118 protein-coding genes, 6 pseudogenes and 1 other annotated feature (1 of these 125 running past the window's edge) are annotated in these 115,343 nt (G+C 46.1%); of the genes and pseudogenes, 116 read left to right on the top strand and 8 right to left on the bottom strand.

Features of this window, described 5'->3' with window-relative positions:
• From rplW to KO087_RS01295, 31 genes are all read left to right on the top strand, one after another.
• On the top strand, positions 1 to 150 hold the 3' portion of the coding sequence (rplW, locus tag KO087_RS01445) for a 50S ribosomal protein L23 (protein ID WP_215506976.1). It extends 141 nt beyond the left edge of the window; the window shows 150 of its 291 coding nt (coding positions 142-291); its start codon lies beyond the left edge, outside the window; the stop codon is at positions 148 to 150.
• Between the two features lie 18 nt (positions 151 to 168).
• On the top strand, positions 169 to 999 hold the full coding sequence (rplB, locus tag KO087_RS01440; protein WP_215506974.1) for a 50S ribosomal protein L2: 831 nt from the start codon (positions 169 to 171) through the stop codon (positions 997 to 999).
• A 14-nt stretch (positions 1,000 to 1,013) separates the two neighbouring features.
• Entirely contained in the window at positions 1,014 to 1,292 is a 279-nt protein-coding gene (rpsS, locus tag KO087_RS01435) for a 30S ribosomal protein S19 (protein ID WP_108832099.1), read from the top strand.
• Between the two features lie 13 nt (positions 1,293 to 1,305).
• Positions 1,306 to 1,641, top strand: coding sequence for a 50S ribosomal protein L22 (gene rplV, locus KO087_RS01430; RefSeq protein WP_108832100.1), 336 nt, complete (start codon positions 1,306 to 1,308; stop codon positions 1,639 to 1,641).
• 14 nt (positions 1,642 to 1,655) lie between these two features.
• On the top strand, positions 1,656 to 2,393 hold the full coding sequence (gene rpsC / locus KO087_RS01425; RefSeq protein WP_215506972.1) for a 30S ribosomal protein S3: 738 nt from the start codon (positions 1,656 to 1,658) through the stop codon (positions 2,391 to 2,393).
• Between the two features lie 17 nt (positions 2,394 to 2,410).
• Complete coding sequence (gene rplP / locus KO087_RS01420) at positions 2,411 to 2,851, top strand: 50S ribosomal protein L16 (RefSeq protein ID WP_215506970.1); 441 nt, start codon at positions 2,411 to 2,413, stop codon at positions 2,849 to 2,851.
• A complete protein-coding gene (gene rpmC, locus KO087_RS01415; RefSeq protein ID WP_215506968.1) occupies positions 2,841 to 3,047 on the top strand; it encodes a 50S ribosomal protein L29 in 207 nt (68 codons plus the stop codon). The genes rplP and rpmC overlap by 11 nt, the downstream gene beginning before the upstream one ends.
• Before the next feature lie 3 nt (positions 3,048 to 3,050).
• Positions 3,051 to 3,305 carry a 30S ribosomal protein S17 gene (rpsQ, locus tag KO087_RS01410; RefSeq protein ID WP_148472399.1) on the top strand — a complete coding sequence of 85 codons (255 nt, stop codon included), beginning with the start codon at positions 3,051 to 3,053 and terminating at the stop codon, positions 3,303 to 3,305.
• A gap of 13 nt (positions 3,306 to 3,318) precedes the next feature.
• Positions 3,319 to 3,687, top strand: coding sequence for a 50S ribosomal protein L14 (gene rplN, locus KO087_RS01405; protein WP_215506966.1), 369 nt, complete (start codon positions 3,319 to 3,321; stop codon positions 3,685 to 3,687).
• Positions 3,688 to 3,701: 14 nt separating this feature from the next.
• A complete protein-coding gene (gene rplX / locus KO087_RS01400; protein ID WP_215506964.1) occupies positions 3,702 to 4,016 on the top strand; it encodes a 50S ribosomal protein L24 in 315 nt (104 codons plus the stop codon).
• Between the two features lie 11 nt (positions 4,017 to 4,027).
• The gene (rplE, locus tag KO087_RS01395; RefSeq protein ID WP_215506962.1) at positions 4,028 to 4,579 is read left to right on the top strand and encodes a 50S ribosomal protein L5; all 552 of its coding nucleotides are present in this window, start codon (positions 4,028 to 4,030) and stop codon (positions 4,577 to 4,579) included.
• A 3-nt stretch (positions 4,580 to 4,582) separates the two neighbouring features.
• Positions 4,583 to 4,768 (top strand): type Z 30S ribosomal protein S14, encoded by a 186-nt coding sequence (locus KO087_RS01390; RefSeq protein ID WP_215506960.1) that lies wholly within the window; start codon positions 4,583 to 4,585, stop codon positions 4,766 to 4,768.
• Between the two features lie 25 nt (positions 4,769 to 4,793).
• Complete coding sequence (gene rpsH / locus KO087_RS01385; protein ID WP_215506958.1) at positions 4,794 to 5,189, top strand: 30S ribosomal protein S8; 396 nt, start codon at positions 4,794 to 4,796, stop codon at positions 5,187 to 5,189.
• A gap of 15 nt (positions 5,190 to 5,204) precedes the next feature.
• On the top strand, positions 5,205 to 5,741 hold the full coding sequence (gene rplF, locus KO087_RS01380; RefSeq protein WP_215506956.1) for a 50S ribosomal protein L6: 537 nt from the start codon (positions 5,205 to 5,207) through the stop codon (positions 5,739 to 5,741).
• 17 nt (positions 5,742 to 5,758) lie between these two features.
• The gene (gene rplR, locus KO087_RS01375; RefSeq protein ID WP_215506954.1) at positions 5,759 to 6,121 is read left to right on the top strand and encodes a 50S ribosomal protein L18; all 363 of its coding nucleotides are present in this window, start codon (positions 5,759 to 5,761) and stop codon (positions 6,119 to 6,121) included.
• Between the two features lie 11 nt (positions 6,122 to 6,132).
• A complete protein-coding gene (gene rpsE / locus KO087_RS01370; RefSeq protein ID WP_215506952.1) occupies positions 6,133 to 6,645 on the top strand; it encodes a 30S ribosomal protein S5 in 513 nt (170 codons plus the stop codon).
• A 10-nt stretch (positions 6,646 to 6,655) separates the two neighbouring features.
• Positions 6,656 to 6,832 carry a 50S ribosomal protein L30 gene (gene rpmD, locus KO087_RS01365; RefSeq protein ID WP_215506950.1) on the top strand — a complete coding sequence of 59 codons (177 nt, stop codon included), beginning with the start codon at positions 6,656 to 6,658 and terminating at the stop codon, positions 6,830 to 6,832.
• Between the two features lie 13 nt (positions 6,833 to 6,845).
• A complete protein-coding gene (rplO, locus tag KO087_RS01360) occupies positions 6,846 to 7,295 on the top strand; it encodes a 50S ribosomal protein L15 (protein ID WP_215506948.1) in 450 nt (149 codons plus the stop codon).
• On the top strand, positions 7,296 to 8,576 hold the full coding sequence (secY, locus tag KO087_RS01355) for a preprotein translocase subunit SecY (protein WP_215506946.1): 1,281 nt from the start codon (positions 7,296 to 7,298) through the stop codon (positions 8,574 to 8,576).
• A gap of 10 nt (positions 8,577 to 8,586) precedes the next feature.
• On the top strand, positions 8,587 to 9,237 hold the full coding sequence (locus KO087_RS01350; protein WP_215506944.1) for an adenylate kinase: 651 nt from the start codon (positions 8,587 to 8,589) through the stop codon (positions 9,235 to 9,237).
• A 6-nt stretch (positions 9,238 to 9,243) separates the two neighbouring features.
• Positions 9,244 to 9,510, top strand: a complete 267-nt coding sequence (locus KO087_RS01345) for a KOW domain-containing RNA-binding protein (protein WP_215506942.1) — start codon at positions 9,244 to 9,246, stop codon at positions 9,508 to 9,510.
• A gap of 13 nt (positions 9,511 to 9,523) precedes the next feature.
• Complete coding sequence (infA, locus tag KO087_RS01340) at positions 9,524 to 9,742, top strand: translation initiation factor IF-1 (RefSeq protein WP_068368873.1); 219 nt, start codon at positions 9,524 to 9,526, stop codon at positions 9,740 to 9,742.
• 16 nt (positions 9,743 to 9,758) lie between these two features.
• Positions 9,759 to 9,872, top strand: coding sequence for a 50S ribosomal protein L36 (gene rpmJ / locus KO087_RS01335; RefSeq protein ID WP_007556223.1), 114 nt, complete (start codon positions 9,759 to 9,761; stop codon positions 9,870 to 9,872).
• An 11-nt stretch (positions 9,873 to 9,883) separates the two neighbouring features.
• The gene (gene rpsM / locus KO087_RS01330; protein ID WP_108832117.1) at positions 9,884 to 10,246 is read left to right on the top strand and encodes a 30S ribosomal protein S13; all 363 of its coding nucleotides are present in this window, start codon (positions 9,884 to 9,886) and stop codon (positions 10,244 to 10,246) included.
• Positions 10,247 to 10,255: 9 nt separating this feature from the next.
• Complete coding sequence (rpsK, locus tag KO087_RS01325) at positions 10,256 to 10,651, top strand: 30S ribosomal protein S11 (RefSeq protein WP_108832118.1); 396 nt, start codon at positions 10,256 to 10,258, stop codon at positions 10,649 to 10,651.
• Positions 10,652 to 10,715: 64 nt separating this feature from the next.
• Positions 10,716 to 11,663, top strand: a complete 948-nt coding sequence (locus KO087_RS01320) for a DNA-directed RNA polymerase subunit alpha (protein WP_108832119.1) — start codon at positions 10,716 to 10,718, stop codon at positions 11,661 to 11,663.
• A gap of 13 nt (positions 11,664 to 11,676) precedes the next feature.
• Positions 11,677 to 12,018, top strand: a complete 342-nt coding sequence (rplQ, locus tag KO087_RS01315) for a 50S ribosomal protein L17 (RefSeq protein WP_215506939.1) — start codon at positions 11,677 to 11,679, stop codon at positions 12,016 to 12,018.
• A gap of 204 nt (positions 12,019 to 12,222) precedes the next feature.
• Positions 12,223 to 12,927 (top strand): S-layer homology domain-containing protein, encoded by a 705-nt coding sequence (locus KO087_RS01310; RefSeq protein WP_215506937.1) that lies wholly within the window; start codon positions 12,223 to 12,225, stop codon positions 12,925 to 12,927.
• Between the two features lie 49 nt (positions 12,928 to 12,976).
• Positions 12,977 to 14,158 (top strand): SHOCT domain-containing protein, encoded by a 1,182-nt coding sequence (locus tag KO087_RS01305; protein WP_215506935.1) that lies wholly within the window; start codon positions 12,977 to 12,979, stop codon positions 14,156 to 14,158.
• A 9-nt stretch (positions 14,159 to 14,167) separates the two neighbouring features.
• Positions 14,168 to 15,622 carry a PDDEXK family nuclease gene (locus KO087_RS01300; protein ID WP_215506933.1) on the top strand — a complete coding sequence of 485 codons (1,455 nt, stop codon included), beginning with the start codon at positions 14,168 to 14,170 and terminating at the stop codon, positions 15,620 to 15,622.
• Positions 15,623 to 15,674: 52 nt separating this feature from the next.
• Positions 15,675 to 16,406, top strand: coding sequence for a copper amine oxidase N-terminal domain-containing protein (locus tag KO087_RS01295; protein WP_215506930.1), 732 nt, complete (start codon positions 15,675 to 15,677; stop codon positions 16,404 to 16,406).
• Between the two features lie 82 nt (positions 16,407 to 16,488).
• Here the strand turns inward: KO087_RS01295 and KO087_RS01290 are convergent, their stop codons facing one another.
• From KO087_RS01290 to KO087_RS01280, 3 genes are read right to left on the bottom strand one after another with little or no spacing between them, the layout of a single operon-like run.
• Positions 16,489 to 17,121, bottom strand: a complete 633-nt coding sequence (locus KO087_RS01290) for a response regulator transcription factor (RefSeq protein ID WP_215506928.1) — start codon at positions 17,119 to 17,121, stop codon at positions 16,489 to 16,491.
• Positions 17,111 to 18,373, bottom strand: a complete 1,263-nt coding sequence (locus KO087_RS01285; protein ID WP_215506926.1) for a sensor histidine kinase — start codon at positions 18,371 to 18,373, stop codon at positions 17,111 to 17,113. The genes KO087_RS01290 and KO087_RS01285 overlap by 11 nt, the downstream gene beginning before the upstream one ends.
• Positions 18,370 to 20,031 (bottom strand): histidine kinase N-terminal 7TM domain-containing protein, encoded by a 1,662-nt coding sequence (locus KO087_RS01280; RefSeq protein ID WP_251374889.1) that lies wholly within the window; start codon positions 20,029 to 20,031, stop codon positions 18,370 to 18,372. The genes KO087_RS01285 and KO087_RS01280 overlap by 4 nt, the downstream gene beginning before the upstream one ends.
• 262 nt (positions 20,032 to 20,293) lie before the next feature.
• On the opposite strand from KO087_RS01280, the gene KO087_RS01275 reads away from it, so the two are divergent.
• The 19 genes and pseudogenes from KO087_RS01275 to KO087_RS01190 all read left to right on the top strand — a co-directional run.
• Complete coding sequence (locus tag KO087_RS01275; RefSeq protein WP_215506924.1) at positions 20,294 to 22,042, top strand: ABC transporter ATP-binding protein; 1,749 nt, start codon at positions 20,294 to 20,296, stop codon at positions 22,040 to 22,042.
• Entirely contained in the window at positions 22,039 to 23,760 is a 1,722-nt protein-coding gene (locus KO087_RS01270) for an ABC transporter ATP-binding protein (RefSeq protein WP_215506922.1), read from the top strand. The genes KO087_RS01275 and KO087_RS01270 overlap by 4 nt, the downstream gene beginning before the upstream one ends.
• Positions 23,761 to 23,769: 9 nt before the next feature.
• Positions 23,770 to 24,726: a helix-turn-helix domain-containing protein gene (locus KO087_RS01265; protein WP_215506920.1), complete on the top strand. Its 957-nt coding sequence runs from the start codon at positions 23,770 to 23,772 to the stop codon at positions 24,724 to 24,726.
• Positions 24,727 to 25,276: 550 nt separating this feature from the next.
• Positions 25,277 to 25,748 (top strand): annotated as a pseudogene (metG, locus tag KO087_RS01260) (methionine--tRNA ligase subunit beta); the annotation flags it as partial.
• A gap of 63 nt (positions 25,749 to 25,811) precedes the next feature.
• Positions 25,812 to 26,093 (top strand): CD1845 family protein, encoded by a 282-nt coding sequence (locus tag KO087_RS01255; RefSeq protein WP_215506918.1) that lies wholly within the window; start codon positions 25,812 to 25,814, stop codon positions 26,091 to 26,093.
• Positions 26,094 to 26,174: 81 nt separating this feature from the next.
• Positions 26,175 to 26,279 (top strand): annotated as a pseudogene (locus KO087_RS09610) (replication initiator protein A); the annotation flags it as partial.
• A 403-nt stretch (positions 26,280 to 26,682) separates the two neighbouring features.
• Positions 26,683 to 26,894 (top strand): annotated as a pseudogene (locus KO087_RS01250) (FeoA family protein).
• A 40-nt stretch (positions 26,895 to 26,934) separates the two neighbouring features.
• Positions 26,935 to 27,090 (top strand): annotated as a pseudogene (locus KO087_RS01245) (FeoB small GTPase domain-containing protein); the annotation flags it as partial.
• A 42-nt stretch (positions 27,091 to 27,132) separates the two neighbouring features.
• Positions 27,133 to 27,528 (top strand): DUF4418 family protein, encoded by a 396-nt coding sequence (locus KO087_RS01240; protein WP_215506916.1) that lies wholly within the window; start codon positions 27,133 to 27,135, stop codon positions 27,526 to 27,528.
• A complete protein-coding gene (locus KO087_RS01235; protein ID WP_215506914.1) occupies positions 27,528 to 28,232 on the top strand; it encodes an ABC transporter ATP-binding protein in 705 nt (234 codons plus the stop codon). Before KO087_RS01240 ends, KO087_RS01235 begins: the two co-directional genes overlap by 1 nt.
• Positions 28,207 to 29,544: an FTR1 family iron permease gene (locus KO087_RS01230; protein WP_215506911.1), complete on the top strand. Its 1,338-nt coding sequence runs from the start codon at positions 28,207 to 28,209 to the stop codon at positions 29,542 to 29,544. Before KO087_RS01235 ends, KO087_RS01230 begins: the two co-directional genes overlap by 26 nt.
• 142 nt (positions 29,545 to 29,686) lie before the next feature.
• Complete coding sequence (locus KO087_RS01225) at positions 29,687 to 30,352, top strand: iron transporter (RefSeq protein WP_215506909.1); 666 nt, start codon at positions 29,687 to 29,689, stop codon at positions 30,350 to 30,352.
• Between the two features lie 57 nt (positions 30,353 to 30,409).
• Entirely contained in the window at positions 30,410 to 31,672 is a 1,263-nt protein-coding gene (locus tag KO087_RS01220) for a Fe-S-containing protein (RefSeq protein ID WP_215506907.1), read from the top strand.
• Between the two features lie 8 nt (positions 31,673 to 31,680).
• The gene (locus tag KO087_RS01215; RefSeq protein ID WP_215506905.1) at positions 31,681 to 32,964 is read left to right on the top strand and encodes an ABC transporter permease; all 1,284 of its coding nucleotides are present in this window, start codon (positions 31,681 to 31,683) and stop codon (positions 32,962 to 32,964) included.
• Entirely contained in the window at positions 32,954 to 34,102 is a 1,149-nt protein-coding gene (locus KO087_RS01210; protein ID WP_215506903.1) for an ABC transporter permease, read from the top strand. The genes KO087_RS01215 and KO087_RS01210 overlap by 11 nt, the downstream gene beginning before the upstream one ends.
• A gap of 11 nt (positions 34,103 to 34,113) precedes the next feature.
• Positions 34,114 to 34,833, top strand: coding sequence for an ABC transporter ATP-binding protein (locus KO087_RS01205; protein WP_215506901.1), 720 nt, complete (start codon positions 34,114 to 34,116; stop codon positions 34,831 to 34,833).
• On the top strand, positions 34,830 to 35,255 hold the full coding sequence (locus KO087_RS01200; RefSeq protein WP_215506899.1) for an FMN-binding protein: 426 nt from the start codon (positions 34,830 to 34,832) through the stop codon (positions 35,253 to 35,255). Before KO087_RS01205 ends, KO087_RS01200 begins: the two co-directional genes overlap by 4 nt.
• Complete coding sequence (locus KO087_RS01195; protein WP_215506897.1) at positions 35,255 to 36,457, top strand: ABC transporter permease; 1,203 nt, start codon at positions 35,255 to 35,257, stop codon at positions 36,455 to 36,457. Before KO087_RS01200 ends, KO087_RS01195 begins: the two co-directional genes overlap by 1 nt.
• A gap of 74 nt (positions 36,458 to 36,531) precedes the next feature.
• A pseudogene (locus tag KO087_RS01190) lies at positions 36,532 to 37,365 on the top strand (tyrosine-type recombinase/integrase); the annotation flags it as partial.
• Between the two features lie 130 nt (positions 37,366 to 37,495).
• On the opposite strand, the gene KO087_RS01185 reads toward KO087_RS01190, so the two are convergent.
• Positions 37,496 to 38,446 (bottom strand): DMT family transporter, encoded by a 951-nt coding sequence (locus tag KO087_RS01185; RefSeq protein WP_215506895.1) that lies wholly within the window; start codon positions 38,444 to 38,446, stop codon positions 37,496 to 37,498.
• A gap of 196 nt (positions 38,447 to 38,642) precedes the next feature.
• Between KO087_RS01185 and KO087_RS01180 the strand changes: the two genes are divergently transcribed.
• The 21 genes from KO087_RS01180 to KO087_RS01080 all read left to right on the top strand — a co-directional run bounded on the left by KO087_RS01180 (position 38,643) and on the right by KO087_RS01080 (position 63,344).
• The gene (locus KO087_RS01180) at positions 38,643 to 39,734 is read left to right on the top strand and encodes an ABC transporter substrate-binding protein (RefSeq protein WP_215506893.1); all 1,092 of its coding nucleotides are present in this window, start codon (positions 38,643 to 38,645) and stop codon (positions 39,732 to 39,734) included.
• A 55-nt stretch (positions 39,735 to 39,789) separates the two neighbouring features.
• Entirely contained in the window at positions 39,790 to 40,635 is an 846-nt protein-coding gene (locus tag KO087_RS01175; protein ID WP_215506891.1) for an ABC transporter permease, read from the top strand.
• Positions 40,632 to 41,411 (top strand): ABC transporter permease, encoded by a 780-nt coding sequence (locus tag KO087_RS01170; RefSeq protein ID WP_215506888.1) that lies wholly within the window; start codon positions 40,632 to 40,634, stop codon positions 41,409 to 41,411. The genes KO087_RS01175 and KO087_RS01170 overlap by 4 nt, the downstream gene beginning before the upstream one ends.
• A 1-nt stretch (position 41,412) precedes the next feature.
• Complete coding sequence (locus tag KO087_RS01165) at positions 41,413 to 42,417, top strand: ABC transporter ATP-binding protein (RefSeq protein ID WP_215506886.1); 1,005 nt, start codon at positions 41,413 to 41,415, stop codon at positions 42,415 to 42,417.
• A gap of 4 nt (positions 42,418 to 42,421) precedes the next feature.
• Complete coding sequence (locus KO087_RS01160) at positions 42,422 to 43,225, top strand: metallophosphoesterase (protein WP_215506884.1); 804 nt, start codon at positions 42,422 to 42,424, stop codon at positions 43,223 to 43,225.
• 80 nt (positions 43,226 to 43,305) lie between these two features.
• Positions 43,306 to 43,590, top strand: coding sequence for a 30S ribosomal protein S6 (gene rpsF / locus KO087_RS01155; protein ID WP_108831066.1), 285 nt, complete (start codon positions 43,306 to 43,308; stop codon positions 43,588 to 43,590).
• Positions 43,591 to 43,610: 20 nt separating this feature from the next.
• Entirely contained in the window at positions 43,611 to 44,105 is a 495-nt protein-coding gene (locus tag KO087_RS01150; RefSeq protein ID WP_215506881.1) for a single-stranded DNA-binding protein, read from the top strand.
• Positions 44,106 to 44,126: 21 nt separating this feature from the next.
• Positions 44,127 to 44,351: a 30S ribosomal protein S18 gene (gene rpsR, locus KO087_RS01145; RefSeq protein ID WP_108831068.1), complete on the top strand. Its 225-nt coding sequence runs from the start codon at positions 44,127 to 44,129 to the stop codon at positions 44,349 to 44,351.
• A 320-nt stretch (positions 44,352 to 44,671) separates the two neighbouring features.
• Positions 44,672 to 51,217, top strand: coding sequence for an S-layer homology domain-containing protein (locus KO087_RS01140; RefSeq protein WP_215506879.1), 6,546 nt, complete (start codon positions 44,672 to 44,674; stop codon positions 51,215 to 51,217).
• A 141-nt stretch (positions 51,218 to 51,358) separates the two neighbouring features.
• Complete coding sequence (locus KO087_RS01135; RefSeq protein WP_215506877.1) at positions 51,359 to 52,279, top strand: DUF2232 domain-containing protein; 921 nt, start codon at positions 51,359 to 51,361, stop codon at positions 52,277 to 52,279.
• Positions 52,280 to 52,282: 3 nt separating this feature from the next.
• A complete protein-coding gene (locus tag KO087_RS01130) occupies positions 52,283 to 54,283 on the top strand; it encodes a DHH family phosphoesterase (RefSeq protein ID WP_215506875.1) in 2,001 nt (666 codons plus the stop codon).
• A complete protein-coding gene (gene rplI / locus KO087_RS01125; protein WP_215506873.1) occupies positions 54,280 to 54,726 on the top strand; it encodes a 50S ribosomal protein L9 in 447 nt (148 codons plus the stop codon). Before KO087_RS01130 ends, rplI begins: the two co-directional genes overlap by 4 nt.
• Positions 54,726 to 56,054 carry a replicative DNA helicase gene (gene dnaB, locus KO087_RS01120; RefSeq protein ID WP_215506871.1) on the top strand — a complete coding sequence of 443 codons (1,329 nt, stop codon included), beginning with the start codon at positions 54,726 to 54,728 and terminating at the stop codon, positions 56,052 to 56,054. Before rplI ends, dnaB begins: the two co-directional genes overlap by 1 nt.
• A 10-nt stretch (positions 56,055 to 56,064) precedes the next feature.
• Positions 56,065 to 56,883: an undecaprenyl-diphosphate phosphatase gene (locus KO087_RS01115; RefSeq protein WP_215506869.1), complete on the top strand. Its 819-nt coding sequence runs from the start codon at positions 56,065 to 56,067 to the stop codon at positions 56,881 to 56,883.
• Between the two features lie 312 nt (positions 56,884 to 57,195).
• On the top strand, positions 57,196 to 57,420 hold the full coding sequence (locus KO087_RS01110) for a FeoA family protein (protein WP_077075549.1): 225 nt from the start codon (positions 57,196 to 57,198) through the stop codon (positions 57,418 to 57,420).
• A gap of 8 nt (positions 57,421 to 57,428) precedes the next feature.
• Positions 57,429 to 57,677, top strand: a complete 249-nt coding sequence (locus KO087_RS01105; RefSeq protein ID WP_215506867.1) for a FeoA family protein — start codon at positions 57,429 to 57,431, stop codon at positions 57,675 to 57,677.
• Positions 57,674 to 59,779: a ferrous iron transport protein B gene (gene feoB, locus KO087_RS01100; RefSeq protein ID WP_215506865.1), complete on the top strand. Its 2,106-nt coding sequence runs from the start codon at positions 57,674 to 57,676 to the stop codon at positions 59,777 to 59,779. Before KO087_RS01105 ends, feoB begins: the two co-directional genes overlap by 4 nt.
• A gap of 9 nt (positions 59,780 to 59,788) precedes the next feature.
• On the top strand, positions 59,789 to 59,944 hold the full coding sequence (locus KO087_RS01095; protein ID WP_215506862.1) for a FeoB-associated Cys-rich membrane protein: 156 nt from the start codon (positions 59,789 to 59,791) through the stop codon (positions 59,942 to 59,944).
• Between the two features lie 228 nt (positions 59,945 to 60,172).
• On the top strand, positions 60,173 to 60,340 hold the full coding sequence (fdxA, locus tag KO087_RS01090; RefSeq protein WP_215506860.1) for a 4Fe-4S ferredoxin: 168 nt from the start codon (positions 60,173 to 60,175) through the stop codon (positions 60,338 to 60,340).
• A gap of 103 nt (positions 60,341 to 60,443) precedes the next feature.
• Positions 60,444 to 60,606: a binding site (T-box leader), on the top strand.
• A gap of 32 nt (positions 60,607 to 60,638) precedes the next feature.
• Positions 60,639 to 61,928, top strand: a complete 1,290-nt coding sequence (serS, locus tag KO087_RS01085) for a serine--tRNA ligase (protein WP_215506858.1) — start codon at positions 60,639 to 60,641, stop codon at positions 61,926 to 61,928.
• 192 nt (positions 61,929 to 62,120) lie between these two features.
• Complete coding sequence (locus KO087_RS01080) at positions 62,121 to 63,344, top strand: stalk domain-containing protein (protein ID WP_215506856.1); 1,224 nt, start codon at positions 62,121 to 62,123, stop codon at positions 63,342 to 63,344.
• Positions 63,345 to 63,638: 294 nt separating this feature from the next.
• On the opposite strand, the gene KO087_RS01075 is transcribed toward KO087_RS01080, so the two are convergent.
• The gene (locus KO087_RS01075; protein ID WP_215506854.1) at positions 63,639 to 64,703 is read right to left on the bottom strand and encodes a copper amine oxidase N-terminal domain-containing protein; all 1,065 of its coding nucleotides are present in this window, start codon (positions 64,701 to 64,703) and stop codon (positions 63,639 to 63,641) included.
• A gap of 286 nt (positions 64,704 to 64,989) precedes the next feature.
• On the opposite strand from KO087_RS01075, the gene KO087_RS01070 reads away from it, so the two are divergent.
• From KO087_RS01070 to trxB, 8 genes are all read left to right on the top strand, one after another.
• Positions 64,990 to 67,710: a cation-translocating P-type ATPase gene (locus KO087_RS01070; protein ID WP_215506852.1), complete on the top strand. Its 2,721-nt coding sequence runs from the start codon at positions 64,990 to 64,992 to the stop codon at positions 67,708 to 67,710.
• A gap of 470 nt (positions 67,711 to 68,180) precedes the next feature.
• On the top strand, positions 68,181 to 68,723 hold the full coding sequence (locus KO087_RS01065) for an N-6 DNA methylase (RefSeq protein WP_251374891.1): 543 nt from the start codon (positions 68,181 to 68,183) through the stop codon (positions 68,721 to 68,723).
• 269 nt (positions 68,724 to 68,992) lie between these two features.
• The gene (locus KO087_RS01060; RefSeq protein WP_215506847.1) at positions 68,993 to 69,586 is read left to right on the top strand and encodes a TetR/AcrR family transcriptional regulator; all 594 of its coding nucleotides are present in this window, start codon (positions 68,993 to 68,995) and stop codon (positions 69,584 to 69,586) included.
• Positions 69,587 to 69,659: 73 nt separating this feature from the next.
• Positions 69,660 to 71,378, top strand: coding sequence for an ABC transporter ATP-binding protein (locus KO087_RS01055; RefSeq protein ID WP_215506845.1), 1,719 nt, complete (start codon positions 69,660 to 69,662; stop codon positions 71,376 to 71,378).
• Positions 71,371 to 73,107, top strand: coding sequence for an ABC transporter ATP-binding protein (locus KO087_RS01050; protein ID WP_215506843.1), 1,737 nt, complete (start codon positions 71,371 to 71,373; stop codon positions 73,105 to 73,107). Before KO087_RS01055 ends, KO087_RS01050 begins: the two co-directional genes overlap by 8 nt.
• A 65-nt stretch (positions 73,108 to 73,172) precedes the next feature.
• Positions 73,173 to 73,781, top strand: coding sequence for an MptD family putative ECF transporter S component (locus tag KO087_RS01045; protein WP_215506841.1), 609 nt, complete (start codon positions 73,173 to 73,175; stop codon positions 73,779 to 73,781).
• A 332-nt stretch (positions 73,782 to 74,113) separates the two neighbouring features.
• Positions 74,114 to 75,136, top strand: coding sequence for a type 2 isopentenyl-diphosphate Delta-isomerase (gene fni, locus KO087_RS01040; protein ID WP_349665969.1), 1,023 nt, complete (start codon positions 74,114 to 74,116; stop codon positions 75,134 to 75,136).
• 9 nt (positions 75,137 to 75,145) lie between these two features.
• Complete coding sequence (gene trxB, locus KO087_RS01035; protein ID WP_215506837.1) at positions 75,146 to 76,069, top strand: thioredoxin-disulfide reductase; 924 nt, start codon at positions 75,146 to 75,148, stop codon at positions 76,067 to 76,069.
• A gap of 46 nt (positions 76,070 to 76,115) precedes the next feature.
• Here trxB and KO087_RS01030 read toward each other — a convergent pair whose 3' ends face one another.
• Positions 76,116 to 76,832 (bottom strand): endolytic transglycosylase MltG, encoded by a 717-nt coding sequence (locus KO087_RS01030; RefSeq protein ID WP_215506835.1) that lies wholly within the window; start codon positions 76,830 to 76,832, stop codon positions 76,116 to 76,118.
• Between the two features lie 83 nt (positions 76,833 to 76,915).
• Between KO087_RS01030 and KO087_RS01025 the strand changes: the two genes are divergently transcribed.
• The 12 genes from KO087_RS01025 to yihA all read left to right on the top strand — a co-directional run bounded on the left by KO087_RS01025 (position 76,916) and on the right by yihA (position 93,659).
• On the top strand, positions 76,916 to 77,851 hold the full coding sequence (locus tag KO087_RS01025; protein ID WP_215506833.1) for an RluA family pseudouridine synthase: 936 nt from the start codon (positions 76,916 to 76,918) through the stop codon (positions 77,849 to 77,851).
• Between the two features lie 72 nt (positions 77,852 to 77,923).
• A complete protein-coding gene (locus KO087_RS01020; protein ID WP_215506831.1) occupies positions 77,924 to 80,365 on the top strand; it encodes a PD-(D/E)XK nuclease family protein in 2,442 nt (813 codons plus the stop codon).
• Positions 80,355 to 83,168, top strand: coding sequence for a UvrD-helicase domain-containing protein (locus KO087_RS01015; protein ID WP_215506829.1), 2,814 nt, complete (start codon positions 80,355 to 80,357; stop codon positions 83,166 to 83,168). The genes KO087_RS01020 and KO087_RS01015 overlap by 11 nt, the downstream gene beginning before the upstream one ends.
• Positions 83,169 to 83,233: 65 nt before the next feature.
• On the top strand, positions 83,234 to 85,804 hold the full coding sequence (locus tag KO087_RS01010; RefSeq protein ID WP_215506827.1) for a heavy metal translocating P-type ATPase: 2,571 nt from the start codon (positions 83,234 to 83,236) through the stop codon (positions 85,802 to 85,804).
• A 40-nt stretch (positions 85,805 to 85,844) separates the two neighbouring features.
• Positions 85,845 to 86,054, top strand: a complete 210-nt coding sequence (locus KO087_RS01005) for a YdbC family protein (protein WP_215506825.1) — start codon at positions 85,845 to 85,847, stop codon at positions 86,052 to 86,054.
• An 11-nt stretch (positions 86,055 to 86,065) separates the two neighbouring features.
• Positions 86,066 to 86,980 carry a lactate/malate family dehydrogenase gene (locus KO087_RS01000; protein ID WP_215506823.1) on the top strand — a complete coding sequence of 305 codons (915 nt, stop codon included), beginning with the start codon at positions 86,066 to 86,068 and terminating at the stop codon, positions 86,978 to 86,980.
• Positions 86,977 to 87,369, top strand: coding sequence for a hypothetical protein (locus tag KO087_RS00995; RefSeq protein WP_215506821.1), 393 nt, complete (start codon positions 86,977 to 86,979; stop codon positions 87,367 to 87,369). Before KO087_RS01000 ends, KO087_RS00995 begins: the two co-directional genes overlap by 4 nt.
• A 110-nt stretch (positions 87,370 to 87,479) precedes the next feature.
• Positions 87,480 to 88,814 carry a trigger factor gene (gene tig / locus KO087_RS00990; RefSeq protein ID WP_215506818.1) on the top strand — a complete coding sequence of 445 codons (1,335 nt, stop codon included), beginning with the start codon at positions 87,480 to 87,482 and terminating at the stop codon, positions 88,812 to 88,814.
• Positions 88,815 to 88,848: 34 nt separating this feature from the next.
• Positions 88,849 to 89,433 carry an ATP-dependent Clp endopeptidase proteolytic subunit ClpP gene (clpP, locus tag KO087_RS00985; RefSeq protein WP_215506816.1) on the top strand — a complete coding sequence of 195 codons (585 nt, stop codon included), beginning with the start codon at positions 88,849 to 88,851 and terminating at the stop codon, positions 89,431 to 89,433.
• Between the two features lie 11 nt (positions 89,434 to 89,444).
• Positions 89,445 to 90,701: an ATP-dependent Clp protease ATP-binding subunit ClpX gene (clpX, locus tag KO087_RS00980; RefSeq protein ID WP_215506815.1), complete on the top strand. Its 1,257-nt coding sequence runs from the start codon at positions 89,445 to 89,447 to the stop codon at positions 90,699 to 90,701.
• A gap of 44 nt (positions 90,702 to 90,745) precedes the next feature.
• Positions 90,746 to 93,076 (top strand): endopeptidase La, encoded by a 2,331-nt coding sequence (lon, locus tag KO087_RS00975; protein WP_215506813.1) that lies wholly within the window; start codon positions 90,746 to 90,748, stop codon positions 93,074 to 93,076.
• Positions 93,057 to 93,659 carry a ribosome biogenesis GTP-binding protein YihA/YsxC gene (gene yihA, locus KO087_RS00970; protein WP_215506811.1) on the top strand — a complete coding sequence of 201 codons (603 nt, stop codon included), beginning with the start codon at positions 93,057 to 93,059 and terminating at the stop codon, positions 93,657 to 93,659. Before lon ends, yihA begins: the two co-directional genes overlap by 20 nt.
• Before the next feature lie 90 nt (positions 93,660 to 93,749).
• Here the strand turns inward: yihA and rd are convergent, their stop codons facing one another.
• Positions 93,750 to 93,911, bottom strand: a complete 162-nt coding sequence (gene rd / locus KO087_RS00965) for a rubredoxin (RefSeq protein ID WP_215506809.1) — start codon at positions 93,909 to 93,911, stop codon at positions 93,750 to 93,752.
• Between the two features lie 188 nt (positions 93,912 to 94,099).
• On the opposite strand from rd, the gene KO087_RS00960 reads away from it, so the two are divergent.
• The 25 genes and pseudogenes from KO087_RS00960 (at position 94,100) to KO087_RS00840 (ending at position 114,874) form a co-directional block, all read left to right on the top strand.
• Positions 94,100 to 94,495, top strand: coding sequence for an ATP-binding protein (locus tag KO087_RS00960; protein ID WP_215506807.1), 396 nt, complete (start codon positions 94,100 to 94,102; stop codon positions 94,493 to 94,495).
• Between the two features lie 111 nt (positions 94,496 to 94,606).
• The gene (typA, locus tag KO087_RS00955) at positions 94,607 to 96,427 is read left to right on the top strand and encodes a translational GTPase TypA (protein ID WP_215506805.1); all 1,821 of its coding nucleotides are present in this window, start codon (positions 94,607 to 94,609) and stop codon (positions 96,425 to 96,427) included.
• 13 nt (positions 96,428 to 96,440) lie between these two features.
• Positions 96,441 to 96,905, top strand: a complete 465-nt coding sequence (locus tag KO087_RS00950) for a YbaK/EbsC family protein (RefSeq protein ID WP_215506803.1) — start codon at positions 96,441 to 96,443, stop codon at positions 96,903 to 96,905.
• Between the two features lie 70 nt (positions 96,906 to 96,975).
• Positions 96,976 to 97,257 carry a hypothetical protein gene (locus KO087_RS00945; RefSeq protein ID WP_215506801.1) on the top strand — a complete coding sequence of 94 codons (282 nt, stop codon included), beginning with the start codon at positions 96,976 to 96,978 and terminating at the stop codon, positions 97,255 to 97,257.
• 81 nt (positions 97,258 to 97,338) lie between these two features.
• On the top strand, positions 97,339 to 97,911 hold the full coding sequence (locus KO087_RS00940) for a hypothetical protein (protein WP_215506799.1): 573 nt from the start codon (positions 97,339 to 97,341) through the stop codon (positions 97,909 to 97,911).
• Complete coding sequence (locus tag KO087_RS00935) at positions 97,908 to 98,714, top strand: CvfB family protein (protein WP_215506796.1); 807 nt, start codon at positions 97,908 to 97,910, stop codon at positions 98,712 to 98,714. The genes KO087_RS00940 and KO087_RS00935 overlap by 4 nt, the downstream gene beginning before the upstream one ends.
• Positions 98,714 to 99,988, top strand: a complete 1,275-nt coding sequence (locus KO087_RS00930; RefSeq protein WP_215506794.1) for a class I SAM-dependent RNA methyltransferase — start codon at positions 98,714 to 98,716, stop codon at positions 99,986 to 99,988. The genes KO087_RS00935 and KO087_RS00930 overlap by 1 nt, the downstream gene beginning before the upstream one ends.
• A gap of 73 nt (positions 99,989 to 100,061) precedes the next feature.
• Positions 100,062 to 100,631 carry a signal peptidase I gene (lepB, locus tag KO087_RS00925; RefSeq protein ID WP_215506792.1) on the top strand — a complete coding sequence of 190 codons (570 nt, stop codon included), beginning with the start codon at positions 100,062 to 100,064 and terminating at the stop codon, positions 100,629 to 100,631.
• A 304-nt stretch (positions 100,632 to 100,935) separates the two neighbouring features.
• Positions 100,936 to 101,067, top strand: a complete 132-nt coding sequence (locus tag KO087_RS00920; protein WP_215506790.1) for a phage holin family protein — start codon at positions 100,936 to 100,938, stop codon at positions 101,065 to 101,067.
• Positions 101,068 to 101,884: pseudogene (locus KO087_RS09685) on the top strand (N-acetylmuramoyl-L-alanine amidase). It begins immediately after the preceding gene.
• A 354-nt stretch (positions 101,885 to 102,238) separates the two neighbouring features.
• On the top strand, positions 102,239 to 102,439 hold the full coding sequence (locus tag KO087_RS00910; protein ID WP_215506788.1) for a PLD nuclease N-terminal domain-containing protein: 201 nt from the start codon (positions 102,239 to 102,241) through the stop codon (positions 102,437 to 102,439).
• The gene (locus KO087_RS00905; RefSeq protein ID WP_215506786.1) at positions 102,439 to 103,353 is read left to right on the top strand and encodes an ABC transporter ATP-binding protein; all 915 of its coding nucleotides are present in this window, start codon (positions 102,439 to 102,441) and stop codon (positions 103,351 to 103,353) included. The genes KO087_RS00910 and KO087_RS00905 overlap by 1 nt, the downstream gene beginning before the upstream one ends.
• Complete coding sequence (locus tag KO087_RS00900; protein ID WP_215506784.1) at positions 103,350 to 104,117, top strand: ABC transporter permease; 768 nt, start codon at positions 103,350 to 103,352, stop codon at positions 104,115 to 104,117. The genes KO087_RS00905 and KO087_RS00900 overlap by 4 nt, the downstream gene beginning before the upstream one ends.
• A gap of 13 nt (positions 104,118 to 104,130) precedes the next feature.
• Positions 104,131 to 105,234, top strand: coding sequence for a helix-turn-helix domain-containing protein (locus KO087_RS00895; RefSeq protein ID WP_215506782.1), 1,104 nt, complete (start codon positions 104,131 to 104,133; stop codon positions 105,232 to 105,234).
• A 216-nt stretch (positions 105,235 to 105,450) separates the two neighbouring features.
• Positions 105,451 to 105,660, top strand: a complete 210-nt coding sequence (locus KO087_RS00890; RefSeq protein ID WP_215506780.1) for an SHOCT domain-containing protein — start codon at positions 105,451 to 105,453, stop codon at positions 105,658 to 105,660.
• Positions 105,661 to 105,717: 57 nt separating this feature from the next.
• The gene (locus KO087_RS00885; RefSeq protein WP_215506778.1) at positions 105,718 to 107,280 is read left to right on the top strand and encodes a recombinase family protein; all 1,563 of its coding nucleotides are present in this window, start codon (positions 105,718 to 105,720) and stop codon (positions 107,278 to 107,280) included.
• Entirely contained in the window at positions 107,273 to 107,689 is a 417-nt protein-coding gene (locus KO087_RS00880; protein ID WP_215506776.1) for a recombinase family protein, read from the top strand. The genes KO087_RS00885 and KO087_RS00880 overlap by 8 nt, the downstream gene beginning before the upstream one ends.
• Positions 107,682 to 109,238, top strand: coding sequence for a recombinase family protein (locus KO087_RS00875; RefSeq protein WP_215507033.1), 1,557 nt, complete (start codon positions 107,682 to 107,684; stop codon positions 109,236 to 109,238). The genes KO087_RS00880 and KO087_RS00875 overlap by 8 nt, the downstream gene beginning before the upstream one ends.
• Before the next feature lie 289 nt (positions 109,239 to 109,527).
• Positions 109,528 to 109,749 carry a DUF3784 domain-containing protein gene (locus KO087_RS00870; protein WP_215506774.1) on the top strand — a complete coding sequence of 74 codons (222 nt, stop codon included), beginning with the start codon at positions 109,528 to 109,530 and terminating at the stop codon, positions 109,747 to 109,749.
• A gap of 617 nt (positions 109,750 to 110,366) precedes the next feature.
• Entirely contained in the window at positions 110,367 to 110,732 is a 366-nt protein-coding gene (locus KO087_RS00865) for a DUF3796 domain-containing protein (RefSeq protein WP_215506771.1), read from the top strand.
• Positions 110,725 to 110,925, top strand: coding sequence for a helix-turn-helix transcriptional regulator (locus tag KO087_RS00860; RefSeq protein ID WP_054253891.1), 201 nt, complete (start codon positions 110,725 to 110,727; stop codon positions 110,923 to 110,925). The genes KO087_RS00865 and KO087_RS00860 overlap by 8 nt, the downstream gene beginning before the upstream one ends.
• Positions 110,926 to 110,934: 9 nt before the next feature.
• The gene (locus tag KO087_RS00855; protein WP_215506769.1) at positions 110,935 to 111,816 is read left to right on the top strand and encodes a M23 family metallopeptidase; all 882 of its coding nucleotides are present in this window, start codon (positions 110,935 to 110,937) and stop codon (positions 111,814 to 111,816) included.
• A 54-nt stretch (positions 111,817 to 111,870) separates the two neighbouring features.
• Positions 111,871 to 113,520, top strand: a complete 1,650-nt coding sequence (locus KO087_RS00850; RefSeq protein ID WP_215506767.1) for a DNA/RNA helicase domain-containing protein — start codon at positions 111,871 to 111,873, stop codon at positions 113,518 to 113,520.
• Positions 113,521 to 113,892: 372 nt separating this feature from the next.
• A complete protein-coding gene (locus tag KO087_RS00845) occupies positions 113,893 to 114,063 on the top strand; it encodes a hypothetical protein (protein ID WP_215506764.1) in 171 nt (56 codons plus the stop codon).
• A 94-nt stretch (positions 114,064 to 114,157) separates the two neighbouring features.
• Positions 114,158 to 114,874: a hypothetical protein gene (locus KO087_RS00840; protein WP_215506762.1), complete on the top strand. Its 717-nt coding sequence runs from the start codon at positions 114,158 to 114,160 to the stop codon at positions 114,872 to 114,874.
• A gap of 202 nt (positions 114,875 to 115,076) precedes the next feature.
• Here the strand turns inward: KO087_RS00840 and KO087_RS00835 are convergent.
• The coding region (locus tag KO087_RS00835) for a transposase (RefSeq protein WP_215506759.1) at positions 115,077 to 115,343 on the bottom strand (267 nt) is incomplete at its 5' end.

Genomic DNA, 115,343 nt, shown 5'->3' with positions numbered 1-115,343 from the left:
GTTAAGGTAGCCAAGGTCAACACGATGAACATGAGAGGCAAAGTCAAACGTCAAGGCATGAATGTAGGCAAGCGTCCCAACTGGAAGAAAGCCATCGTCACCTTAACGGATGATTCCCAACCGATTGAATTCTTCGACAACATGCAATAAGCCTAAGGAGGGACATTCATGGAGATCAAAAGATATAAACCGACGACGAACGGCCGCAGAGGCATGACCGTCGCCAGTTTCGAAGAAATTACCAGAAGCAAACCTGAAAAAAGCTTGGTCGTCAGCCTCAACAAATCGGCCGGCCGTAACGCACACGGTCGCATCACCAGTCGTCACAGAGGCGGCGGCGCAGCGAAAAAATACAGAATCATCGACTTTAAGCGCGCCAAAGACGGCGTACCCGCAAAGGTCGCAGAAATCGAATACGATCCGAACCGTACGTCCTACATCGCCCTGTTAAACTACGCAGACGGCGAAAAGCGCTACATCTTAGCCCCCAAGGGCTTAAAGGTCGGCGACAAAGTGGAATCCGGCGAAGATGCCGATATTAAAGTCGGTAACGCCCTTCCCTTACACGCCATTCCCGTCGGTACCACGGTGCACAACATCGAAATGACCCCCGGCAAGGGCGGCCAAATCGCTCGTGCAGCCGGCACCTCGGCACAACTTTCCGCTAAAGAAGGCAAGATGGCTCAACTCCGTCTTCCCTCCGGCGAATACCGCCGCGTCAGCGTCGACTGCCGCGCCACCGTCGGTACGGTCGGAAACATTGCCCACGAGTTGATTAACTTAGGTAAGGCCGGGAAGAAACGCCACTTAGGCATTCGTCCCCACGTTCGCGGTTCCGCAATGAACCCCGTCGATCACCCCCACGGTGGTGGTGAAGGCCGTTCGCCTATCGGACGTCCGTCCCCGATGACGCCCTGGGGTAAGAAAGCACTGGGTCTTAAGACGCGTAAGAAGAACAAGAAGAGCGATCGTTACATCGTTCGTCGTAGAACGAAATAAGGGAGGAGGAAGCAATGTCCAGATCCATTAAAAAGGGCCCTTTCGCAGATGAACATCTGTTAAAGAAGATTGACGCCCTCAACGAAGCAAACAAAAAAGAAGTGGTAAAAACTTGGTCTCGTCGTTCGACGATCTTCCCGGAAATGGTGTCCCACACCATCGCCGTTCACGACGGTAGAAAACACGTACCGATCTACATCACCGAAGATATGGTCGGCCACAAGCTCGGCGAATTCGTCATGACTCGCACCTTCCGCGGTCACGGCGGCGGCGAAAAAACCACGAGAATGTAAGGAGGAGTAACGAATGGAAGCAAGAGCAATTGCAAAATACGTGCGCATTTCTCCTTTGAAGGTCAACTTCATTTGCGCGGAAATTCGCGGCAAACAAGTGGATGAAGCCCTGGCGCTTTTGAAATTTACACCGAAGCGCGGCGCCCGTGAACTTTATAAAGTTCTTCACTCCGCCGTCGCCAATGCGGAAAACAACTTGAACCTGGATCGCGAAGATCTCATTGTCAAGGAAGCTTACGCAAACGACGGTCCGACGATGAAACGTTATCGCCCCAAAGCAAAGGGCATGGCGTATCCGATTCTGAAGCGCTCCAGCCACATCGGCGTTGTCGTTTCCGAAAGAGAATAATAAGGGGGAGAAGAATGGGTCAAAAAGTAAATCCGCACGGTCTTCGTGTAGGGATCATTAAAGATTGGGATTCCAAATGGTATGCCGACAAAAAAGACTTTGGAGATCTCCTCGTCGAAGACAATCAAATTCGTAAATACATTAAGAAAAACTTATTCCAAGCCGGCGTTTCCCGCATCGAAATCGAACGGGCTGCCAACAAGGTTAAGATTTCCATCTCCACGGCAAAACCGGGCATGGTCATCGGCCGCGGCGGTACCGGCGTAGAAGAGCTTCGCCAAGAACTTGAAAAATTAACCGGAAGAAGTGTCGTCATCAACGTGGATGAAATCAAAAATCCCGACTTGGATGCAACCTTAATCGCCGAAAACATCGCAGCACAATTGGAACGCCGTATCGCCTTCCGTCGTGCCATGAAACAAACCATCCAACGGGTTATGCGCTTAGGCGTCAAGGGAATCCGTACCCAATGCTCCGGCCGTTTAGGCGGCGCCGACATGGCCCGTCGCGAAGGCTACAGCGAAGGTACCATCCCCCTTCAAACCTTACGTGCAGACATCGATTACGGTTTTGCCGAAGCCGACACGACCTACGGCAAGATCGGCGTCAAAGTATGGCTCTATAAGGGAGAAGTTCTTCCCGAAGCGCCTCAAGGACGCAGAAATCGTCGAGACAACAGACGTCGCGGCAACAACGACAAACGCCGCGGAGGAAGCCGCAGAAATCAAGGCCAAGGCCAAGATAGACGGTAAGTGAGGAGGAAAGCACTATGTTAATGCCGAAAAGAGTAAAATATCGGAGACAACATCGCGGGAGAATGAAGGGTGTTGCACACAGAGGCAATACGCTCACCTACGGTGACTTTGGCATCCAAGCATTGGAACCGACCTGGATCACTTCCAATCAAATCGAGGCCGCACGTCGTGCCATGACCCGCTACATTCGTCGTGGCGGTAACATCTGGATCAAAGTATTCCCCGACAAACCGGTTACGGAAAAGCCGGCTGAAACCCGTATGGGTTCCGGTAAAGGGGCACCCGAGTACTGGGTTGCCGTTGTTAAACCGGGCCGCGTTCTGTTTGAACTGGGCGGCGTCGAAGAAGAAGTTGCCCGCGAAGCCATGCGTCTCGCGGCCATGAAGCTTCCCATCAAGACGCGTTTTATCGCCAAGAATAAGGAAGAAAGTGAGGGCGATAGCAATGAAAATTAAAGACATCCGCAATTTATCCGGTGACGAGCTGAATAAAAAGGTGTCCGAGTTGAAGAACGAGCTCTTTAACCTTCGCTTTCAACTTGCAACAGGCCAATTAGACAATCCGTCCACCATCAAAAGCGTGAAAAGAGACATCGCGCGGGTGAAGACCATCCAAAGAGAGCGCGAGCTCAACATGGAAAAGGAGGCGTAACTTATGGAAAGAAATCAACGAAAAGTGATCTCCGGTAAGGTCGTAAGCGATGCCATGGACAAGACGATTGTCGTAGCCGTCGAGACCTTCAAGAGTCACCCGATTTACAATAAACGATTCAAAAACACGAAGAAATACAAGGTGCACGACGAGAACAACGAAGCAAGTGTCGGCGATACCGTACGCGCAATGGAGACACGTCCCCTTTCGAAGGATAAGAGATTCCGCCTCGTCCAAATCGTAGAAAAAGCGAAATAAGGAGGTTCTCGGGATGATTCAACAAGAAACCAGATTAAGAGTTGCTGACAACTCCGGCGCAAGAGAACTGGGCGTCATCAAGGTATTAGGCGGCACGAACCGTCGCTATGCCAACATTGGCGACATCGTTGTTTGCTCCGTCAAACACGCAACACCCGGTGGCGTTGTTAAAAAAGGTGCCGTCGTCAAGGCGGTCATCGTTCGTTCGAAAAAAGGCATTCGTCGCCCCGACGGAACCTACATTAAGTTCGACGACAACGCAGCCGTCATCATTAAGGACGATAAAAATCCCCAAGGTACCCGTATTTTCGGGCCGGTAACCCGCGAGCTCAGAGGAGAAAGCTTTATGCGTATTATCTCCTTGGCTCCGGAAGTTCTTTAAGGAGGTGGCATAGAATGCGCATCAAAAAAGGAGATACCGTCGAAGTCATTTCCGGCAAGGACAAAGGCAAAAAAGGAAAGGTCGTTCGTACCATTCCGAAACTTGACCGCGTTGTCGTCGAAGGTGTCAACATCGTGACGAAACACGAAAAACCGAGAGGACCGCAAAACCCCGGCGGCATCAACAAAGTTGAAGCCCCGATCCACGTATCCAATGTCATGTATTACGATACAAAGACCAACACCAAAAGCCGCATCGGCTACGAGTTTAAAGACGGCAAAAAGGTACGTGTCCTGAAGTCCTCCGGCGCTACGATTTCTGATAAGTAAGGAGGCCTGTGATGACATCGAGATTAAAAGATAAAATCCAAAACGAAGTCGCACCTGCTTTAATGGACGAGTTTAAGTATGCCAACACCATGCAAATTCCTCGCCTTGAAAAGGTCGTGATTAACATTGGTCTGGGCGAAGCGAAGGACAATCCGAAAGCGCTGGAAAGTGCCATTAACGACTTGACCTTAATCGCAGGCCAAAAACCGATTATCACCAAAGCGCGCAAGTCCATCGCAAACTTCAAATTGCGTGAAGGCAGCGCCATCGGTTGCAAAGTTACCCTTCGCGGTGACAGAATGTATGATTTCCTCGACAAGCTCATGAACGTCGCCCTGCCGCGCGTTCGCGACTTCCGCGGCATTAAACCCACGGCATTCGACGGCAGAGGAAACTACGCTCTGGGACTCAAAGAACAATTGATTTTCCCGGAAATCGAATACGATAAAATCGACACGTTGCGCGGCATGGATATTACCATCGTGACAACCGCCGAAACAGACGAAGAGGCAAAGTCTTTCCTTGAAAAGATGGGCATGCCTTTTGCAAAGAAGGAGGGTTAAACTGTGGCAAAGAAATCCATGGTAGCGAAGCAAAAACGTAAAAGCAAGTACAGCGCCAGAAACTATACCCGATGCAAAATTTGCGGTCGCCCTCACGCAGTACTGAGAAAATACGGTATTTGCAGAATTTGTTTCCGTAAACTGGCTTACGCAGGGCAAATCCCCGGCGTAAGAAAGGCAAGCTGGTAAGGCTAACCGAAAGGAGGAATTGACTATGATGACAGACCCTATTGCAGATATGCTTACGAGAATCCGTAATGGCAACGATGCAAAACATAAATCTGTTGAGATTCCCGCTTCGAAAATAAAGGCGGAAATCGCCCGTATCCTTCTCGAGGAAGGCTATATTAAAGGCTACGACGTGCTTGAAGAAGGCCCGCAAGGCAAAATTAATGTAGAATTAAAATACGGAAGAAACGACGAAAAAGTAATCAGCGGCATTAAGCGCATTTCCAAACCCGGTCTTCGCGTTTACGCAAAGAACACGGAAATCCCCAAGGTATTAGGTGGCTTAGGCATTGCCGTCATCTCTACTTCCAAGGGCATTATGACGGACCGCGATGCACGCAAGGAACAAGTTGGCGGAGAAGTTCTCTGCTACGTTTGGTAAAGGAAGGAGAAAAAGATGTCCAGAATCGGAAAAAATCCTATCGATATCCCTTCCGGCGTAGAAGTGAAGATCAACGGCCACATCGTCGAAGTAAAAGGGCCCAAGGGCGTCCTTCAAACTGAAATCGATCCGGCCATTACCGTCGCCGTCGAAGACAATCAAGTCGTCGTTACGCGTCCCAATGACAATAAAGACATTCGCGCGCTCCACGGCCTTTATCGTACCCTCATCGCCAACAACATCGAAGGCGTCGTCAACGGTTACGAAAAGCAAATGGAAATCATCGGTACCGGTTACCGTGCGCAAAAGCAAGGCAAAAAGCTGAACTTAAACCTCGGTCACTCCCACCCGATCGAACTTGAAGATCCCGAAGGAATCGAAGTCGAAGTTCCGTCCAACACGCAAATCATCGTGCGCGGAATCGATAAGCAAAAAGTAGGCGCCTACGCTGCCTACATTCGCAGCTTCCGTTCGCCGGAACCCTACAAGGGCAAGGGCATTCGCTACGTTGGCGAATACGTACGCAGAAAAGTCGGTAAGACCGGTAAGTAAGAAAGGAGTGGAGTGTTTTGTTTAAAAAAGTTGATCGCCAAGGCAATCGAAAAGCGAGACATATTCGCGTCAGACAGAAAATTAACGGAACGGAATCCAAACCTCGTCTTGCCATTTACCGCAGTGCGCACCACCTGTACGCTCAACTGATTGACGATGTAAACGGAAAGACATTGGCCAGTGCTTCCACCTTGGACAAGTCCTTGAATCTGGAAAGCACGAAGAACGTAGAAGCGGCCAAAGCCGTCGGTGAAGCAATCGGAAAGAAAGCAAAAGAAAACGGCATTGAAGAAGCCGTCTTCGATCGCTCCGGTTACATTTATCACGGTCGCATCGCCGCTTTAGCCGAAGCTGCTCGCGAAGCAGGACTGAAGTTCTAAGGAGGGAAAGATTGAACCGTACGAAAAACAATACCAGAGATAGAGACACGGAACTCGACGAAAGAGTCGTTGCTATCAACCGTGTTGCAAAGACCGTTAAGGGCGGTCGTAATATGCGTTTTTCTGCCCTCGTCGTCGTCGGCGACAGAAACGGTCGCGTCGGTATCGGTACCGGCAAGGCCCTGGAAGTTCCCGAAGCGATTCGCAAGGGTAGCCAAGCGGCGAAGAAAAACATGGTGAAGATTAATTTGGTCGGAAACACCATCCCCCACAAAGTAACCGGCGTCTTCGGCGCAGGCCGCGTGTTCTTGAAACCGGCTCGTCCCGGTACCGGTGTTATCGCCGGCGGAAGCGTCCGTGCCGTATGCGAGCTTGCGGGGATTAAAGATATCTACACCCACAGCATCGGATCGTCCAATCCGAGAAACACCGTGAACGCCACGATGGAAGGGTTAACGTCTTTAAAGACCGTTGAAAATGTAGCTAAACTTCGCGGCAAAAGCGTCGACGAAATTTTAGGATAAGGGGGATGTGATGAGTACCATTAAAATTAAACTCAAAAGAAGCCCCATCGGAAGAATTGAAAAACACAAACGCACGATTAAAGCCTTAGGTCTCAGAAAAGTCGGTCAAGTCGTTGAAAAACAGGATACACCTCAAATCCGCGGCATGATCAACAAAGTAGACTTTATGGTTGAAATTGTCGACTAAGGAGGTGGACGTAATGAAATTGCATGATTTAAGACCTCAAGAAGGTGGAGGAGTCAAGGCAAAGAAACGTCTCGGCCGCGGTATCGGTTCCGGTACCGGTAAGACCGCCGGACGCGGCCACAAGGGTCAAAAGGCCCGCAGTGGCGGCGGCGTTCGCCCCGGCTTTGAAGGTGGCCAAATGCCCCTTTTCCGTCGTCTTCCGAAACGTGGCTTTACCAATATTTTCAAAAAACAATATGCCATTGTAAACGTAGACGCATTAAACCAATTTGAAAACGGATCGACCGTTACCTTGGATTCCTTGATTGAAAGCGGTATGGTTAAGCGTGCCGACGCCAAAAACGGCTTACGCATTTTAGGTAACGGCGACATTAACGTCTCTGTTAACGTCAAGGCCAACCACTTCTCCAAATCCGCAGCTGAAAAAATCGAAGCGGCAGGGGGAAAGGCTGAGGTGATCTAGATGATCCAAACCTTTAGAGATGCTTGGAAGATCCCGGAAATTCGAAAAAAGCTTCTCTTCACCGTGTTGATGCTCGTGGTCTTTCGCTTCGGCAGCCACATTCCCGTTCCCTTTATGGATCGGTCGGCGATAGCGAAGATTTTTAACCAACAACAAGGTGGTATACTCTCGTTCTTGGATTTAATGAGCGGCGGTAACTTCGGACATTTCTCCGTCTTTGCGACGAGCATTTATCCCTACATCACGGCATCCATCGTGCTTCAATTGTTGACCATTGCGATTCCAAGCTTGGAAGCGCTCAGCAAAGAAGGCGAAACCGGACGGAAAAAGATCGCAAAGTATACAAGGTATTTAGCGGTTGCACTGGCTGCCGTACAAGCCATCGGTTACACCTACGGCTTCTACAGACAAGCAGTGAACACCGCCAACCCGTTCCAAGACGTGGTCATTATTCTCTCTGTTGTGGCTGGGAGTACCTTCCTGATTTGGATTGGTGAAATGATTACGGAAAAAGGGATCGGAAACGGGATCTCTCTACTCATCTTTGCAGGGATCGTAGCCAGATTCCCCGCTGATATATGGGCTTCCTTCCGCATGGCGGCAGCAGGCATGGTATCTTGGGCTTGGGTCGTTGTTTTCATCGCCCTGGCGATTGCCATCGTCTTCTTCGTCGTCCTGCTTAACGAAGGGCAACGCAAAGTACCCGTTCAATACGCCAAGCGCGTCGTGGGACGGAAAATGTACGGCGGTCAAAGCACCCATATTCCCATTAAAGTTCTCATGAGCGGCGTCATGCCGATCATTTTCGCTCAAACCATTATGAGTATTCCATCGATTATCGTCATGTTCCAAGGCCCGAATTCTCAAGCGGCCAAATTCATGACCAAATGGTTTACGCCGGCAGGTAATATTGGGATCTTTATTTACAGCATCTTCATGGTCCTGTTGATCGTCTTCTTTACCTTCTTCTATACGGCCATCCAATTTAACACGGTGGAATATTCCAAAAACCTACAACAAAACGGCGGCTTTATTCCCGGCATTCGCCCCGGCAAGAAAACATCGGAATACCTGCAACAAATGGTAAACCGTCTGGTTTTCCCCGGCGCATTGGCCCTGGCCCTGTTGTCTGTTTTGCCTACGATTTTAGAAAAAATCACGGGCATGCACTTTAGCTTCGGCGGCACCAGTTTAATCATCGTCGTCGGCGTTATTATGGAAACGGCACGAATTTTGGAACAACAATTAATGATGCGACACTATAAGGGATTCCTAAAATAAGGAGGATCACATGAGACTAGTCATTTTAGGCCCGCCGGGCGCCGGCAAAGGCACCCAAGCGGCATCCATCGTCGAAACGTACAATGTGGTTCACATTTCCACAGGCGATATTTTCCGCGAAAACATTAAAAATGCCACGGAACTCGGCAAGAAAGCCAAAAGCTTCATGGATCGCGGCGAGTTGGTTCCCGACGAAGTTGTCAACGAGATTGTCGTGGACCGCTTGAAAAAACCCGATGTGGAAGCAGGCTTTTTATTAGACGGCTTCCCTCGCACGGTAAACCAAGCCGTCTCTTTAGACGCAGCGTTAGAAGCCATGGGCATCAAATTGGATTGTGTCGTTAATATCCATGTTCCCAGCGAACTGCTTATTGATCGCGCCGTCGGCAGACGGGTTTGCCCCACCTGCGGCAGAACCTACCACGTGAAGAATCAACAACCGAAGGTGGAAGGCATCTGCGACGACGACAACACAAAGCTCATTCAACGTGATGACGATACGGAAGAAACGGTGAAGAAGCGCATCGACGTCTACGAAAGACAAACTTCCCCGTTAATCGACTATTATAAAGCGCAAGGACTGTTACTGGATATCGACGGTTCCAAAGCCATCGACGATGTATTTACGCAAATACGGCGTGGGCTCGACAACGAGGCCTAATCGTCGATGAACACCACCGCAGATATTAAGGTCGGTCAGGTAGTCATATCCAAGGCGGGCAGAGACAAAGAAGGTTTCTTTGTGGTCTTGGAAGTGATTGACGACAGATATCTTCTTCTGGCAGACGGCAAGAGAAGAACGTTGGATAATCCCAAGCGGAAAAAGGCCATGCATTTGCAAAAAACCCATTCTCTTGTGGATCTGAAACCTGAGGATAGACCGTTAAACGATAGCTATATTCGTAAACAACTGTCTCGCTTCCAAGAGGCATAAGGAGGATGCAACCATGGCAAAAGAAGATGTCATTGAAGTGGAAGGCGTCGTAACTGATGCCCTGCCCAATACAAACTTTAAGGTTAAGTTAGAAAACGGACACGAAATTCTAGCTCATATCTCCGGTAAATTGCGCATGCACTACATTCGTATATTGCCCGGCGATCGGGTGACCGTCGAGCTGAGTCCTTATGACTTAACCCGCGGACGTATTACCTGGAGAAAGAAATAGTTTAGGAGGGGACGAAATGAAAGTAAGACCTTCAGTTAAGAAGATGTGTGATAAATGCAAAGTCATCAAGCGCAAAGGACGCGTCATGGTGATTTGCGAAAACCCGAAGCATAAACAAAGACAAGGATAGGGGGTGTTGGCATGGCAAGAATTGCTGGTATTGACTTACCTAGAGAAAAACGAGCTGAAATCGGGCTCACCTATATTTACGGCATCGGACGTTCCCGCGCCCAAGAAATCCTGACGAAAGCCGGCGTCGACTTCAACACGTATATTAAAGACTTAACCGAAGCGGAAATCGCCTCGATTCGTAAAGTCATCGACGAATACCATGTAGAAGGGGATTTACGACGCGAAATCGCAATGAACATTAAGCGTCTGCGCGAAATCAACTGCTACCGTGGCATTCGCCACAAGAGAGGCCTGCCCGTTCGCGGTCAAAAAACCAAGACCAATGCGAGAACGCGCAAAGGTCCGAAGAAGATTGTATCGAAGAAGAAGTAGGAGGGCTAAATGGCTAAACAAGGTAGAGCTACGCGCTCCAAAAAGAGAGTGCGCAAGAATATTGAAAAAGGACAAGCGCATATTGCTTCTTCCTTTAACAACACCATGGTGACCTTGACCGACATGAGCGGCAATGTCATCTCCTGGTCCAGTGCCGGTCAACTCGGCTTCAAAGGTTCCAGAAAATCCACGCCCTTTGCTGCACAAGAAGCTGCTCAAGAAGCGGCCACCAAGGCAAAGGAACACGGCTTAAAGAGCGTTGAAGTCTTCGTCAAGGGACCCGGCAGCGGTCGTGAAGCGGCCATCCGTTCCTTACAAGCATCCGGTTTGGAAGTTACCATGATTAAAGACGTAACCCCCATTCCTCACAACGGTTGCCGTCCGCCGAAACGTCGTAGAGTCTGATAGTTAAACAGCATACCATCTCACGAGAAAGTCTCTACAGATCCATTCCCAGGAGGGCGAAAATATGATTGAAATTGAAAAGCCTAGTATTGTAGTTGAACAAGTATCAAGCGACGGCAATAAGGGAAGATTTATCGTCGAGCCGTTGGAAAACGGCTACGGCATCACATTAGGCAACTCCCTTCGCAGAGTGCTGTTCTCCTCGCTTCCGGGTTGTGCTGTTTCCTTCGTCAACATTCGCGGCGTCGAACACGAATTCAGCGTCATCGACGGCGTATTAGAAGACGTTCCGGAGATTATCCTGAACATTAAAGGCATCGTGTTTAAAAGCGATCAAGACGAACCTGTGCGCCTTTCCGTTGAGAAAGTGGGCGCCGGGGAACTGGTCGCCGGAGACATTACCTTGCCGGCCGGTGTGGAAATCGTCAATCCCGAACACCACATCGCCACTTTAAACGACGATGCGAACTTTTATATGGAACTCGTCATCGAACGAGGCCGGGGCTACGAGCCGAGCGAACTGAAAAAAGACGAAATCACCGAGATCGGCGTTATCGCCGTGGATTCCAACTACACGCCTATTCGTATGGTGAATTGGAATGTAGAAAACACCCGTGTCGGTTTGCGTACCGATTACGATCGTTTGATCCTGGATGTGGAAACCGACGGTTCCATGACCGCCGACGAAGCCACGTCTCTGGCAGCCAAGATTCTCATGGAACACTTGGATCTGTTCGTCTCCATGACAGAAGAAGTCAACGACATGGACATTATGGTTGAAAAACCGGAAGGACAAAAGGAAAAAGTCCTTGAAATGACCGTGGAAGAGTTGGATCTGTCCGTTCGCAGCTTCAATTGTCTGAAACGCGCCGGCATCAACACCGTGAGCGAGCTCACGGACAAAACCGAAGACGAAATGATGAAAGTTAGAAATCTCGGAAAGAAGAGCCTGGAAGAAGTGCAAGAAAAACTGGACGAACTCGGACTCTCTCTCAGAGAAAACGAAGAATAAAGGAGGAACCATTGTGGCACAGCTCAGAAAATTAGGCCGCACGACGCCCCATAGACGGGCCATGTTAAGAAACTTAACAACCGATCTATTGCGCGAAGGCCGCATTGAAACCACAGTGACCCGTGCAAAAGAAACCAGACGCATGGCTGAAAAGATGATTACCCTCGGCAAACGAGGCGATCTTCACGCAAGACGTCAAGCACTGGCTTACATCTTCGACGAATCCGTTGTAACGAAAGTGTTCGAAGAAATTGCACCGGAATACGCCGACCGTCAAGGCGGTTATACGCGCATTCTGAAAAAAGGTCCCCGTCGTGGCGACGGCGCAGAAATGGCCATCATCGAATTAGTTTAATAGCCGGCATGTCCGGCTACATAGAGGCACTGCTTACGGGCGGTGTCTTTTTTTGTGCCCTCCTTTCAAATGTCGTGGAAAAATTTTTCAAAAAACCCCGATCTCATACTTCCAGGTGATGGATGCTTTACAAATATAGATTAGACTAAAGCTATCCGGAGAACCTGTCATCAGACGGTTGATGAAAAAAGAAAGGAGTCCTCTATGAACAAGAAATCCATAGCCCTTTTCATCCTGGCGGCTTTCGTCTGCATCCCGTTCGTTTCAACGACCGCATATGCCGGAGGAAATGGTATTATGCCCGACGGGGAAGAATATCTGCCCTTTATCGACGTGGACAAGGACAGCTGGTACGGCTTCTACCTTCAATGCGCTTATAACGAGGGCATTATAAACGGACGCACCGAAACCACCTTCGACCCCGAGGGCTACGTGACCATGGGGGAAGTGGCCACCATGGCGGCGAAACTGCACGATAGATTAATGCAACGATACACCGACTTTGAGGCGAACCGCACCGCGCCGTGGTACGGTCAATACCTGCGCTACTGTTACGAAAATGGAATTTACAGAAATCCAAAAGTTGCACAAGGACAAGTCAAACTCTATGCCTGCGAAAATTGGAACGCACCGGCGAAGCGAAGGGACGTGGCGGGCATGTTTGCCCACGTGGACCAGCGGCCGGGACGGGCGTTTTTAAATCCCGACGTGCCCTTAACGGACATTCCCGATGTGGACAGAAGCACGCCCCACCATCAAGAAATTTTGAAGATGTACCGCATGGGGGTTGCCGTAGGCGACGAGTGGATGCGCTTTAACCCCGACGGAAAGATTCAACGCAATGAAGCGGTGGCATTTGCCGCACGCCTCTTGTATGACGAAGCGAGAGTGGAATTACCGAAAGGATAAGAAGATCACCTGAAAGCAAGAAAAGATATGAAAGAAAAAGGAGGACAAGATGGGATTTGTTAAAGCATTTACCGGCGCTTTAGGCGGAAGCCTGGCTGATCAGTGGAAGGATTTTTACATGGTGCCGGAAGGCATTCCCGCCACGGCAGCTATTTTTGCAGCCAAGCCCAAGGGCAGCAACAACGGTCGCGGTGAAAACACCAAGGGCAACGACAATATTATTACTTCGGGCAGCAAGATCATCGTACCTGAAGGGACGGCCCTCATTACCATGGAAGACGGCGCCATCACCGGCATTGTGGCAGAGCCCGGCGGATTCATCTATCAAAGCGACGAGGCCAACGCCCAAAGCATCTTCACCACAGAAGATCCCGTGGGCAGCTTGATTCAGTCGACTTGGGAGAAGATTCAATTCGGCGGACAAGCCGGCGCCCAACAATTGGCCTTTTACGTCAATCTAAAGGAAATCCCCAACAATCGCTTCGGCACCCAAAGCGAAATCTACTGGGACGATGCCTTTTTCGGCACCCAAGTCGGCGCCGTGACCCGAGGTACTTATACCTTGAAGATTGTGGATCCCTTGCTCTTCGTGAAAAACTTCGTGCCGCAAAAATTCCTGACCCAAAACGCGCCGGTTTTCGACTTCGGCGATTTGGATAACGACGCGGCGGAACAGCTTTTCAACGAAGTGGTCGGTTCCCTTTCTGCCGCCTTCTCCAACTACACCAACGATCCCTCCAAAGGCAATCGCATGAGCCGCATTCAAGGGGATCAACTGGGCTTTGCCAAGAGCCTCACCGAGGCCGTGGAGGAAGGCTATCAGTGGAAGACGGAGCGCGGGCTTACCATCGTGAAGACCGCCATTCTCGCCATGGAATACGACGAGGATACGAAGGAAATGATGAAAGATGTAAAGCGTGCCGATGCCCTTTCCGGCGCCCGAGGCAATTCCTTTATGCAACAATCTGTGGCCCGCGGCATGCAGGCGGCGGGAGAAAACGGCGGCGGCGCCAACATGGCCTTTATGGGCATGGGCATGGGCGCGGCAGGGAATGTCATGGGCGCGACACAGCAGCCGGTGAATCAAGGGATGAACAATCAACAACAGGCGCCTGCATCACAGGAAGCGGACCCGACGGAAAAACTCATTCAAATGAAAAAATTACTGGACGCCGGCGTTATTACCGAAGACGAGTTTAACAAAATAAAATCTGAGCTTTTGGGACTTTAGAGGTGGATTATGGCTGATGAAAAGATGAATACCGCCGTCACAGAACAAGACAAAGCCAACGGCCAAATCAAATGCCCCAAGTGCGGCGCCACAGACATTCAGACCAACACGAAGACGGGAAAGCTGCGCTGCAATTTCTGTCGCCACGAATTTGAACTGATTCGAGCGGCCGACGATGCGGCCATCGAGACATTAAAGGGAAGCACCGTTCAAAGCGGCGCCGAGGACATCGACGTCGATGCCGAGGATGTCATCACCTTAAAATGCGAGAGCTGCGGTGCGGAGGTCGTCGTCGATACGGCCGCCTCTACCCAAGCCCGCTGCCACTGGTGCCGCAACACCCTTTCCATTAACAGCGTCATTCCAAACGGCGCCGTACCCGATGTGCTATTGCCCTTCAGCATTTCCAAAGAAGAGGCCCAAAAAGAAATCGAAACCTTCGTCGGCGAGCGAAGAAAATTCGCCCATCCCACATTCGCAAGGGAATTTACCACAGAAAATATTTGCGGCGTCTATTTGCCCTATATGCTGGTGGATGTAAACGGCCACATGAAGCTGTCTGGGGAAGGGGAAATTGAAACCAACAGCTATATGGTAAAAGACGACGACGGGGAGCACAGGGAATACGACGTGGACACCTACCATGTGGAACGAGACTTCGACATCGCCATCGACGACTTGGTCATCGAATCCAGCAGCGACAAGTTGGATTACCAATCCAAGACCAAGACCACCAATATTATTAATTCCATTTTGCCCTTCGACACGGAAAATTGCGTGGCCTACAATGCCAATTACCTGAAAGGCTATACCTCGGAAAAACGGGACACCAATAGGGGCGGGCTGAAAGAGGTCACCGACGTGCAAAGTGCCGATGTGGCGCGGCTGGCGATTTTAGACACGCTCAAGGATTACGATCGCGGCGTGTGCTGGAAGCAGGAAGACTTTACCGTCGTAGGCGACGCGTGGAAAGCGGCCTACTTGCCCGTGTGGCTTTACAGCTACATGCAGGTAAAGGGCAAGAAGCAGCTGCTCCACTACGTGGCGGTGAATGCCAGAACCAAAGAGACCATGGGGAGCGTCCCCATTAACTACAACAAGCTTTTCCTCGTATCTCTTCTCGTGGAGATCGCGAGCTTCTTCGCCGCCGTCGTCCTGCGAATTATTTTGGCACTGGATTTATTCGACGGCACGAAGATTCAAGAGGGCCGAGATATTTTCTGGCTCCTGCTTGTGGGCGGTTTTATCTACTTCTTCAGCATGGTAAAAAAATACAGAAATCAAGATGCCCGCCATACCTACGAATTCGAGACGAGGAGCGAAGTCTCCAATTTGGACTGTGTGGATGAGTACCTGCACTCGGAACACGGCGTGACCACGAGCCGCATTTCGAAGGAAAACTACATGGACTTAAAAGGCGACAACGTGAAGAAGATCATGAAAGGGGAGAAGAAAAAGAAGTAAATCCACCGGACGTTATGGAAAGAAAAACCGCCCGGGCCGAAAGGAGAAAATCATGAAAAAGACGGATCGCAGAAAATGGCTGTGGCTCTTGCCCTTGCTCCTCTTCAGCCTGGCCTTTAAGGCGCCGAAGGATGTGACGATTTTTATTAACGGCGAAATCATCTCCCCGGATCAACCGCCGGTAATTAAAAATTCCAGAACCTTCGTGCCTGTACGGGTCATCGCCGAAAATTTAGGGGCGCAGGTTTTTTATCTGAAAAATGAAAAAGCCGTCTCCATCGAAAAAGGCGACAAGCAGATCTATATTCCCATCGGAAAGAAAGAGATATGGATCAGTACGGCAGAGATGGCGGGGCCCGTACCCTTAGATTCGGCGGCCTTTATAAAAAACAATCGCACCATGCTTCCTCTCAGAGCCATTGCCGAAATCTTCGATATGAACGTGGAATGGGACGGCGCGGCGCGGGCGGTGCGGATCACCGCCGCCGATCAGTATTTAAAAGCCTATGTCAACGACGCCAATGCAGCGGATGAAGTAATCAGCCGACTGACAGCCATGGGACGCTTAGATAAAAGCTACTACGCCACGGACACCCGGCCGGAGCTTGCGGAATACAATCAACAGGAGATGGATGGCTTTCTCGTCACCCTGCGAAAAGATAATCCCGTAGATGACAACCTCACCGACCACGTCCGCCACATTTTTATTAACAAAACAGGTACCGCGATTTTAGAATACGATCCGCTGAGCAACGGATTTAAGCCCCTTCTCGGAGTGAATTGATCCTTGCGAAGAGTCCGCCGAGGCGGGCTCTTTTTTTTGCTCAAATTCCGCCAATAAAAAACCGCGGAGGATTTCCGCGGCGTCATTGTTCACTTTCTTCGATGACAAAACCTGTGATTCTCGCCTGAATGGCCAGCTGGGTGCGGCTGTTAAAGCCGGTCTTGTCCATTAAATGTTGAACGTGGGTCTTCACCGTGTTCAGGGAGATTTCTAATTTCGTCGCGATCTCCTCGTTGCCGGCACCGGTGGTCAAGAGGCGCAGCACCTGAATTTCTCGAGGCGTAAATTCCGTGGATTGGGCGAGGCCCAGCTGAATTACCGGTGTGGCTTCGGGATAAATGGATTCCCCGGCCAAGGTGAGGTCGATGACCTCGAGAATACTTGCCTCCGATGCTTCTTTGTACCAAAAACTGTCGATGCCGATGGCCTTCGCCCGCTCCATCCAGGAGACTTCCGGCATACTGGTGACGGCGACGATTTTTATGTCCGGCCTCAACCTTTTTATCTTTTCCGCCGCATCCAATCCGTTGGAGCCGTCTTGCATGAGAATGTCCATAATCACCAAATCCAAATTCCGATTCAGGACATAGGTGTCGGCAAACATGGCCGTGTCTACGGAATAAACCACCTCGTAACCGGGGTGGTTGTCCAGAATAAGGCGGAACAGTTCACGGGAGACAAATTGATCGTCGACGATCATAAATTTATAAGTCACGAAAACCTCCTTTGCTCCAGGATAAATCCAATTGAAAGAGCGACTCTCTGCGTACGGCCAGGGTGCCGTCGTAATAAGCCAAGCGTTGGCGCATATTTTTCAATCCGCCTTTTTCCTCCACCGGGCCCGTGGGCAAGTTGCCGTCGTTTTTAATGGTGCAGGAAAATGTGGGGCCGCGATCTTTTAAGGTGATCCAAATCTTTTTGGCGTGGCCGTGGCGAACGGCGTTGTTCAACGCCTCGTGGACCAAGTCCACCAAGAGGGCCTGATCTTCCTCCGACGCGGGCACGTCGCCTTCGACCATGACATCCACGCCGATGGCCTTCGCCGTCGAAATAAACTTGTCCCAAGCCGAGGCCGCTTTCGGCGCCTCATCTTCTTCGTCGAAAAGAATCAAACATTCCCGCCACAGGGTCTCCAGTCGGCGGCGATCCTCAGGCGTCTTCTCCGACTTTTCCAAATAGCGTCTGAAATAAACCAGGGCCTGACCTAAGCGGTCGTGGATTTTTATCTTGGCCTGTAAAATTTCCTTCTGCCGCGTGTATTCGCCGATTTTTTCTTGATACGCCTTTAATTCGGCATTCATCCGCTGATTGGCCCGGGTCATTTTCTCGATTTCCTCATAGAGCGCCCATTCCAGGGTTATGTCGTAGGCCAGGGTTTCCTTCACCAAGCCGTGGTGGATGATTTTAATCTGCCACACCTTGGAATTGCTTGCGATAATTAAAGGCTCCCGCTGCAAAATTTTTGTCCGCGGACGAATGCGATTGGCTTCGATGTCCCGCGCGCAGAGCAAGTCGTTGACGAGCTTTTTGCCGAAGACTTGGTAGCTGATTTCCTGCATTTGGCGATTCACTAAAAGGGGCGTGCCGTCGAGCTTTGAAAAACAAATGCCGTCGGGGAGATTGTCCACGCTTTCTTTCACGGAGTTTTCTCCCAGCTGTTCCTTTTTCAGTTTGGAAAGCTTGCGGGCCAGGACGCCTTCTAAGAAGAGCAAAACCAGGAGATAGGCGATGAAGGCGAGAAGGGGCGTGTGTAAAAAATAATCGGCTAAGTGGTAATGCCCGGTGCCTAGCTCCGCCACCACTTGGGCGGGAAGAAGTGCCGCCAAGACCAAGAGGGCGCTTGTGAAAAAGAGAGGCGATAGTCGCAAGGCAAGGGCCGCATCCACGGATAGATCCAGTGCCATGATAAGGATGGCGAGGCTTGCAATAAATAAAATAGCGAGCGCCGCTGTAGATAGATTCATCATCGTGGGTCACCGCCTTTTTTTACGGAAAAGCGCAGGAGAGAGAGCCCTTCCTTAAATTCCTCCGCAAAGGAGACACCTTCGGAGGGGAGCACCGCTCGGATTTTTCTTTCCGGGGAGATTTGTTTTTCGCTTTCCACGTAGATCGAGAGCAAAAGCGATTCATCCTTTTCCTGAAAATGAATGAAAATCGCCTTAAGACAATGGAGATAAGCCTCTAAGATCATTTGAAACGCGGCGTAAAGGCTCAGGCCCGCTGCGGCATCCACAGCGCCGGTCACGTCCCAGGTATTGGAGGTGACCACGCCTTTTAATCGCAGGTAGTCTAAGGATTCGTCGAAGGCCAAACGCATTTCCGCCAGGGAAAGATCCGCTCTGTTTCTGGCAAGCAAAAATAAATTGGAGAAGCGCTTAATGTACACATTTAAGAGGCAGGCGTCCTTGAGGTCGTCTTCGTAAGCATCTTCCGCCTCGGGCAGATGGGCCATAATGACTTTCAACTGAGCGAATTGGGGCTTGAGCTTTTCCTGAATGGCGTCGCGAATGTCCCGCTGCTCTTTAACCATGGCCATTTCTTCCTTCAGTTTATTGTTGGCCAGAAGCAATTCATTTTCGTTGAGCATTTCCTCGTTGACGGAGAGAAGTTGCGCTTTCAGGCGATTAAAATCCGTAAGGTCCACGAACCAAAAACAGCTGCCGCCGCCAATGGGCGAGCTTTCGAGAAGGGTGTTTTCGTCCACGGCAATGGCGCGGTTTTCCGCTTCTCTTACTGCATCGGTGCTGACCTCCGGCCCCTTGTTGGGTTTCACGACGATTTGTCCCTTTAAATCCATCATGCCCATATTCAAGGAAGACAAGCTTAAAAAAGTGTCGTAGCCTCGATTGGAGGCGATGAGCCGCGTAAAAACCAAAGACTCGATAAAGAGAATGACCGTAAGGCTGTTAAACTCTGCGCTTTGAAAGGCGATTTTTACATAGTGAAAAGGCGGCCAGTCTACGATGTAGAGCACGGTGTAGACAAAGCACAGGGCCAAAACCCCTACCGGGGCGGCGATGGATTTCAGCCGCTTTTGTGCCAAGGACCGCTTCGATGTAATAATCAGGGTCAAGGCGGCGAGAAGAAGGATGTAGCCGTTGGTCATAAGGTAGACGGGGCCGTACTGCTTAAAGCCCGAGGCGTGGGCGTAGGGCACGAAAACGAGGCCGTGGAAGTCGTTGGTTAAAATCAAGAGAATCAAGGTGGCGGTGGGAATCCAAAAAAGATTCCAACGCTTGTCGATGGGCTCGCGCTCCGATTTGCCTACGTAGAGGGACGTAAAAAAGACCAAGTGGACCGTGGTGAGAATGAAAAAATAATATATGTAGCGAATCCAACGAACGGCGGTGGCGGAAGCGATGAGGATTTCGTATTTTACCGTACGGGTGGCCAAGTAGCCGACAAGCAAAAGGGCGATGAATTTAAATCGCCGGGCTACATCGGCGCGGAGCACGCGGTTTTCCATGTTTTTCGCCCAGAGAAGAAAGACCAGGGCGTAGAGAAAAAACACCAAAGTCTTTCCCGTAAAAGGCAAGGTGCCTCGGGCTTCCATGATCTGAATGGCGGCGGCCATGGCAATAAAAAGAATCGAGAAGATGTAGGTGGTAATCTCTTTTCGATACATAATGACCTCCTTCACACCGGTCGTTCGTGCCGTCATCCCGTTAATCCATCTATTATTGATTATTATATCAAGAAAAATCGGTGCATGTTTTTAATTTTCGTAACAAATGGAAGGTCGGTATTGTCGGCATGCCTATTGGATCGGGATTTCGTCAAACGAAATGAATAATTTCGCTTTTATGAATAGACAAGGAAAGGGAAAATCGTTACACTGTGTTTAAAAGATAAAAGATAAATACTATCATTAACGAAAGGAGATCTATTTGAACACCTATCGAAAATTATTTTCTTACATACCGGAGAAGCGAAGCAACGGCTTTTTGTCGGCATTTTTTTCTATAGCCGCCGTCTGCTGTCATTTGTTCGGCTATTATTGTTTGTGGCTCGCCCTAAAGGCCATTTTTATTGAACAGGATTTTGGTGCGGGCAGCGACTATGCCCTCCGCGTGGTGGCGGCATTTATCGCCTACGGAATTCTTTATTTCCTCGGCACATGGATGAGCCACTTGGCGGCCTTTCGCTTGGAAACCCGCCTGAGGGAAAAGGGCATCGATCATCTCTTGACGGCGTCCAATACTTTTTACGACAAAAACCAATCGGGTCGCGTGCGCAAAATCATCGACGACAATGTGGAGCAGACCCACATGGCCGTGGCCCACTTGATTCCCGATCAAACCGTGGCCATTTTAACGCCGATCCTGATGTTTGTCGTCATCGGCCTGGTGGATTTGCGGCTAGCGGCCTTTTTCGGCGTCATCGTCCTCTTGTCGGGCTTCCTCTGCTTCAAAATGATGGGGGAAAAAGAATTTATGAGCGCCTACATGGAGCAGCTGGATCTGTTAAATGCCGAAGCCGTGGAATACGTGCGGGGCATGCAGGTGGTGAAGCTTTTTGCCGCGCCCATTGTGAGCTTTAAGCGCCTATACAGCACCATCAACGATTACGCCGACATGGCTTACAACTACTCCATGTCCTGTCGCATTCCATATGTCACCTTTCAGTGGCTGTTAAATTTATTTATCGTCGCACCCGTTTTCTACGCCGTCTACCGCGTAGGCGCAGGAGACGACGGCGGCCTGTGGGCGGCAAAGACCTTGTTCTTCGCGCTGTTTATGGGCATGTTCTTTGCCAACATTATGAAAATTATGTACGTGTCCATGTATCACGTGCAGGCCAATCGCGCCGTGGATACTGTGGAAGCCCTGTTTAAAGAGATGGACGAAAAGAAAATGGTCTTCGGAAAGGAAAAGGACTTCGGCGATAGCTCCATTACCTTCAGCCATGTGGACTTTTCTTACGACGAGGACGAAAAAATTCTCTCCGACTTTTCCCTCCACTTGGATGCGGGAAAAATCTACGCCTTCGTCGGCCCATCCGGCGGCGGCAAGTCCACCATCGCCAAGCTCGTCTCCGGGCTCTATCCGGTAAATAAAGGCGACGTGATGATCGGCGAGAAGCCCATGCCCGCCTACGACAAAGATGGGATCATGGAAACGGTGGGCATGGTGTTTCAACAGGCGAAACTTTTTGAGGGCCTCACTATTTACGACAATGTCCAGCTGGCGGATTCCGAGGCAAACCAAGAGGAAGTGCATCGCGCACTGGCTCTGGCTCGCTGCGAAGAGTTTAAGGAGAAATTTCCCGCAGGCTACGACACCGTAATCGGCGCCGAGGGCGTGAAGCTTTCAGGCGGCGAGTGCCAACGGGTCGCCATCGCCCGATTGTTTTTAAAAGATCCGAAAATCCTCATTTTGGATGAAGCCTCTGCGGCGGCGGATCCTGAAAACGAATACGAGATTCAAAAGGCCTTTTCGAACCTAATGAAGGGCCGCACCACCATCATGATCGCCCATCGCATGAGCAGCATTCGCGGCGTGGACGAGATTCTCTTTATCGAAGGAGGAAAGATCATCGAACGAGGCAATCACGACGCCCTCATGAAAGAGGACGGACGCTACGCCCGCTTCGTCAGCTTGTATCACGAGGCCAATGAATGGAGGATCGACGGATGAAAGAGTATTTACGAAAAACCTACGCCCTCACGGAACGGGGAGCCGACGGCCTGTGGCGAGCGACGGTTTACGGCTTTTTAAAAAACATCACCTACATGCTCCCCATGTTTCTCTTAATGTATGCCACCAACGGCCTCTTGGGCTTCGGAAGCTTCAACATGGCTTACGGCGCCCTCGGCTTTGCGCTTATCGGCGTGGTCATGTTTTTGGTCATAAACAAGGAGTACCACACCACTTTTAACGAAACCTACAAGGAATCGGCGAATCTGCGCATGGAGATCGTCGAGGGAATCCGGCAATTGCCCCTGTCGTCCTTTAACAAAAAGGACTTAACGGATGTGTCCCAAACCATGATGAAAGACGTGGAGACCATCGAGCACGCCCTGTCCCACTCCGTGCCCACCTACTACGCCTTTCTCGCCACGGTGATCGTCATCGGCATCATGCTTCTTATCGGCCAACCCCTTCTGGGGCTCGCCGTTTTGGTGCCCATTGTGCTCAGCATTTTTCTCGCCCATTTGTCCCAGCAAATGCAGGCAAAGGTCTCGAAGAAGTATTTTCTCAGGCAGCGGAAAATGGCGAAAGCCTTTCAAGAGCTCATCGATATGCACGAGGAAATTCAGTCCTACCATTTAAGCGAGACGAAAAAAAGCGAGGCGAAGCGACTGGCGCGGCGAAACGAAGCCGTGCATATTCGAACGGAACTGGGCCAGGCCCTGCCCGTCACCTTTTCCGGCGCAGTCAGCTTCTTGTCTCTGGGCTTTGCCATGGTGGTGGGCACCCGCCTGCTGCAAAGCGGCACCATCAACGTGCTCTACTTTGCCGGCTATGTCTTTGCGGCGGCCCGCCTCATTGACGCCACCACCGCCTTCACGATGGCCCACGCAGAAATCGCCTACATTTCGAGCAGCGTCGATAAAATCAAAAGCTTGGTGGACGCACCGAAGCAAACCGGAAGCCCGACGGCCCTTGAGCATTTCGACATCGCCGGAGATCATGTGGACTTCTCCTACGACAAGAAAAAGAAAGTCATCGACGCCATCTCCTTTGAAGCGAAGCAAAACACGGTAACGGCATTGGTGGGCCCTTCGGGCTGCGGCAAATCCACCTTGCTTCGCCTGGTGAGCCGCCTCTACGATTACGACGCCGGTCATATGACCGTGGACGGTAAAGAGCTTTCATCCATTGAAACGGAGGATCTGTTTAAGCACGTGTCCATGGTTTTTCAAGACGTACTCCTCTTTAACGGCTCCGTCTTCGATAACATTCGCATCGGAAAATACGACGCCACGGAAGAAGAGGTCTACGAAGCGGCGAAGCAGGCGGGCTGCGACGATTTCGTGAAGCAATTGCCCCAAGGTTACGACACAATCATCGGCGAAAACGGCTCCCGCCTTTCCGGCGGCCAGCGGCAGCGGATTTCCATCGCCCGCGCCTTTTTGAAAGATGCACAGATCATTCTTTTAGATGAAATCGCCGCGTCCTTGGATGTGGAAAACGAAAAGTACATTCAGGAATCTTTGAATCGGCTGATAAAAAACAAAACGGTGATGATTATTTCCCACCGCATGAAATCCATCGAAGGGGTTGATCAGATCATCGTGATGAAAGAGGGAAAAATCGAAGCCTGCGGAGGCCACGAGGCCCTTTTGAAAGAAAGCCCCACCTACCGCACCATGATCGAAAGCTTCGAGCGCTCCGATGCCTATGTCTATTAGGAGAAAGCCATGACAAATTTAGAAGATTGGGTTGACGGCGTTGAGTCTTGGGGCTTTCGCGTCGTCGATTACGACGAGGACACCATGTATTTTGAAGGCATTGAAAGGGACGAGGACACCATGGTCACCTATCGCATCGCGCCGGGCGTCTTCGTCGCCTACATCAATATAAAAAGCTGCTACCACTCGGAAAATGCCGTCCACAGCGGCAGGCGGGGCTATCGCATAGCCTATTGCCTCAACGGCAATTACTACACCCACATTAACGACAGCAAGGTCTTAATCACATCGAGCGAAGTTTTTGTCGGCAAAGCCATCCCCGAATCGAAGGCCTCCTACGGAACCCAAGAGGGCATCGTCGCCTTTAACATGATGGTGGCTCCCGATGAAATCGAGGGACGCACGTTTTTGGCGGATCTGTCCCGAGAGTTTGTCGATGCGGTAAAAGAGATCAAAGACATAGGCTTTACGGTGAAGCGAAAAGATGCCCTGGACGAAGCCCGCGGCTTAATCGAAGCCTTGGCAAAAGCCGATCGCGCAGGCATCGGCCTGATGGCCTTCAGGCTGCTCGCCACCATTTCCAAGGAGCAGGTGAGCGCCAATCGCAAGCGCTATTTCCAAGAGACGGAAGATGAATTCGTGGCGGAAATGGAGCAGTATTTACGGGAAAATTTAAAGGAGCCCATAACTTTAGAACAGATGGAAGAAACCTTCGGTTGCTCCAAATCCACGATCATTAATAAATTCATCCACACCTGCCAATACACCCCCATGAAATACTTGGCCAATTTGCGCATGATGGAAGCGGAGCGGCAATTAATCGACACCAATGCTTCCATGACCTACATCGCCGAGTCCGTGGGCTACGACAACCCGTCGAATTTCTCCCGGGCCTTTAAGCAGTTTACGGGCTTGTCTCCGTCGGCCTACAGAAAATGCTTCGGCCAATCGAAAAATGATAAATAAAAAAGCAAAGCCAACGTATAGAATGATAGAGTGACCCCATAAAGTATTCCACATTCGAGTGCGAATTTCCCATTGACGAATCTGCAATAAATATATAAAATAAAAAACACAATTGTTCAATAAAGGAAGAATTATGAACCAGAGAAGTCGAATTTGTCTTTATACCATCGCCTTGTCCTACATTCTCTTGCAATTGGTAAGGCTATGGCTCGAGTCTTTCAGTGCTTCAATGGGGGGCATTCCTTCTTATTTAGCACTGCCCCTTGTGCCCGTCGGATTGGGCTTAGTCTCATGCCTGTTGGGTGAGAAAAAAGAATAAGTTGTCTAAAGGCGTCATTAGCCTTGTGCGGAACATTGCTTCGGCGTCGCATTCCACGAAAGACTTTAAAGGATCCATTGATAGTCAATCCTCAATGGATCCTTTTTTATAATGAGTTAACACGATTCGTCTGATGTCACAAAGGTTGATAGACAAATAAAATAAGAAGACGGCTGTCTTCCTTAATCCTCTTCGTGGACGCGTTCCCGAAGGGGTTTCTTTTTTTTCAGGCTTTTGTTTTTCCCCACGATGAAGCCAATAGGCTTAGAAAAGGCAGAAAATAAGGATTCGTCAAAAGAAACTTACGAAACTTACGACAGAAAAAATCGACTTTTCAAAAGTAAAAGTAGAGCCATTATTTGAAGATATGGTTGATTTTGATACATTCTCAAAATCTGATTTTAGAGTTGTAAAAGTTTTAAACTGCGAAGAAGTTCCAAAATCAAAAAAACTTTTGAAATTTACATCAGATGATGGTTCTGAAAAAGAAAGAGTTATTTTATCTGGTATTAAGGAATATTACAGCGCAGAGTCTTTAATTGGAAAGACACTGCTTGCGATTTGTAATCTTCCTCCACGTAAGATGATGGGAATCGACTCAGAAGGTATGATTATATCTGCAATTTGCGAGTACGACGGAGAAGAAAAACTTAACTTAATAATGTTGGATGATAATATTCCAGCAGGATCACAATTATATTAAAGAACACGCTAATTATGAAACTGGGGTTTGTTATGAATCCCAGTTAAATTTTTAGGGGTATGTATGAGATGGATAATTAGAATAATTTTATTACCGATAAGATTAGTGTTGAGTTTGCTCATAGCTTTTTTAACCTTCATATTAAGTTTGAGTACTGCTCTGTTAAGCGTAGTTTCTACTTTAATTTTTATAATTGGATTAGCTAGCATATTTCAAGGAGATAATCAAATTGTAATTGAAGCACTAATCTTAGCATTTTTATTTAGCCCATTTGGATTACCTAAATTAGGTATATATGTTATTGGATTATTAGAATTATTAAACTATACAATAAAAGCTATTTAAAGAAAAATAAATATTAGACAATCGTAGACGATAGAAATCAATAATTCTGTCGTCTTTTTATTTCAAAGAAAGGAGGTAGGGATGAATTTTGATTATTTTTATAATAGGCAATCTGAAATGTATAACTTCATTAGGTTACCTATGGTATTGCTGGAAGATGGGATTTTTGAGAGCATTTCTATTAAATAAATTATTTTGAGAATAAGTTTTACTTATAAAATTACTAAAAATTACTATCTAACAAAAAATAAACGAGCTTTTTTATTAAAGTCCTTCTATTATATAGGCCAATAAAAAAGAAAATATATAATATACAAGGCATCATAAGAAAGATAAATTAAAAATATTCTCAATCTTAAAAATATGCCCTTTTTTAAAAAAAGACTGAAAAATTGATTTGAAATTTTCAATTTCCTATGTTACAATAGTTACGAAAATGATAATCAAATTCAAAGATTAGTTTATTTTAATAAAATTAAAACTAGAAACGAGTGGTTAGATGCTTAGCTTAGTAATGGCACCCTTAAATGTTAATTATAAGATTTTAAGGATTAAGTCTTTAGGAGATAGTAATGTAACTGAGTCCCACCTGGCGAATCTTGGTTTTGTCAAAGATGCAGTTGTAGGAAAATACTACATCGTTAAAAAAATCAATGGTTCTGGTCCTTTGAAAAGAAGGATAATGGACATGGGAATTACAAAAAATTCAGAAATTCACATAAGGAAGGTGGCGCCACTTGGAGACCCTGTGCAAATTAATATAGACATTATGAACTTAACATTAGAATAGCAGATGCTTAATTAATTGCAATTGAAGAAATAGAAAAGAAGGAGGACTAAGATGGCTATTGCTATTGCACTTGCCGGCAACCCCAATAGTGGCAAGTCAACACTTTTTAACGGCCTCACTGGTTCCAACCAATATGTTGGTAACTGGCCAGGGGTAACTGTTGAAAAAAAGACTGGTAAGTATAAAAAAAATAAACACGTTTTTATATTACAATGTTATTGATAAAGATAAGTAGAAAGGATGATTAAAATGAGTAGAAAGAAGATTTTAGGATATATTTCAGCTATTATAGGTTTTTTGTTAGTGCTTGCACCAAAATTTATAACACCCGTTTGTCCTCCTATGGAAAATGGGATGTTCATGAAATGCCATTGGATGGGAAATATGACTATAGGTATTGGCGCAGTCATTTTAGTATTAGCAATTATTCTTATTGTAGTTAAAGATTCAAAAATATCTTTAGGATTATCTATTTCAAATATAGCAATTGGTATTTTAGAGATACTAAACGCTCATATACTTATTGGTGGATGCATGAAAGCCGATATGGCTTGCAGAGCAAAAACCATTCCGTTATGCACATTGTTGTCATGTATATTGGTTTTAGTTAATATTTATTATTGTATGAAAGAAAGACATTCATAATGGAATCAATAATTGAAACTGAAAATTTAAGCAAGAGTTTCAAAAGAGGTTCCAATACACTTTTTGCTGTTAAAAATGTAAACTTTACCTTGAAGGAGGGAGATTTTGTCAATATAATTGGCAGAAGTGGTTCCGGGAAGTCAACTTTTTTAAATCTTTTGTCTGGTTTATTAAAACCGACTGAAGGTAAAATTTTTGCTAAGGGCAAAAATATAAGTGATTTTTCTGATAGAGAAATTAGCAAATATAGGAATGAAATCATAGGTTTTGTGCCACAAAGTCTAGGAACACTTCCAAATTTAAATGTTTTAGAGAATGTGTCTCTTCCTTATTATCTATTTAAAAGAGATGAATCTGCTTATGAAAAAGCAGCTATGCTCCTTGATTTGATGGGAATTTTGCATCTGAAGGATGATTTTGCTAAAAATTTATCTGGAGGAGAGCTAAAAAGAGTGCTGATAGCCAGATCTATGATTAATTCGCCGAAACTTTTGATTTTAGATGAGCCAACAAGTGATTTGGATAAAAACACTACTATGGAGATAATGGATTTATTAAAAAAAATAAATTCTAAAGGTACTGCACTTATTATAGTTACTCATGAGCTTGATATTTTAAAATATGGCAATACACTTTACCAAATGGAAGATGGAAGTTTAATAAAGAAGGAGGATAGAGATGAATTTATTAAAGAAAATGACTAGCATTTTTGCAATTATGGTAATCATGATTAGCCTCACTTCCATGTCTGCTTTTGCAGCAGAAACAAATTATGGTAACTGGGTTGAAGTCGCTGATGCTATGTCAGAACATTTAGAAAAAGCTGTGGAAGTTTACAAGCCTGGAGATAAGGATGCTAAAAAAGCAGCCACAGATGCAGTTAATGTAGCTTACTTTAAATTCTATGAAAAAATTGGATTTGAAAAAACAACTATGACTGCAATTTCAGGCCAAAGAGGTTCAATGGTTGAACATCAATTTTACAGAGCAAAAAATTCTATCAAAGCAGATGCAGACCCAAAAGAAGTTAAAGATGAAATTGATGCACTTATAACTTATCTTCATGAAGATGCCCATACTCTTGATGGAACCTCTGGAGATTCTAAGTCCAGTGGTCAAAGTCAAGAAGATGCAAATAGCCTTTCAACAGGTCAATTGTTTGGAGAGCTGCTAAAAAGATTTGGTACATTTTTTGCAGTTCTTGGACTTACACTTCGTGAAGGACTCGAAGCCATTTTAGTTGTAGCTGCCATTGCTGCATATTTATCAAAGACTAATAATAGAATTTATTTAAAAGGTGTATATATTGGAGCCTTGCTAGGCATTGTTTTTTCAGCAGTCCTAGCTGGAGGATTTAATATCATCGCCAATACAGTGGGAGAAGTTGAGTCTGGAATGGGACAAGAAATATTCGAAGGAATTGCGATGTTTCTTGCCGTTATCGTACTATTTTATGTATCCAATTGGATGCTTTCTAAATCTGAAGTTGAAGTTTGGAATAGATACATTAAAAACAAAGTTGAACAATCTGTTTCCAAGGGTAATTATTTTGCCTTATCTTTCACTGCATTCTTAGCAGTAGCAAGAGAGGGTGCAGAACTTATTTTGTTTTTCCAAGGTATGAGAACAGGCATTTCTGATAATCCAATGCATATGTGGATTGGACTTTTAGTTGCCGCCATAATACTTGCAATTGTATATTATTTAATTGCTAAAGTTTCTGTAAGGCTACCATTAAAACCATTCTTTACATTTACTTCTTGGCTAATGTTTATACTTTGCTTGTCTTTCTTAGGAAAGGGCATAGGAGAATTACAAGAAGCAGATGTAATTGGCAGAACTATAGTTCCTTGGATGAATGGATGGTCTGCTGAAGTTATAGGTATATACGATAGGTATGAAAATCTCATCCCACAAATTATTCTATTGGTAGTAACCATTGCTTCTGTTATTTATCAAAATAATAGAAACAAAAAAATTAGAGCTGAGCTTGAAGCCAGCCAAGAAAAAGAATAGGAGGATATATAGGTATGAAAATCTCATTCCACAAATTATTCTATGAGTAGTAACCATTGCTTCTGTTATTTATCAAAATAATAGAAACAAAAAAATTAGAGCTGAGCTTGAAGCCAGCCAAGAAAAAGAATAGGAGGATATTATGTTAAAAAAGAAAAGTTTATTTCTTGTTGTTATGACGCTTGTGTGCGCATTAATGTTTACAGCTTGTGGTAAAAAAGAAGATACAAAAGCTAATAATACAGCTAAAACTTCTACAGAAGAAAAAACACCAGCTGAAGGAAACAAGAAAGAAGCAGGAGATGCAAAAGCTGCAGCTCCAGGAGAAGATGCAGGATTTGAAGAATTTCCAATTGGCGATGACCAAACTAAAGGACCTTTAGTAATCTCTGGTGTATATTTCCAACCAGTTGATATGGAACCAGCAGGAAACTCAATTCCTAAAGAAGAAGCTGACTGCCATATTGAAGCCGACATTACAGCATCACAAGAAGGTTCAACGTTAGGTTATGGTGTTGGTGATTTTGTTCCATGGTTAAAAGTAAAAGCTTATTTACAAAAGAAAGGTTCAGACCATGTTCAAGAAGTTTCTTTCATGCCAATGAACGCATCTGATGGTCCACACTATGGTGCAAATGTTAAATTTGACGAAGGTGTTGGCGTTTATGATGTAAAATTTGAAGTTTCTGCACCAGGCAATGACTACTTACTACACGTAGATAAAGAAACTGGTGTAACAGGTAGATTCTGGACAGAACCACTTGTTGCAGAATGGACTGACTTCGAATGGAACGGACCACAATGGTAAAGTTTTAAAAATTTATAATATTTATAAGGGGAATTTATATTCCCCTTATATACATATATGGGGGGTGAAATTATGTTAAAAATTTTTATTACAGTTATGGAGGCGGGAATAGCCTTTTCTCTAATGATTTCTTTAATACTTGCCTATTATACAACTAAAGAGAGCAAATATAAAAAGTATGTTATTATAATTTCTTTAGTTTTAGGGGTAATTGCAGCAATTGTTTCAATAATTATAAGAAATATACCTAATTTTATTAATAGAACAGAATTGAATTTCTGGTCTATGGTACCCATAGTTATCTCAGTATTTTTAATATTAATTTTTATGATATTTGAAGATAAGATAAATGCTAAAATTTATGATAATTTCATTTCATCATCGGTTGTTGTCTATCTTGTAGGAATTTGTTTTTATTATTTACCGTATGTATTTAACCAATCAAACAAATTTGTATATTATGGCGAAAGTGCTGTTTCAACTATTGTACTTTTTAGGATTTTAGGCTTTGTTTTTGGGATAATCATGATGATTTTATCAGGGCTTGCCATATACAAGTCCTCAGTTAAACTTGAAGGTAAAAACTTAAAGATTGTAGTTTTTTTTAGCTTGATATGCTCGGGTATCAGCCAATTTAATATCATAATTCAAAGGTTTTATTCTAAAGGGATTATTCCTAGAAATGTTAACTTTTTTAGAGTTATTGCATTTATAGCTAATCACGAAAATGTGTTTTTATATGCAACAATGTTAATTATGATAGCTATTCCAGTAATTTTATATAAGCAAAATATTAAAGTTAATGAAGATTATAGCAATAGGGCTCAGTTAAGAAAAATAAAGTATAGAATGAAGAATAAAAGACATTGGGCAATTTTTTTCCTTGTCGTTCTATTTATTAATACTTTTTCATTAACGTTTGGAAAGGCATATGCTAATAAGGAACAGGCCCTTTCACCACCTGAAGATTATCAAACTGAAAATGGAATGATTGTTATTCCTTTAAGTAGCTTAGAGGATATGCATTTGCACAGATATTTGTATAAGGCAGAGGATGGCGTACAAATGAGATTTTTCTGCATTAAAAAATCAGAAGGTTCCTATGGAGTTGTACTTGATGCCTGCGAGATATGTGGTCCATCTGGATATTTTGAAAGAGGCGATGATGTTATTTGTAAGTTGTGCGACGTTGTAATGAATAGGGGTACAATAGGTTTTAAGGGTGGATGTAACCCGATACCTTTCCCATACATTGTCCATGATAAAAAGATAAAGATTGCGCCAAAAGATCTTGACGCATTGTCTTATGTATTTAAGTAGGAGGGCTTATGTTTTGGAGAATAGTTAAAGGAGCGCTTTTTAGACAAAAGGGAAAGATGGCTCTTATTGCATTTACAGTTGCCCTCGGAGCTTCTCTTGCCACTTCAATGTTAAATACCATGCTCGGTGTTGGGGATAAAGTTAATCAAGAATTAAAGACCTATGGAGCAAATATTAATGTATTACCTAAGGAAGCTTCCCTTCTTGATGATTTGTATGGCATGCAAGAAAAAGAGGGGCAGGTTCAAAAATATTTAAAGGAATCAGAACTTCCTAACATTAAAACTATTTTTTGGGCTTACAATATTGTAGACTATACGCCATATCTTAACACTTGGGTTTCTTGTAATAATGATTCTAAACATACTAAGATGGTAGGAACATGGTTTAATAATCATATGAATTTGCCTACTGGAGAATCAGTTGATACTGGTATGATTAGACTTAAAAACTGGTGGGAAGTTCAAGGCGAGTGGTTATCAGAAAATGATAGCGATTCAGTTATGCTTGGAAAGATTTTTGCAGACAGAAATGGATTTAAAGTTGGTGATGAAATCCAACTAAAAAGCAATAATTTAGACAAAAAATTTAAAGTTAAGGGTATTTTCTCATCAGGTTCTGATGAAGATGCATTTATATATTCTACTTTAAAAACAGCACAAGAATTTGCTGGAGTTACTGGAGTTGTAAATAAAGTTGAAGTATCAGCTCTTACTACACCAGACAATGACTTAGCAAGAAAGGCTGCCAAAAACCCACTATCTTTAACTATTAAGGAACGGGAAGTATGGTATTGTACAGCTTATGTTTCTGCTATTTGTTATCAAATAACAGAAGTAATGACTGATTCTGTAGCTAAGCCAATTCGCCAAGTTGCAGAAAGTGAAGGAGATATTTTAAATAAGACTACTCTTCTTATGGTTTTAATTACCGTATTAACTTTGATTGGTTCAGGCTTTGGTATTTCTAATCTTATTACAGCATCTGTAATGGAAAGATCTAATGAAATTGGACTTCAAAAAGCTATAGGGGCGTCAAATGGAAGGATAATTTGCATAATTCTTGTGGAAATAATTTTGACAGCGATATTTGGAACAGTTATAGGTTACGGTGTTGGTCTGCTACTTACTCAGATTATTGGTCTAACAGTTTTTGGCTCAGCAATAGCTCCAACAGCTATGGTAGTTCCCATTGTAGCAATACTTATTATTCTTGTTACAATATTGGGGTCAATACCAGCTATAAGATACCTTTTGAATTTAAATCCAACGGAGGTACTACATGGCAGATAAACAAAGTAAAAATAAATTTTACTTAAAAATGATAATGACTTCCTTGGCAAGGAGACGTGCAAGAATGTTAACAGCACTACTTGCTATAGCTATGGGAGCAACAATTATTTCAGGACTTGTTACTATTTACTATGATATTCCTAGACAAATGGGTAAGGAGTTTAGGTCTTATGGTGCAAATATGTTGGTAATTCCCACCAACCCTGATAAAAAAATTACCAATGAACAGTTAGATGAAGTTAAATCGTTAATTCCTTCAGGAAAGCTTGTCGGTCAGGCACCCTATATTTATACAAATGCAAAAATTAATGAACAACCTTATATGCTTGCAGGTACAGATTTAAAGGGAGCGAAAGAAAATTCTCCATACTGGCTTATTGACGGTTCATGGCCTGAAAAATCGAGAGAAGTTTTAATAGGTAATGAAGTTTCAAAGGCTTTGGAATTAAAAGAGGGAGATAAAATTATTATAAATACTCCCAAAGTTAATGGAGAAGGTTCTATAGATACTAATTTTGTTGTTTCAGGAGTTGTAACAACAGGTGGTAAAGAAGAAGAACTTATTTTTATGAGTATTGATGATATTTCACAGCTTGTTAAAGACAAAGATTTTGATGTCGTAGAATATTCAATAGAAGCTGAACAAAATGAACTTTCAAAAATAGTATCAAATATTTCACAAAAGGATGGATCTCTAACTCCACAAATGGTAAAAAGAGTTACCGCCTCACAAGATATAGTTTTGAATAAATTACAAGCTCTTGTCTTCATTGTAACGATAATAGTATTATTCATAATGATGATATGTGTATCCACAACAATGATGGCAGTTGTAACTGAAAGGCGTAAAGAAATAGGTCTTAAGAAAGCTTTGGGCGCCACAAATTCGTCAGTAATCGTTGACTTTTTAGGTGAAGGAGCATTTTTGGGGGTTTTTGGTGGACTTTTAGGTGTTGCATTAGGATATATATTTGCCAATAGAGTAAGTATTTCGGTATTTGCTAGAAAGGTAAGTTTCTTGCCTCTTTTAGTACCTATGACAATTATTGTCTGTATAGTAATAACTATAGTTGCATCTTTAATACCAGTATCTAAAACTGTTGATATTGATCCAGCTTTAGTGCTTCGTGGAGAATAGAAAGGAATTTTATGGATATATTAAAACTCGTAGATGTTTCAAAAATTTATGGTGAACTTAAAGCCCTTGACAAAATCAATTTAAGTGTAGAAAAGGGCGAATGGATTTCTATAATGGGTCCATCAGGTTCTGGTAAAACAACAATGATGAATATTATTGGTGCCATGGATAAACCTTCACTTGGCGAAGTTATTTTGGATGGTGAAGATATAGCAAAAAAATCACCTAAGGAACTAACAGTTATTAGAAGGGATAAGATAGGACTTATTTTCCAACAATTTCATTTAGTTAATTATTTAAGTGCTTTGGAAAATGTAATGATGTCACAATATTATCATTCTATGCCAGATGCACAAGAAGCAATGGAAGCTTTGGCTGCAGTAGGTCTTGCTGATAGAGCCAACCACTTACCCAACCAATTATCAGGTGGGGAACAACAAAGAGTATGCATTGCTAGAGCTCTTATTAATCATCCTTCAATACTTTTAGCCGATGAACCCACAGGAAATTTGGATGAAAAGAATGAATATATAGTTCTTGACATATTTGAAAAACTTCACAATGCAGGATCAACAATTATTGTTGTAACTCACGACCCTGAAGTCGGTGAAGAATCTGAAAGAATGATAACTCTTGAACATGGTAAAATTTCAAAAGAAGAAAAAATGAAAAGAAAAAGACCAGTTCTTGATTCTGTAAAAAAAGATGAAAAACTTAAGGAGTTTATATGAGAAAATTTTTAAATGTATTAATAATTTTTTCTTTGGGGCTTGTCCTAGTTGCTTGTGGAGGAGATAAAAAAGAAGAAGTTCCAAGCGTAAGCTATAAAGACGGCACATATCAAGGAGAATCTGCCAAAGATGAAAGAGGCGGACTTGTAAAGGTGGATATAACCGTTAAAGACAATAAGATTGAATCTTGCACAATGCAAAACATTGATGGAGATGGAAAAGAAAAGGATGAATCTTATGGTCAAAGCCAAAATGAAGGACTATATAAGATAGCCCAACAAGCTATAAATCTTGCAAAGTCATACCCAGATAGATTAGTGGAAAAAGGAAATCCTGAAGGAGTGGACGTTATTTCGGGGGCAACACAAACTTACAAGCAATTTATAGAAGCTTGCAATAATGCTCTTGATGGTGCAAAATAATGAAAGATTTATACACAATTAATTTAGCAAAAAAGAATATAGAAAATAAAAAGGCAAGGTCAATTACCCTGATTTTACTTGTAGGAATTTTAACTTTTATTTTATTCATGTCATCATTTACAATTTTTTCTCTTAAAAATGGCATGAAATCTTTATCAGATAGGATGGGAGCAGACATTATAGTAGTCCCAGAAGGTTATGATTCCAAAATTACAGGTGCAATATTAAGGGGAGAACCTAATACATTCTTTTTTGACAAGGATATATTAAACAGAGTAAAAAAAATACCAGGAGTTGAAAAAGCCTGTGGTCAAGTTTATCTAGCTACACTTTCTGCTGGATGCTGTTCTTTTCCCATTCAAGTTATAGGAATTGACTTTTCTGATGACTTTAGCGTTAAACCTTGGCTTGAAAAACAGATTAAAACTCCAATTAAAGCTGGGCAAGTTGTTGTAGGTGCTAACATTGTGGGGACTATTAATCATAAGGTTAAATTTTTTAATCAAGAATTCGAGATAAGAGGTAGGCTTGCAAAAACTGGCATGGGTTTTGATAATTCAGTTTTTATGACAATAGAAGAAACTCATAGATTAGCCAAGGAATATGAAAAGATAATTAATCATCCGGTGGCAAAAAAAGATGATATATCTTCTATTTTAGTAAAAGTTGAAAAAAACAAAGATCCAAAAACAATTCAAAAACTTATTAAAGAAGAATTTAAAAAAGAAAAAGTGTATCCTTTATTGCCAAGAAAAATAATGACAGAAGTTTCAGATTCAGCAAAAAACATGCTTGTATATGTGTATATATTGATAGCTTTGATTTGGATACTAGCTTTCTTTATTTTAAGTCTTGTAAATACCTTATCAGTTAAGGAAAGGAAAAGAGAATTTGCAACCATAAGGATATTAGGAGCAACAAAGAAAAAACTCAGTGAAGTAGTTCTTATTGAATCTATGCTAATTAACGGAACAGGTGCAGTCATAGGTTCTGTGCTTTCCTTTGTTTTAAGTATAACTTTCAATAATATATTTTCATCACTTTTGAATATGCCTTTTTTAAGACCGAATATATTCCTTATGATTTTAATGTTAATAATAGTAATAATTTTGGGAACCTTGTTAGGTCCAATATCTTCAATTATTGCTATTAATAAAATAAATAAAGAAGAATTATTATTGATGCAAAGAGATAATGATTAAAATAGGCTATTTGTCAAATTTTGGGGAGACTTGTTAACTCGAGTCTCTCTTTTCAATTAAAAATCAATACTTAAACGCTAGATTGTGTCCATACTGTGTTACATCAGGTGTTAGAATTAGCAGTGGATGACGAATATATAAGGTTTAATCCGTCTGATAATGCTATGAAGGAATTGAAAGTAGCTTATCGAAATGAATCTCCGAAGAAAAAAGCCATGACAATAGAAGAACAGGTACTATTTGAAGAATATTTATCTAATAGTGATGAATATAAAAAATGGTATCCAATATTCATTGTTATGCTTTGGACAGGTATGAGAGTTGGAGAAGTTACAGGATTGCAATGGGACGATCTAGATTTTGATAATGGTCTTATAAGTGTAAATAGGACTTTGGTATATTATAGTAAAGGTAAAGGATTAAACGATAGATATGCTATTAATACACCGAAGACAGCATCAGGTAAGCGAAGTATTCCTATGGTTCAAAAAGTAAAAGATGCTTTTCTTATGGAAAGAGAGTTACAAAAGACTTTTGGAATCGAATGTTGTGATTCAATCGATGGATTTAAAGACTTTGTATTTTTAAATAGATTCGGAAAGGTTCACAATAATGGAACACTTAATAAAGCTTTAAGAAGAATTGTTAGAGATTGCAATTTAAGTATAATGGATAAAAATAAATCGAACTCTAATGATATTCTATTAGTTCCACATTTAAGCAATCACATTTTCAGATACACCTTTACTACAAGGCTTAATGAACAAAATATAAATACAAAAGCAATGCAGTCTATTCTAGGTCATTCTGATATTAGTACAACAATGGATATATATGTAGATGCAACAGAAGATTTTAAAATAGAACAGATGGGGGAATTTGAAAAAGCGATGAAATTTATATTTTAGAATTTACGACAGCTTACGACAAATTTACGACAATTTGCTAGAAATCTATGGGCACTTATAGAGGGTTAGCAAATTGTCGTAAATGGAGAAGTACCAAAAAATAGACTTTTATAGAGATTTAGACAATTATCTAAGGTAGAGGGGATTTTTCCGACAGAGAGAGCAGAAGCACGGAGCCGAAAATCATCAGCATGCCGACGAGGTCGGTGAGTTTAAAGGTCAGATGGTAGAGAACCATGGCGACGATGGCGGAAAACACCGCTTCGGATAGGGCGAAGATGCTGGATTTCTGCGCGCCGGTGTGGCGAGCCCCTTCCAAAAAGGCCCAGAAGGGAATTAGGGTGCCGCCGATAATCGTAAAAAGAACGCAGAGAGTGGAGGTCATATCCCACGTGGGGGCGGTGAAATCCGGACGCGTCAGAAGGATGAGCAGCACGCCGCCTAAGAGCATGGAGGGGCCCATGATTTCCATGGAGCGATAGGTTTTGGACAGACCGGTGGGTGCCAGATTAAAATTCATAAAGCCCACGGCGGAGACCAGTCCCCAAAAAAGCGCCTTGCTGCTTACCTTGAGATTGGAAGGATCGCCGCCGGTAACCATGAGAAAGAGCCCGAGGCTGCATAAAGCCAGGGTGGGGTAGACGATGGGCTTGGGCCAGGTGCGATTCATAATGGAAGAGACGAAGATGACGAAAAACATCCCCGTGTACTGAATCAGCGTCGTCGTCGGCGCATTGGAATAAGCAATGGCGGTGAAATAGCCGTATTGCATACATAAAATCCCGCCGATGGAATAAAGGAGAAAGGCGGGGATATTTTCCCGCTTCCGCACCACGCGAAAAGCGTAGCGGCCGCTGCGGCGCAAGTCGTGGACGAGGAGGATGAGCCCCACCGCCGTCAGCCGAATGGCCACGAGAACATCGGGGGTGAAGGCTTTGTTTTGGAAAATGTATGCGCCCACATTGCCGTTAAGTGCCCACATCATGGTGCATAAAAAGATTAAAAGAATACCCTTGAGCATGACGACCCCTTTCTCCCTGCGCCGGTTCAAAATCCAATGGGCAAAGCCCGCCGAAAACACTTGTATACTATGTCTATTATGGGGGCCGCCTTTGAGGAAAGTCAAGGCGAAGGGAAGAGAGAATTTTACGGGGACGAAAAGGAAGAGGAAATTTTACAAGAACTAACGGGGATTTAATAAAGATTTGCATTTCCTCTAATTTACATAGTTTATTCTGTGAGGGATGAAAAATTTACAAAAACACAAGGAGGATGCAATGATTCGACGAATGAAATGGTTGGTTGTGGCTTTGGGCATGATGCTGCTCGTGGCCTGCACAAAGGAATCCACGGCCACAGACACTTTAGATTTAAGCAAGATCACAGTGGAAGAGTTGGAAAAGAAGGCGAAGGAAGAAGGGAACGTCCACTCTGTAGGCATGCCCGATGCCTGGGCCAACTGGAAGGAAACCTGGGCAGACATTGAAAAGAAATACGGCATCAGTCACACGGACACGGACATGTCTTCGGCGGAAGAGCTGGCGAAGTTTGCCGCGGAAAAGACCAATGCTTCGGCAGATATCGGGGATGTGGGAATCGCCTTTGGTCCCGTAGCCGAGGAACAGGGCTTGTCCTTAAAGTACAAGACCTCTTACTGGGACGATGTTCCCGACTGGGCAAAGGACGACGACGGCGACTGGCTCTTGGCCTACACGGGACAAATGTGTTTTATTACGGACAAACAAAATCTGCCGGAAGGGGTCGAGCCGCCGAAAACTTTCGACGATATTTTAAACGGTAACTATGTGTTGACCATTGGCGACATGGAAACGGCCAATCAAAGTCAATTCGCCCTCTTAAATGCCGCCGTCACCTATGGCGGGGACGAAAAAAATCTCAAGCCCGGACTGGACTTTTTCAAAAAGCTCGCCGAACAAGGCCGCCTGAAGACCACCGACGCCTCTCTCGCCAATTTGGAAACCGGGGAAGTGCAAGTGGGTATGTTGTGGGACTTTAACGCTCTGAACTACGCCGATGCCGTGGATCGGGATCGCTTCGTGATTACCGTACCGCCGATGACGGTTATGACCGGCTACACCACCATCATCAATCGCTACGCCGCCAATCCCTACGCCGCCGCTTTGGCTCGGGAATTTATTCTCTCCGACGAAGGTCAGGACAATCTGGCTAAGGGCTACGCGCGGCCCATTCGCGAAAATGCCAAGATTTCCGACGAAGCCAAGAAAAAACTCCTGCCCCCTTCGGCCTACAAGGACATTTACAAGGTCAAAGACAGCAAGGCATGGGAAGACAGCACCAAGCAACTGGCTCAGCTGTGGCAAGAAAACGTCATGGCTTATATGAAGTAAGAGACGTCACAACTTCGGGCCTTCGGGCCCCTTTTTATTTCGAAAGGAGACTTGCATGAAACGACGGTTGCCCTTTCACCTGGCCATGATTCTCTTCGCCTTTATCGCCGTAGCCGTATTGATCTATCCGTCGGCGAACATGGTCCTTATGAGCTTTAAGCCCACGGGAGGCGGGGGATGGACTCTGTCCAATTACCGGGAGATCCTCACCGGGTCAATGTACACCGCGGCCATAAAAAATTCCGTGGGAATTTCCCTTTTTTCAAGCGTCGTGGCCATTGTCTTTACCACGGTGACCACCTACGCCATCGTGAGTCATTCGAAACGGCTTAGAGAGATCTTTGTGGTCATCGCGAATATGACCTCGAACTTCGCCGGCATTCCCCTGGCCTTCGCCTACATTATTCTCTTAGGCTCCTCCGGCGTGCTCCTTATCTTCGGCCGCCGCGCCGGCATCCATTGGCTGGCGAATTACAATCTCTATTCTTCCTTGGGCCTGTGCATCGTGTACCTTTATTTTCAACTGCCCATGGGCATTATTCTTCTTTTGCCTATTTACGACGCCCTGGAAAAAGGGTGGCGGGAATCGGCGGAGCTTTTAGGGGCGAGCAGCTTTCAATACTGGCGGCGCATCGGCCTGCCCGTGCTTATGCCCTCCATCGTCGGCGTTTTCGCCATGATGTTTGCCAACGCCATGGGCGCCTACGCTTCCGCCGAGGCCTTGACGGGCACCGGGGTAAACCTCCTCTCCATACGCATCGCCAACACGGTGACCGGGGATATTTTTGCCCGGCCGGAAATCGGCGCGGCCCTCTCCGTATTGCTGGCGATGATTCTTCTCATCAATATGATTCTGGGCGACAAACTGGCCAAGCGGGCCGAGAAAGTGAGTAAAGGATGAAAAAATTTGCAAAAAACGCCGCCATCGTCCTCATGCTTCTGTATCTCTTCGCGCCCCTGCTGGCGACATTGCTCTATGCCACATCCATGGACTGGTCTTCCACCATGCTCCCCAGAGGCGCCACCCTCGCCTGGTTCGGGAAGCTCCTTATGAATAAAACCTTCCTCCATGCCTTGGTGCGTACCTGCGTTCTGTCTCTTATCGCCGTCAGCTTGGGCGCCGCGATCATCGTGCCGAGCATCTTTGCCATTTACGTCTACTACCCGCGCCTCGAGAAGGTGGCGGAGGGCATGGTCATCGCATGCTACGCCTTTCCCGGCGTCATTCTGGCATTCGCTTTGATGAACACCTACGCCGCGTTGGGCATCCCCATGATCACCGTGGTGGTGGGATCCTACGTTCTATTCATCTATCCCATGATTCGCCAGGGCACCCTAAACAGCCTCCGGGCCATCGGCGCACAGACCCTGATGGAGTCGGCGGAAATCCTCGGGGCGAGCCCCTGGACGACGTTCAGAAAAGTTATCCTGCCGACGATTATGCCCGGCGTGTTTTCCGCCTGCCTCTTCAGTTTTTCCACCCTCTTCGGCGAATTCGTCATCATCAATTTGGTGGTGGGATCGAAATATGAAACAGTGCAAATCTTTTTGAGAAAATCCCTCTCCGTCAACGGACACATGGCCTCGGCCATTGTCATACTCTACTTTATCGTCATCAGCGTCATTACCTTCGGCGCCATAGGCCTTACGAGAAAACAGAAAGGATACGAGGCGTAATATGAGCTTTATCGAAATCAACAATTTAAGAAAATCCTTCGGCGAAACGGAAGTGCTTCACGGATTGAATTTAAAAATTGCCCGCGGTCAATTGGCCACCCTTCTGGGCCCATCGGGCTGCGGTAAATCCACATTGCTCAGGGCCATCGCCGGCTTAAATACCATCGACGAAGGCGAAATCATCATCGACGGCAGACGCGTCGACGGCCTCGCCCCGAACGATCGCGGCCTGGGCATGGTTTTTCAGAACTACGCCCTCTTTCCTAATATGAACGTGCTGGACAATGTAAAATTCGGCCTGGAAATGAAAGGCGTAGACAAAAAGACCCGGGACGCGGAAGCGAAAAAGATGATCGACCTGGTGGGCCTCACGGGAAAAGAAGAGGCTTACCCGGCGAATCTTTCCGGCGGGCAGCAACAGCGGGTGGCTCTGGCGCGGAGCTTGGTCACCAAGCCTGACGTCCTTCTCTTGGATGAGCCCTTAAGCGCATTGGACGCACAGATCCGCGTGCAGCTTCGCGGGCTCATTAAATCCCTTCAGGCGGAACTTAAGATTACGGTGATCCTCGTCACCCACGATCAGGAAGAGGCCATGAGCATGAGCGATTATATTTTTGTCATGAATCAGGGCCATATCGTGCAGGAAGGCTCGCCCACCTACATTTACCGCCATCCCCAATCGGAATTCGCCACCCGCTTTATCGGCGACTACAATCTCTTTACGAGAGAAGAAGCGGCCGCCATGGGCGCCGTCGATCATGCGGATTACAGCTACGTGGCCATTCGCCCGGAAGTGCTCTCCTTAGAAGCCATAAGCGACGCCTACGCTTACGAAGGCAAAGTCATTCGCACCTCCATGCGTGGCTCCATCTATCGCCTGTACATCGAAGTGAACGGGAAAAAGATGCTGAAGATGGATCAACTGAACCGAAGCGCCAATATGCGGCGCGTCGGCGACAAGGTGACGGTGTATATGCCGAAATCGGAAATTATCGGAATGGAGTAGGCTCATGAAACTACTTCAACTCACCGATCTTCACTTCGGCTCCTTTCCATTTAAGGGTGACGACAAGCGCACGGAGGATTTGGTGCGGAACATGGTTTCGGCCCTGGCGCCGGATCTCATCGTCCTCACCGGCGACATTCACTGGTCTTTGGAATCGGGAAGCCTCACGATTTTATCCGGCGTTCTGGATTTTTTCGACAGCCTGCGCGTCCCTGTAGCTATTACCTGGGGCAATCACGACAGCGAAAGCGCCTACGATCGCCGGGTGCTGAAGGAGCTGGTGTATCATATGAAACACCATGTGGAAAAACGGGGCCTCGCCTCCGTGGAGGGGCGGGAGCTCTATTATTTCGACGCAGGGAACTATCGCCTGTACTTTTTAGACAGCGGTGACTACGACGAGGACAACAACTACGCCTACGTCTATGAAGAGCAGATTCGAGACCTCATCGCCCTGGACGGCGGGGAAGGAAAAGAAGGCCTTTTATTTATGCACATTCCCGTGGTGGAATTCGACGACGCGAAAAAGGCGGGCTTGGCCGTGGGCCACAAAGACGAAACTGTCTGCGCTCCGGTGAAAAACACGGGGCTGGTGGATACTTTGTTAAACGAAAGCACCGTCCGCCATATTTTTGTGGGCCACGATCACGACAACGACTTCACCGCCAATTGGCGGGGGATGCACCTTTACTACGGCCGCATCACCGGCTACAACGCCTATGGCAGCTTGCCCCGGGGCGCGCGACTCATCGAACTTACGGATGCAGGCGTTGAAAGTCGAATTGTGGAAGAAGGCCTTGACACTTAGCCCCTTTCTCACTTATAATGGATCAGATAGTTATCCTTGCTCGATCAATCGAGCCGTCAGTCCACAAGGAGGTGACAGACTTGAACAATTATGAAGTAATCCTTATGTTCTATCCCGACGCCGAATCTGAAAGACGTGTAAAACAATACGAACGTTTAAAAGGCATCATCGCTGATGCAGGCGTCATTAAATCGGAAGACGAATGGGGCACGCGTAAGCTGGCCTATGAAATCGAAGATTACAAAGAAGCATTCTATGTGCTCGTCGAATTCGATGCAGAACCCGGCGTAATCAAAGAATTCAGCCGTATTGCAAGCATTTCCGATACGGTCATGCGTCATATGGTCGTCCGCGTAGATGAATAAGAAACGGGATTGGTGATATCGTGAATTTAGTTGTACTTTACGGGAGACTGACGAGAGATCCGGAGCTTCGCTACAGCCAAAACGGCATGGCAAATACCTTTGCCACCATCGCCGTGGATCGCGGCATGAGTCGCGAAAAGCGCCAAGAAGCGGAAGCGGCCGGCCGGCCCACCGCCGATTTTATCGGCATTAAAGCCTTTGGAACCACAGCCGAACTTTTAGGCAATTACTTCCACAAGGGCAATCGCATCGCCGTGGAAGGTCGAATTTCCACGGGCAGCTACGAAAAAAACGGCGAACGCGTCTACACCACCGACGTCGTCGTAAACCGCGTCCACTTTATCGAAAGTGCGAGAGAAGCGGGCAATGCGCAAGGTGCGCCGAACATGGCACCGCCGACGAACATGGCTTATCAATCGAATAATCAAGCTCAACCGAGCAATCCTTCCGGCTTCGGTCCCAAATCCGACGACGAAGGCTATTACCCGATCGACAACAATGATATCCCATTTTAACCAAGGTTAAGGGGTGAGAACATGCAAAGAAGATATCGTTCCAGAAAAAAAGTTTGCATTTATTGTGCAGACAAGGAAAAACAAATCGATTATAAAGATACGCAAACTTTAAAGCGTTTTATTTCCGACCGCGGGAAGATCCTTCCCCGTCGCGTGACCGGCGCTTGCGCTAAGCACCAACGGAAGATTACCACGGCCATTAAGCGCGCCAGACAAGTGGCACTTTTGCCCTACAGCGCCGACTAATGATTTTTTAAATACACACAGCTCCCGCTTCGGCGGGAGTTTTTTATTGAAAAAAATTCAGTCGTCAAGGCATCTTCATTTGATTAAAAGAAAATAACCTCCAATTGTTAACCGGAGTTATTTCTGGATTAAAAGTTGAAAATCAGCTGTTTTTACGGAAAGCATGGATTTAAAAAGAACCCCCGGGTTACGGAATTTTTTTTTAAAAAAGCTTGACCGAGAAAAAGCCATCGAATATTCTATAAATGATAAATGATATCATGTAAAAATCTAAGCTTGTTTGATGCCGAACGCATCGTTACAAGCAGTAGGAGGATAAAATGAAAGGAAGACAAAAAATAAGCTTAGCCATGGCTTTGTTAACGGTCATGGGTTCAGCTCAACCGATTTTCGCTTTTACGCCGGCGAAAGAAGAAACAAAGAAGGCGATTGTATCAAAGGCGGATGCCATATTAGCCAATACCGCCATTCAAAAGCATTTGTTAGGCACCAATTACTTAGCGCCGAAACATAACTCTACTTATACGCCGGGCATCGACCTTGGCGACTACGAAGATGTGGAAGGCAAGGGAAAGCTTTACGGCAAGGATTCCTATATTTTAACGCCGGATCAAATCATCGAAACACCTTGGTACGAAATATATAATTTAGTGGCTCGCGCGAAAAAAAGCGTGAATAGCTTAGATGAAGCGAAAGCACAACGTTTACTGGGCGAATTGGACACGATTTTACAAATCTATGCCCTAAACAGCGATACGAAGCTAAAAGAAGATGGCGACTATAAAGGCAATTACAAACTAGTCGATGTTCAATTAGTGGACAGCGACGGGCAAACGAATATTTACAAAGATTTAGGTACGGAAAAAGCGGATGCAAAGGATCTCTTCCAAGAAATGGAAGTGACCAAATGGGGCAATGAGTTGGAAGTACTTTTTGTCGCTAATAAAAACAAAGTATCTAAAATCAACAGTATGGTAATGAAGAGCGTAGCGGGAAAAGAAATTCGCGTTTCCCTCGGCTCCAGCGACCCGCAAGATCCGACGAAGACAAACTTAGTCGCCATCCCCATTCCTGCTGAATTAGACGGATCGCAACTCGTTGTTGAAAGCATGAGTTATGTGGACAATCAAGGTACCACGAAACAAACGGGTACCTTCGGTATTAAAATTGACTACAATACCATGGCTAAATCAGCGGACAATTACAGTCGTTACGAGAAAAAGACCAAGGCGAGAATTAAATATTGGATTAAGCGCGGTGAAATTTTAATCGGTAAGTATTTGGATGCCGATGTGGCGAAGGATAAAGAACGGATTAAAACGGTGCGGGAAAGCATTGAAAAGCTAAACCAATTGCGCAATTCCAAGACGCCGTCGATGACGGAAGCTTTAAACATCGCTCAGCCGATTTACGAAATCGAAAACACCTTTACCTTGCTTGAAATTTTAAATGAGCGTATTCATGAAGCCATGGACGATTTAGATTCCGGTACGATCTACAATGACAAAAAGTATACCAAGGAAAGTTTGGAAGCTTTTAGAAAATACCTTGAACAAACGGAACAAAAGGCAGGCGATATGGATGTGCCGGAACTGGTGTCCAAGATCAGCGAGGTGCAAACGGCAAGCCAAAATAATATCCTAAAATACAATACGGAAGCCTTGCAAAAGCTTGTAAACAAGGCAGACAAGTATGAAGAAAAATACTATGAAGCAGAATCCTTTGCCAAGTTTAACTTAGTAAAGATTCAAGCGAAAAAGTGGATTAAAGATAATGCAGATTATTCACCGAGTTTAGATGAAACATCGGATCATATAAGGGCATTGGAGCAGGCGATCAACGCGCTGAAAGCGAAGCCCGGCGTGACGCCGCCTGAAATTAAAGAAGATGAGCGGGGCAAACAAGGGAAAGTGATGTATGCGATTCCCGTCACTTGCAATAATCCTGCAATCCAAAGGTGTTTGGCAGGCCCTGTTAAATACATTCCCTCGGAAAAGAAATACATTTTCTCCTTTAAGAAAGATGGGGATAATTTTGTCAATAAAGCGACGTCTAATACATCAGATTTCACGAAGAAGACAGGTCAGGTAATCGAAACTCTAGGAGAAGATAGCGGACATAAAATAGCCAAGACCATTGAGTTTGTCGATCCGGATACCAGCCTTGGCGCCATATATACGAATGTAGAATACTATGATGGAAATATGATGGGCATCGATGAAAAGAGTGTCAAATTCACCTTAGATACGACCAAGCAACAATTGATCGGTGGCGAGGAGGATAAGCCGTCAACCGAACCCTATGATGTCACCATCGAGTATCAAAATCAAAACGGTGCTGGCAAGACCCATATGGAAAGCTTGGTATCGGAAAAAGTGACGTATGATCCGGTACAAAAGACCCTTACTTTCTACGCGAATCCTGAAATGGACGGCAAAAAAGTAAAGTCTTACCTTGAAAATATTAATTACGCTCCGAAGGGAACGTATATACCGGCGGATATTACGAAGAAAGTAGAATATGGTTTAGTATCCGAAAAACCGGATGTGGCAGGAGTAGCTGCTGAAAAAGCAGATGTTCCCATGGCATTTGTCTTAAACTACGACATCGACTCGAAAGAAAAAATTGTCGTCAATACGGATGTGGTCATTGGTCATAGCGACAAGCAAACGCAAAAAACAGGTGACACCATTTACCTCCACGTAAAAGGCGGAAAAGTGAAGACGACGAAAGAAGAATTGAAAGAATTGCAAACGGCACTGCAAAATCGCATCAGTGATTTAAAAACCAATCACGGCATGGTTTCTAAAATTCTTCCCGAAGAAATCGACGTCTTCGACCACGTAGAACGCAGCGGCTCCGAAAAAAATGTCGTAGAAAAAGTCGTTACGAAGAAAGTTAAAATTAACGACGCCATAAAAGAGGCACTCGGCCGCGCCGAAGTAGTGGATACAAAAGATCCCGAAAAGATCAAAGCGTGCATAAAGGAATTAGATGATCTCTCCCTTTCGATTTTGCCCTGGGTCAGCTTTATCAATGCAGTGGACGGCGAATCGCAAAACCTTGCGAAGTATAAGGCGGACACCCATTTCATTCAATCGACAGTGACTGAAGCGGAAAACAAATGGAAAGAGATTAAAGAAAAAACCACGGCGACCATTACCCGCGAGGATATTCGCACCTATTCCCAAACCCTTACTTCTCTCTATGACGGCTTGCGCTTAGATCCGGAACCGTTGGAAAAGCTGGTAAAAGATGGAGAAGAAAAGATTCAATCGGGCAAATATCAAGATGCCGGCGTCAAGGCGCTTAAAGAAACAATCGACGGCTACAAAGAACCGAACATCGGCTACCAACCTTATCCTGGCGGTCCAAAAATTGACTATAAGGGCAACTCCAACTCCAAAGGAGCGAAAGCGTACCTTGCCGATATTAAGGCACCGAAGAAGACCTATAAAAAAGATCCGAGTGACACGACGCAAAACGGCACCAATTTGGATACATCGGTTTACGACAGCTGGGTCTACCGTGTGGACGCCGGAATCAAGGCACTAAAACTGAAAGAAGCCGGCGATGTTACCAAGACGGCCTTAGAAGATGCCATTCAAAAGGCTGAAAAGGCGCTGGAAAAGAATAAGTCGAACGAGGCGAAGGATAAGTTGCGTGCGGCCATTGCCGAAGCGAAAAAGGCAATGAACTTTACGGAACAAGGTAAAATCGATGAAGCGGTTGAAAAATTAAATGCCGCTGTGAAAACTTATGAAGATTCGAAAGATGTCTTTAAAACCGAAGCCTTACAAGCTGAAATTGACAAGGCGGAGAAGCTCTTAAATGCAACGAAGAAAGAAGAAGAGGTTAATGAAAGGCTTGCCATTGCCATTCAAGAAGCGAAAAAGGGCTTGAAGGCGGACAGCCAAGAAAAAGTCGATGCTGCCTTAAAGGCCTTACAAGCTGCCGTGGGAAAATTCCAAGCATCCCCCGACAGAGAGGATCCGAATGTTCATATTGAAGCGACGAAAACCGTCAACATTCAGCTGTATAAAGAGAATAAAGATGAGCCGTCTATGGCTAACAGTGCCCTTTGGAATCAAGGGAAACTCACCAAAGAGAACGGCAAATGGTATTTGGAAATGCAGTGGGTCGACATGACTGCAGATGAGGACAATAAAGTCACCGGCGCCATTACGGATCTTTCCTATGCTGTAAATGGTGAAATGAAAAAAGCCCAAGTCTTAGCAAAACGTGATGTAACAGTGGGCTCCAACAAGTATGAGTCACCGACTCGTGTCAAAATCGAAGTGACGGAAAATCAACAATTTGTTCCCGTTAAGGTATCCTACAAGACATCCCTCGGACCTCAAGAACACTCTCCGGCAGCGCGCATCGCCATCGACTGGCAATCGGCGACGGACGGCTTTAACGAAAACACGTACAAGGTAGACAAAGGGCAATTAATCGATGCCGTCAAAGTTTATGAGATGCTGGCGAATGCCGCACAAGGCGTCAATCAAGATTTAATTAACGGCTTAAAGACAAATCTTGAAAAGGCAAAAGCAGTGATCAAAAATGGCGACGCGACCATTCAAGAGGTCAAAGACGTTTACAGCGACTTGGATAAAGCGGGCAGCGCCGTCAAATTTGCCGATGAAATTTACCGCGTGCACTTAACACAATTAAAGGCCAATCTCAACGAATTTAAGGGCGAAACAGGTAAGTACACGGCAGAGTCCTTGAAAAAATACGAAAATGTTATTACCCAAGGTGAGAAGGCATTAAAAGATGCAAAAACCTACGATGCTATTAAAGCGGCTTACGACGCCATTAAATTCATCGACGATAATCTACGTTACGACACCTCGGCCTTAGAGGCAAAAGTCAAAGAAGCTTCCGCCATGATGGACGGCAAGTACACGCAAGACAGCAAAGATAATTTAGACGTCAAAATCAAGGATGCGAAGAAGTGGATTGAGGAAGCAAAAGTAAAAGGCATTAAAGCCGGCTATAAGGCGCCTGATCTGACCAAGGCTTTAGATGCCGCCATGAAGGGCATGGTAGCGGAAGGCGAAGCACCGAAAAAAGTGGATAAGACGAAGCTTCTAGAGCTTATTCGCGAATGTGACGCTATGGATCTCAGTAAGTATACCGATGAAAGCAAAACGGAATTTGAGAAGAAATTAAACGAAGCGAAAACCGTAGCCAATGACGAAGGAGCGGTTGAGCAAAGTGTAACCGACGCCTTCAATGATTTGAAGGCGGCAAAAGAGGGCCTTGTGGTTAAACAAGCACCTAAGGAAAAGGTGACAGTCACCTTTGTGAGCGACAAGGGAACGACGCCAGCTGCCGTTACCGTCGATAAAGGCATGGTGATTTCCGCCCCCGCAGGCTTTGAAGAAAATGCTTCAAAAGTTAAGGTAGACGATGTGACCTATGTTTTCAAGGGCTGGTACGATGGCAATGAAAAATTTGATTTCACAAAACCTGTTAACAGCAACAAAACGTTAACCGCTCGTTGGGAAAAAGTGGAAGTGCCTGCCGATCAAGAGGCTATTTACAATGTAGAATTTTCTTGGAAGAAGATGAATAGCGATGACGACGCGATGATGGGCACGGTCTTTAAACATCCTGCACAATTGATCGTCAAAGGCGATAAGGCTGTCTTCAGAGTGGAACTGCAAGATGCAGGCGAAGGGACCTACGTTACCGACATGGCCTATAAAGGTGAAACCCTCGTGCCGTCGAAGACGACAGAAGTCACTGTCGGCGGTGTTACCCAAACGAAGCCTGCGGCATTTGATATTCCCGTGGATATGAATGATGTGAATAAGACCTTTAGATTGACAGTAACCGTTGGCGCAAAAGGAATGCCGGCAAAGGCATCGGCAGACTTTGTCGTCGATGGCGGCGGAAAAACGCCGGCACAACCTGCGCCTCAAGTGGACAAGAAGGCGCTGAATCAATTAATCGCCGAATGTGATGCTCTGGATCTAAGTCGCTATGAAGAAAAGGGTAAGAGCGAATTTGTAGCGGCACTGAAAGATGCGAAGGCTGTTTCTGAAAAGAGCACCGCAACCAAAGAGGATGTGGAACTGGCACTGACAAAGCTGCAACAGGCAAAAGGGGCTTTAGTACTGAAGAAAGCGCCGAAACCCGATGTAACACCGGATACGCCGAAGCCTGATGTCAAGCCGAATCCTAAAAAGCCGGAAGTAAAGCCGGGCAACTCCGGAGGCACTCGGACCTTCCCTCGGGTCCCCTCGAAACCTGAAGGAAAACAAACAGAACCCGAGAAAAACAAAAAACATGTGGAATCACCGAAAGCCCCCGAAGCAAAATTCAGCGATACTGTAAACCACTGGGCAAAAGAGTCGATTAATTATGTCGTCAGCAAGGGATACTTTAAAGGTGTAGGCGACAATCGCTTTGCTCCCGAGAGGTCCATTACCCGTGCAGATTTCGTCACCGTTTTGGGACGCATGGCGGGCATCGACCAAAGCAAGTTTACGAAGAATGTATTTAAAGACGTTAACGGAGGCTACTACGCCGCTTACGTCAACTGGGCAAGTGAAAATGGCATTGTGCGAGGAATCGGCCATGGAAAATTTGATCCTAAGCGTCCCATCACCCGTGAGGAAATGGCCGTCATGATGAATAAGTTCTTACAAGTAACAGACAAAAAGCTTTCTGAAAAAGAAAGCAAGGCCTTTACTGATGACGGAACCATTGCTCCTTGGGCTAAGGAAGCTGTTCGTGCCATGGAGAAAAAGGGCATTGTTAAAGGGATGGAAGACGGTTCGTTTAGACCGAAATCCGGCTTTACTCGTGCGCAGGTAGCACAAGTTCTCTACAATCTGGATCACAATAAATAAACTCGAAGACCTCCGATCGAAAAAATAGGTTTCAAGTGCTCGAGCGCCTTGAGGCCTATTTTTGTGTCCGAAAGAGCAGAATGGCCCCGAATGGCGCAATAGGGGAATATATGGTAAAATAGCCTGATATGAGGTGATAGATTGTATCGAAAAATTCAGGGCTTGCGCGTGCTCAAGCTTCTTTTATATTCTGTTTTGCTGGTCATGGGCGGGCTGTTTGTGCCCATTCTATTTGCCTTTATACCGGCCATGTTTTTATCGGAGATGCGCTTTCAAGGCGTGCTTCCTATTTCCGGGGTCTTCGTCGGCGCCTGCGTTTTAATCGGGCTGTTGACGGATCCTTTAATGGGTCTTACGATTCTCACGGTCATGGGGCCGTTGATTTTGATTTTAGATTACTGTATGCGCACGGATCGTTCCGTGGATACGACCATGGCGCTGGGGACCATGCTTTTTCTCCTGAGCCTTGGCTTTATCCTCTACCGCACGGGAACGATTCAGGCCATCGAATCCGGCGAGCTTATGAAAAGTTTCAACGCCGTGCAGGGAGAATTAATGCAAAAGGCTTCCCTGACGGATGTGGAACAGGCGCGCCTCGCCATGACGTTTAAAACCACCATGAACCGCGCCATCGCCCTTTTTCCCGCGTTTTTTCTTCTGTCGGGTTTGGCTGTGGTGTATTTATCTTATCGCATTAGCGGGCGCAACATGCGCATCGGCGGCGAAAAGGTGATTTGCCCGGGCCCCTTCTTTCTCATGCACCTTCCTCGGGTGCCGATCTTGATTTCTTTGGGTCTTTTAGGGGCGGCCCTTGCCATGAATTACTTCATGACCTTGGGCATCGAGCCTTATGTTTTAAACGGCTTGGTGGTGGCGGTCAGTCTCTTGGCTTTTCAGGGCATGAGCATTGTCAATTTTTACCTGCTCCGCTTCGTGCCTTCGCCCCTTTTGCGAGGGATGATTATGCTCTTTATTTTGGTGGTGCCCGTGGGACAAATGGGCCTGGCGGCACTGGGGCTAATCGATCAATTTATCGACGTGCGGAGTTTAGAGGGAGCGTAGCTCATGAACCAATCATTTTCATTGAAAAACTTCTACTTCTATTTAATTGTCATCGCCTTTCTCACGGTGGCGGTCTTTTCCTATAATCCGGTCTTGGGGACAATCGGGGTCATCGCCTGGGTGCTGACGGCATCTTATGCCTATCGCAGCGTAAAAAAATACAACAGCGCCTTTAATGACTACTTCACCGGCCTCCACGAGGATTTTGAAAAGATCACGGAGCGCAGCATATTCTCCATGCCTTTTCCTCTGGTGGTCACCGACCGGGAGGGAACCATTGTCTGGCACAACAGCCTTTTCGGCGAGCTCTTCGGCGAGGGAATATTAAAGGACAAATCCCTGCCCGCTTACATCGAGGATTTGGCCGATGAAAACAAGGGTTTAAAGGCCGTTGAAAGCGGCGCCGAAGTGGAAATCAAAGAGGCGCCCTACAAGGTTTACAACTCGGTGGTGAATTTCCAGATAAACGGCAAGGAAGATGTGCTTTGCCTCTACTATTTCGTGGATCACAGTCAGTACCAACACATGGAAACCCTTTATGAAGACGAGGGCGGCGTGGTACTGGTCGTGGAAGTGGACAACTTCGACGAAGTGGTGGACGCGGCGCCTACGTCGAAAAAGCCGCTTTTAATCGCAGAAATCGATCATCGGATCAACGAATACTTCCGTTCGCAACATGCCTTGGTGCGCAAGTATCAAGAGGATATGTATCTGGTGGTCATGCGAAAAATGGACATCCTGCCGATTTTGGAGCAGAAATTCGACATTTTAGACAGGATCCGCGAAATCGACGCGGGCAATACAGTAAGCGTCACCATTTCCGCCGGTGTCAGTCGCCCGGGTCTGTCCTTTATCGAGGCTTACAGAGAGGCGGACACTTGCCTGGACGTGGCCTTGGGTCGCGGCGGGGACCAAGTGGTTTTAAGAAGCGAAGAAACTTACACCTATTTCGGTGGCAAATCCAAAGCCGTTGAAAAGCGAAATAAAGTCAAAGCCCGTGTGCTGGGCATTGCCCTCAGGCAGCTCATCGACAAGTCCAATCGGGTCTTCGTCATGGGCCACAATAATGCGGACATGGATGCCATCGGCGCCGCCGTCGGCGTCATGCGTGCCGTGCTCAACCAAAACAAAGAAGGCTACATCGTATTAAACGAAGTGAATCCCTCCATCGAAGTCCTGATAAAGGTCATGAAGCGGGAAGAGCCGGATCTGTTCAAGCGAATCGTCTCCGGAGAATTTGCCGACGAGGCCATTCGCCAAGGGGATTTGGTGATCCTGGTGGACAATCACAAGCCCTCCTTTACGGAGCATCCGCCCCTTCTTACGCGCACCGCCAATGTGGTGGTTATCGACCACCACCGCAGGGGCAGCGAGTTTGTGGCCAATCCCGTGCTTTCTTATGTGGAGCCCTACGCCTCGTCGACCTGCGAGCTCATTACGGAAATGCTTACCTACATGTACGACGACACGGAGCTTACTAATTTTGAGGCCAATGCCCTTATGAGCGGTGTGGTGGTGGATACGAAAAACTTCACATTTAAAACCGGCGTGCGCACCTTCGAGGCCGCCTCGGTCTTAAAGCGGGCCGGCGCCGACATGAGCCAGGTACGCTACTTCTTCGAAGACGATTACGACACCATCGTCTCCCGTGCGGAAGTGGTGCACAACGCCCGAATCATCTTCGACAACATCGCCATTTCGCGACTGGAAAAGGACATGCCCAATTCCGTTCTCGTCAGTGCCCAGGCGGCAGATGAGCTCTTGGAAATTCACGGCATCAAGGCTTCTTTCGTCTTGACCAAGAAGAAAGATGTGATCCACATTTCCGCCCGAAGCTTCGGCGACATCAGCGTACAGCTTATTTTGGAACAATTAGGCGGCGGCGGCCACTTGAACATGGCCGGTGCCCAAGTAAAAAGCGACGACATGGACGTCGTGGAAAAACAATTAACCGACGCCATTGCCGATTATTTAGAAAAAGATAAAGGAGAGAAAGAACAATGAAAGTCATCTTATTAAAGAACGTAGACAAATTGGGAAAAGAAGGGGACTTGGTCGAAGCCAAGAGCGGTTACGCGAGAAATTTCCTCTTGCCGAACAAGGCTGCCATCGAAGCCACGCCTGAAAACATGAAGAACTGGAAGGAAATGAAGGCCAAGGAAGCTGCCGATGAAGCGGCTCGCGTGGAAGAAGCCGAAGCGCAAAAGAAAGAGCTTGAATCCAAGGCCGTGGACTTAAAGGCCAAGGGCGGCGCCAACGGCAAGCTTTTCGGCGCCATTACGGCAAAAGACATTGCCGATCGCATGAACGCTATTTTCGGCGTGAAGATCGACAAGAAAAAAATCGTCCTCTCGGAAAACATTAAGACCACGGGCAAACACAAAGTCACCGTAAAATTACACGGCGACATCGCTGCCGATGTGGATGTGGTCATCGACGCGGAATAATGGCCGAAAGGGTAGAGGGGCGGATGCCGCCCTACGACGAACAGGCCGAGGCGTCGGTATTAGGCGCCATGCTTTTGGACAAAAGCGCCATTACCACGGCGGTGGAGAATATTCACGCCGAGGACTTTTATTACGATAGCCACAAGGCCATCTTCGAAGGGATTTTGAGTCTCTACAACAAAAATGAACCCGCCGACATGATTACCCTGTCCGATTTTCTGAAGAAGAACGGGCAGCTGGAAGCCGTCGGCGGCTATACTTATTTAGGCAGGCTCACCTCCGGTGCCGGCGCCGTAAGCAATACGGAAGCCTACGCCAACATTATTAAAGAAAAATCCACCTTGCGGGCCTTGATCCGCGCAGGGAGCGAAATCGTCGAAGACAGCTACCGAGACGACGACGAGGTTGGGGCCATTATCGAAAAGGCGGAGAAATCCATTTTCGACATTACCCAGGACAATCAGCGAAACGGCCTGATGAACATGGGCGAGGTCATGGTTACCACCTTCGATGTCATGCAACAACGCTCGGAAAACAAGGGAGGCCTCACGGGACTCACCACAGGCTTTATCGATCTGGACCGAAAGACCTCCGGTATGCAGAAGGCGGATTTGGTCCTTCTCGCCGCCCGTCCCTCCATGGGAAAGACGGCCCTTATGGTCAACATCTCCACCAACGCCGCCTTAAAAGCCAATGCCACGGTGGCTATGTTTTCTCTGGAAATGAGCCGCAATCAATTGTCTCAGCGGATCTTATCGTCTTTGAGTCACGTGGATCTCATGAAAATTATTTCCGGCGACCTGACCACGGAGGAATGGACCAAGGTCATCGAGACCATGACCTATATGAACGAAATGGGCATCTATATCGACGACACGGCGGGCATTACGCCCCTGGAGGTCAAGGCCAAATGCCGCCGCCTGAAGGCGGAAAAGGGGCTGGATCTCGTGGTCATCGACTATTTGCAGCTGATGGAAGTAGGCGGCCGCGCCGAGAGCAGGCAACAGGAAATCTCCGCCATCTCCCGTCAACTGAAGGGGATCGCCAAGGAACTGGACGTGCCGGTTATCGCCCTGTCGCAACTTTCCCGTGCGCCGGAAATGCGCGCCGATCACCGGCCCATTTTATCGGACCTTCGGGAATCCGGGGCCATTGAGCAGGATGCGGACATCGTCATGTTCCTCTATCGGGACGAATACTACAATCCCGACACGGACAAACAGGGTTTAGGCGAGCTCATTATCGCCAAGCACAGAAACGGCCCCACGGGTACGGTGGAACTCTTGTTTAAAGGCGAATACACGAAATTTGTGAACCTGCAATCCTAATGGAGGAACAATGGATATTATTAAAGTAATTTTACTGGGGATCGTGGAAGGGGTGACGGAATTTCTTCCCATCTCCAGCACGGGCCACTTGATTTTGGCCCACGAATTTATCGGCCTCGAGCCGCAAAGCTTTCAAAACGCCTTCGACGTGTGCATTCAGCTCGGCGCTATCTTGGCCGTGGTGGTTCTGTATTTTTCAACTCTCTGGCCCTTTCGGCGGGAAGAGGGAAAAGTGGCCATTAAGAAAGACACCTTTGCGCTGTGGCTCAAGGTCATCGTCGGGGTGATCCCCTCGGCGGTGTTGGGCTTTTTGTTCGACGATTTCATCGACGAGCACCTCTTTAAGCCACAAGTCGTGGCCGCCACCTTGCTGATCTACGGGATCCTTATTCTCGTCATCGAAAATCGAAGCGAAATGAACCATGTGAAGGCGAAAGTCGGACGCGTCGAGGCCATTCCCTACACCATGGCCTTTGCCATCGGCCTCTTTCAATGTTTGGCCATGGTGCCCGGCACGAGCCGAAGTGCCGCCACCATCTTAGGCGCCCTCTTACTCGGCGCGAGCCGCGGGGCGGCGGCGGAATTTTCATTCTTCCTCGCCATTCCCACCATGTTCGGCGCCACCTTATTAAAAATCGTGAAAAACGGCCTGGCTTTCAGCGGTTTCCAATGGTTCTTAATCCTTTTGGGCGCCATGGTAAGCTTCGTCGTAGCCGTGGTGGTCATTCAAAAATTCATGGACTACATCCGAAAGCGGGACTTCAGAATCTTCGGTACCTACCGCATCCTTCTGGGCCTCATCGTCTTTCTGTACTTCACATTCTCGTAAAAGCGCGCGGATATCCGCGTGTTTTTTTATTGGGAAAACAAAAGGGAAACACCCTTTCTCAATTTTCATCACGGCTTTTGAAGGCGGGTGCAGACGCATACAATGTGTAAAATTTAACGGGAGCGAATTCTGCAGTGAAAGGCACTTTCTTTGATTGATTTAGCGGTAAATTAGAACGAGAATCTTTCTTATTCTCTTGAAAGGGACATAGTCGAATGGTATAATTTTTGTTATGAGATAAATTTTCATTGGAAGGCAAGTGTCTTTTTCTTTTGGCTCTTGACTGATAACCGTTATTGTAAGGAGATGCATATGAATTTAATCGTTGCGCCGAAAAACGTGGATCTGAAGGTGCTAAGGGTGCGAGATCAAAAATTGGACAAGAGCCAAATTACCCACTTGCAAAACCTGGGGTTTGTGGAAGGTGCCAATTGTCGTGTTGTATCTGAGGTTCAGGGGTCGCTGATCGTCATCATCAAAGGCGTACGCGTCGGCTTGGGCAAAGATTTGGCTGAATGTATTCGTATCACAGTGTGAGGTGTAGCATGAACTTGAATCAAGCGTCGGTAGACAAGTACTACGTGGTGAAAAAGATCAATGGGCAAGGCCCATTGAAGCGCCGCATTATGGACATGGGCATTACGAAGAACACCGTGTTGTTCGTAAGAAAATTTGCTCCCTTGGGGGACCCCATTCAATTAACCGTGCGCGGTTATGAATTGAGCCTTAGAAAGGCCGATGCGGAGCTTGTGGAAGTTGAAGAAACTCAAGGGCCGAAGGAGGAAGAGGCGTGAAAATTGCATTAGCGGGCAACCCGAATAGCGGGAAAACGACCCTATTTAATGCCTTGACCGGTTCCCACCAATTTGTCGGGAACTGGCCGGGGGTTACCGTCGAAAAGAAAGAAGGACAGTACAAAAAGGATACAAGCATTACCATTACTGACCTTCCCGGTATTTACAGTTTAAGCCCTTACACACTTGAAGAAGTGGTAAGTCGGAAATATTTATTAAACGAAAAACCGGAAGTAATCATCAACATCATCGACGGCGTGAACTTAGAGCGGAACCTGTATTTAACCACCCAATTATTGGATCTGGGTATTCCCGTGGTCGTCGCCGTAAACCGCATGGACGTCGTTCGCAACAAAGGCGATGTCATCGATCGTTCGGGCCTTGAAGAAGCACTGGGCGCACCGGTTGTTGAAATTTCCGCATTAAAGAAGGAAAACCTCGACGGCTTGATGGAAATGACGAAAAAAGTCCAAGCCACAGCCGCCGAAAATCACGTTTACTACGATGAGCATTTGGAAGATGCGGCGAAAGCCATTTACGACATCGCTCCTTCCATAGCAGCCATGGACTCTAAGCGCTTCTATGCATTAAAACTCATCGAAGGCGATCAAAAGCTCGGGCTGAATCTGAGCGCCGATGAAGAAAAGAAGATTGCCGGCGTCATTTCGGAGTTGGAAGACTATTACGAAGACGACGGCGAAGGCATTATGACGGAAATGCGCTACAATGCCATTGCAGGCATTGTCGAAGGCAATTATAAACAAGGCAAGCGCGGCATGAGCACCAGCGACAGAATCGACGCCATCGTCACCAACCGCGTCCTGGCCCTGCCCATCTTTGTTATCATCATGACCGGTATCTACTACATCAGTGCCAGACTCGTCGGCGGCCCCGTTACCGACTGGGTCAACGATACTTTGCTCGGCACCTATGTTGCCGATGCCATCAACAACGTCGTCTCGTCAATGAATACGGCACCGTGGCTTGAATCCCTCGTTATGGACGGGATCGTTGCCGGGGTCAGCGCCGTCTTAGGCTTCTTGCCCTTGATCGCAACCCTGTATTTCTTCCTCGCCATTATGGAAGATGTGGGTTATATGTCCCGTATTGCATTTATCTTAGACAGAATCTTTAGAAAATTCGGCCTCTCCGGCAAGAGCTTTATCCCGATTCTTATCGGGACCGGCTGCTCCGTTCCCGGGATTATGGCCACGCGTACCATCGAAAACGAAAACGACCGCCGCATGACCGTCGTCGTCACAAGCTTCATGCCTTGCGGGGCAAAGGTCAACCTGATCGGCCTCTTCGTCGCCTCTTTCGGCTTCTGGTACTTCTTGCCCATCGCCTACTTCTCCGGCATCATCGCCGTTATTATTGCGGGCTTAATGCTCAAGAAGACCTCGATCTTCCAAGGGGATCCGGCACCCTTCGTTATGGAACTTCCGGAATACCACATTCCCTCGGCAGAAAATGTCTTTAAGAGCGTATGGGAACGCTGCAAAGCCTTCGTGAAAAAGGCCGGGACCATCATTCTCGTAGCCAGCATCGTCATCTGGTTCTTGCAAAACATCTCCGTCCACGGCGAATTCGTAGAATTTGCGGAAAACCAAGACAGCATTCTCGCTGCTATGGGTAAACTCATTGCCCCCATCTTCATTCCCTTGGGCTTCGGCACATGGCAAGCCACCGTGGCCAGCATCACCGGCCTCGTGGCCAAAGAAGCTGTTGTTTCCACCTACGGCATCATCAACGGTGTCGCCGAAGGTGCCAACTTAAACGCCTTCGTCGCCACCCAATTTACCTTCCTCGGCGCATTGGCATTTATGCTCTTTAACCAATTAAACGTTCCTTGCTTCGCCGCCACCGGCGCCATTCGCGAGGAAATGCACTCGAAATTCTGGACCCTGTTCGCCCTGGCTTTTCAAACGGGCTTCGCTTATGCCATCGCCCTCATCGTCTTCCAAATCGGACAACTGATTACCGGCGGTTCCTTCACTGTATGGACCGGCGTGGCCTTTGTCCTTCTGGCAGTCATGATTTGGGCCATCGTAAGAAAACCCAAAGTCAAGGACGTACCCATCGGTCGAGAACAATTAAACTAAGGAGGAACTATGGGTACGATTATTGTACTAGCTGTCGTCTGCTTGGCCATCTTCGGCGCTGTCCGCTCCATGCGAAAATCCCATGAAGAAGGCGGATGCTGCGGTTGCTCCCAATGCGGGACGGCAAGCTGTGACCACGAAGACGATCACAGCCACAGCCACTAATAGTAAATGATAAAGAGGATGCTTCGGCATCCTTTTTTATTGCAACGTGACTGCAAAATTCAAACTGATTTACTATGATATGTGAAAAATCGTCGGAAAAGATTGTATTTTTTTCAATTAGCCCTTGAAATCCTCGGTGGTAATGATATAATGACTTCAGAAAGAAAACATAATGTGTTTAGGTACAAGCACGCTGCACATACCTAACAGAATCTAGGAGGTAAAATTATGGCACATAAAATTACTGACGCTTGCATCGCTTGTGGCGCTTGCAAACCCGAATGTCCCGTAGACTGCATTTCTGAAGGCGGCGTTTTCTCCATCGACGAAAATGCTTGCATCGACTGCGGTTCCTGCGCAGCTGTATGCCCCACCGGCGCTGCACAACCCGAATAAAATCGGACACAAAAAAGGCGTTCTCCGCAAGAACGTCTTTTTTTAATTGAAAAAATTGTTGCCTACCTTTTTTACCACAGCTGTGGTATACTACCATCAACGATATAAGGCGACGATGAGGAGCAGTAAAAGATGTAACCCGAAAGAGAGCCTGCGGTTGGTGCGAGCAGGCGGGAGCAATCTTTGAATCCGCCTTTGAGCCTGACAATGAAGTGAACCGGAAACGGTTAATTTGGGTGGCAACGCGGGTCCGTCTCGTCCCATGGGGGATGAGGCGGCTTTTTTTATGGAGGTAAATATGTTAGACATTCGAATGATTCGTGAAAACCCCGAACTGGTAAAAGAAAACATTAAAAAGAAATTCCAAGAAGACAAACTTCCCCTCGTCGACGAAGTGCTGGAACTGGATGTGGCCAATCGTGCGGCGAAAACCGAAGGCGACGAGCTGCGCGCCAAGCGCAACGCCCTGTCGAAATCCATCGGCGGCTTAATGAAAGACGGCAAAAAAGACGAAGCGGAAAAAGTAAAGGCCGAAGTGAAAGCCATTAACGACCGCATCGAAGAATTGGAGCTGGAAGAAGGCAAAAAATCCGAACGCATTCGCGAAATTATGCTGGTCATTCCCCAAATCATCGACGACACCGTGCCCATCGGAAAAGACGACACGGAAAATGTGGAATTGGAACGCTTCGGCGAACCGGTGGTCCCCGACTATGAAGTGCCCTACCACGTGGACATTATGGAATCCGTGGCCGGCATCGACCTGGACAGCTCGAGAAAAACCTCGGGCAGCGGCTTCTACTACCTGCGCGGCGACATCGCCCGTTTGCACTCCGCCATTTTGTCCTACGCCCGTGATTTCATGATCGACAAAGGCTACATCTACCACATTCCGCCCTTTATGATTCGCGGCGACGTAGTCAGCGGCGTCATGAGCTTCGCCGAAATGGAAAACATGATGTATAAAATCGAAGGGGAAGACCTGTACCTCATCGGCACCAGCGAACACTCCATGATCGGTAAATACATCGACTCCATTACCGAAGAAGCCACCTTGCCCCACAAGCTCACCAGCTATTCCCCCTGCTTCAGAAAAGAAGTGGGCGCCCACGGCATTGAAGAGCGCGGCGTCTACCGGATTCACCAATTCGAAAAGCAAGAAATGATCATCATCTGCAAGCCGGAAGAAAGCAAAGACTTCTACAACGAGCTCTGGCAAAACACCGTGGAATTTTTCCGCACCATGGATATTCCCGTGCGCACCTTGGAATGCTGCTCCGGCGACTTGGCGGATCTGAAGGTCAAGAGCTGCGACGTGGAAGCCTGGTCTCCCCGTCAACAAAAATACTTTGAAGTGGGCAGCTGCTCCAATTTAGGCGACGCCCAAGCCCGTCGCTTAAACATCCGCATCCGCGGCGAAGACGGCAAACTCTACCTGGCCCACACCCTGAACAACACCGTCGTCGCACCGCCGAGAATGCTCATCGCCTTCTTGGAAAACCACTACCAAGAAGACGGATCCCTCTTCATTCCGGAAGTCCTCCGTCCCTACATGGGCTTCAAGGAAAAAATTGAAAAGATCGACTAAGACAACTAACGGCAAGGAAGAGGAAGACTCCCCTTTCTTGTTACGCAATGGCCCCGTTTATTCGGGGTCTTTTTTATTGGGGACAGCTTGCTCGGAAACAACTTTATCCAAGCCTTGAATTGTTAAAAAAGAGATTAGATGATACAATCATTTCATAGAAATACATAAAAATTTGTATCAAGGAGGAATGTAATGAAAAGACGGCAATTTAAAACAGTTGTCATCGCCTTTTTGGTGTTGACTCTCTTGGTTCCCACAGGAGTTATGGCGAAAGGAATCGGCAGTTTGCCGCCGGAAGCCGCAAAAAATAAGGTTACCATTAAAATTAACGGGAAAGATCAACATATCCCGAAAGAAATGGGAAGGCCCTATATTAACGTGCGGACGAGCAGGACCATGGTGCCTATTCGCTTTGTCGCGGAGAACCTGGGCAACCAAGTGGAATATATTCCGAGACAGGCAGGCAGCCCGAAAGGCACTGTCGTGATCCGATCGACTTCAAAGACAATTCGCTTTGCCATCGGATCGGACCGATATGAAATTTCCGGCGGCAAAACTCAAAAAGGCAAATTAGACACGCCGACGGTACTTGCCGGCGACCGCACCTATGTTCCGCTGCGTTTCGTGTCCGAAGCGTTGGGTTACAAGGTCGACTGGGTGAATCGCGAAGTATTGATTCAAAAAGACCCCTCGAAGTCGCCTGAAGGGAATAAAGGGCGGAACTCCGACGGAGGCAATGAAGGAAATGACTATGGACGAGGCGACTCACAAGAAAAGCCGGTTAAACCCCAACCGCAGACAGTCGATTCCGCAACCGACGACAGCCTTGCCCATTACTACACCGTCGCCTACGCAAATTACAGAAAAAGCTTAGGCCTTGGCGAAGTGGTTCGCACATCGGAGCTGGACCTTATCGCTCAGAAGCGGGCAAATGAAGAAATCCAACAATTGGCCACAGATGGCACCTTCGACCATAAATCTCCGTCGAATCTGCTTCGTGAAAACTACCTCGGCGAAAACCTAATCGGTTGGACCTATGCTTCCGACAAGCCGATTCGAGAGGCCTTTACCATCTGGAAAAATTCCCCGGGCCACGATAGAAATATGAGGTCGCCCAGTGCCGTCGTTTATGGTTATGCATATAAGGTGGCTATAGTCGATGGTAAGCCTTGTGGCATTGCGTGCTTTGTATTTTCTAGTTACGATCGATTTAGTAGACCTAAAAATCCCATTAACACCGATGGTCCTACCGGCACCGGCAATCCATTCAATAACGGTAGCTCTTCTGAATCCGACGGTTACTCTGTGACGACTGATAAGGACAAAAAACCTGAAAAGAAGCAGGAAAAGAAACCGGTTGAGTTGACGGTTGAAACACATATAAGTGATAAAATTCAAATTGTAGGAGGCAATTAAGTAGCCGACAAGGTGAATTAAACAAACAATTGTACTATAAAAAAAAGAACATTTCCAATTTACTGACAAACCTCGGATATAGTCCGGGGTTTATCTTTTTAAATCAAACCAACATGTTCATGAATCATTCGAAAAAGATTTTCCTGCCTAGTACTAGAATATTATGATACGGTTATTTCTAAAAGACGCGTAAAAGTAGTTTACATGCAAAAAGAGAGAGGGAATCGGATGATTCTCTCTCCTTTTGTCGTTTTCTGAAATCGCCGAAAGGCATGTGGCGGTCTGTTGATGGCATCAGCCTTGAGAGGCGGCTTCCACGATGTTTTTGTCCACGTTCATGTAGAAATTGCACATGCTGATAGGCGTCATTTCCTTGTCGAAAATTCCCAGGCCGTTGTATTCTTCCGGGGTTTTGTTCAAAGGCATAATGTAGTAGTGGTGGTTCTTGTACTGAATGGAATTCACTTTTGCCACCTCATAGCCGTAGCGTTCGCCGCCGTCTAAAAGGGGCTTGTAATACAGCTTGTATTGGGTTTTAGATTTATCGCGAAGGGTGATTTGGCCTTCGATTTGCTCGATGTTCAGATTGAGTACATCGGCCAAGTGGCGAAGGGAGAGGTAGTCTCGCCCGCCGATTTTTGCCGAAGCTGCGGTAGCATTTTCACCATCCATGGGCTTAAAGAGGATGCCGTCGCATTGAAAGGCGTCACCGTAGTTGTAAATTTCCACGCCGTTTGCGGGATCGTGGAGCACGGGGACTTTCTCTTCGTATTCGTTCAGTTTCTTCACGTAGTTCCAGCCCATGGCCTTGGCAAAGTCTTCGGCGGGGATCATGGTTTGGCCGCGGTACATTTTGGCCTCGATGTTGAAGGTTTTGTTTCTGAAATGAAGGGTCAGCGCGTCGGGGTTTGTCCTCGGGCTGTAGCCCTCCCCGATGATGACCGTGCGGCTTTTTGCGTCCCAGTCCACTTTTTCGCCGAAGTTTTCGGAGATAAAGCGCAGGGGCACCAGGGTGCGGTCTTTAACGATGATGGGCGCCACATCCATGGCGATTTTCTTTTTCGTGCCCGATTGCAAGCCATAGGCCGTGGTGGAGCCTATTTTCAGGTCGATGGCGCGATCATTTTGCACGATGCGAACGCTGCGGTCGGCGCCGTTCCACCTCACATCGTAATTCAATGTTTCGCTGATGAGGCGCAGGGGCACCAAGGTGCGGTCCTTGACGATCATGGGCGCCACATCGCCTTGAACGTAGCTTCCCTTAATAAAGAGTCGGACCGGGCTTGCGGCAAAACTGCTCGTCGGGATCATAAGCATCGACAGAAGCAGCAGGAGCAAAGACAGGTGTTTTTGTTTCACGGGAATCTCCTTTCTTTTCAACGGTTTTGCTTGCGTCTATTATAATATGCCGGTTTTTGAAAAGCCATGAGAAAGAAAAAGGGAAATTGTCGCCGATTCCTTTGTTTTTATCCATTCTTCATTGACCGCGACCCCTTTCATTTGTTATACTACTTGTCGAAACAAAGGGGAGTAACGATTATTCTTGGTCGTCAATCCGGCTAACGCCCGGCCAAGGATCCTATACAGGCTGTGAGACTTTTGTCCGTGGGACAGGAGTCTTTTTTTATAACACAAGGAGGTTTACATGGATTGGTACAAAATGAGTGCCCGGGAAGTGCTCGACGAACTGTCGGCCGACGACAAGACGGGGCTCGCCCCGGGAGATGCCGAAAAGCGTTTAGACAAGTACGGGAGAAATGAATTGCTGGAAGAGGAAGGCAAGTCTTTCGCCAAAAAGCTGGCGGAGCAATTCCTCGATCCCATGATCATTATTCTTTTAATCGCCGCGATTATCTCCGGCGCCGTGGGCGAAATGGTGGATTCCGTTATTATTCTCGCCATCGTCATCGTCAACGCCGTCTTGAGCATCGTGCAGGAGGGCAAGGCGGAAGAGGCCATTGCCGCCTTAAAGAAGATGAGCTCTCCCACGGTAAAAGTGATTCGTGGGGGGCGCCCCGTGGAAATCGACTCCATGCGCGTCGTGCCCGGGGATTTGGTCGTGTTGGAAACCGGCGACATTGTGCCGGCGGATATGCGCCTCATCGAAAGCACCAATTTAAAAATCGACGAATCCTCCCTTACCGGGGAATCCGTCGCCGTTGAAAAAGATGCCACGATCACTCTGGAAGACGATGCGGGCATCGGCGACAGAGACAACTACGCCTACTCCGCCTCCATCGTTACCTACGGACGAGGCAAGGGCATCGTCACCGCCACGGGCGAAGACACGGAAATCGGTAAAATCGCCACCACCCTCTCCACCATGGAAGAGGAACAAACGCCGCTGCAAAAGAAGCTGGCGGGCCTCTCCAAAGCCCTGGGGATTCTCGTCGTCGCCGTCTGCGCCGTGGTTTTTCTCGTAGGCAAACTCTACGGCCACGACACCCTGCGCATGTTTATGACCTCGGTCTCTTTGGCCGTCGCCGCCATTCCCGAAGGGCTCCCCGCCATCGTCACCATCGTCCTTTCCATGGGCATGGGCAATATGGCCAAGCGCCACGCCATTGTGAAGCGGCTCTTGGCTGTGGAAACCTTGGGGACCACCACCTATATTTGCTCGGACAAGACGGGCACCCTGACTCAAAACGAAATGACCGTGACGAAAGTCTACCTCGACGGCAAAGTCATGGACGTCTCCGGCACGGGCTATGCTCCGGAAGGGGAGCTGTCCTATAAGGGATCTGTTGTCTCCGTCGACGATATGAAGGGCTTAAAAACCCTCTCCTCCATCGCCACCTTAACCAACGATGCGGACTTAATCGAAGAAAACGGAACGTACAGCATTTTAGGCGACCCCACGGAAGGCGCCCTCATTACCCTGGCGGGCAAGCTGGGCGTAAAGGAAGACGCCCTGGAAGAAGCCTACCCCCGCATCGGCGAAATTCCCTTCGATTCCGACCGGAAGATGATGTCCACCTTCCACGAAAATTTCTTCGACAACAAGGTGTCCTCCTTTACCAAGGGCGCGCCGGATGTGGTTTTGAAAAACTGCAAGTACCTGTTTAAAGACGGAGAGATCGTGGATCTCACCGAAGCCGATCGAAAGGCGATCTTGGAGCAAAACAACGCCTTTGCCCAAGAAGCCCTGCGCGTGTTGGCCTTTGCCTTTAGAAATTACGACGCCATGCCCCAAAATCCTTCCACGGAAGAAAACGAAAAAGACATGGTATTCGTGGGCCTCACCGGCATGATCGACCCGGCCCGTCCGGAAGTGAAGGCCGCCATCAAAGAATGCCGAAACGCCGGCATCGTTCCCGTCATGATTACCGGCGACTACCTTCTCACCGCCAAAGCCATTGCCGAAGAGCTGGGCATTTTGCGTGAAGGCGATAAGGCCATGATGGGGGAAGAGCTCAACGACAAGACCCCGGAAGAAATTCGCGAAATCGTAAAGACCACCCGCGTCTTTGCCCGCGTGTCCCCTGAAAATAAGGTACAGATCGTGACGGCCCTGAAAGAAAACGGCGAAATCGCCGCCATGACCGGCGACGGCGTCAACGACGCCCCGGCCATTAAAAAGGCGGACATCGGCATCGCCATGGGCATTACCGGCACCGACGTGGCGAAAAACACGGCGGACGTCATCTTAACCGACGACAACTTCGCCACCATCGTCAACGCCGTGGAAGAAGGGCGAATCATCTACGCCAACATTAAAAAATTCGTCACCTTCCTCTTGAGCTGCAACATCGGCGAAGTCCTCGTGGTCTTCCTCTCCATTATCATGAACCTGCCCACGCCCTTCTTGCCCATTCAGCTGTTGTGGCTGAATTTAGTCACCGACTCCTTCCCGGCGCTGGCTCTCGGCGTGGAAAAAGGCGAAGAAGAAACCATGTACGAACCGCCGCGGGATCCCAAAGAACCGATTCTGGATAAAAACATCACCATTACCATCATCATCCAATCCCTTGCCATTACGGCGGCCACCCTGGGCGTCTACTATTACGCCCTCACCACCCACGGCATGGACGGCGACGGCCTCGTCTATTCCCGCACCATGGCCTTCTCCACCTTGGTCTTCAGCGAACTGTTCCGCTCCTTCTCCTCGAGAAGCATCGACGATACCCTCTTTAAAATGGGCTTCTTCACCAACAAGCGCCTGAACCAAGCCGTGCTCCTGTCCTTGGCCATGGTCCTCGTGGTCCTCTACATTCCCTTCCTGGAAGAACTCTTCCACATGACGGACCTGAACGTGATCGACTGGGCCATCGTCCTCATCTCCGCCCTCATCCCCTTGGTCATCGGCGAAATTCAAAAAATGATTCGCTTCAAACAAACCCACATCGTGGATGGAAAGAGAAAATAAGAAAGCCGCCTTCGGGCGGTTTTTTAATGCTGGCTTCATGAACTAAAAACCATCATTCACCTTGCAAAGATAAAGTTATAAAATTTGGTATAATACTGTCGAAGGACTGTACATAGTAGAAGCATCACCTGAGATGGAGGATGTCTTTCCAATGATAGATTATGGAAAAAATAAAAGATGAAGAAAGAATAAACCGGGCCTACAAAATGCCATAAATATAACTCTACATGTCATGATTATGTAGGATGGGATGAGAGTATAGGCATAGAAGTACCGGGCAAAATTTGTAGGTAGTTTAAATGTGATGTACTGGAGATTTTGGAATATCAGTGCTGGATAATTAATTAAAGGAGATGTGAAATGGCAAAAAATAAAGATAAAACTGAGGAATTGTCCTTAGAATCAGTTCTATGGAATTGCAGAGTATCATTAAGAGGATATGGAAGTACTGAAAAAATAGAGACGCTGTAATAGGATTAGTTTTCTTAAAGTTTGCAGGAGATAAGTTTGAAACAAGAAGAAAACAAATTGTAGAAGAACATCCTGATTTATTCATGCTAAGAGAGATGCCGGCCACTTATCATGCTGACAATGTTTATTATCTAAATGAAACATCCAGATGGAGTTACATAGTTAAAAATGCATCGGCAGATGATATAGCAATAAAAATAGATACAGCAATGAAAGACATAGAGGAGGACAATCCTTCCCTAAAAGGAACTTTGCCTCAAAATTTGTACGCTACTTTAGGAGCTCCGGCAAGTAAAATTAAAAGTCTAATCGATGAGATAAATAAGATAAATGGAGATAGATTCCATGAAGAAGATTTGATCGGAAGAGTCTACGAATATTTTTTACAAATATATGCAGCATCAGGAACAAAGGAAGACGGTGAATTTTATACACCTTCAAGCGTTGTAAGACTATTGACTGAGCTAATCGAACCATATGACGGAGTTGTATATGAGAACAAAACACCATATTTGATACATTTTAACGGCATCGCCGCTTAGGGTACGAACCTAATACTAAGGGGTACGAAAATTTAGTATGTGGTACGAAAATCAATAAGCTCACAGCGATGTTCATCCTAAAATTAAACTAAGAAGCATTACGCGTTACAAGAATCTTGTTCTATCTGGCAGGGTTCTTTTTTTATGCAACATTAGGTGAATTGCCATTATCGCATAAAATTCTTGACAAATAAGTTAGTCTATGGTAATTTCTCCTTACCGAGATTAATTTCGGTAAGGAGAGGAAAATGATGGTCAAGGAGAGGAAAATGATGGTCAGAGAACGATTAGATCCGGAAATGCGTAAAGAAGACATTCAAAAGGCTGCTATGGCACTCTTTTCTTCTAAGGGCTTTAACAATACGACGATGGATGATGTTCGTGAAAAATCCGGTTTATCAGCCGGCGGATTATACTACTACTACAAAAATACGGCAGAAATCCTCTACGACATTATGGATAGAGGAAGCAGGATGCGTGAAGCGACGGTAACAAACACGGTTCAACATATGGGGAACAAGCTTACACCACATATCTTGGCTGAAGTTGTCGTCGATAAAATGTTGGCGAATAATCCTTTTACGCCTATCTATGTCATATTTCTTGGTGAGATTAAGAAAAATGAACAGCTTAACGCATTATATGAAAAACTCAAGAGGGATTCGATTACTTACTTTAAGCACTTTATGAATGGGTACGACTGCGGATTGCTTACTGATGATGACTATGAATTTGTAACGAATCTCATCAATGCAAGCTTGTTATCCTGTGAAATTTTAGATACGCGTGAAAATTTTCTAAAGAACAGACAGCACTTGGTATCCATGATTGAAGGTTATTTTACTCGTTCGACTTCTCAGTAAGCGGAAGTTTCCGGACTCTAAAATCTTCCATCAATTTCCGCATTTCATTCATTTACTAAGGAGGTTTTTTGATATGAACTTATTGAAAAAGTACATCGCCAAAAATAAGACCGGCTACTTTTTCTCGGTTCTTTTTGCCGTTTTGGGTGTACTGGCAGGACTTTTTACCTATGTGCTCTTGAGCAAAATGATCATTGCCCTCATTGCAGGGAATACAGATTTTGCTTTTTATACTAAAGGAGTCCTCAGTATTCTCGCACTGCTGTGCGCAAAAGAAGTTTTTATGGGTATTTCCACCACGATTTCTCATACGGCGACCTATGGTGCTTTGTGTGAAATCAGGCGAGATATCATGGACAAACTTTTAAAAATGCCGTTAGGAAACATTTTGAATTTAAGCACAGGAAAGCTAAAAGATGTCATCGTGAATCAAGTTGACAGCATGGAGACAACCCTGGCTCACCTGATTCCTGAAATGACCGCTAATATTGTTGGCCCGGTTTTGCTTCTTGTTTACATGTTTGTACTCGATTGGCGCGTTTCGCTCTTGGCACTGGTTCCTCTTGTGATCGGCATGTTTTTTATGGCCGGCCCGATGAAGCGCATGCCTAAAATGTTTCCCAAAGCAGTCAAAATTGGTCAAGACATGAACAACTCAATTGTGGAATATATCAACGGCATCGAAGTCATTAAGTCTTTTAATCAAGGCGATACATCCTATAAAAAATACAGCGATAATGTTTATGCCAAAGCAGATTATTACTGCGAGTGGATGGGCTTGAACAACAACGATTATGCGGTGAGCATGTCGCTTGCACCGATGGGTATTTTAACCATCATTCCGTTTGGCCTTTTCTTCTGTATGCAAGGTAGCCTAAGCGGCGCTCATCTTTTGATGTTGATTATTTTATCATTTGGCACAATCTCAAATATCATGCAGGTGATGTCTTATGAGGACGATATGGGTCGCATCAAAACCATTGCCGGTGAGATTGAAAAAGTTCTCAACTCAAAAGAGTTATCCCACGCAACCGGTACACTAAACATTTCACGCTATGACATCACTTTCGATCACGTGTATTTCTCTTACGATGACAACAATCAGGTTATCAAGGATGTCAATCTGCACATCAATGAAGGTAGTGTCAATGCACTCGTCGGGTATTCTGGCTCAGGGAAATCGACCGTTGCAAAGCTCCTCGCCGGATTTTGGGATACCGATAGTGGAACCATAACAATTGGTGGCATAGCTCTCAAGGATATGCCTTTAGAACAGCTTTCGGATGCTATTTCTTATGTATCTCAAGACAATTATTTGTTTGATATTTCCATCAAAGATAATATTCGCATCGGCAAAAAAAATGCAACGGATGAGGAAATTATAGAAATCGCTAAAAAATCGGGCTGCCACGATTTCATTATGAAGCTCTCACAAGGCTATGAAACGGTTGCCGGAGAAGGTGGAGGGCATCTCTCCGGCGGTGAGCGCCAACGCATCTCTATTGCACGCGCCATGCTCAAAGATGCACCGATTGTCATTTTGGATGAAGCCACTTCCTATATCGATCCAGAAAATGAAGCTATTTTGCAAGATGCCATCGCCACATTGGTAAAAGGCAAAACGCTCATTATTATCGCCCATCGACTGAAAACCATTGCAGATGTGGATCAAATATTTGTAATCCATGATGGATATGTTGAAAATCACGGAACACACGATGAACTATTAAAAGATTCTCCGGTTTACCAAGAATTGTGGAGTGCGGCCATGCGAGGTGAAGAAAATGATTAATACATTTAAGAAGTTATGGAAATTTGCAGAGCGTGAGCAAGGAATGATTCGCTCCTCGGTGATCTGGAGTTTTTTGGGCGCGATTTTTAACGTTTTTCAATTTATGGCCATCTATTTGGTCATTGCGGCGATTATAAAGCAGGAAATTACGTGGCAGACGATTGGTATGTGCAGCGCATTCTTATTGCTTTCCTTACTGGGCATCATTATTTCTAAGAAAAATTCCATGCTTAAGCAAACGCATGCCGGCTATTTTACAGCCGCAAATAAACGTATCGCTATGGGAGAAAAAATCAAAAAAGTGCCAATGGGCTTTTTCAATGATTTTAGCTTAGGAAATTTAACGGCCATTGCGACGACAAAGTTGGACAGTCTCGAAACTTGGGTGCCCACACTTTTTATTATGGTATTCGGCGGTCTGCTTGTAACCGTGGTATTTATCCTGTCCCTTTTTATGCTGCATTGGAAAATTGCACTCATTGCTATCGCTGGGTCTTTGATTTTCTTGGCGGCGGCCGCTTTAATGCAGCAAAGATCTAAAAAGAGTTCGGATCGAGTTTCTGTTGTACAAAACGATCTCACGAAAGAAGTGCTGGCAACCTTGCAAGGTATGCAGATCATCAAGTCCTATAACTTGGGCGGACAAAATAACAACAAGCTGGATCAAAGTTTTGAAGAAACAAAAATATCGACGTTGAGCCTTGAAAAGGCCGTTACGCCTTACACGGTACTGCTGAAAATCATCATTGCGATCACGATTTCGGTTATGATTGCCACAGCACTTTCATGCTACTTTTCGGGAGAGCTTTCTTTGGACTATACCATCATGACGCTGGTTGCCAGTTTTGTGATTTTTAACAGTTTATTGGCTTCTGGTAGTGCTATGGCCATGCTTAGAACCATTGACAACGCGATGGATTCTTATGATTACGTCAATCAAATGCAAGATATGCCGGAAGGTCATATCAATGATGCACTTCAGCAACACGATATTGAATTTAAAAATGTTTCCTTTGCCTATGGCGAAAAGCCAATCTTAAATAATGTGTCTTGCTATATCCCCGAAAGATCAATGACGGCTATCGTAGGGCCGTCTGGTTCAGGGAAAACAACTTTTTGCAATTTGATCTCTCGCTTTTGGGATGTCAATTCAGGAGAGATTCGCCTTGGAGGAAAGAACATAAAAGATTACTCCCTCGAAAATCTTATGAATCATATTTCGATGGTCTTCCAAGATGTCTATCTTTTTGCCGATACGATTGAAAACAACATTAAATTCGGATGCCCAAATGCCACCCGCGATGATGTGATTGCGGCGGCAAAAAAGGCTCAGTGCCATGACTTTATTTCCGCCTTGCCCGATGGCTATCAGAGCATGATCGGAGAAGGTGGAACAAGTCTTTCCGGCGGAGAAAAACAGCGCATTTCCATTGCCAGGGCAATGCTGAAAGATGCACCGATTATCATCTTTGATGAAGCTACTGCAAATGTTGATCCGGAAAACGAAGACAAGCTGAAAGCAGCTATTGAAGCCCTTACTCAAAACAAAACCGTCATCATGATCGCGCACCGCTTGAAGACGATCCGTAATGCAAACCGGATTTTGGTACTGAACAAAGCAGGGATTGAGCAGTGCGGTACACATGATGAATTGATGCTGCAAGGAGGTCTTTATCGAGATCTTATCGAATCGAGAAGCAAGGCGGAAAGCTGGAGATTCGCAAATTAAAGTTTGGAACTAACAACAACATCTTCGACAAAAAAATGATTGTGCCTGATGTTGTCGAAAATTAAATGTTCAGAAAGGAATTTTATGATGAAAAACTAAAAAATATTGTACAGATCGCCGTATTGGCAGTAATTGGCTGTGTTGTCTCCTTTGGAATCAGTATGCTGACGGGACTTTTAGGCATGGCTGCCCTCTACATTTCAGCCGGGTTTGCCGCTTTTGTGATCGGACCGACCTTTGTGATTGCGGCTCGAAAAGTACAAAAGCGTGGCACAGCGCTTCTCTTTTGGGCTGTGCTTGGGTTGGTATATGCAATTTTAGGTTATGGGATCATGATTCCGATTACTCTGATTGCAGGGATTGTCTGCGAGCTGATTATCGGAAAGTACGATAATAGCAACCGCATCGCCATTGCTTTTAGTGTTGTCATGTTTACCGATTCGATGCACAGTATTCTTTTAACAAAAATTTTAGGCGTCGAAGGTTTAGTAAAATATATGTCATCTACCTTTTCTCCAGAACAAGCAGCACAAATGGTTGCCGCCTATACAAATGAAGTGATTTTGATAGCTGCTGCCGTTAATGTTGTGCTGTGCTTGTTAGCTGGATTTTTCGGAGTATTTATCAACAATAAGTTCTTTGAGAAAAGTACTCAGCAGAGCAAGCTCAAATAAGATGAGCCGATCATTTTCCCGCTTTATAAAAACGGATATCCTCCTCAATGGAGCGAAGAAATTTTTGATATGGTTTTAGAACAGGCAGAAAATTATAAAAATTAAATAAAGGGCTATGAGCACTCAAACTCATAGCCTTTTTCATTGTCTAAAGATTTTCTGAATCAGTTTTTCTAAACCGCCAATCCAAAGCCGCCTTCGGGCGGTTTTTTCGTGGGGAGAAATAGATGTTGTTGTCCGGGTAAATTTTTAGGTGATAGATAGTATAAATTTCTTTGAGGCAACATGGATTTGATGGTATGATAGATTCATCATAGTGAGTAAAGGCTGGGATGCAAGTGAGAAAGTATAGAAAAAGAGAGCATGTAGAAAATTATTTGAAGACGGACTACCGAGGGGATCCGCTTTTCAACGATATGTATCTGCCCCATATTTCGCTGCCGGAACTTTCGGTCGACGAAATCGACACGTCCACCACGTACTTGGGCAAGAAGATTCATTTTCCCCTCATGATTAACGCCATTACCGGCGGCACGGAATTTGCGGAAAACATCAATGCGGATTTGGCTCATCTGGCCAAGCGCTTTGATCTGCCCATGGCCGTGGGCAGTGAAACCATCGCCATGGAAGATGAGGAAGCCATCGAAAGTTTTAAAATCGTGCGGGAGATTATCGGCGATGAGGGCATTGTCCTCGGGAACATGAACGGCAATCTCACCGTGGACGAGGCGAAGAAGGCCGTGGATATTATTCACGCCGATGCCCTTCAAATCCATTTAAATCCGGCGCAGGAGCTGGCCATGGAAGAGGGCGATCGGGATTTTCGCGGCACGGCGGAGCGGATTCGCGCCGTAAACGAGGCCTTGGACGTGCCTATTTTGGTGAAGGAAGTGGGCTTCGGCATGGACGCCTCCGTCATCGAGCGACTCTACGATTTGGGCATTCGCCACGTGGATATTTCCGGCCACGGCGGCACGAATTTTTTTGAGGTGGAAAATCTCCGCTACTTTAATTCGGATATGACGGAGCTTTACGGCTGGGGAATTCCCACGGCCTATGCTCTTCACGAAGCCGTGGCATTGGGTAAGAAGGATCTGCACATCACCGCATCCGGCGGCATACGAAACGGCCTGGATCTGGTGAAGTGTTTGATTCTCGGCGCAGACATGTGCGCCATTAGCGGCGAAATTCTAAGGTACATCGTCCACGGCGGCGTGGACTACGCTTCGGTGTATTTAAAGGATTTGATCGACAAGACGAAGATCGTCATGGTGCTCGTGGGAGCGAAAAATATCGACGAATTAAGACAGGTGAAGTGGAAAGCCACGGGCCGTCTTTTGGAATTATTGAAATAAGAGGGAATTATGTACGATGTCATGATTATCGGCGGCGGCCCTGCAGGCCTCACTGCCGCCATTTACGCGAGCCGCGCCCATTTAAACACAGTGATTTTTGAACCGGAGATGGACGGCGGCCAAATGAGCCTTACCATGTCTCTTGAAAACTTCCCCGGGGCGCTCCCACAGGACACGGGCATGGCCATCGGCATGCGCATGGCGAAGCAAGCGGCTTCTTTCGGTGCCGCCACCATTCGCGAGCGGGTGGTTTCCGTTGAGTCAGCGGGCGAGACGAAAATCGTGAAGACGGAAAGCGGCAGTTACGAAGGCAAATACGTCCTCGTGGCCACGGGTTCCAAGCCCAATCGCCTGGGCGTTCCCGGCGAAGAAAAATTCGTCTCCCGCGGCATCAGCTACTGTGCTACTTGCGACGGCGCCTTCTATCAAGACGGCGATGTCTATGTCATCGGCGGCGGCAATTCCGCCGTGGAAGAGGCGCTTTATATGGCAAATCTAGGGGCGAAGGTCACCATCGTTCACCGCCGAGACAGTTTCCGCGCCGAACGCTTTTTGGCGGAGAAGGCCCTGGCCCACGAAAATATTTCCGTGATGTGGCATACAGAGCTGAAGGAGGTTCTCGGTGAAAACATGGCCGACGGCCTCGTTCTCCACAACAACAAAACCGACGAAACCTTTACGGTGAAAAAAGGCGACCGGCCCATGGGGATTTTCATTTACGTGGGCGTGAAACCACAAACGGAATTTTTAGAAGGCCTTTTGGAATTAAACAGGGGCTATGTGAAAGTGGACGAAAATCAAATGTCCGCCATAGACGGCATCTACGCCGCCGGCGACATTGTGGACAAAAACATCCGCCAGGTCATCAATGCCTGCGGAGAAGGCTGCGTCGCCGCCATGGCCGTGGCCAAGCGCATCGTTCAATACGATTAAAGGCACAAAAAGAGCCGCTCGATTTCATCGGGCGGCTTTTTCGCGTTTATTGTTGGGCCGGTTGAGCCGATTGTGCCGGTTGCTCCCCTTGAGGTGCGGGGTTTTCCTGTCCGCTTCCTCCCATAAGGGTGTTTAATAGATCTGCGGCTTTAATGGGCGCGTGAATGACGTAGCCGCCGGGTTTGATCCGGGGCACGGCGCCGGCGTCGCGAATCATTTGAAGGAAGGTGGCTCGGTCTGCCACTAAATCTTCTTTCATGACCACATCGGCGATGATTTCGTCGGTGGCACCATAGGGGATTTCCAAGGTGATGGTGCGGGTGGCTTTTTGCAAGCCGGTTTCCGTGAGCTTTTTCAAAATGGTTTCGGCGGTGGCGCCTTCCGGAATTTCATAGCTTCCCGCCGTAATGTAGCGGGCCATGCCGGAGCGTTTGGCCATGTTGCTGAAGGCCGTGGCGTCGTTAATCAGTCCCAAATCCTTTAATTGCTTGGCCACGGAATCCGGGTCTGTGGTTTCCAGTTTAAGTAAGGTGGTTTTTTCCGATGCGTCTTTGGCGGCGCTGGAGATCTTGTCGATCTGCTCCTTCGAGGAGCGGATCTCTTCGGTAATGGTGGTGTCTTTTCGATCATCCGGCGTCATCATGGAAAACAAGTGGTTCATCCGCCACTTGATGATGAATAGCAGGACGAGGACGATCAGTAGAACGACCACAATGCGCAAAAAGTTTACGAACAGTTTCGAAACTCTTCCGTTAGATTTCATGCTGTTTTCCCTTTCCTGTAGATTTCGATATAATTAGAGTAAGATTATTATATCACAGGAACGGGAAAGAAAGAGAGGCTCTCGTGATCTCTAATCAAATTGACACAAATGACGCCGGCATGCGCTTGGATCGCTATGTAAAAAAGTTGCTTCCCAATGCCAAGCCGTCGCTTCTATATAAATCCATTCGAAAGAAAAATATTACGGTAAACGGAAAAAAGGCCAAGGAGGAAGATGTCTTGGCCCTCGGGGACACGGTGGAAATCTATTTTTCCGACGAGACGCTTGCGAAGTTTTCAAAGACGCCGAAGTTGGTGAAGGGGAAGTTTCCCGCCATTGTCTTCGAATCGGAGGATTTCATTATTATGGATAAGCCCGTGGGCGTGTTGAGCCACGGCACGGGCAAGGCCTACGAGCGAAACATGGTGGACGACATGCTAGCCTATTTGATCCACACGAAAAGCTACAATCCACGGGCGGAGAAGACCTTTGTCCCCTCCATTTGCAATCGCCTGGACCGAAACACCAGCGGCCTCATTTTAGGTGCGAAGACGGCGGCGGGCCTTCGGGCGGCCAACGGCTGGATTCGGAACCGGGAAGTGGAGAAGTATTACATGACCATTGTGGAAGGGGAGCTGAAGGATGTGCGAAAGGTGGAAAATCGCCTGACAAAAGACGGGGAGAAGAACCGAGTCGTGGAAGGAGACGACGGAAAAGATGCCGTGGGCATTTATCGGCCTCTGAAGCACAGGGGGGATTACACCTTGGTTGAGGCGGAGCTCATTACCGGGCGCACCCATCAAATTCGCCAACAGCTGGCATCCATCGGCCATCCCGTTTTGGGAGACAGAAAATACGGCCGCGCCTCCCGCCGCTTCGGCGAATTGCATCACCAATTGCTTCACGCCTATAAATTGGTCTTCCCCGAAACGGAAGACTTTCCCGAAGTGTCCGGCAAGGTGTTTATTTCCGAGCCCAAGGGAAAATTTCAGCGGATCAGGGAGAGCCTCCATGTATGATTTAGGCTACGGCACGGGCGGCGTGGCAGGGGCCATGCGCCATGCGCTTTGTGAAAAAAGAAAGGAGAGGCCGTGAAGATCATCGATAAGCCCATGGGAAGCGGCCTGGAATCCTTGGCAGAGGGGGATTTCATCGGCGCTACCTTTATTATGCCCAATCGGAAGTGGATCGCGAGGAGCAAAGAAATTTTGTCTCGCTCCGTCGGGTTTTTAGGCGTAGATTTTTTCACCTTCGACGATTTAATGGCGGAGCTCGCCATGGCGCAAACGCGGAATCAGTGGCGGGCGGCCTATGGTTTCCGAAAGCGGCTGGAAGAAGGGGAAACGGCCTTCGCCTCGGTGCGGGACATGGAAAAAATTCGCCGACTCTTTCAGTGGTGCGACGATGTTTATTACTTGGGTCTTGAGGAAAAGGACCTGCCTTACAGTTGGCGAGAAGACTGCTCGACCCTTTTGTCTGCCTATGAAGATGCCGTAATCGAGGCGGACTGCATCACGGAAGGCGCTCTGTTCGCCGAGGCCATGACGGCGAAAGTGAATCCGAAGCGGAAGTACATTGTCATGGGCTTTTCCCATTACAAGGAACGCCACCGCCTTCTGCTTGAAAAGTTAGACGCTGCTGCTCAAGTGGTGGAGGTCAATCCCTTCGGGGAGGGGAATGAACCGAATGATGTGGCGCTGTATCAAACGGTGAACGGAGAGCGGGCCCTGCGCCACATGGTAAAAAAAGTTGCGTCGACGCTGACGGAAAATCCGGCGGCGAAGATCGGCGTGGTCATGAATCATGAAGGGGATCGGGCGGCCATGAAGGCACACCTCTCTTCGGCAAAGATTCCGACCGCAGCCTATGCCTACGCTCTCGGCGAGGAGGCGCTGCACCAACTGCGCCTCTTGTGGCGGCGGGGAGAAGACGCACCTTCTGCCTGCGCCTTTTTGCGTGGGGATTTGGCGGAGGTGGAAGGGGCGCCTGCATTGGCGGCGGCCATAGAGACTTTGGGCGTGAAGGATCTTTCGGAAATCGAGGAAAATCCCCTGCCCTATTACTTTTCCAAAGAGACGAAGGATCTGTTGATGGGGCACAAAGCCCTTTTGCGAACCTGGAAGCAAGAGAAGGAAGGCAGCTGGGATGATTTCGCTCGTCTCACGGCAGAGGCGGCGCCTTCGTTCGGCGAGGCGGCGGCGACCATGCTCACCGATGCATTGGATGCGGCCGCCGGCGATTACGGCAGGATTAACGGCCGGGAGTTTGAATCCATCCTCTGCGCCTATTTGGAAAAAGAGGCCGTCTACGGCGTGGACATTCTGTCACTGGATGAGGCCTACGGCGGCGATTACGACCTTCTTCTCGTCGCCTCCCTGGACGGGAAATTTATTCCCGCCAAAAAAGAGGACAGTTTGATGAATCGAGCCATGGCAAAATCCGCCATGGATGTGGGGCTCTATGTGAATTTTTTTCAAGGCGAAGAGACCACGGAAAGGCTACATTACTTAATGGCTTCATCGAAAAAATCCCTGCTCTACAAAGTGGGAAGCGGGGAAGAAGCGCCGATCTTCACGCAGATGAAGGAAATTTATTCCGCTGAAGACTTGGATCAATGGGAGGGGGTCTATGAAAAAAATTGGGACCTGATCTCAGAAGACGACGTCTTTTCCGAAGAAGGGGCGGAATTTATGGCACAGACCCTGAGGGAGAAGGGCCTTTCGCCTTCGGCCCTGGACAGCTATTTACGTTGCCCCTTCCTCTACTTTGCCGAGCGGGTGCTGAAATGTGCGCCGGAGGAAGAAGACGGCCGCCCTGCCATGGCCAAGGGCACCATTTACCACGAAGCGCTGGCTCTGTATTTTTCGAAGAAGCTTTCAAAAGATGGGCTGGCGAATTTCGTGGAAGGGGCCTACGACGAGAAAATGGCGCCCCTCAGGCCCGAATACCTTTGGGCGTGGGAGAAAAAGACCATGGTCCGCGCCCTCCTCGCCGCCGTGGAATCGGAGGAGGAGCGTCTGAACGATGAAAAGAAAAACGGCGCCTTTCGACCGGCGGCCTTTGAAACATCCTTCACCTATCCTTTTAAGGATGTGGAGATTCACGGCGTCATCGATCGGGTGGACAGAAACGAATCCGGCGACGAAATCTTAATCGACTACAAATCATCGGGGCTTCCCGAATACAAACATGTGGCGGCCCACAAAGTCATGCAGCTCGCCCTTTATGCCCTGGCCCGCCGACACATGGGCAATCGGCCGGCATCGTTGGAATATGTGTCTATAGAAAATGGTAAAGTCTCCATTATGGCGCGGGACACGACTCGGGCAGGAAAGTACAGTCGCTTGAGAAACGAAAGAATTTACGACGGCGAGGCCTTCGACGATTTTCTCGACGAAGGGGAGGTCGCTCTGGATCGGACGCTTGTCGCCATGAAAAGCGGCGATTTCAACGACGCGCCCTTAAGTGAATCGGTGTGTAGTTATTGCGCCTACGGGGATTTGTGCAGAAGGGAGGCGGCAGATGCCACTTGATAAAGAGCAGTTGAAGGCTGCAGAATCCTACGATCGCTCCGTCTTTCTCACTGCCGGCGCCGGCGCGGGGAAGACCAAGGTCTTGACCGAGCGGGTGAAGCGGATTTTATCGGAAACTAACGAAAATGTTTTGGCCATTACCTTCACCAATCGCGCCGCCGAAGAAATGGCCGTGCGTATGGCGGCGAGCCTTACAGAGGAGGAGACGGATCGTTTGGTGGTAAAGACCATCGACGGCTTTTGCCGCTACCTTCTCTCCATCTATGGTGTGGAGGCGGACACCTTGGGCGGCATGGCGCAGCTGGCGGAAGGCGAGGCGCGGGCCCTTTTGGAGAAGAGCTACGAAAAAGTGGCGAAGGACATTTTTTCCGACGGGGCTTTTCTCGATTTTCTGGACATGAACGGTACCACGGCGAATAATTTTAAAAACACGCTTTTAAAAAGCTACGACGATCTTCGCACCCGCGGCGCCCTCGGGGATTTTCGCCCGAGAGCAATCGCCGATGACGATGTGTTAGATGAATACTTCGATTTTCTGCCCGCCCTTCGCGGCGCCTTAAAGACGAAGGCATCGAAACTGGCCAAGTATTTAGACGAGGCGGATCTCGAGGCAATAAAAGGGGAAAGTGAAGAGATGCAGCGGGCCTTTCTCCTGGAAATGCCCGACGGGTCGTCGCTGAAAATAGACGAGGACATAAAAAAACGACACGAAGAACTCAGGTATCGCCTGCTCTTAAAGGAAGAGGCGAAAAATCGCCCCTTTATCGAAGCCATCGACCGCGCCCTGAAGCGGCTGGATGAAGCGTATAGGAAAGAGAAGCGGGCCATGGGTGCCGTGGACTTCAGCGATCTTTTGGAAAAGGCCACGGCCCTTTTGGAATCAGGGAAGATTACCTGCGCCTACGATCACATTCTCGTCGATGAGTTTCAGGACACGAATCCCCTGCAGATTCGCATGCTCCGTGCTTTAAAGGGCGATGGGAAACTTTTCGTCGTCGGCGACAGAAAACAATCCATCTACGGCTTTCGCGGCGCCGATGTGGCCGTCGGCGACAATTTCCGCGGCGAGGCCTTAAACGAGGGCACGGAAGCCATGGCCCTTTTAAATAATTACCGCTCCCACAAAGACCTGGTGGCCGCTGTGGGGGATCTCTTTGCGGAAAAAATTCCCGACTACGAGCCCATTACGGGCCACGGGGAAGGGGAGTGGGCCCTAAAGGGCGTGGACCTTGTAGGCGAGGAGGATCCGAAAGAGGCCATTAAAAAAGAAGCCCTGTGGATTGTGGAAGACATTCAAAAGCATCCGTCGACATCCCGGGCCCTGCTTTTGTGGCGAAAGCAATACATGGGGATTTACGAATCCATCTTCCGGGACTACGGCATTTCCTATGTGAACCGCAGCGCCGAAGGCTTTTTTCGGGCCCGAGAAGTGCGGGATTTAATCTTGGCCATGGAAGCGAAAGCCACCGGCATCTTTTCCCCGGCCTTTTTGCGCACGCCTTTTATCGGTGCGAATCAGGAAGATCTCTTTCATAGGATGAAAGATTCTCCCTGCAGAGAAAGTGTTCGCGAGCGTATGGGGCGCATAGAAAAATTTTTCGAAGACGCGGGCTCCGTCGCCTCCGTATATGAATTTCTCCTGGCCCTCGTGGAAGAAAGCGGCTTTCGCGCCTACGCCTTTAAAGCGGGCGGGGAGCAGGCCGTAGCCAATGTGGATCAGCTCCTCGCCATGGCAAAAGAATACGACAGGGAAGGGGATCACCTGGAAGGATTTCTTCATAGCCTCCGTGAAAAAGAAGCCACAGAAGAGGTGGGCGCAGCCACATTCGGCGGCGACTGTGCCGTGGAGATCCTCACCATGCACAAGGCCAAGGGACTGGAGTACGACACAGTGTATTTAGGCCATCTCTTCGCCAAGCCCCTGAACGACGGCGGCCTGTGGAACTACAGCGCAGAAAGAGGCGTGGGCATAAACAATCCCGCGGCGCCTGTGATTTACGAAATGAACCGAAGGGCCGCGGCGGAAAAGGCTCGGGAGGAAATTCTTCGCCTGCTCTATGTGGCCATGACTCGGGCGAAGAGCCACGTCTATCTGCTGAAATCGAAAGAGGGGGAAGGGCTTGAGAGCCATTTAACCGACATAGATTTCGCCGAAGGGACGCCTGCGCCCATGGCCGCGCCTGCACGTGAAGAGGACTTGCCTGAAAAAGCGACGGCTCCCGTCATCGCCATGGCACAGCCGAAGCCCGTGGTTTCCGCGAGCCGCCTCTTAAAGGGGCGGGCCGTTTTCGACGACGGCAAAGAGGGCGTAAAGAGCGAGAAGAATTATATGCAGCTGGGAATTTTGTTTCACCACTACGCCCAGCGTGCTCGCAAGCCCGAGAAAGGTCTTCGGGAAAAGCTTCTGTCCCGCGCCCGAGTTTGCGGCGTGGACCGTGAATTGGATGAGGCCATTAAAAACTACGACGCCACCTTCGGCCGCGGCAAAATCATCGACACAGAAGTGCCCTTCCGCGCGGAATTCGACGGCGTTATATTGGAAGGCTTTTACGATCAGCTGCGTCAATTGCCTGATGGCATGGCCATCGTGGATTACAAAACCGGCGCGCGAGGCGCACGCACCGGCGCCATGGCCACCTACCGACTGCAGCTTGGCCTTTACGGCACGGCTTACGAAAAAATTAGGGGCACCTTCCCGAAGCTCTACCTCTTCACCACGGCGGACGGCGTATGGACTCAGGTGGAGCTAACGGCAGAAGAGAAAAAAGAGATCGCCGCCCTGCTTCATCCTGCCATCGGTTGACATAATCCCACTACGTTGGTAGGATATAAATAGTAAGTAATAACGACTATTTGAGAGGAGGCCCTATGGAACGAAAATATCGCGTTGAAGGCATGACCTGCTCCGCTTGTTCCGCCGCCGTGGAACGAGAGGTTGCTAAAGTCGACGGCGTGACGAACGTGGCGGTGAACCTGCTTACCAACTCCATGAAAGTGGAGGGCGAGGAAGGCATCGAACCCGCGGTCCTTCATGCCGTGGAAGCGGCGGGTTATAAAGGCTTTTTAGAAGGCGAGGACAAAAAGAGCGAAACCATTGAGGCGGATCCTTTTTCAGAAGAATTGGAATTAAAACGCCGGCGACTCATCGTCTCGGCGATCTTTTTAATTCCCCTCTTTTATATCTCCATGGGCTCCATGATGGGTGCGCCGGTGCCCTCCTTTTTGGAAGGCCGGGACAACCTACTCATCTTTGCCTTGGTGCAATTTATGCTCACCACGGTGATTCTGTTTTTGAATCGCCACTATTATGTTAACGGCGGAAAATCCATGATGCGCAAGCACCCGAACATGGACGCTTTAATCGCCATGGGCTCCGGTGCGGCCTACATTTACGGGATCTATGTCATCTTCCAATTGGCCTACGGCTTTGGCCACGGGGACATGGCCCGCATCGCCGCCTACGGCCACGAGCTTTACTTTGAGTCGGCAGCCACCATTGTGGTTTTAATCGACTTGGGGAAATATTTAGAAGCCAAGGCGAAACACAAGACCTCCGGCGCCATTCGCTCCTTAATGGATCTCACGCCGGAAGTGGCCACGGTGATTAAAGATGGGGAAGAGAAAGTGATTCCCGTGGAAGCCATTGAAATCGGCGACAGGATTCTGCTGAAGCCCGGGGAAAATGTGCCTGTGGACGGCGTGGTGGTGGAAGGCATCTCCTCCGTGGACGAATCCGCCTTAAGCGGCGAGCCCATTCCCGTGGAAAAAACCGCGGGCAGTGAAATTATGGCCGCCACCACCAACGGCCAGGGACGCTTGATTATGGAAGCGAAGCGGGTGGGGGAAGACACCACCATCGCAAAAATCATCGCTCTGGTGGACGACGCCAACGCTACGAAGGCGCCCATCTCGAAAATTGCCGACAAAGTGGCGGGGGTCTTCGTCCCCATTGTTATCGCCATCGCCTTGGCTACCGGCGGCATTTGGCTGGCCCTCGGGGCTGAGCCCGCCTTTGCGCTAAAGCTCGCCATTTCCGTCTTGGTCATCAGCTGCCCCTGCGCACTGGGTCTTGCCACTCCCGTGGCCATTATGGTGGGCACGGGCAAAGGCGCCAAGGCTGGTGTGCTCTTTAAAAGCGCCGAAAGCCTTGAGGTTTTACACCATGCGGACACGGTGATCTTCGACAAGACCGGCACCATTACAAGGGGCAAGCCCTACGTCACCGACGTGGTGGCCGCCGGCATTTCGGCGGAAGAACTATTCGCCACGGCCTACGCCCTGGAAAAACCCTCGGAGCATCCCTTGGCCGAAGGCGTTATACGCGCCTACGAAGAAACACACGGCACGGATAATAAATTTACCCTCGAACACTTCGAAGCCATTCCCGGTAGGGGACTGAAGGCCACCTTAAACGGCGAAGTCTACTACGGCGGCAACGAAGCATTAATGGATTCCGTCGGCGCGGATCTTTCAGGCATACAAGAGCCCCTGGACACCCTCCTTGCCGAGGGCAAGACGCCCTTGTTTTTTGCGAAAGGCAATGAATTTATCGGCCTGATTGCGGCAAAGGATTTGGTGAAAGCCAATTCCAAACGGGCCCTTGAAAAGCTACACGGCGCCGGGAAAAAATTGATTATGCTCACCGGCGACAACGAAAAGACGGCGAAGGTCATCGGGCAGGATTTGACCATCGACCACATTCACGCCGGCGTGCTCCCCGATGAAAAAGAAGCCTTCGTGCGTCAATATCAGGAAGCGGGGAAAGTGGCCATGGTCGGCGACGGAATCAACGACGCCCCGGCCCTTGCCAGAAGCGACGTGGGCATTGCCATCGGCGCCGGCACGGACATCGCCATGGAAAGCGCCGATGTGGTCTTAATGCACAGCGATTTAATGGATGTGGTAAGCGCCATGGACCTTTCCAAGGCCACGATTCGAAACATTAAAGAGAATTTATTCTGGGCCTTTTTCTACAATGTCATCTGCATTCCCGTGGCGGCGGGGCTGTTTTACAAGCCCTTCGGCCTAACCCTGAGCCCCATGATCGCGGCACTTGCCATGAGCTTCAGCTCCGTTTTTGTCGTGACCAACGCCCTCAGATTAAATTTCCTTTCATTGGAAAAGGCAGAAAGCGAAAATAAAGAGGAATCCGCCGAGTCCATCGACTTTGTGGAAATTCCCTCTGTAAAAACGAAAACACATGGGTATAATGAAAAAAAGGAGGAGAAAAAAATGGATAAGAAAATTTTAAAAATTGACGGCATGAGCTGTAATCATTGCGTCGGACGTGTCGATAAAGCGTTAAACGAACTTAACGGCGTGAAGGCGCAGGTAAGCTTGGACCCTCAAGAAGCCATTGTGGAAGGCGAAAAGCTGGACACCGCCTTATTGAAAAAAACAGTGGAAGATGCAGGCTATACAGTCACAGCGGTTGAGTAGATGAAAGCGCCCACGGCGCTTTTTTCTGTTAGGAGGAATTGTGGCAGAATTTAGATTTGAAATCGTGGAGCACTTAGGCGTCTTGTCTGAATCGCCGAACGGTTGGAAAAAAGAATTAAATCGCGTATCCTACAACGGCGCCGATCCGAAATTCGATCTGCGCGCATGGAATGAAGATCACTCGAAAATGAGCAAGGGCATTACCTTGTCCGTCGATGAATTTGAAGCACTGAGAGAATTAATTAAGTAAGGGAGCGGATCATGGCTAAATTAGGAATTATCGGCGCAGGACACGTTGGCGAAATCGTCGCCTATACGCGGGCTTTGCGCGGCGGATGCACACACATTACATTACACGACATTAACGACAAGCGCTTAGACGGCGTGGTTAGCGATTTGGAAGATGCCACGGGCTTTTATCCCCACAACACCCATTTCGTCGGCGGCACCATTGAAGATGTGGCGGCAAGCGACATGATCGTCGTCTGTGCCGGGCGCATTCCCGAAGACGGCCAACGGCGAAACGAATACGCCGCCAATTACGCCGATGTGAAAGACTACATTCCCAAAGTCATGGCCGCCGGCTTTAAAGGCATTTTCGTCGTGGTCACCAATCCCTGCGACGCCATCGCCTACCGTGTGTGGGAACTTTCCGGCATGGACGCCTCCCGCATCATCGGAAGCGGCACGGCCTTAGATTCCGAACGAAGCCGCACCATCTTGGCCCGCCACTTCGACGTGAGCCCGAGCAATGTACACAGCATGATGCTGGGCGAACACGGCGACAGCCAATTCTTGCCCTATTCCCAAGTGAAGATCAATGACATTCCCTTGGAACGCTATTTAAAAGAACACGACGTATCGCTGGATAAGGCGGAAGTGGAAAAATCCATCGTCTACCGTGGCCACCGCGCCTTCTTCGGCAAAGGCTCCACCCAATACGGCATCGCCAACACGGTAAACACCATCTTAGACGCCGTTCTTTACGACGAAAAGAAAACACTGCAAGTCTCCGCCCTTCACAACGGCGAATACGGCGTAAAAGACGTCTACGTCTCCACGCCCTGCGTTATCGGCAAAGACGGCATCGAAGAAATCGTCGAGCTTGATTTAACCGACGAAGAGCGGAAACAATACACCGATAGCGCCGAAATGATCCGCAGCTACCTCGTATGAGGGAACTAAAAAACGCCTTTCGCCGCTTCATGGCCGGTCGCTACGGTTGGGACGAGCTGAACACCTTGCTCTTCGCCGCGTCCCTTCTCTTGCGCATGGCCGGGCGCCATTTCGAGAAGGGCTATTGGTCCGGCGGGGCCCTTGTGCTCCTGTTAATGGTGATTTTTCGCGCCTATTCCCGGGAGCGAGGCAAGCGCCGGGAAGAAAACACGGGCTTTTTAAATGCCCTTCGCCCGGCAAAGCGGTTTTTCAGGCGGCTGAAAGACCTGCGGCACTTCCGCTACATTCACTGCCCGTCTTGCAACAAGACCGCCCGCCTGCCGCGGGGTGCGGGCAAAGTAAAGATCACTTGTCCCTACTGCCATTTTGTCTATGAACGCAGAGTCTAGGGGCTAAGGGCGGGAAATTCGGCATCTTGCCGTGATTTTTTGCCTGAAACTGTAGATTTTAATGCCCTTATGGTATAATGCTTTAGATATAAATTATGGAGGGATAAAGGATGACAGAGATCAAAAAGCAAGAAAAGAATAAAGTTTACTTCGACCTGACGGTTCCCTACGCGGAAATCAAAGAAGCGGAGTCGAAAGTTTATAAACGCAACAAAAATTACTTTAACGTACCCGGATTCCGCAAGGGTCACGCGCCGAAGAAAATCATCGAACAATTCTACGGCAGCGGCATTTTCTTTGAAGACGCACTGAACGAAGTGCTCCCGAAGATCTATCAAGACGCCCTGGAAGAATTAAAACTGGAAGTCATCGACCAACCGGAAATCGACATCGACGAAGAAAACTTCGATCGCAGCAAGGATCTTATCGTCGAAGTCAGCGTTGAAATTAAGCCGGAAGTGGTTTTAGGCGAATACAAGGGCCTTGAAATCGAAGCCGTTCCCGACGAAGTTTCCGACGAAATGATCGACAACGAAATCGACAAGCAACGCCACTTAAATGCCCGTCACATTAATATCGATGACCGCGCCGCAGAAGACGGCGACAAAGTCAACATCGACTTTGAAGGGAAAGTCGACGGCGTCGCCTTTGAAGGCGGCAGTGCCGAAGACCAAGAATTGGAATTAGGCAGCGGCAGCTTTATTCCGGGCTTTGAAGAAGCCATCGTCGGCCACGAAATCGGCGAAACCTTCGACATCGACGTGAAATTCCCGGAAGATTACTTTAACGAAGAATTAAAGGGCAAAGACGCCGTCTTTACCATTACCTTAAATTCCATCGCCGTGGAAGAATTGCCGGAAGTGGACGACGAGTTCATTAAAGACATTTCCGAATTCGACACCGTCGACGAATACAAGGCGGATCTGAAAAAGCAAAAGACCGAAGAAGTCGAAGCCAATGCGAAAAACATTCGCATGGACCGCGCGCTGGAAGCCGCCGCAGCCAATGCCAAGGTGGATGTGCCGGAAGTCATGGTCAACAACGCCATCGATGAACAAATCCGCAACATGGACAACAACATGCGCAGCCAAGGCCTGCAACTGGAACAATACCTGCAAATGCTGGGCCAAAGCTTAGATGACTTCAAAAACTCCATGCGTCCCGACGCTGAAAAGGAAGTATTGAAGTCCTTGGTGCTTGAAGCCATTGTGGCAGCGGAAAAATTCGAAATCACCGATGACGAAGTGGAAGCTTACGCCAGAGAAATGTCCGAACGCTACTTTAAAGGCGACGAAGACAAACAAGAAGAAATGGTCAAGACCATGATGGAATCCAACAAGGACCTCATGAAGTCTGACTTAGAACGCAAAAAAGCCGTCGAACTTCTCGTAGACAATGCGAAAGAAGTGGAAGGCTTAAATAAAGACGAAAGCGAAGAAGCATAAGAGGCTGCACGAGCCTCGCAAAGGAGGCATAAGTATGGCACTGGTACCCATGGTCGTGGAACAAACCAATCGCGGCGAAAGAAGCTACGATATTTATTCCCGACTCTTAAAAGACCGGATTATCTTTTTAACCGGTGAAGTGAACGATCAAATGGCGGATTTAATCGTCGCCCAACTTTTGTTTTTGGAATCGGAAGATCCGGACAAAGACATTCAAATTTATATAAACTCTCCCGGCGGCTCTGTGAGCGCGGGCTTTGCCATCTACGACACGATGCAATACATTAAGCCCGACGTCTCCACCATTTGCGTGGGTCTCGCCGCATCCATGGGCGCGTTTCTGCTCCTGGCCGGCGAAAAGGGCAAGCGCTATGCCCTCCCCAATGCGGACATTATGATCCACCAACCCTTGGGCGGCGCTCAAGGTCAGGCATCGGACATTCAAATTCACGCGGAAAAAATCTTAAAGACCCGCAAGCAATTAAACGCCATCATTGCCGAGCGAACCGGCCAAACCATGAAAAAAGTGGAAAAAGATACGGATCGCGACTTCTTTATGTCGGCTGAAGAGGCGAAAGCTTACGGTATCATCGACGATGTCATCGTCAAACGGAAATAGTTAGGAGCATCATGACAGAAGAGAAAAAAGATCAGCGTTGCTCGTTTTGCGGCAAGTCCAAAGATCAGGTGCAAAAACTGATCAAAGGACCCGACGCCTATATTTGTGACGAATGCATTCATTTGTGCGAAGATATTTTAAGACAGGAAATGGCGCCGAAAGAGGCGGCCAATTCCGATCACCTGCCCACGCCGGCGGAAATTAAAGCGACCTTAGATGACTACGTCATTCGCCAGGAAAGCGCCAAGCGCGCCCTGGCCGTGGCCGTTTACAATCACTACAAGCGCATTCGCACCCAAGAGGCCGGCGCAGGCGACGACAGCGTTGAAATTCAAAAGAGCAATATATTAATGGTGGGCCCCACAGGCAGCGGCAAAACCCTTTTGGCGCAGACCATGGCCCGCATCCTGGATGTGCCTTTCGCCATCGCCGATGCCACCTCCCTTACCGAGGCGGGCTATGTCGGCGAAGATGTGGAAAATATTATTCTGAAGCTGATTCAAGCGGCGGATTACGACATCGAGGCGGCGGAAAGAGGCATTATCTATGTGGACGAAATCGACAAAATCGCCCGCAAATCGGAAAATGTCTCCATTACCCGTGACGTGAGCGGCGAAGGGGTGCAACAAGCCCTTTTAAAACTCATCGAGGGTACGGAAGCCAATGTCCCCCCGCAAGGCGGCAGAAAGCATCCGAACCAGGAATTTATTCAAGTGGATACGTCCAACATCCTCTTTATCTTAGGCGGCGCCTTCGATTCTTTGGATAAAATCATCGAAGCCCGCTTAGGCAAAGGCGGCATCGGCTTCGGTACGGAAATCAAACGGAGCAAGCACGACGAGGTGAACCTTCTGGAAGAACTGGAAGGGGAAGATCTCTTGAAATACGGCTTGATCCCGGAATTTATCGGGCGATTACCCGTCACCGTCACCTTGGAAGAGCTGGATAAAGACGCCTTGGTCCACATCCTGACTCAACCGAAAAACGCCATTGTGAAACAGTACAAAGCCCTCTTCGCCATGGACGGCGTGGAACTGGTATTCGAAGAAGATGCTTTAGACGCCATTGCGGAAAAAGCCATCAAAAAGAAATCCGGCGCCCGCGGCTTGAGAGGCACCATCGAAGAGATCATGATGGACACCATGTTCGAAATTCCTTCCATGAACGACGTAAAACGCGTCATCGTGACCAAGGCCAGCGTCGAAGGCGACGAGGCCCCGATCATGGAAAGAGACGAGCCCTTGAAAAAGATCTCGTCGGATCAATAAGCGAAAGGCTCACCCAGGTGGGCCTTTTTATATAAGGAGAAACTATGGCAATAAAAACGGAAAACGGAATTTTTCCCCTTTTGGCCCTAAGGGATATGGTCATTTTGCCCCACGTCATCACCCATTTTGACGCGGCGAGAAAGCCTTCGGTGGCGGCCATCGAGCGAGCAGACGGCGCAGGCGGCTACCTCTTTGTGGTGACACAGAGAGATCCCGAAGTGGAAGATCCCGAAGTGGAAGACCTTTACGAGACGGGCACCATTTGCAAGATCAATCAGATCCTGCGCCTGCCCGGGGGCATCGTGCGCGTTCTCGTCAAAGGCGTGGCTCGCGGCGTGATTCAGTCGGTGGACACCTCCGGCAAGTGGATGGAAGCCGAGGTGGCCCGCTACGACGACACAGAGGAGGCCATGGAGCCGGAGCTCGAGGCCCTTTTGCGCCTCACGGAAGACGACCTGGACGAATACATCGAAAAAAACAACAAGATCTACCCCGGTCTTTTGGATTCGGTGATTAATTACGACACGCCCCAGGCCTTTGCCGACACGGTGGCGGGCTATGTGAACATGAAGGCGGAAGATGCCCAAAGCATTCTCGACGCCATGGACGTGAAGGAGCGGCTCATGCGCCTGCACACCATTTTAATGCGGGAAAATGAGCTCTTGCGCATTTCCAACGCCATCGACGACAAGGTGAAGCATTCCATTAACGAAAACCAAAAGGAATACTTCCTGAAAGAGCAAATGCGGGTCATCCAAAAGGAACTCACCGGGGAAGAAGAAGAGGAAGTGGCGGAATATCGCCGCCGCTTGGAAGAGAAGGCCCTGCCCGAAGCGGTGCGGGAAAAGGCGGAGAAAGAGCTGAAGAAGCTGGAGCGCATCAACGCCGCATCGCCGGAGTATGCGGGCCAGACCAATTACCTGGATTGGATTTTGGATCTGCCCTGGTGTGAATCGGCGGAAGAAGAGCACAGCTTAAAAGAAGCCCGCAAAATTTTAGACGAGGCCCACTACGGCTTAAAGGACATTAAAGAGCGGATTTTGGAATTTATCGCCCTGAGGAAAAAATCCCCGGACGCCAAATCCCCCATCCTTTGCCTCGTCGGCCCGCCGGGGGTGGGCAAGACCAGCATCGCCGCCTCCGTGGCGGAAGCGCTGAACAAGCCCTATGTCCGCATGAGCTTAGGCGGCATGACCGACGAAAACGAAATTCGCGGCCACCGCAGAACCTATGTCGGCGCCATGCCCGGCCGTGTCATCAGCTTGATGAAAGAGGCGAAGACAAACAATCCCCTCTTCCTTCTCGACGAAATCGACAAAGTGGGCAACGACTACCGCGGCGATCCGGCCTCCGGTCTCTTGGAAGTGTTGGATCCGGCGCAAAACAACACCTTCACCGATCGGTTTTTGGAAATCCCCTTCGATTTGTCGAAAGTCTTTTTCATCACCACGGCCAACACCACCAAGACCATTCCGGCGCCTCTTTTGGACCGCATGGAGATCATTACCATCGGCGGCTACACCCCCGAGGAGAAAAAAGAAATCGCCAAGCGCCATTTGTGGCCCAAGCACTTAAAAGACGTGGGCTACAGCGCCGATGCCATGACCATTTCCGACAACGCCATCGACACCATGATCGAAAACTACACGAAAGAGGCCGGGGTCCGCATGTTGGACAAGGAGCTGGCGAAAATCGTGCGCAAGGTGAATTTGGAATTTTTGGAAACGGGCAAGGAAAAGGCCCACATTACCAATCGCAATCTGAATAAATATTTAGGCGAGAAAAAGGCCCTGGAAAAGGACATCGAAGAGGAAAACCTCATCGGCTACGTCAACGGCTTGGCTTGGACGGCAGTGGGCGGCGTGCTTTTGGGCATCGAAGTGAACATCGTGCCCGGCAAGGGCAAGATTCAACTCACCGGCCAACTGGGCAGTGTCATGAGGGAATCGGCTCAGGCGGCCCTCACCTATATTTGGAGCGTGGAAGAAAAATTGGGCCTTTCCGAAGACTTTAAGGACAAACACGACATTCACATTCACGTTCCCGACGGCGCTACGCCGAAAGACGGTCCCTCCGCAGGTATCGCCATGACCACGGCCCTATACTCCGCCATGGCGAAGATTCCCGTGAATCGCTTCGTGGCCATGACCGGCGAAGTCACTTTAAGAGGCCGCGTGCTTCCCATCGGCGGGCTCAAGGAGAAGCTCCTCGCCGCGCAACGAGCCGGGGTGAAAACCGTCCTCGTGCCCAAGGCCAATCTCAGAGACTTAAAGGACATGGATTCTCCCTCCATTAAAAAGCTCAACGTCATCGGCGTAGAGCACATGGATGAAGTATTGAAAGAGGCGATGGTACGTGAAGATACGTCAGTGTAATTTAGAAAAAGTCGCCGTTAAAAAAGAGCAATACCCGCCGGCGGACTTGCCGGAATTTGCCTTTTGCGGCCGTTCCAATGTGGGCAAGAGCAGCTTCACCAACGCCATGTTGGGAAGAAAAAACCTGGCCCGCACCAGCGGCAAGCCGGGAAAGACCCGCACCATTAATTTTTATCGCATCAACGATGCCCTGCGCCTCGTGGATCTGCCGGGCTACGGCTACGCCGTGGCGTCGAAAAAAGACCAAGACGCCTGGGCCAAGACCATTAATGAATACCTTGAGAGCCGCGACAATTTGGCGGAGCTGATCCTCCTCGTGGACATGCGCCACGAACCAACGGCCAAGGACAAGGAAATGTATGCATGGATCGTGGAAAACGGCTTTGCCGGCCTCGTCGTGGCCACAAAGGCCGACAAGTTGTCGAAGAACCAAAGGCAAAAGGCTTTTTCCATTATAAAAAAAGCCCTTCACATTCCCTACGACGACCTCATCGTCCCCTACAGCGCCGTCACCAAAGAAAATGTGGACGTGCTCTGGGAGATCATCGAGGATATGGCGGCCTATTACAAGAAAAAAGACTGAAAAAAATCCATTGGGCACGATCTCAATGGATTTTCTATGTAAAAAGAGCAATAAAAAAGGCGCGGTACGAACCGCGACCTTTGCATGCGATTATTCAGCCTTTTCGAAGTCGTCTTTGCCTGCGCCGCAGAGGGGGCATTCCCAATCAGCGGGAAGATCAGCAAAAGCGGTGCCGGCTGCGATACCGTTGTCCGGATCACCTTCGGCGGGATCGTAAATGTAACCACATACTTGGCATTCATATTTGTCCATGTGTTGAACTCCTTTCAATTGTTAACTTGTCAACCTAGATTAATTATACCCGCTGGATAGAAAAAGTAACAGAGAAAATGAAAATTTTGAAGCGGAAAAAAGGGGAAGAAACACAGAAGGAAAATTCCCTTTTGTCGTGGTTTTTGCGACGCTTTCTTGGGTAAAAAGAAAGCATAGGGGGGAAAGACATGAGAAAAGTGCGTACCTTTCAAGGGTCCGTGGCCAGCGACATGGCGGCGCTGCGTCGTTTTATCGCCGACGCCATGGAGGTGATCTCGGCTTATATTCCCAATCGGGATTTACAATATGATATACGCCTGATTATCGACGAACTCATGGTCAACGGCGCCGATCACGGGAACGCATGGAATCGGGACAAGCAGGTCTTTTTGCGCGTGGACGTGGAGCCCGGCTTAATGCGCATCGCCGTGCGAGATGAAGGGGAAGGCTTTTATTACTCCGCGGATGATTTTGAATGCACCAGCGAAAGCTGCTGCGGACGCGGGCTTTTTATCGTGGAATCCATTTGTCGCTCCGTGGAATACAAGGGCAATGCCATTCACTGTTTGATGGATTTGGTTTAAAACTTTGGCAAGCACCTTTCGCGAAAGAGGAAAATGCTGTATAATAGATAAGTTGAAGGATTGGGCAACCGATCCTATTTTTATAGCGGCATTTGCCGAGAAAGGAAGTTTATGGAACAGAGAGATATTCGAAATATAGCCATTATTGCCCACGTCGATCACGGAAAGACCACCTTGGTCGATGTGCTGCTCAGGCAATCCGGCGTGTTCCGTGACAATCAAGTGGTAGCGGAGCGGGTCATGGACTCCGGCGACATCGAAAAGGAACGGGGCATTACGATTCTTTCGAAAAACACCGCCATCCAATACGGGGATACGAAGATCAATATTATCGACACGCCGGGCCACGCGGATTTCGGCGGCGAAGTGGAACGGGTGTTGAAGATGGTCTCCGGCGTGGTCCTCCTGGTGGATGCTTTCGAAGGCCCCATGCCTCAAACGAAATTCGTATTGAAAAAATCCTTCGAGCTGGGTCTGGATGTCATCGTCTGCATTAACAAAGTGGACCGCCCCGGCGCACGGCCGGAAGAAGTGGAAAACGAAGTGTTGGATCTGTTTATCGAATTGGGCGCCGACGAAGACGTGTTGGATTCCCCCTTTATCTACGCTTCGGCCAAGGAAGGCTGGGCGTCGGAATCCGCCGATGTCAAAGGCGAAAACATGAAGCCCCTTTTCGAAGCGATTTTAAAACACATCGATCCGCCGGCCATGGATGTGGATAAACCGGCACAACTTTTAATTTCCACCATCGACTACAACGAATACGTGGGCCGCATCGGCATCGGCCGCATCGAAAACGGCGCCATTAAAAAAGGCGACAGCATGGTGCTTTTAAATGCCGCCGACCCCAATAAGCGGGAGTCGGTGAAGATCAACAAGATTTACGAATTCGAAGGCCTGGATCGTGTGGAAAAAGACGGCTCCTCCGCCGGAAACATCGTGGCCGTCACTGGGATCGAAGACATTAATATCGGCGACACCATTGCCGATCCGGACAAAGGCGAAGCCCTGGAATTTGTAAAAATCTCCGAGCCCACCCTGTCCATGACCTTCTCCGTCAACGACTCGCCCTTTGCGGGCAGAGAAGGGGAGTTCGTCACTTCCCGCCAATTGAGAACCCGCCTCTACCGAGAACTGGAAACAGACGTGAGCTTAAAGGTGGAAGATACAGACAGCACCGATGCCTTTAAGGTCAGCGGCCGCGGCGAGCTGCACCTCTCCGTTTTAATCGAAAACCTGCGCCGAGAAGGCTATGAATTCCAAGTTTCCAAGCCGGAAGTCCTCTACAAAACCGTGGACGGCAAGCGCTACGAGCCCATGGAAAAAGTCACCATCGACGTGAATCAGGAATTTATCGGCTCCATTATCGAAAAATTGGGCCGCAGAAAAGGCGAACTTTTGACCATGCAAGAGCCGGACGGCGGCTATTCCCGCCTCGTCTTCCGCATTCCCGCCCGTGGCCTCATCGGCTACCGTCAGGAATTTATTACGGACACCAAGGGCAACGGCATTATGAACTCCCAGTTCGAAGACTACGCCCCTTATAAGGGAGACATTCCCCGCCGCAAAACCGGCTCCATTATCTCCTTCGACACGGGCACCGCATCGGCCTACGGTCTGCACAATGCTCAAGACCGTGGGGATCTCTTCGTGGAACCGGGCGAAGATGTTTACGCCGGCATGGTGGTAGGCTCCTCGCCGAAGGGGCTGGATCTCGAGGTCAGTGTCACCAAAACGAAGAAGCAAACCAATGTGCGTGCCTCCGGCAGCGACGAAGCCCTGCGCCTGTCGCCCATTCGCGATTTGAGCTTGGAAGAAGCCATCGAGTTTATCGAAGAAGACGAGCTCATCGAGATTACGCCGCAATCCTTTAGAATCAGAAAGACGATTTTAGATTCCAACAAGCGTTACAAAGCCAACAAAAACAAGTAACAGGAGGGAAATTATGTCGAAGGAAAAAGCGTACGCCTATTTAGAAAAAAAGGGCCTCACGGATCACTTTATCGAAACGGAAGAATCCACCGCCACCGTTGAAATGGCCGCCGCCGTCTTAGGCGTGACGCCGGGGGAAATCGCCAAGTCCCTTACCTTCCGCAATGCCGAAAAAGAGCCGATTTTAATCGTCATGGCCGGGGACAAGCGGGTGGACAATAAAAAGTTCAAGGCCGCCTTCCAAACCAAGGCGAAAATGCTCTCTGCCGAAGAAGTTGCCGAAGAAATCGGCCACGAAGTCGGTGGCGTGACCCCCTTCGGCGTCAATCCCGGCGTGAAAGTGTATTTAGACGAAAGCTTAAAAGCTTACGACGTGGTTTATCCCGCCTGCGGCTCGGAATACGCCGTGGCAAAATTTGCCGTCGACGAATTGATCCACGCCGTGGACGGGGAAGGCTTCGTCGACGTGTCGAAATAGCTTAGGCTTTCCCGCCTCTTTGCCAAGGCTTGGATATTATCTGCTATACTGGTGAAAAAGGAGGGAGTCCATGGAAATGACAAGCATGGTACAAGATGCCGTGGATCGAAAAAAAGAAAAGAAACGAAGAAAGCGCCGTCGCAGGCGTCTGCGCCGCTTGATTTTTCTCGCCATCCTCTTGGCTGTGTTGGCGAAGTTCGGCTATCTCGACGGCTTCATTCACGATCCCCAAGGCCAGGGACAAGAAATGCTTCGCCGCATGGCGGTGCTTAAAACCACCCTTGTGGAACATTTCCCGGACATTCGCCTGTGGATTGCAGATAAGTTAAATTACATCGCGCAGTTTTTATAAGGCTTCGGCTTCGGCCGGAGCTTTTTCCATGTCCGTTTGCTTTTAAAGAGCGCCTGTGGGAAAATAAAATCAGGAGGCATTATGTTTGGATTTAAGAAAAAACCGAAGACCTTATACGGAAAAATCGTCGAAGATCCCCGGGTGGACATCGGCGACGACGGCAGCTACGAATGGGCCGTCCTCAATAAAGAAATGACACCGACGCCGGTGAATACCGACGCCCTGGACGTGGGCATTATGGAATATTTCGGCCGGGAGCCCTTTGCCATGGAGCACATCGACCGCTTTTTTGAAAAGAACCGGGCACTGGAAGCCGTGGGCCGCTTCGAGCAGTGGCTCTTCGCCCTGGATCAAATGGAGCGTCCTTTTTTGGGCCTCGCCATTTTGCTTATGCGGGACAGCGAAGTCATTGAGGCGAAAAAATTCGGCATCTACCTGACCCGCTACACGGATCTTTCCCACAAGACCCAGGCGCGGGCCATCGTGGAAAATTTAGGCCGCCACGACGCCTTCAGCTACTACGCCTTAGACGCCCTCTTAAAGAGCGAAGGGGGCAGCTACGCCTTTTACGAATTGGGCTCCACCTTAGAGGGCAGGGCCCACGACATTTACGACCACATGGCCAAGGAGCTCTTGGAGAAAGGGAAAAAATGAAATTAGGAAAAGTACAACAGTTAAAACTCGTGGAAAAGGGCAAATACCTTTGGGCCACCGACGGCGAAAAGGAAGTACCCATTCACGGCGAGATGCGGGGCAAAGACGGAGAGATGCGGGACGTGTTTTTGTACCGTGAAAACAACGGGCAAATCGCCGGCATGCTCGAGGCGCCCTTCATCCAAGTGGGAGAAGTAGCCAAGCTGAAAGTGGTGGCCAAGTCGAAAATCGGCTACTTCGTCGGCATTAACGCACCGAAAGATATCTTGCTTCCCTTCTCTGAAGCCACGGAGCGCATCGCAGAAGGAGAAAAATACCTCTTTACCATGTACGTGGACAAGTCCGAGCGCTTGGCCGTTTCCATGGAAATTAAAGACGCATTAAAATCAAACAGCCCCTACAAAAAAGGGGATCGGGTCACGGGCACGGTGTACCACGTAGGCAAAAGCGGCGTCCTCGTCGCCGTGGACGACACCTACGACGGCCGCATTCCCAAGCAAGAGATGAAGGGAATCTACCACGCGGGAGATACGGTGGAAGTGCGGGTGGCCAATGTACTTGACGACGGTAAACTCACTTTGTCGCTGCGAGACTTTGCCCACGTGCAAATGCTTCAGGATTCCGACGTGCTCCTGGGCCTTATGGATGAAATGGGCGGCAGACTCCCCGTCGGCGACAAATCCGATCCCGAGGCGATCAAGCGCCTCACGGGCATGACGAAAAAAGCCTTCAAGCGGGCTGTGGGCAAGCTTTATAAAGAAGGCAAGGCGATCCCCGGGCCCACGGAAACGAGACGGAAGTAATGGAAGTCTTCGACAAGGTGCGCCTCGCAATTACGGACTACGACTATCGGGGACGAGGCATGGGCAAAGCCGACGGTGCCGTGGTTTTTTTAGACGGCGGGGAAATCGGCGACGTGGTGGATGTGACCATCGTAAAAAAGAAGAAGCGCTTTTTCGAAGGAGAGATTACATCCTACGAGAAAAAATCCCCTTACCGCGTGAAAAATCCCTGTCCCTACACGAACTGCAATGGCTGCGCCTTTTTGTCCCTGGACCGAAAAGAGGAGCTGAATTGGAAGCGGCGTCGGGTGGCCGATGCCTTATCCCGTATCGGCGATGTGGCTGTGGCCGTGGATCCCGTCACTACGCGTGGCGAGAGCACGGGCTACCGCAACCACATGCAGTTTCACGTGAAAGACAGAAAGCTCACCCTCTACGGCAAAGGCGGCGAAGTTATTTCCATAAAGCGTTGCCTAATGCAGACGGATAGAGCCAACGAAATTTTAGCCGCCATGCAGGGGGAAAAGTGGCTGGATGATGTGGCCCTCGTGGGCATTCGCACCACCCGCCGGGGCGAGAGCATGGTGATTTTGTCCGGACCCAAGGACATGAAGGACAACCTCCTTCACGGCGCCGTGGCCTTTGCCCTGGAAGCCGGGGTGGACAGCTTGTACTACACGAAAAACACCAATCCCCGCTTCCACTACGGCAGAAAGATGGAGCACCTTTACGGGAAGAAAGAAATCACCGAAACCTTGGCCGGCTACGACTACGGCATCTTCGGCTCCAATTTCTTTCAGGTGAACCCCATGGGCGCCGAAGCCATTATCGACAACGTGGTGAGCAATGTTGAGCCGGGCAAGAATGTGGTGGAGCTATACGCCGGCATCGGCACCATCACTCTGCCTTTGAGCGAACAGGCTGCGGCCGTGGTGGCCAACGAATACGCCGAAGCCTCCGTGGATTACGCGCGGAAGACGGCGGAGAAAAACGGCGTCAACAATGTGCGCTACATCGCCGGTGCGGCGGAAAAAATCATGCCCCGCATCGCCGAAGAGGAGCAGGTGGACGTCCTCGTCGTGGATCCACCGCGGGCCGGGCTCGATCCCATGGTCGTCGAAGGTGCCATTAAAGCGAATCCTGAAACCATGATCTATGTCAGCTGCAATCCATCCACCCTGGCGCGAGATCTGGCCCTGTTAAAGGAACAATTCTATATTGAAGCCCTCACCCCCATCGACATGTTTCCCCATACAGCGGCAGTAGAGTGTGTGGCGGTGTTAAGGAGAAAATAAAGGGTCACTCGAATGTGTGAACTATTTTGTGACAGTTAAAAAGCGAAACGAAGCCATAGTAGGGAGACGAATAATGAAAAAAATGTTTTACACTACTAATAATACGAATATAGCAAGAAATCTAAGAGAGTGGGCTTTATGCATAGTAGCAGCGTTCTTGTTGGCCCTATTCATAAGAACCTTTATTTTTCAGGCTGCTCGTGTTGACGGAAGTTCTATGTATCCTACCTTTGAAGATCGAGACTTATTAATTGTCAAAAAATACGAAAATATCATCAACCCTAATAAATACACGAGGGGAGACATTATTATTTTCTCTCCTCCGACTAAAGATAATAAAAAATTATACATTAAAAGAGTAATAGGCTTACCGGGTGATAAGATAAGCATAGAAGAAGGCAAGATATATATTAACGACACACCTCTAAATGAAGCATACATCGAAGATGGTATGTACACCGAGGCAATTCATTTGGCCGGGCCGCATACTATTTCGGATGATGAACTGTTTGTCGTTGGCGATAATAGGGAGCCCGGAGGAAGCATTGATAGTAGAACTTTTGGCGACGTTCCTTTTAAGAATGTCGTAGGTAAAGTGAGTTATAGAGTTTTCCCCTTAAGAAAAACAAGACATTTTAATTGAATACTATTTAAAAGAACAATTCCATATAGAGTCCCTTATCCCCGTCGACATGTTTCCCCATAGGTTGCCGATGGAGACTGTAGTATTGATGTCAAGAAAATAGAATAACAAGCTATAAAAGTGCTGAAATCAATGCCTTTTAGGATTTTCAAAAGAACTCTTAAAAGCCATTTTTCTATTAGAAAAACACCTTGTGGGAACATATTAATAGTAAAAATCGTAGGGGTGTGTAGACAGAATAGATATTTATAGGGAGAGTGGACAGAATAGACCTATAAAATATAAAAAAAATAGCTAGCCAAAAATGATATGTACCATCTTTACTGGACAAACCAGTAAGGAGGGTATTTTTATTTTGGAAAGTTCTGTAGCTTTAGGTTTGCCAATACCAGAAAAATTAAAAGATATATTAAAACAATTCAAGGAGGAAAAATAAATGAGTAATAGTCCATTAGTACAAGCAACAATTCTTTCGCCTAACCATAGTGGTAGAAGAAATCAAAAGATTACTAAAATAGCAATCCACCACGCAGCTGGAGTTATAAACTGTAGAAATCTTGCATGCGTATTTGTGCCAAGAGCAAGGCGAGCATCAGCTAACTACAATTTAGGATCCGATGGAGTAATTGTTTTAGGTGTTGATGAGGCCAATAGAGCCTGGACAACCTCATCTTCCTGGTATGACAATAGAGCAGTCACAATTGAAGTAGAGAACTCTACGAGAGGACCTCAGTGGTTGTTTCTGATTGCGTTTTAAATAGACTAATTGATTTAGTGACAGACATCTGTAGAAGAAATGGAATCTATCCTTGCACCTATACTGGAGGTAAGGATGGTGTTCTTCAAAAACATGAATGGTATTCCAATACAAATTGTCCAGGGACATATCTTGGCAGTAAGTTTCCTTATATAGCAAATGAGGTCAATAAAAGACTAAGAGGCAATAAGACTGTTAGTAAACCAACAAATGGACTATATAGAGTCAGAAAATCTTGGTCTGATGTAAAAAGCCAGAAAGGTGCATTTAGAAATCTAGCTAATGCAAAAAGATGTGCAGATAGATTCAGATTAAAAGTATTCGATGCTAATGGCAAGATGGTTTATCCAGTTGGAAAAACAATCGACTAATTAGCTAGAGAAGTTATAAGTGGAAAATGGGGAAATGGGGAAATGGGGAAGAAAGAAAAAGGAGATTAACTCAAGCTGGATATGATCATTATACTGTTCAGAAAAGAGTGAACCAACTATTTTAATATTTAAGTAAGAAGCCTGTGCCGATTTTGGTGCAGGCTATTTTTTTATGACTTATCTCGTGAGACCTCATTACCGATTCAGTGTTAACAACTAATAGTGAGAAGCCATCAGAATCCATAGTATCGGGAAAGTTTCTGTAATGGGAATGTAGCAAAAGCAGAAACAATATCTATTGTAATATATGAAAAGGATGCACTACGACTTGATGGCATACAATAAATGATGTATTCATTCCTCATAAAACAAAATATAGTTTCTTTAAAGTTGATAAAAATAGAATAAGTTTACTAATGGTTTCTTGATAGTTGATTTAATAAAATGCTAAGATATACACAAATAAAGGAGGGCTTAAAATGGATATCATTAGAGAATATTTACCGATACTTATACCTATTATTATTTTAGAAATTGGACTTATGATTTATTCCTTAACACATGTTTTAAAACACGATAGATATAAATTTGGAAGCAGAACTATGTGGATTTTAATAGTTGTTTTTATTCAAATTATTGGACCTATCTTATACTTAACAATAGGTAGGGAGGACGAATAATGGAAGCGCTAAAAATTGACAATCTTCATAAATCCTTTGGGAAAAATACGATTATTAATGGGTTATCCATGTCCATTCCTGAAAATACAATATTTGGTTTTTTAGGAAAAAACGGTGCTGGAAAAACAACGACAATGAAAATGATTTTAGGATTTTTGAAAATTGATGAAGGTTCCATTGAAGTGTTTGGAGAAAAAGTTGGCTTTGGTCAGTCAAAAACCAATCGATTTATCGGGTATCTTCCAGATGTCCCTGAATTTTATGGCTATATGACTGCAAAAGAATATCTCAATTTATGTGGGTCTATAACTGGTCTTAGCAAAAATGAAATCAAAAACAAGAGCGAGGAACTTTTAGAATTGGTGGGATTAAGAGATGTCAATAAAAGAATTAGTGGCTATTCTAGAGGTATGAAACAGCGCTTGGGTATTGCCCAAGCCTTGTTAAATAGTCCTAAACTACTAATATGTGATGAACCCACTTCTGCCCTCGATCCACTTGGAAGAAAAGAGATCTTAGACATCATATTAAAGATAAAAGACTCTACAACTGTTATTTTTTCCACACATATTTTATCGGATGTTGAAGCGATTTGTGATCATGTAGTGGTGCTTGATAAAGGGAAAAATGTACTGGAAGGTTCAATAGATGAACTTAAGAATATAAAGAGGAAAAACACAATTAAAATCAGATTTAGGTCGAATGAAGAACTAAAGGGATTTAAGTCACTAGATAAATTTTCAAATCTGGTAATTAATGAAAAAGGAGATACTCTGTACTTAACAGATGAAGACAATCAACTAAAAGACCTCGATATTTTATATGAGCTATATAAGTTAAACATATTTCCTCTAGAAATAAAAATAGAAGAACCTACATTAGAAAATATTTTTCTGGAGGTGACGAAAGCATGAGGATATTTTTATCTCTATTAAAGAAAGAAGCTATTGAAGGTGCAAGGACTAAAAAAATGACTTCTACCTTTATCCTGTTCTTGTTCATCGGGTTAATAAGTCCTTTGACAGCAAAATTAACTCCTATGATACTTCAATCCATAGCTACAGGAAATATAGATATTAACGTAGCACCACCATCAGAAATTGACTCTTGGACACAATTCTTTAAAAATATTAGTCAAATAGGAATGTTTGGATTAGCCATTATACTAAGTACACAAATGGCCAATGAATTCCAAAAAGGAACCTTGATTAATTTGCTATCTAAGGGACTCCCAAGGTATCAAGTTGTGCTATCGAAGATTTTTTACAATTTCATTTTGTGGTTTTTGGCTTACTTTTGCTCATTTATACTAACTTATCTCTACACAAAGTACTTTTTCGGGATTTCATTTCCTATTAGAAATATACTTATGGCAGCCTTGCTTCCTTTTATATTTGGCTTATTTTTAATATCCTTAGAGACATTAGCTGGAGTGATTTCAGGAAATGTTATAGGTACATTAATATTAACGACTGCTGGGATTGTGATTCAACTTATATTATCTATTCGAGATGAAATTGTTAAGTACATGCCTATCGCATTAATAGGTAAGCCTGTGAACCTTATAAAAGGAATTGGATATGATGACTACTATGTACCGATTATTACGGGCAGTATTTTGCTTATACTGTGTATCGTAATTTCGATTGCTATAATAAACAAAAAGCAAATCAGTTAGGAGGTAAAATATCATGCTAAAAATTGGAGAAAATATTCTTCAGAAGCGAAAAGAAAGAGGCATAACTCAGGAAGAATTAGCAGAATTCATGATGGTAACAAAGGCATCCGTATCAAAATGGGAGACAGGTCAAAGCCATCCAGATATTTTACTTCTACCAAAACTTGCCACTTTTTTTAATATAAGTGTGGATGAATTAATAGGATATGACCCAGATTTATCTTCAGTTCAAATTCAAAAATTTTATATAGATTTAGAAAATCGTGTCACTGACGCAGGTATGGATAGTATCCTAGAAGATATAAAAATTAAAATTAAACAATACTATTCTTGCTTTGAACTCCTATACTATATGGCTTTGTTTATTTTGAACCACTGTGGTTTAGCAACTGACACTACCAAGAAAGAGGAATATCTCGAATACGCAAATCATATACTAAAGAGAGTGCGTGAGGATTCGAAAGATCCTATACTTAAAGAACAATCATTGAGCTTGAGGGCAGCTTGCCTGATTAGTTTAGGAAAATCAGAAGAAGCGTTAAATATTTTACCATCTTCTGACATGCTATCTATATCGAAAGATTGTTTGGTGGCTTCAGCTTATTTAAAAACGAAGAAGGATAATGAAGTAGATCAAAAACTACAAGTAATGATTTATAAGAACATAATTGATTTAATCACCCTTCTTATGATGAAGAGTAGTTTGAATAATGACGATTGGGTTGAAACATTGGAGAGAGTGGAGGATTTAATAGAAACTTTTAATCTCATGGAACTAAATATTTCTATCGTTTTAAACTTCTATTTATCCTTGGCAACGCACTATATTGAAGATAATAACCCAAAAATCGCTAGTCAATATGTAGAAAAATTACTCAACCTACTAATAGAGAGCAAGGAAAAATCGTTTAAGATAAGAGGCGATGAGTATTTTAATCAAATAGATGAATGGCTTGATGAAAATTTATTATTACCTACAAATCCAAATAGAAGTGACGATATGATTGTTCGCTTTTATATAGAAGCAATAGCGAATAATGAAAACTTTAAAGGAATTATTTCTGAAGGGAAGGTAAAGTTCTTAGTTGATAAGGTTAGAGAAATATACTCTCTATAATTAAATAACTGCTATTAGACAAAAAGGTTGTAATTTTCCAAAATTATGACCTTTTATTTTTATGCCTACCTTTCTAACGCCATATTTCTCTTTACATATGTTAGAGATTATAAACTTTACTCAAAAACACTCCCTTTGTCTTAAGAAATATAGAGGAAAGAAAATTAGGGTTAAAAATAACCTTAATTTCTTTGCCTGTGATATAGGAGGTGGAGTATGAGAGTAGAAAAGTTTGAAGGTAGAAAAGAAATTTTAAAAACTGAATATACTGAAATGGATTTAAAGGCAGAGCTTAATTTCTATCTATCGGATAAATTTATCCAAGACCTATTTCTTTTAGATGAAATTAGCCTTGAAGAATATAGGAAAATCAGGAGAGAAAACATTAAAAAATTCAGACCTATTCTTTCAGAATTAATGCTATAAGACTTGATATATACTCATTTGTACGGGAATATAGCACTAAGAGAGAGAGGTGAGACGATGAAAAAGATAACAAAAATAGAAGCAAATCAAAAAGAAGAATCTACATTAAGAGTTGCTGCCTATGCAAGAGTATCGACAGATGAGGAAGCTCAGCTTGTGAGTCTTAAAACGCAAAAAGCACACTACGAAAAGATGATAACAGAAAATAAATCATATACATTTGCAGGTTTATACTTTGATGAAGGCATCACTGGAACAAAAAAAGAATGTAGGGATGGACTTCTAAAAATATTAAAAGACTGTGAAGACAGAAAAATAGACTTTATCCTAACTAAATCCATCTCAAGACTTGCAAGAAACACAACAGACTGTTTGGAAATCGTAAGAAGACTCCTTGATTTAAACATTGGTATCTATTTTGAAAAAGAAAACATTGATACAAGAACCATGGAAAGTGAGTTGATGTTATCCATACTTTCATCCCTTGCAGAAAGTGAATCCAGGTCTATATCAGAAAATAACAAATGGTCCATAAAGAAAAGATTTCAAAATGGAACTTTTATTATATCAAGCCTACCCTATGGCTATGAGAATATAGACGGAAAGATGGTAGTGAATGAAGAAGAAGGAAAAATCATAAAAGAAATATTTGAACAGTATCTCTCAGGTAAGGGAACTCACAAAATAGCAGATGACTTAAATAAAAGAAAGATTAAAGGACAAAAAGGAGCAAAATGGCATGGGTCGACTATAAATGGAATCTTAAAAAATGAAAAATATATAGGCGATGTCATCTACCAAAAGACTTATACAGATGAAAATTATAATAGACATAAAAATAAGGGAGAGGAAGACCAGTATAAGATTATAGATAACCATGAAGCCATTGTAAGTAGAGAGGACTTTGAGAAAGTTCAAGACCTAATAAAGATAAGGGCTATAGCAAAAGGAAATGGAGAAAACACCAAAAGATATCAAAATAGATATAGCCTATCAGGGAAAATAAAGTGTGGCGAGTGTGGTTCAACCTTTAAAAGAAGGCATCACTATAATGGAAAAGAAAAATATATAGCTTGGACTTGTAGTGAACACCTAAAAGATATTAATAAGTGTTCTATGAAGTTTATTAAAGACAAGGACATAAAACTAGCATTTGTGACTTTAGTAAACAAGCTAGTCTTTGGAAAAGATAGAATTCTAATGCCACTCTTAGAAACACTAAAGAGAGTGGACAGCAAGGGGGAAGTTACGAAGATAAATAAAATAGAAGAAGGCTTAGAAAAATTAAAGGAAAGAAAAGAGGTTCTAAGCAAACTAATAACTTCGGGAGTTTTAGATGCAAGTATTTACGCAAAAGAAAGCAGTGAGATTTCAAGTGAAGAAAGTTATCTACTCATGGAAAAGGAGAGAAGCAAAAAAGCCATCCTTGGGAATGATGAAGAAATAAGAGAGCTTGAAAAGTTAATAGGAATCTTAGGAAAAAGTGAAATGATAGATCACTTTGAAGATGACTTGTTTGAAGAAATCATTGACCACATTCAAGTTGTCGATAGAGAGACTCTTGATTTTCATTTAAAGTGTGGACTTGTATTAAGAGAGGAAGTGAAAGAAGATGTCTAGGTTATGTTATGGCTATACAATAAGAGACGGAAGATTAGAAGTTCAGGAAAAAGAAGCTGAGAATATAAGAAAAATCTTTAAAAACTATCTTGATGGAAATGCCCTTATAAAGTCGGCAGAACTTGCAGGTATCAAGAAAAACAGCTCAAGTGTAAAAAGAATCTTAACCAACGAAAAATATTTAGGAAATGACATCTATCCCAAGATAATAGATAGAGAAAGTTTTGATAAGGCAGGTCAAATGTTAAAGGAAAGGGCAGTAGCCATGGGACGAGTTTGGGAAAAGGAAGAAGAGATTATTAAAGTTCCCTGCAAGTTTAGATATAAGAAGGAAGAGACTTTGCCCATAGATCCCTTTGAACGAGCAAGCTACCAGTACAATTTAATCGAGGTGATAGATGATGAATAGCAAGGTTATAGTCATACCAGCGAAGAAGAAAAAAGGAAATTCCATTAAGGAATCAGAAAAGAAGAAACTGAGAGTGGCAGCTTATGCGAGGGTATCAACGGATAGTGATGAACAAGCAACTTCTTATGACACTCAAGTAGACCATTACACAAACTATATTAAGAAAAATCCAGAATGGGAATTTGCGGGAGTTTTTTCTGATGAAGGAATCAGTGGAACATATACCAAGAAAAGAGCTGGCTTTAATAAAATGATTGAAGAAGCCATGGAAGGAAATATCGACTACATCATTACAAAGTCAATATCGAGGTTTGCCAGAAACACACTAGACTGCTTAAAGTATATTCGAAAACTAAAAGAGAATAACATCCCAGTTTTCTTTGAAAAAGAAAACATTAATACGATGGATGCCAAGGGAGAAGTCCTCCTTACCATTATGGCATCTCTTGCTCAACAGGAAAGTCAGTCTTTATCACAAAATGTGAAGTTGGGATTTCAATATAGATTTCAACAAGGCCAAGTCCAGGTAAACCATAATAGGTTTTTAGGCTATACAAAAGACGAAGAAGGAAAACTTGTCGTAGTTCCTGAAGAGGCAAAAATAGTAAAAAGGATCTACAGAGAATACTTGGAAGGGGCAAGTCTACGAGACATAAAGGCAGGACTTGAAAAAGATAAGATAGTAAATGGAGCAGGAAATAAGAAGTGGCATGTATCAAACCTCAATCAAATATTAACCAATGAGAAATATATGGGAGACGCCCTCTTACAAAAAACATATACGGTAGATTTTCTAAATAAGAAAAGGGTAAAGAATGATGGAATTGCACCTCAATATTATGTAGAAAATAGTCACGAAGCCATCATACCAAAAGAAATCTTCATGCGAGTCGGGGAAGAAATGTACAGACGAGCTAATATGGTGAGTGGCAAAGGAAAAACAAGAACTTATTCCAGCAAATACACACTTTCAAGTATTGTCTACTGCTCAAAATGCGGAGATATTTATAGGAGAATTGCTTGGAACAACAGAGGGAAGAAATATACTGTTTGGAGATGCTGTACAAGAGTAACCCATGGACCAGACGCATGTGAAGCAAGAACCATAAGAGAAGAAGACCTACAAGAAGCAGTCGTAGAAGCCATCAATCATCTTATATCTGAAAGCAGTGAATTAAAAGAAATAATAAGAGAAAATATAGAAAAAGCCATCACAGGTAATGGAAGTAGCAGAATCAAAGAAATAGACCAAGAAATGCTGGCGGTTCAAGAAGAACTTTTAAAAGTAGCTAATGCCAAGAAAGACTATACAGACCTTGCAGACAGGGTGGAGGAATTAAGAAATGAAAAAGATAAGATACTACTAGATATGGCAGAAGAGAAGAATGAACAAAGCAGACTAATGGAATTAAAAGAGTTTCTAGACAACCAAGAATTAGAAATAGAAAGCTATGATGAAGATTTAGTAAGAAAACTTATAGAGAAGATAGTGGTTTATGAAGAAAAACTGAAAGTAATATTTAAATCTGGACTTGAAGTTGAAATATAAAATTGACAAGAATTAAAAGTAAATATACAATATAACTAACATTACCCGATACGCCTCTTAACAATGCGAACCATTGTTAGTGTATAGTATTGTTGTTAAGAAAATAGTATAAGTGTTAATTAAAGTGATAGAATAGTTAGTTTTTAGGATATAACTAATCATCAGTAAAATTTTTATGGATATAGATAGGGAAAAATAAGGATATTCAAAATATAAGTAAATTACAATTTGATTTTTGAGAAATGATAAGGAGATTTGTTAACATAGGAAGTTTTGATAGAGGTGCTTAGTGAATTTACTAAAGATAATACTTATAATAGTGGGGGTCGTTTTTACTACATTTGGATATTTGATCTATTTTAAAGAAAAATATAATTTGATTAACGGTTTTGAGGCAGATTATAAATCTGGAAGAAAGACAGAATCCTATGCTAAAAAGGTAGGATTGGTAGAACTTATCATTGGCATTATCCTTATTTTAATTGGGATTTGGGTAATTATCATTAAATAGTACTTCCTCTTTGTCTAGCTATTAATTTTTGAGGTAGTCGAAATAGATAACTAATTATATATAATTAGTTTGAAAAACTTATATGAGAAATAGAAGATTTGAAAATAGATATAAATGTGTATTATAATACTTAATAGTCCCCGACACGTCTCTTAGTACAATGCGAGCCAAGTCGGGTCTTTTCGTTATAAGAAGAAATAATGTGAAGAAATTTCATTAAGCTCCCGCAAATGTGAGCAAGCAAGTAAAAATTTTATTGTTTTATAGAATAGAATAAAAGATGAATTCATAAATTAAAATAGATTTAATGGTTTACCTAAGTTGCTTAAAAGCATGGGGTGGTATGGATGGAGAATAGATGATTTTTATTTAGATATAAAGAGAAAGAATATGCAGTGAAGTCATAGTCTTTTAGAGTTTTATGTTAAATTCTAAAAGACTATTTTTGTGCTCAGAATGATTAATGGAAATAAACATATTAAAATTTATATTGCTAATTCATTTTATTAGGTCTTAGATTAATTGAAATATAAAGAGGATGATTTTAATTGTCTTACATTTAGCGATGTGGTATAATTTCATCAAAATGATAGAAATATACCACAAAGGAGTGAGCTATGAATAAATACAAATTAATCTATGGATCTTTAGGGCTTTTATCAGCATTAGGAATTTTAGGAATCTATACAGAGAATAAGCTATTTCTGTGCTTCTTTGCATTTTTAATACATTTTAAATATCTATTTATTGATATTGACGAGATGTTGGAAGACTACACAAATAAATCTGCTGCATTTTCATTTTTTGCTGGAAATTTAGTTTTTGTAATAATAAGCCTATATAAATTTTTCGTCCTAAATTATGGATTATATGAATCTTCTATATTTGCTTTAATACTAGCTTGGACTATATCAATTTTTGTATATACGATATTAATCATAATTTATGAGTTTAGAGAAAAGCTAGGTATGAGAAATGATTGAAAATAGAATAAAAGAATATAGGGCAAAGTATAATTTTACACAAGCTGATTTGGCGAAATTAGTGGGTGTTAGAAGAGAAACTATAGGAAATTTAGAGAATGGCCGTTATAACCCATCTTTGGAATTGGCTTGGAATATTGCCAAGATATTTAATGTGAGTATTGAAGATATTTTTAACGTTATAGATGAATAGGGGATATTTATGAGGATTTTTATTAAACTAGCATCATATCTTAAATGGGTAGGATTATTTGGTTTCTTCGGATTTGTTTTTGATAGTCAGTTATGGAAAATTTTATGGGGATTTTGGATATTTGGTTTTTTTGAGTTATTATTTACTTTGCCAATTTTCATTCAATCTTTAGGACAACTTTTTGCAATGTTCGCTATTCCGTTAAAAAACAATCCAGTCCCCTGTGTTTCAAATTATAAAAGCGATATTAAGTACTCTTTACCCTTCAAAGGTAAATGGACAGTAGTTAATGGAGGTGTGGATAAGGAATTATCACACTCTTGGAGTATTAATGCTCAAAGATATGCTTATGATTTTATAAAGTTAGACGATAAACTAAAGAGTTATAATGGAGATAGAAAAAAACTAGAAAATTATTATTGTTATGAAAGCGATATAATAGCTCCAGCAGACGGGATAGTAGTTGAAGTATCTAATAAATGCAAAGATAGTAAGATTATGTGGAATAATTCTACAGATCCTTTAATAAGAGATATCAGAGGAAATTACATTGTAATCAAACATATGGAAAATGAGTATTCTCTAATTTGCCATATAAAACCAAATAGCTTTTTAGTTAAAAAAGGCGATACGGTAAAAAGATATCAAGAATTAGCTGAGTGTGGAAATTCAGGCAATACAACGGAGCCTCATATACATTTTCATGTACAAAATAGAAAAGGCTTTGTACTATCAGCTGGACTTCCGATTGAATTTAAAGACATAAAAGTTGATAAAATAGAAGATTATAATAGGTATGATTCAAGACCGATTAAGTCAGATTTTGACTACTCTATGTATAAAGGCAAATATATTCATAGAGGGCAAAGTGTAAGAAATTATATTGTATAAAATTATTATAGGTAAGTATTTATCACAAGAATAAATTTAAGGGAAGGTAATAAAATGAGTAGAAGTATTAATTTAGAGTCTTTATATCAAATTATAAGCAATCCTGTTATCTATAATGACGAAAATATAATGAAAAACTTTATAGCAACTCTCGATGACGAAATACAAAATATTTCAAATGTTCAGATAAAGTATAGAGAACTGGAAACTTTTAAATCTTTATATGAAAAAATAAGCAGTAAATTGAATTCTGAACAGAAAGAAGCTTTTTATTATGGTTATAAAAACAGTAAAGCTATTAATCAGGAATTTGATTTATTAAGATTTACCAAAGATACAACTTTAAATATTGAATTAAAGTCTGAATATCCAAATGGTGGTAAGGAGAAATTGGAAGATACTTTAAGAAGACAAAATCATATTTTATTAAATTGCACAGAAAATGTAATTAATTATACATATGTTTTAAGTGATGAAAAATTGTATAGGTTAGTTCCAACTGATGGTTGTTCAAATAAAGATTATAAGTTGGTAGAAGTAGGATTTTCCAGCTTGATTCTAGATATAACAAGTGACTACATTAAATGTAATAAGCTTGAAATGATAAAACCAGAAGATTTAATAATATCTCCTTATAGTGAGCCTGAAAAATTCGTAAAGAACTCTTACTACTTAAATCAGGAACAAAGAGAAGTAGTCGATAAAATATTAAATTCTAGATCGGTATATCATAGTGTGTCGGGCAGGGCAGGCACTGGAAAATCACTTGTACTATTTGATTTAGCCGCAGAATTTATAAAACAAGGTAAAAAAGTAATTTTAGTTTTTTGTGGTAAATTAGAGAACTTCAGAGAATTAAGTAGAATTCATAACTTTGATATTTTTGATATTAAGTCGATAAGTTCTGATTTTTCACAGCTTAGAAAGTATGATGTTGTTTTATTTGATGAATTTCAAAGAGTAAGAGAAGAGCAGTATAATATTTTAATAGATTTAGACGTAGAACTAGTTGTTTATAGTATCGACAAAATACAAACACTACATCCTTCTGAGAAAACATTAAATATAGAAGATAAACTTAATCAAGGTATAAAAATTACTAATTATTTTCTAGGTGATAAGATTAGACAAAATAATGAGATGTCGTGGTTTATTAGAAAATTATTACAACCTACGGATAGAGAGAGTCAACCAGCTGATTATAAAAAAGTAACTGTTAAATACTTTAATAATAGAGAAGGGGCATCTGATTATATAGAGTATAGGTATCGTCATGACCAATTTATACCTATTGAATTAACGGAATATAGTACAAAAACTACAGGAAGAAAGCAAAGGAAAAATTTTGTAATTAATTCAAAAAACATCCATGATGTTATAGGAAAAGAATATAACAATGTCATTGTGATATTTGATGAGTATATCTTTTACGATAAAGAAACGGCTAAATTGACGTCTAATTATAAAGAAAGTGATGATTATAGAAATTATCCATACGATGAATTCAGCTGTTACTTTGAAGCGTTAACAAGAGTTAGAGATAAACTAGAAGTGGTTATTATTAATAACCCCAATCTGTATAAAGTGGTATTAGAGATACTGAATTGGTGGAAAAATTCAAATAATGTTATTAATGAAGCACTAAGAAAAGAAAATGAGCAATTAAAAGAAGAGGTTAGAAAGTTGAGATCAGAGCAATCTTGAAAAAAGTAAAGGGCGAAAATTTTAACAGTAATAATTAGATAGTTGATTTTAAGAGTAGAGATTTTGTTTTTCGACTAGATTTCTTATCCTATTCCCACATACGAGGCTTCCTTAAAATATTAAATTTTATCCATACTGACCACTCAAGCCAGGTGGAGTGCGTGGCAGTATTCCAGGTGGAGTGCGTGGCAGTATTAAGGAAAAAATAAAGAAGCGATCGAGTAAGAAAAGCAAAAGACTTACTCGATTTTTTATTAGAATGCTCTAATAAAAAGACTGAAGGGTGGTTAGAAGTCAATGGGGGGTATATACGATATACAAAGAGAGAGTTCGTAGAATGATATCTTGTTCCCGTAGAGAGGAGGACGAATTATGGATTTTGCACCTGTAGGGGCTTTGCTCATTGTTGAATTGATCATCGCTTTTATCGTCGTCGTCGCCGCCATCAGCTTGGCATGTTACGTTATTATCCGCGTTTGCCATAAGGCGAGGAGAGACGCCCTGAAGAAATATACCGCTTTAGAGGATGAAAACAAAAAATAAATTCTGTCGGCGGGATTAAGGGCGTGACCCGGAGAAGGGCAGAGGGATAAAAAAGGTGATTTCCATGAAGATTAAATGCAAGAAAGCCCGCCTTATGAAAATACGTTGGATCTCGATTTTATGTGTTCTTTCGATCTGCCTCTTTGCGGTGGCTTGTCAGAAAGCGGGAGAGGCTGAAAGTCCGTCGCGAAATCAGTATAAACGAATTGAAAAAGCGACGGACACCGACTATCCGCAGCTTTCTTTCAATGAAATGGCAAACAGCTCCGATTTGGTGGTGGCGGCAGACTTTCTGGGTTTTACGAAACCCTTTAAAGTGTCGCCTTATGGCGGCGGGGACATAGCCGTTTACAGAGACGCCGTCTTTAAAGTAAAGAAGGTCTATAAGGGAGAAATGAAAGAGGGAAGAACGGTGACCGTGCGAATCCCCGGCGGTGATGTCGTCGACGATGAAAAGCAAACCATCTACGCGGAGCCGACGGAAGCGGACTTCATGTATAACGACGAGAATGAGAAAGTCCTGTTTCTCGCTCGCCCGAGGGTGGATCGGTACAAGACGCGGGAGGATTACTATCTATTTGTGACCGGCCCCAATGGCATGTACGATCTGCGGGACAACACCCTTTTCGGGCTTTTCCACGAGGACGTCACCATCGATGCAAAGGCCCTCGATTCCATCGATCCCACCGTGGATCCGGCGGCAGAGGAGAAGGCGGAAATGGATAAACGGCTTCGGGAAGAATCCATGACGCGGGAAGAATACGACGCCTACTTTGAACAAATGGATCACTACGGGGTAAAGGAACCCTAAGTTTCCATGGTGCAAGAAGAGGATGAGGGGCGCGAATTCCACCTACGGCAGTTACAAGACACAAAAAACGCCTCCGAAGAGGCGTCATAGGGATAAAGAAGGGCGAATCATCCGATTCACCCTTCTTTTTTATGGTTCTATGTCAACCATTGGGGAGTCTAGTGAAAACTAGGCTCCTTTTTGTTTTCCTAAAAGCCATCCATCACCGATCTTTTGAACAAACAAAGAGTAATTTGGTTCGAAAATGATGAAAGTTTTGCATCCCAAAAGCCACACGCTTCACGGTCTTGATCTTGTTGTGCGTTCCTTCCACATAGCCGTTACTCCACGGGTAATCAAAGCTGTTGGTGATCTCCTCGAACCAGTTGTTGTAGGCGCGCAAGCAGTAACGCCATTCCTTTTGCCCGCCTTTCTTTGCCTCTTCCATCCACTTTGAAAGGGCGGTGGCGGCGGTTTCTTTGTCGTTCTG

Origin of the sequence: Peptoniphilus rachelemmaiella (assembly GCF_943169845.1) — a bacterium.
Taxonomy (GTDB): Bacteria; Bacillota; Clostridia; order Tissierellales; family Peptoniphilaceae; genus Aedoeadaptatus; species Aedoeadaptatus rachelemmaiella.
Note: the sequence above shows the minus strand (reverse complement) of the source record. Positions and strands in the feature narration are given on the sequence as shown.

Bases quoted from the DNA above. Each gene is read 5' to 3' on its own strand.
- rplE (WP_215506962.1), top strand. From the start codon at position 4,028: ATGACATCGAGATTAAAAGATAAAATCCAAAACGAAGTCGCACCTGCT.
- rplV (WP_108832100.1), top strand. From the start codon at position 1,306: ATGGAAGCAAGAGCAATTGCAAAATACGTGCGCATTTCTCCTTTGAAG.
- lepB (WP_215506792.1), top strand. From the start codon at position 100,062: ATGAAAAAAATGTTTTACACTACTAATAATACGAATATAGCAAGAAAT.
- KO087_RS01305 (WP_215506935.1), top strand. From the start codon at position 12,977: ATGGGATTTGTTAAAGCATTTACCGGCGCTTTAGGCGGAAGCCTGGCT.
- typA (WP_215506805.1), top strand. From the start codon at position 94,607: ATGGAACAGAGAGATATTCGAAATATAGCCATTATTGCCCACGTCGAT.
- KO087_RS01080 (WP_215506856.1), top strand. From the start codon at position 62,121: ATGAAAAGACGGCAATTTAAAACAGTTGTCATCGCCTTTTTGGTGTTG.
- KO087_RS01195 (WP_215506897.1), top strand. From the start codon at position 35,255: ATGAAAGATTTATACACAATTAATTTAGCAAAAAAGAATATAGAAAAT.
- KO087_RS01110 (WP_077075549.1), top strand. From the start codon at position 57,196: ATGAATTTAATCGTTGCGCCGAAAAACGTGGATCTGAAGGTGCTAAGG.
- tig (WP_215506818.1), top strand. From the start codon at position 87,480: ATGACAGAGATCAAAAAGCAAGAAAAGAATAAAGTTTACTTCGACCTG.
- fni (WP_349665969.1), top strand. From the start codon at position 74,114: ATGCAAGTGAGAAAGTATAGAAAAAGAGAGCATGTAGAAAATTATTTG.
- KO087_RS01045 (WP_215506841.1), top strand. From the start codon at position 73,173: ATGTTCAGAAAGGAATTTTATGATGAAAAACTAAAAAATATTGTACAG.
- KO087_RS00875 (WP_215507033.1), top strand. From the start codon at position 107,682: ATGAATAGCAAGGTTATAGTCATACCAGCGAAGAAGAAAAAAGGAAAT.
- KO087_RS00940 (WP_215506799.1), top strand. From the start codon at position 97,339: ATGTTTGGATTTAAGAAAAAACCGAAGACCTTATACGGAAAAATCGTC.
- KO087_RS01240 (WP_215506916.1), top strand. From the start codon at position 27,133: ATGAGTAGAAAGAAGATTTTAGGATATATTTCAGCTATTATAGGTTTT.
- rpmJ (WP_007556223.1), top strand. From the start codon at position 9,759: ATGAAAGTAAGACCTTCAGTTAAGAAGATGTGTGATAAATGCAAAGTC.
- KO087_RS00885 (WP_215506778.1), top strand. From the start codon at position 105,718: ATGAAAAAGATAACAAAAATAGAAGCAAATCAAAAAGAAGAATCTACA.
- KO087_RS01225 (WP_215506909.1), top strand. From the start codon at position 29,687: ATGTTAAAAAAGAAAAGTTTATTTCTTGTTGTTATGACGCTTGTGTGC.
- fdxA (WP_215506860.1), top strand. From the start codon at position 60,173: ATGGCACATAAAATTACTGACGCTTGCATCGCTTGTGGCGCTTGCAAA.
- serS (WP_215506858.1), top strand. From the start codon at position 60,639: ATGTTAGACATTCGAATGATTCGTGAAAACCCCGAACTGGTAAAAGAA.
- rpsH (WP_215506958.1), top strand. From the start codon at position 4,794: ATGATGACAGACCCTATTGCAGATATGCTTACGAGAATCCGTAATGGC.
- KO087_RS01320 (WP_108832119.1), top strand. From the start codon at position 10,716: ATGATTGAAATTGAAAAGCCTAGTATTGTAGTTGAACAAGTATCAAGC.
- rpsQ (WP_148472399.1), top strand. From the start codon at position 3,051: ATGGAAAGAAATCAACGAAAAGTGATCTCCGGTAAGGTCGTAAGCGAT.
- KO087_RS01310 (WP_215506937.1), top strand. From the start codon at position 12,223: ATGAACAAGAAATCCATAGCCCTTTTCATCCTGGCGGCTTTCGTCTGC.
- KO087_RS00905 (WP_215506786.1), top strand. From the start codon at position 102,439: ATGGAAGCGCTAAAAATTGACAATCTTCATAAATCCTTTGGGAAAAAT.
- KO087_RS01070 (WP_215506852.1), top strand. From the start codon at position 64,990: ATGGATTGGTACAAAATGAGTGCCCGGGAAGTGCTCGACGAACTGTCG.
- KO087_RS00845 (WP_215506764.1), top strand. From the start codon at position 113,893: ATGGATTTTGCACCTGTAGGGGCTTTGCTCATTGTTGAATTGATCATC.
- KO087_RS00880 (WP_215506776.1), top strand. From the start codon at position 107,273: ATGTCTAGGTTATGTTATGGCTATACAATAAGAGACGGAAGATTAGAA.
- KO087_RS01295 (WP_215506930.1), top strand. From the start codon at position 15,675: ATGAAAAAGACGGATCGCAGAAAATGGCTGTGGCTCTTGCCCTTGCTC.
- rpsR (WP_108831068.1), top strand. From the start codon at position 44,127: ATGCAAAGAAGATATCGTTCCAGAAAAAAAGTTTGCATTTATTGTGCA.
- KO087_RS00855 (WP_215506769.1), top strand. From the start codon at position 110,935: ATGAGGATTTTTATTAAACTAGCATCATATCTTAAATGGGTAGGATTA.
- KO087_RS01160 (WP_215506884.1), top strand. From the start codon at position 42,422: ATGAAACTACTTCAACTCACCGATCTTCACTTCGGCTCCTTTCCATTT.
- KO087_RS00935 (WP_215506796.1), top strand. From the start codon at position 97,908: ATGAAATTAGGAAAAGTACAACAGTTAAAACTCGTGGAAAAGGGCAAA.
- rplF (WP_215506956.1), top strand. From the start codon at position 5,205: ATGTCCAGAATCGGAAAAAATCCTATCGATATCCCTTCCGGCGTAGAA.
- rplN (WP_215506966.1), top strand. From the start codon at position 3,319: ATGATTCAACAAGAAACCAGATTAAGAGTTGCTGACAACTCCGGCGCA.
- KO087_RS01055 (WP_215506845.1), top strand. From the start codon at position 69,660: ATGAACTTATTGAAAAAGTACATCGCCAAAAATAAGACCGGCTACTTT.
- KO087_RS01350 (WP_215506944.1), top strand. From the start codon at position 8,587: ATGAGACTAGTCATTTTAGGCCCGCCGGGCGCCGGCAAAGGCACCCAA.
- KO087_RS01170 (WP_215506888.1), top strand. From the start codon at position 40,632: ATGAAAAAATTTGCAAAAAACGCCGCCATCGTCCTCATGCTTCTGTAT.
- KO087_RS00995 (WP_215506821.1), top strand. From the start codon at position 86,977: ATGAGGGAACTAAAAAACGCCTTTCGCCGCTTCATGGCCGGTCGCTAC.
- KO087_RS00850 (WP_215506767.1), top strand. From the start codon at position 111,871: ATGAGTAGAAGTATTAATTTAGAGTCTTTATATCAAATTATAAGCAAT.
- KO087_RS00930 (WP_215506794.1), top strand. From the start codon at position 98,714: ATGGAAGTCTTCGACAAGGTGCGCCTCGCAATTACGGACTACGACTAT.
- KO087_RS01265 (WP_215506920.1), top strand. From the start codon at position 23,770: ATGACAAATTTAGAAGATTGGGTTGACGGCGTTGAGTCTTGGGGCTTT.
- rplB (WP_215506974.1), top strand. From the start codon at position 169: ATGGAGATCAAAAGATATAAACCGACGACGAACGGCCGCAGAGGCATG.
- KO087_RS00910 (WP_215506788.1), top strand. From the start codon at position 102,239: ATGGATATCATTAGAGAATATTTACCGATACTTATACCTATTATTATT.
- KO087_RS01300 (WP_215506933.1), top strand. From the start codon at position 14,168: ATGGCTGATGAAAAGATGAATACCGCCGTCACAGAACAAGACAAAGCC.
- KO087_RS01205 (WP_215506901.1), top strand. From the start codon at position 34,114: ATGGATATATTAAAACTCGTAGATGTTTCAAAAATTTATGGTGAACTT.
- KO087_RS00920 (WP_215506790.1), top strand. From the start codon at position 100,936: ATGATATGTACCATCTTTACTGGACAAACCAGTAAGGAGGGTATTTTT.
- KO087_RS01015 (WP_215506829.1), top strand. From the start codon at position 80,355: ATGCCACTTGATAAAGAGCAGTTGAAGGCTGCAGAATCCTACGATCGC.
- rplP (WP_215506970.1), top strand. From the start codon at position 2,411: ATGTTAATGCCGAAAAGAGTAAAATATCGGAGACAACATCGCGGGAGA.
- KO087_RS01010 (WP_215506827.1), top strand. From the start codon at position 83,234: ATGGAACGAAAATATCGCGTTGAAGGCATGACCTGCTCCGCTTGTTCC.
- rplO (WP_215506948.1), top strand. From the start codon at position 6,846: ATGAAATTGCATGATTTAAGACCTCAAGAAGGTGGAGGAGTCAAGGCA.
- KO087_RS00950 (WP_215506803.1), top strand. From the start codon at position 96,441: ATGTCGAAGGAAAAAGCGTACGCCTATTTAGAAAAAAAGGGCCTCACG.
- KO087_RS01215 (WP_215506905.1), top strand. From the start codon at position 31,681: ATGTTTTGGAGAATAGTTAAAGGAGCGCTTTTTAGACAAAAGGGAAAG.
- KO087_RS00895 (WP_215506782.1), top strand. From the start codon at position 104,131: ATGCTAAAAATTGGAGAAAATATTCTTCAGAAGCGAAAAGAAAGAGGC.
- KO087_RS01105 (WP_215506867.1), top strand. From the start codon at position 57,429: ATGAACTTGAATCAAGCGTCGGTAGACAAGTACTACGTGGTGAAAAAG.
- KO087_RS01345 (WP_215506942.1), top strand. From the start codon at position 9,244: ATGAACACCACCGCAGATATTAAGGTCGGTCAGGTAGTCATATCCAAG.
- KO087_RS01000 (WP_215506823.1), top strand. From the start codon at position 86,066: ATGGCTAAATTAGGAATTATCGGCGCAGGACACGTTGGCGAAATCGTC.
- KO087_RS01230 (WP_215506911.1), top strand. From the start codon at position 28,207: ATGAATTTATTAAAGAAAATGACTAGCATTTTTGCAATTATGGTAATC.
- KO087_RS01255 (WP_215506918.1), top strand. From the start codon at position 25,812: ATGAGATGGATAATTAGAATAATTTTATTACCGATAAGATTAGTGTTG.
- rplX (WP_215506964.1), top strand. From the start codon at position 3,702: ATGCGCATCAAAAAAGGAGATACCGTCGAAGTCATTTCCGGCAAGGAC.
- KO087_RS00860 (WP_054253891.1), top strand. From the start codon at position 110,725: ATGATTGAAAATAGAATAAAAGAATATAGGGCAAAGTATAATTTTACA.
- rpsC (WP_215506972.1), top strand. From the start codon at position 1,656: ATGGGTCAAAAAGTAAATCCGCACGGTCTTCGTGTAGGGATCATTAAA.
- KO087_RS00865 (WP_215506771.1), top strand. From the start codon at position 110,367: ATGAATAAATACAAATTAATCTATGGATCTTTAGGGCTTTTATCAGCA.
- KO087_RS01280 (WP_251374889.1), bottom strand. From the start codon at position 20,031: ATGTATCGAAAAGAGATTACCACCTACATCTTCTCGATTCTTTTTATT.
- KO087_RS01235 (WP_215506914.1), top strand. From the start codon at position 27,528: ATGGAATCAATAATTGAAACTGAAAATTTAAGCAAGAGTTTCAAAAGA.
- KO087_RS01140 (WP_215506879.1), top strand. From the start codon at position 44,672: ATGAAAGGAAGACAAAAAATAAGCTTAGCCATGGCTTTGTTAACGGTC.
- KO087_RS01050 (WP_215506843.1), top strand. From the start codon at position 71,371: ATGATTAATACATTTAAGAAGTTATGGAAATTTGCAGAGCGTGAGCAA.
- KO087_RS00960 (WP_215506807.1), top strand. From the start codon at position 94,100: ATGAGAAAAGTGCGTACCTTTCAAGGGTCCGTGGCCAGCGACATGGCG.
- dnaB (WP_215506871.1), top strand. From the start codon at position 54,726: ATGGCCGAAAGGGTAGAGGGGCGGATGCCGCCCTACGACGAACAGGCC.
- KO087_RS01030 (WP_215506835.1), bottom strand. From the start codon at position 76,832: ATGAAATCTAACGGAAGAGTTTCGAAACTGTTCGTAAACTTTTTGCGC.
- trxB (WP_215506837.1), top strand. From the start codon at position 75,146: ATGTACGATGTCATGATTATCGGCGGCGGCCCTGCAGGCCTCACTGCC.
- rpsS (WP_108832099.1), top strand. From the start codon at position 1,014: ATGTCCAGATCCATTAAAAAGGGCCCTTTCGCAGATGAACATCTGTTA.
- rpsK (WP_108832118.1), top strand. From the start codon at position 10,256: ATGGCTAAACAAGGTAGAGCTACGCGCTCCAAAAAGAGAGTGCGCAAG.
- clpX (WP_215506815.1), top strand. From the start codon at position 89,445: ATGACAGAAGAGAAAAAAGATCAGCGTTGCTCGTTTTGCGGCAAGTCC.
- KO087_RS01210 (WP_215506903.1), top strand. From the start codon at position 32,954: ATGGCAGATAAACAAAGTAAAAATAAATTTTACTTAAAAATGATAATG.
- rpsM (WP_108832117.1), top strand. From the start codon at position 9,884: ATGGCAAGAATTGCTGGTATTGACTTACCTAGAGAAAAACGAGCTGAA.
- KO087_RS01175 (WP_215506891.1), top strand. From the start codon at position 39,790: ATGAAACGACGGTTGCCCTTTCACCTGGCCATGATTCTCTTCGCCTTT.
- KO087_RS01060 (WP_215506847.1), top strand. From the start codon at position 68,993: ATGATGGTCAGAGAACGATTAGATCCGGAAATGCGTAAAGAAGACATT.
- rpmC (WP_215506968.1), top strand. From the start codon at position 2,841: ATGAAAATTAAAGACATCCGCAATTTATCCGGTGACGAGCTGAATAAA.
- secY (WP_215506946.1), top strand. From the start codon at position 7,296: ATGATCCAAACCTTTAGAGATGCTTGGAAGATCCCGGAAATTCGAAAA.
- KO087_RS00900 (WP_215506784.1), top strand. From the start codon at position 103,350: ATGAGGATATTTTTATCTCTATTAAAGAAAGAAGCTATTGAAGGTGCA.
- KO087_RS01270 (WP_215506922.1), top strand. From the start codon at position 22,039: ATGAAAGAGTATTTACGAAAAACCTACGCCCTCACGGAACGGGGAGCC.
- lon (WP_215506813.1), top strand. From the start codon at position 90,746: ATGGCAATAAAAACGGAAAACGGAATTTTTCCCCTTTTGGCCCTAAGG.
- rd (WP_215506809.1), bottom strand. From the start codon at position 93,911: ATGGACAAATATGAATGCCAAGTATGTGGTTACATTTACGATCCCGCC.
- KO087_RS00890 (WP_215506780.1), top strand. From the start codon at position 105,451: ATGAGAGTAGAAAAGTTTGAAGGTAGAAAAGAAATTTTAAAAACTGAA.
- clpP (WP_215506816.1), top strand. From the start codon at position 88,849: ATGGCACTGGTACCCATGGTCGTGGAACAAACCAATCGCGGCGAAAGA.
- infA (WP_068368873.1), top strand. From the start codon at position 9,524: ATGGCAAAAGAAGATGTCATTGAAGTGGAAGGCGTCGTAACTGATGCC.
- KO087_RS01130 (WP_215506875.1), top strand. From the start codon at position 52,283: ATGAACCAATCATTTTCATTGAAAAACTTCTACTTCTATTTAATTGTC.
- rplI (WP_215506873.1), top strand. From the start codon at position 54,280: ATGAAAGTCATCTTATTAAAGAACGTAGACAAATTGGGAAAAGAAGGG.
- rpmD (WP_215506950.1), top strand. From the start codon at position 6,656: ATGAGTACCATTAAAATTAAACTCAAAAGAAGCCCCATCGGAAGAATT.
- KO087_RS01285 (WP_215506926.1), bottom strand. From the start codon at position 18,373: ATGATGAATCTATCTACAGCGGCGCTCGCTATTTTATTTATTGCAAGC.
- KO087_RS01165 (WP_215506886.1), top strand. From the start codon at position 41,413: ATGAGCTTTATCGAAATCAACAATTTAAGAAAATCCTTCGGCGAAACG.
- KO087_RS00945 (WP_215506801.1), top strand. From the start codon at position 96,976: ATGGAAATGACAAGCATGGTACAAGATGCCGTGGATCGAAAAAAAGAA.
- KO087_RS01220 (WP_215506907.1), top strand. From the start codon at position 30,410: ATGGGGGGTGAAATTATGTTAAAAATTTTTATTACAGTTATGGAGGCG.
- KO087_RS00840 (WP_215506762.1), top strand. From the start codon at position 114,158: ATGAAAATACGTTGGATCTCGATTTTATGTGTTCTTTCGATCTGCCTC.
- KO087_RS01115 (WP_215506869.1), top strand. From the start codon at position 56,065: ATGGATATTATTAAAGTAATTTTACTGGGGATCGTGGAAGGGGTGACG.
- KO087_RS01095 (WP_215506862.1), top strand. From the start codon at position 59,789: ATGGGTACGATTATTGTACTAGCTGTCGTCTGCTTGGCCATCTTCGGC.
- KO087_RS01180 (WP_215506893.1), top strand. From the start codon at position 38,643: ATGATTCGACGAATGAAATGGTTGGTTGTGGCTTTGGGCATGATGCTG.
- KO087_RS01200 (WP_215506899.1), top strand. From the start codon at position 34,830: ATGAGAAAATTTTTAAATGTATTAATAATTTTTTCTTTGGGGCTTGTC.